Annotated in this window: 113 protein-coding genes (2 of these 113 only partly in view); 47 read left to right on the top strand and 66 right to left on the bottom strand. The window is 69.1% G+C overall.

Annotated elements, in window-relative coordinates:
* The 7 genes from rlmD to surE form a co-directional block, all read right to left on the bottom strand.
* Positions 1–1452, bottom strand: the 5' portion of a protein-coding gene (rlmD, locus tag AC6CR5_RS04030) for a 23S rRNA (uracil(1939)-C(5))-methyltransferase RlmD (RefSeq protein WP_498085270.1). Its footprint begins 54 nt before the window's first position; 1452 of the gene's 1506 nt are visible here — the first part of the coding sequence; the start codon lies at positions 1450–1452; the stop codon falls past the left edge of the window.
* 163 nt (positions 1453–1615) lie between these two features.
* Entirely contained in the window at positions 1616–2368 is a 753-nt protein-coding gene (locus AC6CR5_RS04025) for a TorF family putative porin (RefSeq protein WP_020927475.1), read from the bottom strand.
* A gap of 361 nt (positions 2369–2729) precedes the next feature.
* Positions 2730–3338: a hypothetical protein gene (locus tag AC6CR5_RS04020; protein ID WP_020927474.1), complete on the bottom strand. Its 609-nt coding sequence runs from the start codon at positions 3336–3338 to the stop codon at positions 2730–2732.
* A gap of 169 nt (positions 3339–3507) precedes the next feature.
* Positions 3508–4287 (bottom strand): 3'-5' exonuclease, encoded by a 780-nt coding sequence (locus AC6CR5_RS04015; RefSeq protein ID WP_006388159.1) that lies wholly within the window; start codon positions 4285–4287, stop codon positions 3508–3510.
* Positions 4284–5144, bottom strand: coding sequence for a peptidoglycan DD-metalloendopeptidase family protein (locus AC6CR5_RS04010; protein ID WP_024068722.1), 861 nt, complete (start codon positions 5142–5144; stop codon positions 4284–4286). The genes AC6CR5_RS04015 and AC6CR5_RS04010 overlap by 4 nt, the downstream gene beginning before the upstream one ends.
* A 17-nt stretch (positions 5145–5161) precedes the next feature.
* Entirely contained in the window at positions 5162–5986 is an 825-nt protein-coding gene (locus tag AC6CR5_RS04005; protein WP_026383565.1) for a protein-L-isoaspartate(D-aspartate) O-methyltransferase, read from the bottom strand.
* The gene (surE, locus tag AC6CR5_RS04000; RefSeq protein ID WP_020927471.1) at positions 5971–6729 is read right to left on the bottom strand and encodes a 5'/3'-nucleotidase SurE; all 759 of its coding nucleotides are present in this window, start codon (positions 6727–6729) and stop codon (positions 5971–5973) included. The genes AC6CR5_RS04005 and surE overlap by 16 nt, the downstream gene beginning before the upstream one ends.
* 188 nt (positions 6730–6917) lie before the next feature.
* Between surE and plsY the strand changes: the two genes are divergently transcribed.
* Complete coding sequence (gene plsY, locus AC6CR5_RS03995; protein WP_006388155.1) at positions 6918–7559, top strand: glycerol-3-phosphate 1-O-acyltransferase PlsY; 642 nt, start codon at positions 6918–6920, stop codon at positions 7557–7559.
* Between the two features lie 69 nt (positions 7560–7628).
* Here plsY and tsaD read toward each other — a convergent pair whose 3' ends face one another.
* The gene (gene tsaD, locus AC6CR5_RS03990) at positions 7629–8660 is read right to left on the bottom strand and encodes a tRNA (adenosine(37)-N6)-threonylcarbamoyltransferase complex transferase subunit TsaD (protein ID WP_006388154.1); all 1032 of its coding nucleotides are present in this window, start codon (positions 8658–8660) and stop codon (positions 7629–7631) included.
* A gap of 108 nt (positions 8661–8768) precedes the next feature.
* On the opposite strand from tsaD, the gene AC6CR5_RS03985 reads away from it, so the two are divergent.
* On the top strand, positions 8769–10061 hold the full coding sequence (locus AC6CR5_RS03985; RefSeq protein WP_006388153.1) for an NCS2 family permease: 1293 nt from the start codon (positions 8769–8771) through the stop codon (positions 10059–10061).
* Positions 10062–10145: 84 nt separating this feature from the next.
* Here AC6CR5_RS03985 and AC6CR5_RS03980 read toward each other — a convergent pair whose 3' ends face one another.
* Positions 10146–10502: a VOC family protein gene (locus AC6CR5_RS03980; RefSeq protein ID WP_006388152.1), complete on the bottom strand. Its 357-nt coding sequence runs from the start codon at positions 10500–10502 to the stop codon at positions 10146–10148.
* A 378-nt stretch (positions 10503–10880) separates the two neighbouring features.
* Here AC6CR5_RS03980 and AC6CR5_RS03975 point away from each other — a divergent pair, with 378 nt between their 5' ends.
* Both AC6CR5_RS03975 and AC6CR5_RS03970 read left to right on the top strand, forming a co-directional pair.
* On the top strand, positions 10881–11903 hold the full coding sequence (locus tag AC6CR5_RS03975) for an LLM class flavin-dependent oxidoreductase (protein ID WP_006388151.1): 1023 nt from the start codon (positions 10881–10883) through the stop codon (positions 11901–11903).
* 197 nt (positions 11904–12100) lie between these two features.
* Positions 12101–12475, top strand: coding sequence for a thioredoxin family protein (locus AC6CR5_RS03970; RefSeq protein ID WP_006388150.1), 375 nt, complete (start codon positions 12101–12103; stop codon positions 12473–12475).
* A 33-nt stretch (positions 12476–12508) separates the two neighbouring features.
* Here the strand turns inward: AC6CR5_RS03970 and AC6CR5_RS03965 are convergent, their stop codons facing one another.
* The 17 genes from AC6CR5_RS03965 to AC6CR5_RS03885 form a co-directional block, all read right to left on the bottom strand.
* Positions 12509–13096: an IMPACT family protein gene (locus AC6CR5_RS03965; protein ID WP_006388149.1), complete on the bottom strand. Its 588-nt coding sequence runs from the start codon at positions 13094–13096 to the stop codon at positions 12509–12511.
* A gap of 72 nt (positions 13097–13168) precedes the next feature.
* Entirely contained in the window at positions 13169–13987 is an 819-nt protein-coding gene (locus AC6CR5_RS03960; protein WP_109442172.1) for a transporter substrate-binding domain-containing protein, read from the bottom strand.
* Between the two features lie 5 nt (positions 13988–13992).
* Positions 13993–14766, bottom strand: coding sequence for an ABC transporter permease (locus AC6CR5_RS03955; RefSeq protein WP_026383568.1), 774 nt, complete (start codon positions 14764–14766; stop codon positions 13993–13995).
* Entirely contained in the window at positions 14763–15761 is a 999-nt protein-coding gene (locus tag AC6CR5_RS03950) for an ABC transporter substrate-binding protein (RefSeq protein ID WP_006388146.1), read from the bottom strand. The genes AC6CR5_RS03955 and AC6CR5_RS03950 overlap by 4 nt, the downstream gene beginning before the upstream one ends.
* Before the next feature lie 74 nt (positions 15762–15835).
* Positions 15836–16606, bottom strand: a complete 771-nt coding sequence (locus tag AC6CR5_RS03945) for an ABC transporter ATP-binding protein (protein ID WP_006388145.1) — start codon at positions 16604–16606, stop codon at positions 15836–15838.
* 112 nt (positions 16607–16718) lie between these two features.
* Positions 16719–17936 carry an MFS transporter gene (locus AC6CR5_RS03940; protein WP_024068718.1) on the bottom strand — a complete coding sequence of 406 codons (1218 nt, stop codon included), beginning with the start codon at positions 17934–17936 and terminating at the stop codon, positions 16719–16721.
* A 173-nt stretch (positions 17937–18109) separates the two neighbouring features.
* Complete coding sequence (locus AC6CR5_RS03935) at positions 18110–19714, bottom strand: ABC-F family ATPase (RefSeq protein ID WP_006388142.1); 1605 nt, start codon at positions 19712–19714, stop codon at positions 18110–18112.
* Between the two features lie 144 nt (positions 19715–19858).
* Positions 19859–20908: an LD-carboxypeptidase gene (locus AC6CR5_RS03930; RefSeq protein ID WP_024068716.1), complete on the bottom strand. Its 1050-nt coding sequence runs from the start codon at positions 20906–20908 to the stop codon at positions 19859–19861.
* Positions 20905–21396, bottom strand: a complete 492-nt coding sequence (gene tadA, locus AC6CR5_RS03925; RefSeq protein WP_020927463.1) for a tRNA adenosine(34) deaminase TadA — start codon at positions 21394–21396, stop codon at positions 20905–20907. Before tadA ends, AC6CR5_RS03930 begins: the two co-directional genes overlap by 4 nt.
* Positions 21397–21406: 10 nt before the next feature.
* On the bottom strand, positions 21407–22255 hold the full coding sequence (locus tag AC6CR5_RS03920) for an HAD family hydrolase (protein ID WP_024068715.1): 849 nt from the start codon (positions 22253–22255) through the stop codon (positions 21407–21409).
* A gap of 112 nt (positions 22256–22367) precedes the next feature.
* On the bottom strand, positions 22368–22865 hold the full coding sequence (locus AC6CR5_RS03915) for a hypothetical protein (RefSeq protein ID WP_024068714.1): 498 nt from the start codon (positions 22863–22865) through the stop codon (positions 22368–22370).
* Positions 22866–23096: 231 nt separating this feature from the next.
* A complete protein-coding gene (gene mnhG, locus AC6CR5_RS03910) occupies positions 23097–23435 on the bottom strand; it encodes a monovalent cation/H(+) antiporter subunit G (RefSeq protein ID WP_006388137.1) in 339 nt (112 codons plus the stop codon).
* The gene (locus tag AC6CR5_RS03905) at positions 23432–23713 is read right to left on the bottom strand and encodes a K+/H+ antiporter subunit F (RefSeq protein ID WP_006388136.1); all 282 of its coding nucleotides are present in this window, start codon (positions 23711–23713) and stop codon (positions 23432–23434) included. The genes mnhG and AC6CR5_RS03905 overlap by 4 nt, the downstream gene beginning before the upstream one ends.
* Complete coding sequence (locus tag AC6CR5_RS03900) at positions 23710–24192, bottom strand: Na+/H+ antiporter subunit E (RefSeq protein ID WP_006388135.1); 483 nt, start codon at positions 24190–24192, stop codon at positions 23710–23712. The genes AC6CR5_RS03905 and AC6CR5_RS03900 overlap by 4 nt, the downstream gene beginning before the upstream one ends.
* Entirely contained in the window at positions 24192–25823 is a 1632-nt protein-coding gene (locus tag AC6CR5_RS03895; protein WP_006388134.1) for a monovalent cation/H+ antiporter subunit D, read from the bottom strand. Before AC6CR5_RS03895 ends, AC6CR5_RS03900 begins: the two co-directional genes overlap by 1 nt.
* The gene (locus tag AC6CR5_RS03890) at positions 25820–26164 is read right to left on the bottom strand and encodes a Na+/H+ antiporter subunit C (protein WP_006227452.1); all 345 of its coding nucleotides are present in this window, start codon (positions 26162–26164) and stop codon (positions 25820–25822) included. Before AC6CR5_RS03890 ends, AC6CR5_RS03895 begins: the two co-directional genes overlap by 4 nt.
* On the bottom strand, positions 26164–29079 hold the full coding sequence (locus AC6CR5_RS03885; RefSeq protein ID WP_054444936.1) for a monovalent cation/H+ antiporter subunit A: 2916 nt from the start codon (positions 29077–29079) through the stop codon (positions 26164–26166). The genes AC6CR5_RS03890 and AC6CR5_RS03885 overlap by 1 nt, the downstream gene beginning before the upstream one ends.
* Positions 29080–29631: 552 nt before the next feature.
* On the opposite strand from AC6CR5_RS03885, the gene AC6CR5_RS03880 reads away from it, so the two are divergent.
* Both AC6CR5_RS03880 and AC6CR5_RS03875 read left to right on the top strand, forming a co-directional pair.
* Positions 29632–30618, top strand: coding sequence for a Bug family tripartite tricarboxylate transporter substrate binding protein (locus AC6CR5_RS03880; RefSeq protein WP_054497125.1), 987 nt, complete (start codon positions 29632–29634; stop codon positions 30616–30618).
* 504 nt (positions 30619–31122) lie between these two features.
* The gene (locus tag AC6CR5_RS03875) at positions 31123–32004 is read left to right on the top strand and encodes a hypothetical protein (protein WP_026383573.1); all 882 of its coding nucleotides are present in this window, start codon (positions 31123–31125) and stop codon (positions 32002–32004) included.
* Between the two features lie 12 nt (positions 32005–32016).
* Here AC6CR5_RS03875 and AC6CR5_RS03870 read toward each other — a convergent pair whose 3' ends face one another.
* From AC6CR5_RS03870 to AC6CR5_RS03850, 5 genes are all read right to left on the bottom strand, one after another.
* Positions 32017–32889 carry a DMT family transporter gene (locus AC6CR5_RS03870; RefSeq protein ID WP_006388129.1) on the bottom strand — a complete coding sequence of 291 codons (873 nt, stop codon included), beginning with the start codon at positions 32887–32889 and terminating at the stop codon, positions 32017–32019.
* A gap of 165 nt (positions 32890–33054) precedes the next feature.
* Positions 33055–33267 carry a hypothetical protein gene (locus tag AC6CR5_RS03865; RefSeq protein WP_024068709.1) on the bottom strand — a complete coding sequence of 71 codons (213 nt, stop codon included), beginning with the start codon at positions 33265–33267 and terminating at the stop codon, positions 33055–33057.
* 59 nt (positions 33268–33326) lie between these two features.
* Positions 33327–35954 (bottom strand): AAA family ATPase, encoded by a 2628-nt coding sequence (locus AC6CR5_RS03860; protein ID WP_498085269.1) that lies wholly within the window; start codon positions 35952–35954, stop codon positions 33327–33329.
* Positions 35951–37078, bottom strand: a complete 1128-nt coding sequence (locus tag AC6CR5_RS03855) for a metallophosphoesterase family protein (RefSeq protein WP_148319324.1) — start codon at positions 37076–37078, stop codon at positions 35951–35953. The genes AC6CR5_RS03860 and AC6CR5_RS03855 overlap by 4 nt, the downstream gene beginning before the upstream one ends.
* 182 nt (positions 37079–37260) lie before the next feature.
* A complete protein-coding gene (locus AC6CR5_RS03850; RefSeq protein WP_006385299.1) occupies positions 37261–38562 on the bottom strand; it encodes a D-amino acid dehydrogenase in 1302 nt (433 codons plus the stop codon).
* A 135-nt stretch (positions 38563–38697) separates the two neighbouring features.
* Between AC6CR5_RS03850 and AC6CR5_RS03845 the strand changes: the two genes are divergently transcribed.
* The 6 genes from AC6CR5_RS03845 (at position 38698) to AC6CR5_RS03820 (ending at position 43245) form a co-directional block, all read left to right on the top strand.
* Entirely contained in the window at positions 38698–39165 is a 468-nt protein-coding gene (locus AC6CR5_RS03845) for an Lrp/AsnC ligand binding domain-containing protein (RefSeq protein WP_026383576.1), read from the top strand.
* A gap of 124 nt (positions 39166–39289) precedes the next feature.
* On the top strand, positions 39290–39973 hold the full coding sequence (locus AC6CR5_RS03840; protein ID WP_026383577.1) for a DUF502 domain-containing protein: 684 nt from the start codon (positions 39290–39292) through the stop codon (positions 39971–39973).
* A 34-nt stretch (positions 39974–40007) separates the two neighbouring features.
* Complete coding sequence (locus AC6CR5_RS03835; protein ID WP_026383578.1) at positions 40008–40232, top strand: RNA-binding S4 domain-containing protein; 225 nt, start codon at positions 40008–40010, stop codon at positions 40230–40232.
* On the top strand, positions 40229–40804 hold the full coding sequence (locus tag AC6CR5_RS03830) for a restriction endonuclease (RefSeq protein WP_045953133.1): 576 nt from the start codon (positions 40229–40231) through the stop codon (positions 40802–40804). Before AC6CR5_RS03835 ends, AC6CR5_RS03830 begins: the two co-directional genes overlap by 4 nt.
* A 94-nt stretch (positions 40805–40898) precedes the next feature.
* Positions 40899–41285: a DUF2784 domain-containing protein gene (locus AC6CR5_RS03825; protein ID WP_006384555.1), complete on the top strand. Its 387-nt coding sequence runs from the start codon at positions 40899–40901 to the stop codon at positions 41283–41285.
* Between the two features lie 19 nt (positions 41286–41304).
* Positions 41305–43245 (top strand): tetratricopeptide repeat protein, encoded by a 1941-nt coding sequence (locus AC6CR5_RS03820; protein WP_190277667.1) that lies wholly within the window; start codon positions 41305–41307, stop codon positions 43243–43245.
* Positions 43246–43341: 96 nt separating this feature from the next.
* Here the strand turns inward: AC6CR5_RS03820 and AC6CR5_RS03815 are convergent, their stop codons facing one another.
* Both AC6CR5_RS03815 and AC6CR5_RS03810 read right to left on the bottom strand, forming a co-directional pair.
* Entirely contained in the window at positions 43342–44469 is a 1128-nt protein-coding gene (locus tag AC6CR5_RS03815; RefSeq protein WP_006385295.1) for an acyl-CoA dehydrogenase family protein, read from the bottom strand.
* Positions 44470–44601: 132 nt separating this feature from the next.
* Positions 44602–45507 carry a LysR family transcriptional regulator gene (locus tag AC6CR5_RS03810; protein WP_054444942.1) on the bottom strand — a complete coding sequence of 302 codons (906 nt, stop codon included), beginning with the start codon at positions 45505–45507 and terminating at the stop codon, positions 44602–44604.
* Positions 45508–45644: 137 nt separating this feature from the next.
* Here AC6CR5_RS03810 and AC6CR5_RS03805 point away from each other — a divergent pair, with 137 nt between their 5' ends.
* Complete coding sequence (locus tag AC6CR5_RS03805; protein ID WP_047992701.1) at positions 45645–46529, top strand: NmrA family NAD(P)-binding protein; 885 nt, start codon at positions 45645–45647, stop codon at positions 46527–46529.
* Here the strand turns inward: AC6CR5_RS03805 and AC6CR5_RS03800 are convergent.
* The gene (locus AC6CR5_RS03800; RefSeq protein WP_026383581.1) at positions 46504–46944 is read right to left on the bottom strand and encodes an Rrf2 family transcriptional regulator; all 441 of its coding nucleotides are present in this window, start codon (positions 46942–46944) and stop codon (positions 46504–46506) included. The two genes, AC6CR5_RS03805 and AC6CR5_RS03800, sit on opposite strands and share 26 nt — an antisense overlap.
* A 93-nt stretch (positions 46945–47037) precedes the next feature.
* Here AC6CR5_RS03800 and AC6CR5_RS03795 point away from each other — a divergent pair, with 93 nt between their 5' ends.
* On the top strand, positions 47038–47997 hold the full coding sequence (locus tag AC6CR5_RS03795; RefSeq protein WP_054444945.1) for an NAD(P)/FAD-dependent oxidoreductase: 960 nt from the start codon (positions 47038–47040) through the stop codon (positions 47995–47997).
* Positions 47998–48064: 67 nt separating this feature from the next.
* On the opposite strand, the gene AC6CR5_RS03790 is transcribed toward AC6CR5_RS03795, so the two are convergent.
* Positions 48065–48700, bottom strand: coding sequence for a DUF2971 domain-containing protein (locus AC6CR5_RS03790; protein WP_047992703.1), 636 nt, complete (start codon positions 48698–48700; stop codon positions 48065–48067).
* A 101-nt stretch (positions 48701–48801) separates the two neighbouring features.
* On the opposite strand from AC6CR5_RS03790, the gene AC6CR5_RS03785 reads away from it, so the two are divergent.
* On the top strand, positions 48802–49269 hold the full coding sequence (locus tag AC6CR5_RS03785; protein ID WP_054444946.1) for a hypothetical protein: 468 nt from the start codon (positions 48802–48804) through the stop codon (positions 49267–49269).
* Positions 49270–49323: 54 nt separating this feature from the next.
* Here AC6CR5_RS03785 and AC6CR5_RS03780 read toward each other — a convergent pair whose 3' ends face one another.
* Positions 49324–50283: an alpha/beta hydrolase family protein gene (locus AC6CR5_RS03780; protein WP_498085268.1), complete on the bottom strand. Its 960-nt coding sequence runs from the start codon at positions 50281–50283 to the stop codon at positions 49324–49326.
* Between the two features lie 198 nt (positions 50284–50481).
* Here AC6CR5_RS03780 and AC6CR5_RS03775 point away from each other — a divergent pair, with 198 nt between their 5' ends.
* Positions 50482–51636, top strand: coding sequence for a porin (locus tag AC6CR5_RS03775; protein ID WP_498085267.1), 1155 nt, complete (start codon positions 50482–50484; stop codon positions 51634–51636).
* Between the two features lie 181 nt (positions 51637–51817).
* On the opposite strand, the gene AC6CR5_RS03770 is transcribed toward AC6CR5_RS03775, so the two are convergent.
* The 3 genes from AC6CR5_RS03770 to AC6CR5_RS03760 are packed head-to-tail and all read right to left on the bottom strand — an operon-like array spanning position 51818 to position 54028.
* Entirely contained in the window at positions 51818–52228 is a 411-nt protein-coding gene (locus tag AC6CR5_RS03770) for a VOC family protein (protein WP_026383587.1), read from the bottom strand.
* Positions 52229–52281: 53 nt separating this feature from the next.
* Positions 52282–52782: a helix-turn-helix transcriptional regulator gene (locus AC6CR5_RS03765; RefSeq protein WP_054497131.1), complete on the bottom strand. Its 501-nt coding sequence runs from the start codon at positions 52780–52782 to the stop codon at positions 52282–52284.
* 1 nt (position 52783) lies between these two features.
* Entirely contained in the window at positions 52784–54028 is a 1245-nt protein-coding gene (locus AC6CR5_RS03760; RefSeq protein WP_054472192.1) for a hypothetical protein, read from the bottom strand.
* Between the two features lie 233 nt (positions 54029–54261).
* Between AC6CR5_RS03760 and AC6CR5_RS03755 the strand changes: the two genes are divergently transcribed.
* Both AC6CR5_RS03755 and catB read left to right on the top strand, forming a co-directional pair.
* Entirely contained in the window at positions 54262–54714 is a 453-nt protein-coding gene (locus AC6CR5_RS03755) for a hypothetical protein (protein ID WP_498085266.1), read from the top strand.
* A gap of 118 nt (positions 54715–54832) precedes the next feature.
* Positions 54833–55483 carry a type B chloramphenicol O-acetyltransferase gene (gene catB, locus AC6CR5_RS03750; protein ID WP_104414261.1) on the top strand — a complete coding sequence of 217 codons (651 nt, stop codon included), beginning with the start codon at positions 54833–54835 and terminating at the stop codon, positions 55481–55483.
* Here the strand turns inward: catB and AC6CR5_RS03745 are convergent.
* The 8 genes from AC6CR5_RS03745 to AC6CR5_RS03710 all read right to left on the bottom strand — a co-directional run bounded on the left by AC6CR5_RS03745 (position 55458) and on the right by AC6CR5_RS03710 (position 62347).
* Entirely contained in the window at positions 55458–55820 is a 363-nt protein-coding gene (locus AC6CR5_RS03745) for a winged helix-turn-helix domain-containing protein (protein ID WP_006385283.1), read from the bottom strand. The two genes, catB and AC6CR5_RS03745, sit on opposite strands and share 26 nt — an antisense overlap.
* A gap of 29 nt (positions 55821–55849) precedes the next feature.
* Positions 55850–56161: a DUF4148 domain-containing protein gene (locus AC6CR5_RS03740; RefSeq protein ID WP_200221212.1), complete on the bottom strand. Its 312-nt coding sequence runs from the start codon at positions 56159–56161 to the stop codon at positions 55850–55852.
* 152 nt (positions 56162–56313) lie between these two features.
* Positions 56314–58044: an ABC transporter substrate-binding protein gene (locus AC6CR5_RS03735; protein ID WP_026383593.1), complete on the bottom strand. Its 1731-nt coding sequence runs from the start codon at positions 58042–58044 to the stop codon at positions 56314–56316.
* A gap of 112 nt (positions 58045–58156) precedes the next feature.
* Positions 58157–58465 (bottom strand): DUF2160 domain-containing protein, encoded by a 309-nt coding sequence (locus AC6CR5_RS03730; RefSeq protein WP_047992707.1) that lies wholly within the window; start codon positions 58463–58465, stop codon positions 58157–58159.
* A 16-nt stretch (positions 58466–58481) separates the two neighbouring features.
* Positions 58482–59294 carry a carbohydrate ABC transporter permease gene (locus AC6CR5_RS03725; RefSeq protein ID WP_020927431.1) on the bottom strand — a complete coding sequence of 271 codons (813 nt, stop codon included), beginning with the start codon at positions 59292–59294 and terminating at the stop codon, positions 58482–58484.
* Positions 59287–60177 (bottom strand): carbohydrate ABC transporter permease, encoded by an 891-nt coding sequence (locus tag AC6CR5_RS03720; protein WP_006385278.1) that lies wholly within the window; start codon positions 60175–60177, stop codon positions 59287–59289. The genes AC6CR5_RS03725 and AC6CR5_RS03720 overlap by 8 nt, the downstream gene beginning before the upstream one ends.
* Positions 60174–61262: an ABC transporter ATP-binding protein gene (locus AC6CR5_RS03715; RefSeq protein WP_006385277.1), complete on the bottom strand. Its 1089-nt coding sequence runs from the start codon at positions 61260–61262 to the stop codon at positions 60174–60176. The genes AC6CR5_RS03720 and AC6CR5_RS03715 overlap by 4 nt, the downstream gene beginning before the upstream one ends.
* Positions 61262–62347, bottom strand: a complete 1086-nt coding sequence (locus AC6CR5_RS03710) for an ABC transporter ATP-binding protein (protein ID WP_020927430.1) — start codon at positions 62345–62347, stop codon at positions 61262–61264. Before AC6CR5_RS03710 ends, AC6CR5_RS03715 begins: the two co-directional genes overlap by 1 nt.
* A gap of 229 nt (positions 62348–62576) precedes the next feature.
* Between AC6CR5_RS03710 and AC6CR5_RS03705 the strand changes: the two genes are divergently transcribed.
* Both AC6CR5_RS03705 and AC6CR5_RS03700 read left to right on the top strand, forming a co-directional pair.
* Positions 62577–63368, top strand: a complete 792-nt coding sequence (locus tag AC6CR5_RS03705; RefSeq protein ID WP_006385275.1) for a DeoR/GlpR family DNA-binding transcription regulator — start codon at positions 62577–62579, stop codon at positions 63366–63368.
* 103 nt (positions 63369–63471) lie between these two features.
* Entirely contained in the window at positions 63472–65070 is a 1599-nt protein-coding gene (locus AC6CR5_RS03700) for a glycerol-3-phosphate dehydrogenase/oxidase (RefSeq protein WP_006385274.1), read from the top strand.
* A 4-nt stretch (positions 65071–65074) separates the two neighbouring features.
* Here AC6CR5_RS03700 and AC6CR5_RS03695 read toward each other — a convergent pair whose 3' ends face one another.
* The 3 genes from AC6CR5_RS03695 to curA all read right to left on the bottom strand — a co-directional run bounded on the left by AC6CR5_RS03695 (position 65075) and on the right by curA (position 67591).
* Positions 65075–65689: an HD-GYP domain-containing protein gene (locus AC6CR5_RS03695; RefSeq protein WP_006385273.1), complete on the bottom strand. Its 615-nt coding sequence runs from the start codon at positions 65687–65689 to the stop codon at positions 65075–65077.
* A gap of 160 nt (positions 65690–65849) precedes the next feature.
* Positions 65850–66530, bottom strand: a complete 681-nt coding sequence (locus tag AC6CR5_RS03690; RefSeq protein WP_498085265.1) for a type 1 glutamine amidotransferase domain-containing protein — start codon at positions 66528–66530, stop codon at positions 65850–65852.
* Positions 66531–66553: 23 nt separating this feature from the next.
* Positions 66554–67591, bottom strand: a complete 1038-nt coding sequence (gene curA, locus AC6CR5_RS03685; protein WP_047992711.1) for an NADPH-dependent curcumin/dihydrocurcumin reductase — start codon at positions 67589–67591, stop codon at positions 66554–66556.
* A gap of 120 nt (positions 67592–67711) precedes the next feature.
* Here curA and AC6CR5_RS03680 point away from each other — a divergent pair, with 120 nt between their 5' ends.
* From AC6CR5_RS03680 to AC6CR5_RS03635, 10 genes are all read left to right on the top strand, one after another.
* On the top strand, positions 67712–68488 hold the full coding sequence (locus AC6CR5_RS03680) for a TetR/AcrR family transcriptional regulator (RefSeq protein ID WP_020927426.1): 777 nt from the start codon (positions 67712–67714) through the stop codon (positions 68486–68488).
* A gap of 2 nt (positions 68489–68490) precedes the next feature.
* Complete coding sequence (locus AC6CR5_RS03675) at positions 68491–69459, top strand: HlyD family secretion protein (protein ID WP_020927425.1); 969 nt, start codon at positions 68491–68493, stop codon at positions 69457–69459.
* Complete coding sequence (locus AC6CR5_RS03670) at positions 69456–70421, top strand: ABC transporter ATP-binding protein (RefSeq protein WP_006385268.1); 966 nt, start codon at positions 69456–69458, stop codon at positions 70419–70421. Before AC6CR5_RS03675 ends, AC6CR5_RS03670 begins: the two co-directional genes overlap by 4 nt.
* The gene (locus AC6CR5_RS03665; RefSeq protein ID WP_047992713.1) at positions 70418–71563 is read left to right on the top strand and encodes an ABC transporter permease; all 1146 of its coding nucleotides are present in this window, start codon (positions 70418–70420) and stop codon (positions 71561–71563) included. The genes AC6CR5_RS03670 and AC6CR5_RS03665 overlap by 4 nt, the downstream gene beginning before the upstream one ends.
* Positions 71564–71571: 8 nt before the next feature.
* Positions 71572–73050, top strand: a complete 1479-nt coding sequence (locus AC6CR5_RS03660; protein ID WP_047992714.1) for an efflux transporter outer membrane subunit — start codon at positions 71572–71574, stop codon at positions 73048–73050.
* A gap of 142 nt (positions 73051–73192) precedes the next feature.
* Positions 73193–73909 carry a response regulator transcription factor gene (locus AC6CR5_RS03655; RefSeq protein WP_006385266.1) on the top strand — a complete coding sequence of 239 codons (717 nt, stop codon included), beginning with the start codon at positions 73193–73195 and terminating at the stop codon, positions 73907–73909.
* 85 nt (positions 73910–73994) lie between these two features.
* Positions 73995–74477: a YbaK/prolyl-tRNA synthetase associated domain-containing protein gene (locus AC6CR5_RS03650; protein ID WP_026385088.1), complete on the top strand. Its 483-nt coding sequence runs from the start codon at positions 73995–73997 to the stop codon at positions 74475–74477.
* Positions 74478–74495: 18 nt separating this feature from the next.
* A complete protein-coding gene (locus AC6CR5_RS03645; protein ID WP_241077437.1) occupies positions 74496–76478 on the top strand; it encodes an FUSC family protein in 1983 nt (660 codons plus the stop codon).
* 3 nt (positions 76479–76481) lie between these two features.
* The gene (locus AC6CR5_RS03640) at positions 76482–77276 is read left to right on the top strand and encodes an NRDE family protein (RefSeq protein ID WP_024068683.1); all 795 of its coding nucleotides are present in this window, start codon (positions 76482–76484) and stop codon (positions 77274–77276) included.
* Positions 77277–77367: 91 nt separating this feature from the next.
* Positions 77368–77802 (top strand): carboxypeptidase-like regulatory domain-containing protein, encoded by a 435-nt coding sequence (locus AC6CR5_RS03635; RefSeq protein WP_026385086.1) that lies wholly within the window; start codon positions 77368–77370, stop codon positions 77800–77802.
* Positions 77803–77876: 74 nt separating this feature from the next.
* On the opposite strand, the gene AC6CR5_RS03630 is transcribed toward AC6CR5_RS03635, so the two are convergent.
* Positions 77877–78251, bottom strand: a complete 375-nt coding sequence (locus AC6CR5_RS03630) for an MAPEG family protein (protein ID WP_006385051.1) — start codon at positions 78249–78251, stop codon at positions 77877–77879.
* 239 nt (positions 78252–78490) lie between these two features.
* On the opposite strand from AC6CR5_RS03630, the gene AC6CR5_RS03625 reads away from it, so the two are divergent.
* On the top strand, positions 78491–79342 hold the full coding sequence (locus AC6CR5_RS03625) for a CPBP family intramembrane glutamic endopeptidase (protein ID WP_498085264.1): 852 nt from the start codon (positions 78491–78493) through the stop codon (positions 79340–79342).
* Between the two features lie 52 nt (positions 79343–79394).
* Here the strand turns inward: AC6CR5_RS03625 and AC6CR5_RS03620 are convergent, their stop codons facing one another.
* The 3 genes from AC6CR5_RS03620 to arfB form a co-directional block, all read right to left on the bottom strand.
* Positions 79395–80453: an alkene reductase gene (locus AC6CR5_RS03620; protein ID WP_006385049.1), complete on the bottom strand. Its 1059-nt coding sequence runs from the start codon at positions 80451–80453 to the stop codon at positions 79395–79397.
* 45 nt (positions 80454–80498) lie between these two features.
* Positions 80499–80840, bottom strand: coding sequence for an ArsR/SmtB family transcription factor (locus tag AC6CR5_RS03615; RefSeq protein WP_006385048.1), 342 nt, complete (start codon positions 80838–80840; stop codon positions 80499–80501).
* Positions 80841–80967: 127 nt separating this feature from the next.
* A complete protein-coding gene (gene arfB, locus AC6CR5_RS03610) occupies positions 80968–81384 on the bottom strand; it encodes an alternative ribosome rescue aminoacyl-tRNA hydrolase ArfB (RefSeq protein ID WP_049059049.1) in 417 nt (138 codons plus the stop codon).
* A gap of 203 nt (positions 81385–81587) precedes the next feature.
* Here arfB and AC6CR5_RS03605 point away from each other — a divergent pair, with 203 nt between their 5' ends.
* The 4 genes from AC6CR5_RS03605 (at position 81588) to AC6CR5_RS03590 (ending at position 84436) form a co-directional block, all read left to right on the top strand.
* Entirely contained in the window at positions 81588–81995 is a 408-nt protein-coding gene (locus tag AC6CR5_RS03605; protein WP_006385046.1) for a DoxX family protein, read from the top strand.
* A gap of 269 nt (positions 81996–82264) precedes the next feature.
* Positions 82265–82423, top strand: a complete 159-nt coding sequence (locus AC6CR5_RS03600; RefSeq protein ID WP_165596479.1) for a hypothetical protein — start codon at positions 82265–82267, stop codon at positions 82421–82423.
* Between the two features lie 32 nt (positions 82424–82455).
* Positions 82456–83775 (top strand): YXWGXW repeat-containing protein, encoded by a 1320-nt coding sequence (locus AC6CR5_RS03595; RefSeq protein WP_459694158.1) that lies wholly within the window; start codon positions 82456–82458, stop codon positions 83773–83775.
* Positions 83776–83896: 121 nt separating this feature from the next.
* Positions 83897–84436: a peroxiredoxin gene (locus AC6CR5_RS03590; protein ID WP_020927416.1), complete on the top strand. Its 540-nt coding sequence runs from the start codon at positions 83897–83899 to the stop codon at positions 84434–84436.
* Between the two features lie 119 nt (positions 84437–84555).
* Here the strand turns inward: AC6CR5_RS03590 and AC6CR5_RS03585 are convergent, their stop codons facing one another.
* On the bottom strand, positions 84556–86004 hold the full coding sequence (locus AC6CR5_RS03585; RefSeq protein ID WP_026385082.1) for a CoA transferase: 1449 nt from the start codon (positions 86002–86004) through the stop codon (positions 84556–84558).
* A gap of 294 nt (positions 86005–86298) precedes the next feature.
* Here AC6CR5_RS03585 and phrB point away from each other — a divergent pair, with 294 nt between their 5' ends.
* Together phrB and AC6CR5_RS03575 are read left to right on the top strand one after the other, a co-directional pair.
* Positions 86299–87717, top strand: coding sequence for a deoxyribodipyrimidine photo-lyase (phrB, locus tag AC6CR5_RS03580; RefSeq protein ID WP_020927414.1), 1419 nt, complete (start codon positions 86299–86301; stop codon positions 87715–87717).
* A gap of 161 nt (positions 87718–87878) precedes the next feature.
* A complete protein-coding gene (locus AC6CR5_RS03575) occupies positions 87879–89567 on the top strand; it encodes a methyl-accepting chemotaxis protein (protein WP_054444970.1) in 1689 nt (562 codons plus the stop codon).
* Between the two features lie 16 nt (positions 89568–89583).
* Here AC6CR5_RS03575 and AC6CR5_RS03570 read toward each other — a convergent pair whose 3' ends face one another.
* The 3 genes from AC6CR5_RS03570 to AC6CR5_RS03560 are packed head-to-tail and all read right to left on the bottom strand — an operon-like array spanning position 89584 to position 92504.
* Positions 89584–90291 carry a 4-hydroxythreonine-4-phosphate dehydrogenase gene (locus AC6CR5_RS03570; protein WP_197742930.1) on the bottom strand — a complete coding sequence of 236 codons (708 nt, stop codon included), beginning with the start codon at positions 90289–90291 and terminating at the stop codon, positions 89584–89586.
* 12 nt (positions 90292–90303) lie between these two features.
* Positions 90304–91356 (bottom strand): 4-hydroxythreonine-4-phosphate dehydrogenase PdxA, encoded by a 1053-nt coding sequence (pdxA, locus tag AC6CR5_RS03565; RefSeq protein WP_020927411.1) that lies wholly within the window; start codon positions 91354–91356, stop codon positions 90304–90306.
* The gene (locus tag AC6CR5_RS03560) at positions 91353–92504 is read right to left on the bottom strand and encodes a four-carbon acid sugar kinase family protein (protein WP_498085263.1); all 1152 of its coding nucleotides are present in this window, start codon (positions 92502–92504) and stop codon (positions 91353–91355) included. The genes pdxA and AC6CR5_RS03560 overlap by 4 nt, the downstream gene beginning before the upstream one ends.
* A 76-nt stretch (positions 92505–92580) precedes the next feature.
* On the opposite strand from AC6CR5_RS03560, the gene AC6CR5_RS03555 reads away from it, so the two are divergent.
* Positions 92581–93456 (top strand): LysR substrate-binding domain-containing protein, encoded by an 876-nt coding sequence (locus AC6CR5_RS03555; RefSeq protein ID WP_026384951.1) that lies wholly within the window; start codon positions 92581–92583, stop codon positions 93454–93456.
* Between the two features lie 28 nt (positions 93457–93484).
* Here AC6CR5_RS03555 and AC6CR5_RS03550 read toward each other — a convergent pair whose 3' ends face one another.
* Positions 93485–93817 carry a hypothetical protein gene (locus tag AC6CR5_RS03550; RefSeq protein ID WP_020927408.1) on the bottom strand — a complete coding sequence of 111 codons (333 nt, stop codon included), beginning with the start codon at positions 93815–93817 and terminating at the stop codon, positions 93485–93487.
* 226 nt (positions 93818–94043) lie between these two features.
* On the opposite strand from AC6CR5_RS03550, the gene AC6CR5_RS03545 reads away from it, so the two are divergent.
* Positions 94044–95246 (top strand): MFS transporter, encoded by a 1203-nt coding sequence (locus AC6CR5_RS03545; protein ID WP_054444973.1) that lies wholly within the window; start codon positions 94044–94046, stop codon positions 95244–95246.
* A gap of 15 nt (positions 95247–95261) precedes the next feature.
* On the top strand, positions 95262–95756 hold the full coding sequence (locus AC6CR5_RS03540; protein WP_020927406.1) for a glutathione peroxidase: 495 nt from the start codon (positions 95262–95264) through the stop codon (positions 95754–95756).
* Between the two features lie 107 nt (positions 95757–95863).
* Here AC6CR5_RS03540 and AC6CR5_RS03535 read toward each other — a convergent pair whose 3' ends face one another.
* Positions 95864–96331, bottom strand: coding sequence for an Lrp/AsnC family transcriptional regulator (locus tag AC6CR5_RS03535; protein WP_498085262.1), 468 nt, complete (start codon positions 96329–96331; stop codon positions 95864–95866).
* 122 nt (positions 96332–96453) lie between these two features.
* Here AC6CR5_RS03535 and AC6CR5_RS03530 point away from each other — a divergent pair, with 122 nt between their 5' ends.
* The 6 genes from AC6CR5_RS03530 (at position 96454) to AC6CR5_RS03505 (ending at position 100623) form a co-directional block, all read left to right on the top strand.
* Entirely contained in the window at positions 96454–97359 is a 906-nt protein-coding gene (locus tag AC6CR5_RS03530) for a DMT family transporter (protein ID WP_054444975.1), read from the top strand.
* Between the two features lie 120 nt (positions 97360–97479).
* Positions 97480–98178, top strand: a complete 699-nt coding sequence (locus AC6CR5_RS03525; RefSeq protein WP_026384946.1) for a glutathione S-transferase N-terminal domain-containing protein — start codon at positions 97480–97482, stop codon at positions 98176–98178.
* 12 nt (positions 98179–98190) lie between these two features.
* Positions 98191–98655, top strand: coding sequence for a GNAT family N-acetyltransferase (locus AC6CR5_RS03520; protein ID WP_006385316.1), 465 nt, complete (start codon positions 98191–98193; stop codon positions 98653–98655).
* A gap of 40 nt (positions 98656–98695) precedes the next feature.
* Complete coding sequence (lplB, locus tag AC6CR5_RS03515; protein ID WP_006385315.1) at positions 98696–98971, top strand: lipoate-protein ligase small subunit; 276 nt, start codon at positions 98696–98698, stop codon at positions 98969–98971.
* Positions 98968–99744, top strand: coding sequence for a lipoate--protein ligase family protein (locus AC6CR5_RS03510; RefSeq protein WP_006385314.1), 777 nt, complete (start codon positions 98968–98970; stop codon positions 99742–99744). The genes lplB and AC6CR5_RS03510 overlap by 4 nt, the downstream gene beginning before the upstream one ends.
* Positions 99745–99810: 66 nt before the next feature.
* On the top strand, positions 99811–100623 hold the full coding sequence (locus AC6CR5_RS03505; protein WP_026384945.1) for an RsiV family protein: 813 nt from the start codon (positions 99811–99813) through the stop codon (positions 100621–100623).
* Between the two features lie 164 nt (positions 100624–100787).
* Here the strand turns inward: AC6CR5_RS03505 and AC6CR5_RS03500 are convergent, their stop codons facing one another.
* Complete coding sequence (locus AC6CR5_RS03500) at positions 100788–102077, bottom strand: Glu/Leu/Phe/Val family dehydrogenase (RefSeq protein ID WP_006385312.1); 1290 nt, start codon at positions 102075–102077, stop codon at positions 100788–100790.
* 492 nt (positions 102078–102569) lie between these two features.
* On the opposite strand from AC6CR5_RS03500, the gene AC6CR5_RS03495 reads away from it, so the two are divergent.
* Positions 102570–104243, top strand: a complete 1674-nt coding sequence (locus AC6CR5_RS03495) for an FAD-binding oxidoreductase (RefSeq protein ID WP_241117894.1) — start codon at positions 102570–102572, stop codon at positions 104241–104243.
* Between the two features lie 79 nt (positions 104244–104322).
* On the opposite strand, the gene hutG is transcribed toward AC6CR5_RS03495, so the two are convergent.
* The 5 genes from hutG to AC6CR5_RS03470 all read right to left on the bottom strand — a co-directional run.
* Positions 104323–105273 carry a formimidoylglutamase gene (gene hutG / locus AC6CR5_RS03490; protein WP_038503394.1) on the bottom strand — a complete coding sequence of 317 codons (951 nt, stop codon included), beginning with the start codon at positions 105271–105273 and terminating at the stop codon, positions 104323–104325.
* Positions 105270–106052, bottom strand: a complete 783-nt coding sequence (locus AC6CR5_RS03485; protein WP_020927398.1) for an amino acid ABC transporter ATP-binding protein — start codon at positions 106050–106052, stop codon at positions 105270–105272. Before AC6CR5_RS03485 ends, hutG begins: the two co-directional genes overlap by 4 nt.
* Positions 106049–106717, bottom strand: a complete 669-nt coding sequence (locus AC6CR5_RS03480; RefSeq protein ID WP_006385307.1) for an amino acid ABC transporter permease — start codon at positions 106715–106717, stop codon at positions 106049–106051. The genes AC6CR5_RS03485 and AC6CR5_RS03480 overlap by 4 nt, the downstream gene beginning before the upstream one ends.
* Positions 106714–107457, bottom strand: coding sequence for a transporter substrate-binding domain-containing protein (locus AC6CR5_RS03475; RefSeq protein ID WP_006385306.1), 744 nt, complete (start codon positions 107455–107457; stop codon positions 106714–106716). The genes AC6CR5_RS03480 and AC6CR5_RS03475 overlap by 4 nt, the downstream gene beginning before the upstream one ends.
* 122 nt (positions 107458–107579) lie before the next feature.
* Positions 107580–107964: the 3' portion of an IclR family transcriptional regulator gene (locus AC6CR5_RS03470; protein ID WP_006385305.1), read on the bottom strand. The gene runs 353 nt beyond the window's last position; 385 of the gene's 738 nt are visible here — the last part of the coding sequence; the start codon falls outside the window, past its right edge; its stop codon occupies positions 107580–107582.

The raw sequence follows: 107964 nt of genomic DNA, 5'->3' as shown, positions 1-107964 counted from the left end.
GGCCTCGGTGGCCGCCTGCTTGGACGCGGCCTTCTCGGCAGCCACTGCTTCCTTTTCCGCTTCGGCGGCCGCCGCCTCGGCGGCCTGCTGCAAGGCGCGCTGGCGGGCGCGCTCCTGCACTTCGCGCACGCCCTCGGCATCCAGCGATTCGAACACGGCAATGGACTCCACGTGCCCGGTGTGCGGGAACATGTTGATGACACCGGCGCTCTTGAGCAGGTAGCCGCCCTCATGCACCATGATGGCGGCGTCGCGCGCCAGCGTGGCGGGATTACAGGACACGTAGACGATGCGGCGCGGGCGTTCCTCGGCCTTCAGTTGCGACAGCGCCTGCGCCACGGCCTGCGCGCCTTCGCGCGGCGGATCGATCAGCATGCGGTCGAAGAAGCCCAGGCCGCGCAGCCATTCGACGTCCACCTCGAACAGGTTGAGGGTGGCGAAACTGGTGCGCTCGCCCAGCCCGTGGCGCGCGGCGGCCTCATGGGCGCGGTCCGTGAGCGCCTTGCTACCCTCCACGCCCACGGCCTCGCGGCCCTGGGTGGCCAGCGGCAACGTGAAGTTGCCCAGGCCGCAGAACAGGTCGGCGACGCGGTCGGTCGGCTGCACTTCCAGCAATTGCAGCGCGCGCGACACCATCGCGCGGTTGATGGCGTGGTTGACCTGGGTGAAGTCGGTCGGCCGGTACGGCATGCGCAGGCCGAATTCGGGCATGGTGTAGGTCAGCGCGTCGCGATGCTCGGGCACCAGCGGATGCACCGTGTCCGGGCCCTTGGGCTGCAGCCACCATTGGACGTTGTGCTTGTCGGCGAAGGCGCGCAGCACGGCGATGTCGTTGTCGGTCAGCGGCAGCAGGTGGCGCAGCACCAGCGCGGTCACGCCGTCGCCCAGCGACACTTCCACCTGCGGCAGGCGGTCGGGCGCGGACATCGACGCGATCATGGCGCGCAGCGGCATCAGCAGGTCGCTGACGTGGCGCGGCAGCACATGGCATTCGCGCATGTCGGCCACGTAGCTGCTCTTGCGCTCGTGAAAGCCCACCAGCACCCCGCCTTTCTTGGGCACCACGCGCACCGACAGGCGGGCACGGTAGCGGTAGCCCCAGGTCGGTCCATGCAGCGGCGCCAGGATGCGGGCCGGACGCAGCTTGCCGACGTGCCAGAAGGTGTCTTCGAGCGAACGCTGCTTGATCGCCACCTGCGTGGACGGTTCGAGATGCTGCATGGCACAGCCGCCACAGACGCCGAAATGCGGGCAGCGCGGCGCCACGCGCTGCGACGACGGGCGCAGCACCTGGTCGACCCGCGCGATTTCGTAGGACGGCTTGCGGCGCACGGTGGTCGCCGTGACCCGCTCGCCGGGCAAGGCGCCTTCCACGAACACGACCTTGCCATCGCGGCGGGCGATACCCCGGGCTTCCAGGTCCAGGGATTCGATACTCAAAACGTCAGACATCTCACGCAGTCCAGAAAATTCACGCAACCCGGCATTGTAAGAGGATTCGGCAGCGCCCCGCCCGCGCCCGAAAAAAGGGGGACTTGCCGGAGACGGCCCGCCGGGCAGTCTCCATCAAGCCCCCCAAAGCCGGCGCCGGTCAGGGCGCCGCCACGGATGGGAATCAGAACGAGCGCGACACCGAGAACACCGCGCCCAGGCGGCCCGACGGATGGCCGTACTTGGTCGGCAGCCAGTTGTCCTTGGTGGCGCCCACCGCCGCCAGGCCCAGCACCCAGCCCTTCAGGTCCTTGGTCACCCCGAGCTTGTAGTCGACGTAATGGCTGATGGAATCGCCGTCCATGTTGACCTGGTTCTTGAGCTTCTGGTAACCCAGGTGCCCCACCAGGCCCCAGCCGTCGCCCAGGTCGAAGTTGGCGGTGCCGTCCAGGTACCAGGTGCCCTTGCTGTCGGGCGTGCTGAAGAAATCGCTGGGCGTGTAGGAGTACTTCAGCGTGTAGTTGCCGTAGGTCCCGGCCAGGTACAGGTCGGTGTTGTTGTAGTTGCCGCCCTTGGGCGAGCTGGAGCCCGGATAGTAGTAGTGCAGCACGCCGGCATCGAGCGTGAAGCCACCGCCCACGTCGCCCTTCCAGCCGCCGTAGAAGTCCATTTCCAGGTTGCCGTCGGTGAAGACGAAGCTGGACACGTTGGAGTTCCAGTTGCCCAGGTAGAAGCCGGAACTGTGGTTCAGGTCGAAGCCCAGCTGTGCGGCCGGCCGGAAGTCGGTCTGCGAATAGCCGCGGAAGCGGTAGTCGCTGGCGATCGTGGCATTGCCGCTGAGCGAGAAACCGCCGCCCAGGTCGGTGGGTTCGGCCTGGGCCGTTGCAACGAAACAAGCGGCAAGCGCAACGGGCAAGGCTAGCAACGTCTTCTTCATGGTGCGGTGTCCTGATCGGATTTGACGAGAGGAGGAAGGCCATGGGCGCATCCGTCAGGCCGGTCTTGCAACGGCAGGTAACCGGCTCACCTTTCCTCAAGCAATGTCCGTGCCAGGTTTCATCCGCGTGTCAGCACACTGGCGCCGCGCTGAATCCGCGTGGCGCTACGCACCATCCCGGTGCGCAGCGCCACGTGCGCAGGCGGCGCCGCCTCAAAATGGGGCCTGCGCGCCGCTGTCCGGGGCACGCAAAGAAAAAACCCGCCCCGCGGGCTGGCGGGACGGGGCTGGCGGGCGCGGCGTCACCAGGGGCGCCGGCAGGGGCGGAGCCGGACGGCATGGCCGTCCGGCCGGATCCTCCTCAATTGGCGGCGGGCGCGGCCGGCGGCGGCGGCACGGCGCCCGGGGCATTGCCCGGACCCTTGCCATGGCGGCCTTCCATGCGGGCGTGGCGCTCCTGCATCTTGGCCTGGCGCTCCTTGAGCATCTGGGTCACCTGGGTGCGCTGGGCGTCGTTCAGGCTGTCCCACACGGCCAGCCATTGATCGCGGACCTGCTTGGCCTGCGTGCCGAACTGATCGCGCGATTTATCAGACTGCTCGAGCAACGCCCGCGGGTCCAGCTTGCCACTGTCCAGCTGCGCCTTGAGCAGATCGTGGCGTTGGCCGCCGGAAGCGCGCATGGCTTCGTGCAGGCTGCGCTGTCCGTCCTGCGCGGTCTTCACCAGGGCCTGCTGCTTGTCATCCAGCTTGAGCTGGTCGAGTTGCGCCTTGGACACGGGGCCCAGGCCCGGGATCCACAGGCCGTCGCGCATGCCCTTGTGGAAGCCGCCGCCACGATGGCCTTCGTGCATTGCGGCGGGACCACCGTCGGCGGGCGCCGCCGCCATGACGGGAGCGGCCAGCAAGCCGCCGGCGGCGGCGACCATGGCAAGCGCGGCCAGGTTGGAGCGGAGTGCGAATCGGGACATGTAGGTCTCCTGAAAGTGAAGAAAGCGAGGCCATTGTGCGATCGGCCCGGTTTCATCCAGGTTTCGCCCCCGCAAGCTATGTTTCAGTCGATTGCGCCAGTGCTGGACGTGAAAACGGGGCCCAGCGGACCCCGTCTGTCGAGCCTGTCGCGCCAACCGCGCGCGCCACTCAGCTGGCGTCCCAGGCCGCCATGTATTCCTTCCAGTGCGGCGCGTCGCTGGCCGTCAGCGTGTCGCGCACCAGCGCGATCTCGGCGTCGTAGGCGGTGCGGTCGAGTTCACCGCGCAGGAAGCGGAAGCGGCAATACACCAGCCAGGTGTTGACCACGTCCGTTTCGCAATAGGCGCGGACCTCGTCGGCGCGGCCCTGGCTCCAGGCCTCCCAGACCTTGCTGCCGTCCATGCCGAGCTTGCCCGGAAAGCCGCACAGCTTGGCCAGCTCGTCCAGCGGCGCGTTGGCGCGGCCGTTGTACTTGGCCAGCAGGTCCATCAGGTCGGTGTGGCGGGAGTGATAGCGCGAGATGTAGTTGTTGAACTTGAAATCGCGGTCTTCCTCGCCCATGTCCCAGTAGCGCGGCGCGGGCACGCCCTGGATCAGGCTGCGGTAGTGCAGCACCGGCAGGTCGAAGCCGGAACCGTTCCAGCTGACCAGCTTGGGCGTGTAGCGCTCGATGGTCTTGAAGAAGCCGGCCAGCAAGGCGGCTTCCGGATCGTCCGCCTGGCCCAGCGTCTTGACGCGAAAGCCCTGGTCGTCGCGGAACACGCAGCCCACCACCGCGACCTTGTGCAGGTGCAGCGGCAGGAAATCATGCCCCACGGCCTCGCGGCGCGCGGTCAGCGCGCGCTCGACCACTTCGGCGTCGGGGACGTCCGCGCTCCAGCCGTTGAGCTTGCGCAGGCCATCCGCGTCGGGAATGGTCTCGAGGTCGAATACCAGGGTAGGCGTCATTTGGCGGGCAGGTACTGCATCGGATCCACGGGCGTGCCCTGACGGCGGATCTCGAAATGCAGGCGCGGCGAAGTGGTGTCGCTCTGGCCGATCTCGGCGATCTTGGCGCCGCGCTTGACGTCCTGGCCAGTCTTCACGAGCAGCGTGCGGTTGTGCGCGTAGGCCGTGATGAAGCCGTTCTGGTGATTGACGATGATCAGGTTGCCCAGGCCGCGCACACCGTTGCCGCTGTACATGACCTTGCCATCCGCCGCGGCGGTGACGGGGTCGCCCAGCGCGCCGGCGATGTCGATGCCCTTGCTGTTGTTGTTGAAGCCCTGCATGATCTGCCCGCCGGCCGGCCAGGCCCAGTTGATCACGCCGGCGTCGGCCGCGCGCGTGGCCGGCTTGGTTTCAGCGGGCGTGGGAGCGGGCGCGGGCGGCGGCAGTGATGCCGTGGCGGTGCCCGAGGTATCGGCCGGCTGGTCCAGCGGGCGCGGCTGCGCCTTGTTGCTGGCAATGGGCGCCGGTTGCGCGACACCGCCCGACGAACCGGACATCTTCAGCACTTGCCCCACCGAAATCTGGTTGGGATCGCTGAGGTTGTTCCAGCGCTTGATGTTCTCGATATCGACGTTGTTGGCGCGCGCGATCTTGTAGAGCGTATCGCCCGGCTTGACGACATAACTGCCGCCCGGCTGGGCGGCGGCGGACGGCTGGCCGCCGGCCAGGTCGACGACCGGCGCGCGCGTGCCTTTGGATGCGCAGCCGGCCAGGATGGCCAGGCTGAGGACGCCGGCCACGAAAACCGGGCGGCGCAGGCGCGTCATGGACACGCCAAGGTTCATATCGGTCAGTTGCAACTGCCCGTTGAGCATACGTTTCTCCTGTTTGCTCAAGATTGTATTCCGGCACGCAGCGGCACAAAGCGCACGGCCTCTAATTCAGTGCGTTTCCAGCTGGCCGCGCCCGTGCGTTCGATCAGCACCAGGCGCTGGTTCGAGCCCCCTTCGGGAGCAATCAGGCGTCCACCCGGCGCGAGCTGCGACAGCAGCGCCTGCGGGATGGTCAGGCCGGCGGCAGCCACAACGATAGCATCGAACGGCGCCACGCCGGGCAGGCCCAGCATGCCGTCGCCATAGATCAAGCGGATGCGGGTGGTGAGCCGCAAGGCGCGCAGGTGTTCGCGCGCCAGTTCGTACAGGCCGCGGATGCGTTCGATGGAATGGACCTCGCGCACGAACTGGGCCAGCACCGCCGCCTGGTAGCCGCAGCCGGCGCCGACTTCGAGCACGCGGGTGGGGGTGCGGTCTTCGCAGATGGCGGCGATCATGCGCGCCACCACCCAGGGTTGCGAAATGGTTTGCGAATGGCCGATCGGCAGGGCCGCGTCTTCATAGGCGCGGCTGGCCAGGGCCTCGTCGACGAACAGGTGGCGCGGCACCGCGGCCATGGCGTTGAGCACGCGCTCGTCGGTCACGCCCTGGGCGCGCAGGCGCTGCACCATGGCCTGGCGCAGGCGATCCGAATTGAGCCCCAGGTTGCCGCCCGCCGCGGGCGTCGGCGCCTTGGCCTGGCTTTGCAGGGTCGCGGCCGAAACCCGGGTGTTGCTGTTGGCCGGCGTGACGCCGGGGCTGAGCCGGCCCGAGTCGTAGCGCACCGGGCTGGGCCGCCCGGGAACCGCCTGGGAGACGTCCGGCTGGCTTACGCGTCGACGCATAGCGGCTCCGCCCAGGTCCGGATTTCGTCGAGCTGGCTGTGCTGGGTCAGGTCCAGCCGCAGCGGCGTGACAGACACCATGCCCTGCGCGACCGCGTGGAAGTCGGTGCCGGGCGTGGCGTCGGCCGCCTGCCCCACCGGGCCGATCCAGTAGACCGGGTCGCCATAAGGGGTGGTGGTGCGCACCACCGGCTGCGACGGATGGCGCTTGCCCAGGCGCGTGACCTGAAAGCCGTGCATGTCCTCGAACCGGCGGCTGGGAATGTTGACGTTCAGCAGCACCGGCGCGGCCAAGGGCTGCGCCAGGTGGCGTTCGACCACCATCCGCGCCGCGCGGGCGGCGGAATCGATGTGCTCCCAGCCTTTCTCGGCCAGCGAGAAGGCGATGGCCGGGATGCCGAACAGGTAACCCTCGCTGGCGGCCGCCACGGTGCCCGAATAGAGCGTGTCGTCGCCCATGTTGGCACCGTTGTTGATGCCGGACACCACCAGGTCGGGGCGCGCGTCCATCAGCCCGGTCAGGGCCACGTGGACGCAGTCGGACGGCGTGCCGTTGACGGCAATGAAGCCGTTGGACGCCGTGCGCACCGACAGCGGCCGGTTCAACGTGAGGGAATTGGATGCCCCGCTGTGGTTGGTCTCGGGCGCGACGACGGTCAGGTCGCCCAGGCCCTGCAGCGCCTTGACCAGCGCTTCGAGCCCAGGGGCGGAATAACCATCATCGTTCGAAACCAGAATTCGCATTGTGCATCCGAAAGAAAATAAAACGCGGGTGACGCGCTGGATTGTACCGTCCAAGGAGGACCTCGGCATGTCCGTCGGCGAACCCGGTTCCGATCGGCCTCTCGCTTACCCGTACCCGGCCCGCCGGGCCGCCGGGGTAGAATCCGCAGCCATCGAGACAACGCACGACAACAACGGACCCCTTACCCATGGCGATCACCGAACCCTCCCTGGCGTTCTCCGCTGCGCTCATCCTGCTGGCCTACCTGATTGGCTCCGTGCCGTTCGCGGTGGTCGTCAGCAAACTGATGGGGCTGCAGGACCCCCGCAGCTACGGCTCGAAGAACCCCGGCGCCACCAACGTGCTGCGCACCGGCAACAAGACCGCCGCCGCGCTGACCCTGCTGGGCGACGCCGCCAAGGGCTGGTTCGCCGTCTGGCTGGCGCAGCGCCTGGCGCCCGGCATCACCCCCGGGCCGCTGGCCGCGGTCGCCGTGGCCGCCTTCCTGGGCCATCTGTACCCGATTTTCCTGGGTTTCAAGGGCGGCAAGGGCGTGGCCACCGCGCTGGGCGTGCTGGTCGCCATCCAGCCCTGGCTGGCGGTCGCCACGGCGGCCACCTGGCTGATCATCGCGGTGTTCTTCCGCTATTCCTCGCTGGCCTCGCTGGTGGCGGCGTTCTTCGCGCCGGTCTATTACGTGTTCGGCTCCGGCCTGGCCTGGTATGCCCAGCCGGCCATGGGCATTGCCCTGGCCATCATCGGCGTGCTGCTGTTCTACCGCCACCGCGCCAACATCACGCGCCTGGTGCAAGGCACCGAAAGCCGCATCGGCGGCGGCAAGAAAAAGTGATCCGCGCGCCGGTACGGGCGTCGCGGCACCAATGAAAAGGGGGCCGCGGCCCCCTTTTCATTGCCCGGCTCAGCCGATCTCCGCCAGGTCCCAGCGCGGCCGCACGGTAAATCCGTGCGCATCGGGATCCAGGGTCACCAGCCCGGCCTTGACCCGTTCGGCCGCCGCGAAGGCGATCATGGCGCCGTTGTCGGTGCACAACGACAGCGGCGGGAAATAGGCCTGTGCCTTGAGCGGCTTGAGCGCGGCGGCCAGCCTGGCGCGCAGCAGCTGGTTGGCGCCCACCCCGCCGGCCACCACCAGGCGGCGCAGGCCGGTCTGCTTGAGGGCGCGGATCGACTTGGCGGCCAGCACCTCGACAATGGCGGCCTGGGTGGCCGCCGCCAGGTCGGCGCGGGTCTGCTCATCCAGTCCGCCGTCCTGCTCGGCCGCCTTGACCCGGGTCAGCACGGCCGTCTTCAGGCCGCTGAAGCTGAAATCCAGGTCGCCGCTGTGCAGCATGGGGCGCGGCAGGTCGAAGCGCGCGGCATCGCCCTGGTCCGCCAGGCGCGCCAGCGCCGGTCCGCCCGGATAGCCCAGGCCCATCAGCTTGGCCGACTTATCGAAGGCTTCGCCGGCGGCATCGTCCAGCGTTTCGCCCAGCAATTCGTAGCGCCCCACCCCGTCGACCCGCATCAACTGCGTATGGCCGCCGGACACCAGCAGCGCCACGAACGGGAAATCGGGCCGCGGGTCGGCCAGCATCGGCGACAACAGGTGGCCTTCCAGGTGATGAATGGCAATGGCCGGCAGGTGACGCGACCAGGCGAACGACTGCGCCACGCTGGCGCCCACCAGCAGCGCGCCGGCCAGACCGGGCCCGGCCGTATACGCCACCGCCCCGATGTCCGACATTTCCAGGCCCGCCTCCTGCAGCACCTGGTGCGTCAGCGGCACCACGCGGCGGATATGGTCGCGCGAGGCGAGTTCAGGCACCACGCCCCCGTATTCCTGGTGCATGGCGATCTGGGTGTGCAGCGCGTGCGCGAGCAGGCCGCGTTCCGTACAGACGGCTGCGACGCCCGTTTCGTCGCAGGAGCTTTCAAAGCCGAGAATAATCATGGCGGCAGAGTTTACAACTGATGCGAAAATACGCCCGTTTACAAAATGACCGAGGGCGGCCAAGCCCCCTTCCGACAAACCGAGCCTGCAAGCACCCTGGGGATAAGAATGCTGGAGAAGCTATTCAACCTGCGTGAACACGGCACGACCGCGAGAACCGAGATCGTGGCCGGCCTGACGACATTCCTGACGATGTCGTACATCATCTTCGTGAACCCGGACATCCTGTCGTCCACCGGCATGGACCGCAACGCCGTGTTCGTCGCCACCTGCCTGGCCGCCGCGCTGGGCTCGCTGGTGATGGCGCTGATCGCCAACTGGCCGATCGGCATGGCGCCGGGCATGGGGCTGAACGCCTTCTTCGCCTTCACCGTGGTCAAGACCATGGGCTACACCTGGGAGCAGGCGCTGGGCGCCGTGTTCATCTCGGGCGTGATCTTCCTGGTCCTGACCATCTCGGGCATCCGGGTCTGGCTGGTCAAGGGCATCCCGCATTCGCTGCGCAGCGCCATCGCCGCCGGTATCGGCCTGTTCCTGGCCATTATCGCGCTGTCCAGCGCCGGCATCGTGGTGGCGCATCCGGCCACCAAGGTGACGCTGGGCGACCTGACCACCCCGGGACCGCTGTTTGCCATCCTGGGCTTTTTCATCATCGCCTCGCTGGACGCGCTGCGCGTGCGCGGCGCCATCCTGATCGGCATCCTGGTGGTCACGGTGCTGTCGATGGCGCTGGGCTACAACGAATTCAAGGGCGTGTTCGCGGCGCCGCCGAGCCTGGCGCCGACGCTGTTCAAGATGGACATCCTGGGCGCGCTGCACACCGGATTCGTGCACGTCATCCTGGTGTTCGTGCTGGTCGAGGTGTTCGACGCCACCGGCACGCTGGTGGGCGTGGCCAAACGCGCCGGCCTGATGCCGGAGGGTCGCCCCAACCGCCTGGGCCGCGCCCTGTTCGCCGACAGCACCGCCATCGTGGCCGGCTCGATGCTGGGCACCAGCAGCACCACCGCCTACGTTGAAAGCGCCTCGGGCGTGCAGGCCGGCGGCCGCACCGGCCTGACCGCGCTGGTGGTGGCCCTGCTGTTCCTGGCCGCGCTGTTCATCTCGCCGCTGGCCGGCGCCGTGCCCGCCTACGCCACCGCCCCCGCCCTGCTCTACGTGGCCGGCCTGATGATGCGCGAGCTGATCGACATCGACTGGAACGACGTCTGCGAAGCCACCCCGGCCGCGCTGACGGCACTGGTGATGCCGTTCACCTACTCCATCGCCAACGGCATCGCCTTCGGCTTCATCAGCTACGTGGTGCTCAAGACCGCTACCGGCCGCGTGCGCGACGTGCATCCGGCCACCTGGCTGGTGGCGATCCTGTTCGTCATCCGCTACGCGTTCTTCCCGGAATAACGTCCGCCAGACGCGCCCCATGCAAAACCGCCGCGCTTCCGGTCCGGAAGGCGGCGGTTTTTTCATGCCGGCGCGCACCCGCCGCTAGGCCACGGCGGTCCAGACCGCGAGTTCATAGCCATCGAGGTCGGCGAAGTGGAAGCGGCGGCCGCCGGGGAAATCGAAGGCCTCCCGGCTGATGCGGCCGCCCGCCGCCGTCACGCGGCGCTGCGCGTCGACCAGGTCGTCGGCGTACAGGATCACCAGCGGCCCGCCCGGGCGCACCGGCTCGCCGGTGGTGAAGCCGCCCTTGAGGCGGCCATCGGTGAATTCGGTGTAGGTCGGCCCGTAGTCGGTGAACGACCAGCCGAAGGCGTCGCCATAGAAGCGCTTGCTGCGCGCGATGTCGGCGACGTTGAATTCGATGTTGTCGATCTGGTGGTTATTGCCGGTGGCGCCCATGCGTGTCTCCCGCGGATATCGAAGAAAACCGCATCATCGCCGATTCGAGTGGCCGCGTCTTGGACGAAACGGCCAGACGCTGCCGATCATGTTGGCAATCGCAGGCGCGGCGGCGCGATCGGGGGGCGGACCTGGAGCCGCGGGAACGATGCTTGCGGCGCCGACGTGACCACTATACCGGTACGACTGCCCGGGTCGCGGGCCGCCCGGCAAATCGTCATCATTGAGTCCGGCTATCAACCCGCCGGCCCGTATGGTTGCTGGCGGGAGCGGTTGAATTCGCCGATACACTCCCCATGTATATAAGACCATGGAGCCGACCTTGTCTCGCCATACCCTGCATTCGTCCTGTCCCCGCCGCCCACGCGAGCGCCGCGCATGAGCACCCTGGCCCGCATCCCCTTCTCGGTGCTGGACCTGGCCCCGATCGTGCAGGGCCGCGACGCCGCCGACGCCTTCCGCAACAGCGTGGCGGTGGCGCAGCACGTCGAACGGCTCGGCTACAAGCGTTTCTGGCTGGCCGAACACCACAACATCAACGGCGTGGCCAGCAGCGCCACGGCGGTGCTGATCGGCCACATCGCCGGGCACACCTCGACGCTGCGCGTCGGCTCGGGCGGCGTGATGCTGCCCAACCATGCGCCGCTGATCATCGCCGAGCAGTTCGGCACGCTCGAAACCCTCTACCCCGGCCGCATCGACCTGGGCCTGGGCCGGGCGCCCGGCAGCGATGGCGCCACGCAGCACGCGCTGCGCCGCGGCCCGCGCAGCGGCCTGGAATTCCCGGCGCTGGTCGAGGAGTTGCGCGGCTTTCTCGCGCCTTCGCGGCCGGGCCAGCCGGTGCGCGCCATACCGGGCGAAGGCCTGGACATCCCCATCTGGCTGCTGGGTTCGAGCGATTTCAGCGCCCGGCTGGCGGCCGAACTGGGCCTGCCGTTCTCGTTCGCCGGCCACTTCTCGCCCGAGGGCATGGCGGCGATGCGCCTGTACCGCCACCTGTTCAAGCCGTCCGAGACGCTGGCCCGACCCTACGCCATGATCGGGGTGCCGGTGGTGGCCGCCCCCACCGATGAAGAGGCCCGGCGCCTGTCCACCACGCAGCAGCTCAAGTTCCTGTCGCTGGTGCGCGGCAACCGCCTGCAGTTGCAGCCGCCGGTCGACAGCATGGACGGGCTCTGGAACGAATGGGAGCGCGAGGCGGTCAATCAAAGACTGGGCGCCGCCATCGTCGGCGGCCCCGAAACCGTCAAGCGCCGGCTGGAAGCCCTGGTCGCCGAGACGGAAGCCGACGAAGTCATGATCGTGTCCGATTTCTACGATATCGCCGATCGCCTGCGTTCCTTTGAGATCGTCGCCGCGCTCAAGCAGCGCGACGGCGTACCCACAACAACCGCGGCGTGAGGCCGGCGGCCCCGCCGCCGGCCCCACAAGCTCCGCAGACCGCGCTCGCCACAGCGCCAACCATTGCGACGCGACCGGTCCCCGCTCTACTATGGACCGGCAGGACCGGCAACCGCGTCGCCGCATCCGGTCCGGGGCAGGCGTCCCCGGGCCGCTGATACCGACACTTTGCGCCGCGCCAGCGGCAAGGATCCAAAATGAGTATTGTTGAACTCACCAAAGACAGCTTCCAGGAAGCCATCACGCCGGACGGCACCTTGATCGTGGACTTCTGGGCCCCCTGGTGCGGCCCGTGCCGTGGCTTCGCGCCGGTTTTCGAGCAGGCCGCCACCGAGCATCCCGACGTCACCTTCGCCAAGGTCAACACCGACGTGGAACAGGAACTGGCCGGCGCGCTGGGCATCCGCTCGATTCCCACGCTGATGGTGTTCCGCGAGAAAGTCCTGCTGTTCTCGCAGCCCGGCGCCTTGTCCGGCGGCCAGCTCAATGAGCTGCTCGCCAAGATCAAGGAAGTCGACATGGAAAAGGTCCACCAGGAAATCGCCGCGGCCCAGGACAGCCAGGACGCGTGACGCACAAGGGCCCCTCGGGGCCCTTGTCGCATGTCACGCCAATTGTTCCCACGCCGAGCGGCCGCGCGTGATGTTGGCCGCCGTCATCTCCAGGTCGGCCACGGCGCCGCGCGGCACCGTGAAGCGCAACGCCACGCCGTCCGCGCTGAAGTCCTCCTGCACGATCACCGCGCCGGCCTGCGCCAGCCGCGACTTCAGCAGCGGCAGCTCGGCGAAGCCGCAGGCGCACGCCACCGTGGCCAGGTCCACGATCTCGGTGCGCGGGCCGTTGCGCAGGCAGTTGGCGGCGCAGCCGCCATAGGCCCGCACGAGTCCGCCCGCGCCCAGCTTGACGCCCCCGAACCAACGCACCACCAGCACCGCCACGCGGTCCATGCCCTGCCCCTCGATCGCCTGCAGGATCGGACGTCCTGCCGTGCCGCCGGGCTCGCCGTCGTCATTGAAGCGGTATTCCTGGCCGATGCGGTAGGCCCAGCAGTTGTGGGTGGCTTCGGGCTCGCTGTGCGCCGCGAAGAACGCCATGGCCTCGTCGACGGTGGCGACGGGCGCGGCATGGGCGATGAAGCGGCTTTTCTTGACGTCTTCCTCGTGCGAGCAGACGGCGGTCAAGGTGGTGGTCATAGCCCGCCATTGTAAGGGCCGCGCCCCACCGGCCTGCCCGGCCTTTGCGGACGGATCCGGGCCGCGTCGGGCTCAGCCGTGGCAGTCGGCGACTTCCTGGTCCAGATAGACGTCGAAAGCCACGTCTCGGGCCCATTTGGCGGTCAAGGCCTTCCAGGCGTCGGCCCGCGCCCATTCGCGCATGCGCGCATCGAGCCAGGACTGCGTGGCCGTATCGGCCGCCGGCAGCAGCCAGACCCGCTCAGAGCGGGCGCCGTCGGGGCGCAGCGTGGCCGAGAATTTCTTCCATTCGGGAAAACGCATCAGCGGTTCCCAGACCGCGTCGTCGATCAGGCCGACGTCGCAGCTGCCCTCGCGCACCGCGACCAGCGCGTCGGACGGCACCCGATAAGTGCGCACCACCGCGCCCCAGCCCCGCGCCAGCGCCTGCGCGCCAACGGCGGCCTCGGCCATGCAGACGCTGCGGCCGCGGGCATCGCTGCCCTGGCGCATGCGGGTATCGCTGCGGATCACGGCCTTGGGACGCGCGGCGTAGCCGGTGGCCACCGCCGCCAGATCGCCGGGCAGCGCCTGGGCCGGCTGCGCCCGATCGGCCAGCACGATGTCGACCTCGCCCGCGGCAAGCAGCCGCGCCGCGTCGGCCGCCGCCACCTGCCGCAGGCTGAACGGCAGGCCCAGGTCCTGCGCCAGCTTCTCGGCCATGGAGATATCCAGTCCTTCCGGAGTGCGGATCTTGGCGCCGGCCACCGGCGCGGGCGCCAGGTACGGCACGCCCACCACCAGCTCGCCGCGCTGGCGCGCGGCCGCCAGCCCGTCGGCCGCCGCCACGCCGCCGGTGGCGGACAGCAAGGCCGCCAGGCAGGCCAGGAAACGCAGACCGCGCCGCATCATGGGCCTCACACGTACTGGTAGCGCAGCAGCCGGTGCTTGAGGTTCTCGAGCACGAACTGGTCGATCAGCGCGGCCAGCACCGCGATGACCAGGATGTTGGTCATGACGCCGGTCATGTCGGCGATCTCGCCCGAATAGGCCAGCGAACGGCCCAGGCCCTTGCCGAAGCCGATCAGCATTTCGGCCGAGATCAGCGCGCGCCAGGCATTGCCGAACGCCAGCTGGGCGCCGGTGATCAGCTCGGGCATGACGGCCGGCAGGTACACGCGCTTGACCAGGCCCCAGGGCGTGGCGCCCATCACGCGGGCGGCCGAAACATGCACGCGCTGCACCGATTCGGTGGCGTTCATCACGCTCAGCGCCGCCGGAAAGAACGCCGACAGCGCCACCACCACGATGATCGGCGTGCTGCCGAAACCCATCACGATCAGGAACAGCGGCACCCAGGCGATCGACGGGATCGATTGCAGGATGACGATGGCGCTGCGCAGCACTTCACGGAAGAAGAACAGCACGGCCGCCACCAGCCCGAAGCCGATGCCCGCCGCCAGCGCCAGGCCGTAGCCCGCGCCCAGGCGGCCCAGCGTGCCCATCAGGCTCTGGTGGAACGACTGCTTGCCCAGGTCCTCGAACAGGCGTTCGAGCACGGCGGGCACGCCCGGCATCAGGAAGTCGGGCAAGGCCAACGCCGCCGCCTGCCATAGCGCCAGGATGAACAGCACACCCAGCACGCCCGCCAGATGCTTGCGGGCGCCGGTCACACGGGTCGATGCGCTCAAAGCTTGCGCGCCTCTTGCCAGGACAGGTCGACGATGCTGGAGACGTCATACGGCTTGCCGTCGCGCGTCTTGAGCGAACCCTGAGCCTGCAGGATGTCGGCGATCTCCTGCATGCGCTTGGTGTCCTTCTCGGTCAGCTTGGGCGTGAACACCTGCGTGCTGATGGCTTCGGCGATCACGGTCTCGCGCGGCAGCTCGCCGCGGTTCAGCGTCTTGAGCGTGGGCTCGGCGATGAAGTACGAGGCGATCAGCTTCGAGGCCTGGGCCGGTTCCTTCTGCAGCAGCGCGATGGCCTGGTTCTGCGCGTCCAGCGCCTTCCAGACGTCGTCCTTGCGCTTGGCCAGCGTCTCGCCCGAGGTGATCACCACCATGCACGGGAACGGCCAGGCCTGGCCCACTTCGTAGATCTGCTTGACCGGCGCCACCAGTTGCGCGATGCGGTCATAGGGTTCGAACAGGAAGGCCGCGTCCACGCGCTTGCCCACCAGCGACTGCACCGCCACCGCCGGGCTCACGCCCATCACGTTGACGTCGTCGGCGGCCAGGTTGCCCTGCTTGAGCACCACGCCCTTGAGCACCACGTCGGCGGTGCTGCCTTCGGCCTGCGAGGCCAGCGTCTTGCCCTTCAGTCCGGCGATGTCCTTGATGCCCGAGTCGTCGCGCACGATCAGCGAGTGGTAGCCCTGCTGCGCGCCGCCCACCACCTTCAGGTCCGCGCCCTTGGAGGCCCAGGCCACGGCGTTGGTGAAGCCCAGCACGCCGATGTCCAGCTGGCCGCCGACGATGGCCTTGATCAGGTCGGTGCCCGACTTGAACTCGATCAGCTCGGAATCCAGGCCGGCCTTCTTGTAGTAGCCGCCTTCCTGCGCCACGATGGCCTGCGCATCGTCCATCACGCGCAGATAGCCGACGCGGAATTTCTCGGCGGCCATGGCGGGCGCCGCGGCCAGGAGCGCCGCGGCCAGCGGCAGGGACAGCCATTGCTTGAATTTCATGGGAAAGCTCCAGGGGATCGAGGATGGCCGGCGCCCACTGACTGGCGCCGCCCGTGAACCGGAAATCGAAAGGGTCAGGCGGCCAGCGCCAGGTCGGAATGCGCCGCCGCGCCGTCGACCGCGATGCCCAGCAGGCGCAGGATCTCGCGCTTCTCGGCGGCCAGGTCGGACAGGTCGTGGCTCTTGGCGCGATGGGCCAGGTTGAATTCGCGCAGCACCCGCGCCGGGCGCGGACTGAACACCACGATGCGGTCGGCCAAGAACAGCGCCTCGTCGACGTCGTGGGTCACCAGCAGCACCGTGGGTTTTTCCTGCGCGATCAGCTGGCGCAGCACGTCCTGCAGCGCCAGGCGCGTCAGCGCATCGAGCGCGCCGAAAGGTTCATCCATCAGCATCGTCTGCGGCTGCGCGATGAAGGCGCGGGCCAGCGCGGCGCGCTGGCGCATGCCGCCGGACACCTGGTGCGGGTAATAGTGTTCGAAGCCGGCCAGGCTGACGCGCGCCAGCCACTGGCGCGCCGCCTCGCGGGCGCGCTTCTTGGGGGTCTTCTGGAATTCCAGCGCCAGCGCCACGTTGTCTTCCAGCGTCAGCCACGGATACAGCGCGTGCTCCTGGAACACCAGCGTGCGGCTGGGATGCGGACCGCTCACGGCCTTGCCGTCGGCCAGCACCTGCCCTTGCGTGGGTTTTTCCAGGCCGGCCGCCAGGTGCAGCAGGGTCGACTTGCCGCAGCCTGACGGCCCCACCAGCGCGACCAGCTCGCCGGTCTTGAATTCGCTGGTGAAACCGTCGACGACCGGCAGGTCGCCGAATTGCTTGTGGACGTGGTCGAAAGTCAGGTTCATGGAACGAATCGTGGGCGCGCGTGGGGAACGGGCCTAATCTAACAATTCGTTATATGAATCCAAACGATAAATATCGCATGTCCTTAATGCCTGGAGTTATAAAACAGCCACTTCAGGCGGCCGCCCCCGACCGGCTCGCATGCCGTTGCAGGCCGACCGCGATCAGGAAGCCGAACAGCACCGCCACCGCGGCGGACAGGAAGATCGCCGGATAGCCGAAACCGCCGGAGATATAACCCGCCACCGGACCGGTCGCGCCCAGCGCCAGGTCGAGGAAGGCCGAATAGGCCCCCAGCGCCGCGCCGCGGCTGCCCGCCGGCACCCGCGCCACCGCCTCGACCCCGATGGCCGGGAACACCAGCGCGAAGCCACAGCCGGTCAGGGCCGCGCCCACCAGCGCGGCGCCGGGATTGGGCGCCAGCCACAGCAGCGCCAGGCCGGCCGCCTCCACCAGGAACGACACCTGCGCCACCCTGAAGCCGCCATAGCGCGTGATGGTGCCCGCGAACAGCAGGCGCACGCCGATGAAGGCGCAGCCGAAGGCGCTGAGCGCGTGCGCCGCGCCCTCCCACGAGAAGCTGGCGTAGTACAGCGCCACGAAGGCCGCCAGCGTGCCGAAGCCGACCGAGCCCAGTCCCAGCGCCATGCCATGCGGGAACACCCGCAGCACCACGCTCTTGAAGGCCATGCGGTGGCCGCCGACGATGGCCACCGCGGCCCGCGCCAGCGCCAGCCCCAGGCCGGCCAGGCCCAGCAGCAGCACGGCGCCGCCCAGCGCGCCCATGCTCCATTCGGTCTCCAGGTAGACCCCCAGCGGCGCGCCCAAGGCCAATCCGCCGTAGGTGCAGATGCCGTTCCAGGAAATCACCCGCGCCGTGTGCAGCGGGCCGACCCGGGCGATGGCCCAGGTGGCCGAGCCAGTGCCGACCCAGCTTTCGCCGAAGCCCAGCGCCAGCCGGCTGACGATGATGGCGCCCAGGCTGAGCCAAGCGCTGCGCTCGAAGGCGTAGGCCAGCAGCAGGAACACGCCGCTGGCGGCACAGGCGGCCATGCCGATCACCACGGTCTGCTTGGGGCCCACGGTATCGGCCATGCGGCCCGCGTGCGACCGGCTCAGCAGCGTGGCCACATACTGCACGCTGATGGCCAGCCCGGCCAGCACCGAGCCGTAGCCGAGCTGGTCATGCACGTAGCCCGGCAGCACCGCCAGCGGCAGGCCGATGGCCAGATAACAGATGAAGGTGAAAAAGGCGATCGCGACGATGCGCGCGGTCAATGCGAACGTCCCGATGGGCGCGCCATCGGGCGTGGTATGAGGAGTGGGAGGCATGGCAGACTGGGTGGAACCTGGCGCAACGGGCCAGGGTTTACCCGGATGATAGCCCAGCAGGATTGCGGCAGGCTGAACGCCGTCCAGCCCGCCGCCCTGGCCCGGGAGTCAGGCCCGCCACCAGGCCTGGACGTAGGCCCGCATATCAGGCCCGTGGCATCGGGCTCCGAGTATCAGGCTTCGATGCCGCGCGAGGACAGGTAGTCTTCGTAGCCGCCGCGGTAGTCGACGATCTCGCCCGAGGGCAGGATCTCGATCACGCGCGTGGCCAGGCCGGACACGAATTCGCGGTCGTGCGACACGAACACCAGCGTGCCTTCGTACTTTTCCAGCGCGAACTGCAGCGATTCGATCGATTCCATGTCCAGGTGGTTGGTCGGCTCGTCGAGCAGCATGACGTTGTGGCGGCCCAGCATCAGGCGGCCGAAGGTCATGCGGTTCTTTTCGCCGCCGGACAGCACCTTGGGCGCCTTGGGCAGGTCGTCCGCCGAGAACAGCAGGCGGCCCAGCACCGAACGGATCGACTGGTCGTCGTCGCCCGGCTGGCGATGGTCGCCCATCCAGTCGAGCAGGTTGATATCGGTCTGCAGGAACTGATCCGACACGTCCTGGGCCATGTAGCCGAGGTCCGCGTTATCCGACCACTTGACCGTGCCGGCATCGGGCGCCAGGTCCGTGGCCAACAGGCGCAGCAAGGTGGTCTTGCCGACGCCGTTGGCGCCGATGATGGCGATCTTCTCGCCGGCATCGACCATGGCCGAGAAGTTGCGGATCACGGGCGCGTCGTAGGACTTGGACAGGTTCTCGACGGTCACCGCCAGGCGGTGCATGACCTTGTTCTGCTCGAAGCGGATGTACGGGTTCTGGCGCGACGACGGCTTGACCACGACCTGCTCGGCCTTGATGCGGTCGATCTGCTTGAGGCGCGAGGTGGCCTGGCGCGACTTGGACTTGTTGGCGGCGAAGCGGCGCACGAAGTCCTGCAGTTCGGCCACGCGTTCCTTGGCCTTGGCGTTGTTGGCCACCAGGCGCTCGCGCGCCTGCGTCGAGGCCAGCATGTAGTCGTCGTAGTTGCCCGGGTAGATGCGGATCTCGCCATAGTCCAGGTCGGCCATGTGGGTGCAGACCTGGTTCAGGAAGTGGCGGTCGTGGCTGATGATGATCATCGTGCTCTGGTAGCTGTTGAGCACGTTTTCCAGCCAGCGGATGGTGTTGATGTCCAGGTTGTTGGTCGGCTCGTCCAGCAGCAGCACGTCCGGATTCGAGAACAGCGCCTGCGCCAGCAGCACCCGCAGCTTCCAGCCCGGCGCCACTTCGCGCATCGGCAGGTTGTGCTGGTCCACGGCGATTTCCAGGCCCAGCAGCAGCTCGCCAGCGCGGGCTTCGGCGGTGTAGCCGTCATATTCGGCGAACTTGGCCTCCAGGTCGGCCGCGCGCATGTAGTCGTCTTCCGACGCTTCCGGGTTGGCGTAGATCGCGTCGCGCTCGGACATCGCGGCCCACATCTCGGTGTGGCCCATCATCACCACGTCCAGCACGCGCAGGTCCTCGAAGGCGAACTGGTCCTGGCGCAGCTTGCCCAGGCGCACGCCCGGCTCCAGCGAGACGTTGCCGGCCGACGACTCCAGGTCGCCGCCGATGATCTTCATGAACGTCGACTTGCCGGACCCGTTGGCCCCGATCAGCCCGTAGCGGTTGCCTTCCCCGAACTTGACGCTGACGTTCTCGAAAAGGGGCTTGGGACCGAACTGGATGGTGAGATTGGCGGTGGATATCACAGTGTTTTAGCAGCGGGAAATGGATGTGGCGCCAGGATGGCGCGACAACGCCGGCATGCGGCGAAACCTGATAGTGTACCAAGCCCGGATGGCAAACCGCCCGGCGCGGGCCGGGCGGTCGGAAAAACCAGGCGGGCCGGGGCCTCAGTGATGGTGTTCGTCCAGCACCAGGTGGGCCAGGCCCTTTTCGGTGGCGATGCCGACTTTCTGGCCGATCGGCAGCGTCGCCTTGGTGGCCACGTGGCCGTACGGCAGGCCGGTCACCACCGGCACCTTGACCGTCTTGCGCAGCCAGGCCACCACTTCGTGCAGGTCGTAGCCCTTGTCGTGCGGCGCCAGCTTGTAGTCGGAGAAGCGGCCCAGCACGATGGCCTTCTGCTTGCCCAGGATGCCCGCCTGCCACAGCTGGATCAGCATGCGCTCGATGCGGTAGGGGTGCTCGGCCACGTCTTCCAGGAACAGGATGCCGCCACGCACCTTCGGCATGTAGGGGGTGCCGATCAGCGAGGCCAGCATGGCCAGATTGCCGCCCCACAGGATGCCGCGGCAATCGACCGGGTCGGCGTCCTGGGTCTCGAAGCTGAGGATTTCCAGCTCGCCGCGCATCACTTCGCCGAACAGCGCTTCGGTCAGGTCGTCGACCTTCTTGCCGCCGAAGTCGTAGATGGCGGTGGCGCCGGTGTAGCTGACCGCGCCGGTCTGCGCCAGCAGCGCCAGGTTGAACGCGGTGAAGTCGCTCATGCCGACGAAGCGCTTGCCGCTGTCGGCCATGGCCTTCCAGTCGATCGCGTGCAGCAGACGGCCCATGCCGTAGCCGCCGCGCGTGACCATGACGATCGGCAGCTTCTGCTTGGCGGCGCGCGTCAGGCTGGCCAGGCGCTGCGCGTCGGTGCCGGCAAAGCGCTGGTGCTCGGCCAGCGCGGTGCGGTCCAGCGCGGTCTTGAAGCCCTGCGCGGCCAGGCGCTCGCGCGCCAGCTCGACGGTCTGGGGGTCACGCACCGCCGACGACGGCGAGATCAGGTAGATGCCGCGCGCGTCCGGGAAGCCGTGGACGTGGCCCGGTTCGTGGTCGTGGCTGTGGTCGTGGCCGCAGTCCTCGCCGCATTCGTGGTCGTGATCGTGGCTGGCGTGGTCATGCGCCGGGGTGGCGGCCGCCTTGGCGGCGCGCGCCTTGGCGCCTCGGGTGTTGCTCATGCGATGGATTCCTTGGCGCGGCGTTCGCGGAAGAACCGGCGCAGCAGCTCGCCGCAGGGTTCCGCCAGCACGCCGCCGGTGACTGAAGTGTGATGATTGAGTCTGGGCACCGAGCCCACGTCCAGCACGCTGCCGCAGGCGCCGGTCTTGGGATCGTAGGCGCCGAACACCACCCGCGCCAGCCGCGCGTGCAGCATGGCGCCGATGCACATGACGCAGGGTTCCAGCGTGACGTACACGGTGATGCCCGGCAGGCGGTAGTTTTCCAGCGCGCGCGCGGCGCCGCGCAGCGCGACGATCTCGGCATGCGCGGTGGGGTCGTGGTCGATGATGGTGCGGTTGTAGCCGCGCCCCAGGATGTCGCCCTGGGCCGAGACCACCAGCGCGCCCACCGGCACCTCGCCGATGTCATAGGCCGCCCGCGCCTGGTCCAGCGCCAGCGTCATGAAATCGGCATCCTGCGCGGTCCAGGGCGGCGTGGCCGCCATGGCGAGCGGCTCAACCACGGTACACCCGCGACTTGAGCGCGATGCGCCCGGCCAGGCTGGTCACGGCCTCTTCCAGCCACTGGTAAAGCTCGGCGTTCTCGTCGTAGCGCGCCTGGTTCAGGTTCGATACCCGGCCTTCCTCGATGAAGCCCCAGGCGCGGCTGCGCTTGTCGCGGTGCTTCGGATCCCACACGCCGAAGGCGAAGCCGCCGGCGCGGCGGATCAGCGAGAAGCACGGGATGTCGGTGTAGCCGTCGCCGACGAACACCATCTGGTCGAACGGCACCCGCAGGCGGTCTTCGGGCACCTTGCGGTTGACCTCGAACGGCTTGTTGCGGAAATCGCGGCCGATGATGCCCTTCTGGATGTGGAACAGATAGCGCGTCTTGTCGGTGAAGCTGACGATGCGGCGCGGAAACTCGATGCCGCCGTCGGCGCCATAGGTGAATTCGGAGGCCCAGATCTCGGTGAACTCGTGGGCGATGGGCGTGGAGCGGACCACGTCGCCGATGCCGCTGGAGATCAGGTAGAACTCCAGCTGCACCTGCGGCTGCTCGGCCCGCACCGCGGCGCGCAGGCGCTGGAACAGCGTGGACACGCCGTCGTGCAGTTCGAGCCGCGCGCCCCAGTCCTGCAGGCGCTGCTGCGTGATGAGGCCATGCCTGCCCTCGCGCGAGAGCTGGATCATCTGGTAGAGGTAGGCCGGAACGGGATCCCAGTCCTGCCTGGACAGCAGCGGGTCGACCTGGTCTTTCCAGAAGGACGCCGTGTCCACCCCGATGCTTTCCAGGAAACCGGACGTGCTGTCCGAGGCCAGCGTGTCGTCGAAGTCGAAAATCAGGGCGATGACGTCGGACATGGATATGCGTGAGTAAGGGCGACAGCCGCCATTTTGCCTGATTGTGGCGGCGGCCGGGCCCCAGGGGCGCGGGGAAAGGGCATGACGCCCTCCCCTGGCCCTTCGAGCGCCGTTACTGGCGCATCGGCGCCGGCGGCGGCGCCATGCCCGGGGCGGGCGCCATGCCGGGCGCCGCGGCCGGCGGCGCGGGCGGCACCGTGCCGGCGGTGCCGGCCGGCACCTGGATCACGGTTTCACGCAGCACGCCACCGCCCTGCACGCTGCCGCGCACCTGGGTCGGCGAAGTCATCTGCGTGATGCAGTCCTGGCGCGAGTCGGCCGGCAGGCGGTTGCAGCGTTCCACCATGTTCTGCTGGTGCTGGTCGGTGCTGCCATCGCTCAGGTGCTGGCGATTGGCTTCCTGGCGGGCGGCGCCCGCCTCGCGCATGCAGGCGGTGCGTTCCTGCCCGGTGCTGCCGTTCTTGCAAGCCGCCACATCCTGTTCGTATTGCGCCTGGATGCCGGCGCGGCCGATCGGATCGGCCGCCTGCGCCGCTCCCGCGGCCAGCATCAGGCCTGCCGCGCAAAGGGATGCCGCAAGGCGTTTGGTGTGCATGGGACGTACATTCATGGCCAGCTCCTTGGAGAAAGAGGATTGAACCCGGGACGACGCGGCTTCGTGGGCCGGCGCCGTCTGCTTGATACAACTATCCCACGATGGGACGACGGGGACATGTCCAGCAACGTGCAATCGTAAGCCGAAGTTTCCGATGCTGCGACGCAATATCCATTGCGCCCGCGCAACCCGACGCCGGATTTTTCCGTTCCGTCCCTTTGCGTGCCCTGCTCGGCCCCCGCCCGCCTAGCGCGCGTCCAGATCGGCGTCGGCCTTGGTCAAACGGTTACGGTATACCGCCGCGCGCATCAGCAGCATCGCCGTCACCGGCGACGAGACGATCAGCAGCAGTGTAATGATCACTTCATGAAACACCGGCCGCGACGACAGCGCCGAAAACACCAGGATCGACGCGGCCAGCACGCAGCCGCAGCCCATGGTGTTGCCCAGCGTCGGCGCATGGATGCGGGCGTAGAAAGTGCGAAAGCGCAGCAGGCCGGCCGAGCCGGTCAGCGCCAGCAGGCCGCCCAGCACCAGCAGGATGCTGGCCGGAATGCTGGCCCACAGGGGAAGGGTTTCGATCATGGCTCGATCACCTCGCCGCGCAACAGGAAGCGCGCCATGGCCGTGGACCCCACGAAGCCGAACAGCGCGATCAGCAGCGCGATGTCGAAGTAGACCGGCGTGCCCGAACGGATGCCGAACACCAGCATGGTCAGCATGCCGTTGATGTAGAGCGTGTCCAGCGCCAGCACGCGGTCCTGCGCGGTGGGGCCGCGCAACAGGCGGATGGTGGCGAACACCATGCCCAGCGCAAAGCACACCAGGGCAAAGGACGCCGCCCAATACAGTATGGCGTTCATTCGAATATCTCCATCAAGGGGCGCTCATAGCGGTCCTGCACCAGGCGCACCCAGTCTTCCTCGTTCTGCAGGTCGAGCACGTGCAGCTTGAGACGGTGGTCGTCGGTCAGTTCGACCCAGACGGTGCCGGGCGTGTAGGTGACGATGCAGGCCAGCATGGCCAGGCCGTGCGGGTCGCGCATGGTCAGGGGGATCTTGATGAACCCGGGCGAAAAATCGTTGGGCCGCGGGTTCAGGATGAGCTTGGCGACCGCGACGTTGGACTTGATGATGTCCGCGGTCACGTGCAGGAACAGCGGAATCGCCTTCCACAGTCGCCGCGGCTTGGCGTGCAGCGGACGCAGGCGCGACGCGGCCCAGGTGAACCACAGGGCCAGCGCCACGCCCAGCGCGATCTGGCCGGCCGAGAGGCTTTCGTTCAGCACCAGCCACAGGACGAACAGGAACACCGGCAGGAAAAGGAAATACAGACGGCGCATCAGCTGCCTCCTTGCGCGGCGCGCACCGTCTGCGCGGACATGACGGCATCGATGTAGCTCTTGGGCTGGTCCAGCGAACGCGCGGCGTCGTCCAGGTAGGCCGACACCGGGCCCGCGCCCGCCGCCAGGCCCACGCACAGCAGCAGCAGGACGGCCACCGGCCCGGCTTCGATCACCCGCAGGCGCGGCGTGCTGCGGTCGTCGCTGGCCCAGAACACGCGGATGCCGGTGCGGCCCAGGCCGATCAGGCCCGCCAGGCCGGACACCAGCACCGCCGCCACCAGGATCCACGCGTCCATCGGCGGCGCCGATTCATTGGCGGCGGAAACCGCCGCCGACAGCAGCGAGAACTTGGCCACGAAACCCGACAGCGGCGGCAGCCCGGTCACCAGCAAGGCGCAACAGATGAATGCCAGCCCCAGGAAAGCCATGGCTGCCGGGATGGCGACGCCGACCACGTCGTCGGAACGATTCACCGAGGTCGGGTCGTCCAGGTCGAAGGCGTCCAGCGTCACCGCCAGCACGTTGGCGCCGAAGCTGCGGGTGCGCTCGATCAGCTCGGCCAGCAGGAAGAAAGCGCCCGTGGTCAGCACCGAGCTGATCAGGTAGAACAGCGCCGGGCCGGTCAGCGTCACCCCCGGCATGCCCAGCGCCGTCAGCAGCGTGCCGGCCGAGACGATGACGCAATACCCCACCATCTTCTCGAGCTGCTGCGTGGCCAGCAGGCCCAGGCCGCCGAACAGCAGCGTGGCCAGGCCGGCCGCGAACATCCAGTCCAGGCTGAACGCGGCCGGCGCGCCGCTGGGCAGCAGCAGCGAACCAATGCGCAGCAGCGCGTAGATGCCGACCTTGGTCATGATCGAGAACATGGCCGCGATCGGCGCGCCGGCCGAGCCGTAGCCCTTGACCAGCCAGAAGTTCAACGGCCACGCCCCCGCCTTCACCAGGAAGGCCACGCCGAGGATGGCGGCGCCAGCCTCGAACAGCATGCGGTCCGAACCGGTCAGGTTGCCGGCGCGCAGCGCCAGGTCGGCCATGTTGAGCGTGCCGCTCACGCCATAGATCAGCGCGATGCTGATCAGCAGCAGGAACGAGGCCACCAGGTTGACGGCGATGTACTGCAGGCCGGCGCTGACGCGCGCCACGCCCGAGCCGTGCAGCAGCAGCCCATAGGACGCGGCCAGCAGCACTTCGAAGAACACGAACAGGTTGAACAGGTCGCCCGTCAGGAAGGCGCCGTTCAGGCCCATCAGCAGGAACTGGAACAGCGAATGGAAGTGCACCCCGGCGCGGTCCCAGCGCGCCAGCGCGTAGGTCAGCGTGGCCAGGCCCAGCACCGCGGTGAGGGTCAGCATGACCGCGGCCAGGCGGTCCACCACCAGCACGATGCCGAACGGCGCGGGCCAGTCGCCCACCAGATAGACGCCGACGCCGTCCGGCCAGACGCCCGGCACGACGCCGCCGGCGACCGCCAGCAACGCAATGGCGGCGGCCAGTTGCGCCAGCGTCGACACCATGGCGATGGCGCCGCGCGCGTAGCGGCTGGTGTCGGCCAGCAACAGCATCACGGCGCCGGCCAGCAGCGGCGTGATGATGGGCAGGATGGGAAGATGTTGCAGCCAGAAACTCAAGATTGGGACTCCCGTCCATCGACGTGGTCGGTGCCCGTCAAGCCGCGCGAAGCCAGCAGCACCACCAGGAACAGCGCGGTGGTGGCAAAGCCGATCACGATGGCCGTCAGCACCAGCGCCTGGGGCAGCGGATCGGCATACCAGGAAGGATCATGGGCCATGGCCGGGTCCACCACCGGCGGACGGCCCGAGGTCAGGCGGCCCATGCCGAAGATGAACAGGTTGACCGCGTAGGAGACCAGCGACAGGCCCATGATGAACTGGAAGGTACGCGGCCGCAGCAACAGCCAGACTCCCGAGCCCGCCAGGACGCCGATCGCGACGGCGTAAATCAATTCCATCAGGCTTCCCCCGTTTGAGCGGCGGCCGCCTGGCTTTCGGCGGCTGCCTTGCGTTGCGCGCGCAGCGATTGGTGAGCCAGCGCCACCAGCACCAGCACGGTGGATCCGACCACCAGCATGTAGACGCCCAGGTCGAACAGCAGCACGCTGGACAGGTGCACGTGGCCCACCAGCGGCAAGGCGATGTCCCAGGCCAGCGCGGCCAGGAACGGCTTGTAGGCCAGCCAGGCGGCCACCGCCGCCGTTCCGGCGAACAGCAGTCCGATGCCGATCCAGTTCTGCGGGTTCAGGCGGCTGCGCGACTCGACCCAATAGACCCCGCCCACCATGTATTGCAGGATCACGGCGGTGGCGAAGATCAGGCCGCCGACGAAGCCGCCGCCCGGCTGGTTGTGGCCGCGCAGCAGGAAATACACCGAGATCAGCGCCGCGGTCGGCAGCAGCAGGCGCACCAGCACCGTGGGCACCATCATCGGGCCGGTCGGCACCACCGACTTGATGTCGGGCGCGGCCGGCACCGGGCCGTCCTGGTCGATCTGCTGGCGCGGCAGGTCGGCGCTCTCGGGCGCCGGGCGGAAGCGGCGCAGCAGCGCATAGACCGTCAGCGCCACGATGCCCAGCACGGTGATTTCGCCAAAGGTATCGAAGCCGCGGAAGTCCACCAGGATCACGTTGACCACGTTGGTGCCGCCGCCATCGGGCAGCGCGCGGTCGACGAAATACGAGGAGATGGTCTCGCCCTGCGGCCGCACCAGCACGGCATAGGCCAGCGCCGCCATGCCGGTGCCGGCGGCGGTGGCCAGCAGCAGGTCGCGCAGGCGGCGGCCACGAGCCCGCAGCGTCGCGCCCAGGCCTTCGTCCTCGTCCTGCGCGATGCGGCGCGGCAGCCAGCGCAGGCCCAGCAGCAACAGCACCACGGTCACCACTTCGACCGACAGTTGCGTCAGCGCCAGGTCGGGCGCCGAGAACCAGACGAACGTGAGACAGGTCACCAGGCCCGCGCCGCCGGCCAGCGCCAGCGACGCCAGGCGGTGGTATTTGGCCTGGTAGGCGGCCGCCACGGCGCACACGCAGCCCACCAGCCACAACAGGGCGAACGCCGGGTCCACCGGGGCCGCGCGGCCGGTGCCGTCCAGCCAGCCGCCCGCGCGCAGCGGCAGCCAGGCCACGAACAGCGTGCCCAGCACGATCAGCACCATCTGCACCTGCAGGCGCGACGAAGCCAGCCAGCGCAGCAACCAGGCGGCCGCGACGCTGGAACCGTCCAGCAGCGCCTCGAACGAGCGGCGGCCATCCAGGCGGTAGATGAACGGCACCCGGCCCGGATTGGCGCGCTGGTGCGCGCGCAGCGCCAGGTACAGGATCACGCCCGCGGTCATGGCCACGAAGCTCATCACCAGCGGCAGGTTGACGCCGTGCCACACGGCCAGGCTGTATTCGGGCATGTTGGCGCCCAGGATGCTGCGCGCAGCCGTGGCCAGGAACGGCCCCAGGGTCACGCCTGGCAGGATGCCCACCACCAGACACATCAGCACCAGCAGGCCGCTGGGCACCAGCATCCAGCCGGGCGGCTCGTGCGGGGCGCGCGGCAGGTCGGTGGCTGGCGGGCCGAAGAACACCTGCAGGATGAAGCGCAGCGAATAGGCCACGCTGAAAGCCCCCGCCACCGTGGCCGCCAGCGGCAGGCCGGTGCGCGTTATCCAGTCGCCGCTGACGAAGGTGGTCTCGGCGAAGAACATTTCCTTGGAGATGAAGCCGTTGAGCAGCGGCACGCCCGCCATCGAGGCGGCGGCCACCATGGCCAGCGTGGCCGTGATCGGCATGGCCTTGTACAGCCCCGACAGGCGGCTCAGGTCGCGCGTGCCGGTTTCGTGGTCGACGATGCCCGCCGCCATGAACAGCGAGGCCTTGAAGGTGGCATGGTTGACCATGTGGAACACCGCCGCCACCAGCGCCAGCGAGCTGTTCAGCCCCAGCAGCAAGGTGATCAGGCCCAGGTGGCTGATGGTCGAGTACGCCAGCACGCCTTTCATGTCCTGCTGGAAGATGGCGGCATAGCCGCCCAGCACCAGGGTGATCAGGCCGGCGCCGCCGATGATCCAGAACCATTCGTCGGTGCCCGCCAGCACCGGCCAGAAGCGCGCCAGCAGGAACACGCCGGCCTTCACCATGGTGGCCGAGTGCAGGTAGGCCGACACCGGCGTGGGCGCGGCCATGGCATTGGGCAGCCAGAAGTGGAACGGAAACTGCGCGCTCTTGGTCAGCGCCCCCAGCGCCACCAGCACCAGCACGGCGGGATACCAGGGGTCGGCGCGCACCAGGTCGCCGGCGGCCAGCACCCGGTCCATGTCGTAGCTGCCGACGATGTGCCCCAGGATCAGCACCCCGGCCAGCAGGCACAGCCCGCCGGCGCCGGTCACCGTCAGCGCCATGCGCGCGCCGCGGCGGGCATCGAGGCGGTGATGCCAATAGGCGATCAGCATGAACGAGGCCAGGCTGGTCATTTCCCAGAACATGACCAGCTGGATCAGGTTGCCCGACAGCACCACGCCGAGCATGGCGGCCATGAAAGCCTGGAAGAACGAGAAAAAGCGCGGCACCGGGTCTTCCGGCGACATGTAATAGCGCGCGTACAGCACCACCAGCGCGCCCATGCCCGAGACGATCAGGGCGAACAGCCAGGCGTAGCCGTCCATGCGCAGGGTGAATTGCAGCCCCAGCGCGGGCGCCCAGGGCATGTCGGCGCGGATCACGCCGCCATCGGCCACCTGCGGATACAGGCTGGCGACCAGAACCACGCACACCAGCGCGATGATGCCCGCCAACCAGGCCTCGGCGTTGCGGGCGTTGGAAGGCAGCAGCGCGGCGCACAGGCTGCCGGCAAACGGCAGAGCGAGGATCAGTATCAGCGACATGGCGTTCCGAGAATGTCCGGGCCCCCTCCCGCCAGCGCGGCAGCGAGAGACGAAACGAACCGGGGATTGAAAAACGGACGGAACCCTGGCCCGGTGCGTCGCTGCACTACACGTTGCCCCGCGGGGACTTCAACCAACGCCCCATTGAACGGCGCAGACAGAAACAAACGCAATAGCTTTCTTGCAAGACCGGCCAAGAATCTCATCCGAAAAATATCAGATTCTTGTAAGTTATGCAGAGATTTATGCACGTACCGAGGCGATGACGACATGTTCGATGCGCATTCATTACGCATCCATGATGCCCCCGTTTTCGTTCAAGTTATTGTCAGCATACGTTTTTTAGCCACAACTTCGCCGATCAGGGCCTTTTCTGCGCGGCATCAAATACCCCCATGCGATGCAGGGGGAATCCCGATTGACCGGGGTGGTGTAACTGTGTGGAATGGCGCCCACGAAGCGTCGGCCAGGCCCGCATCCGCGCCCGGCGCGCTTCACCGACGCCGGCCATCGAAGCCGGCCGGCTCGGATTCAATAATATGGAGAAGACTCTTGACCGTGCTGTCCCAAGCCAAGGCCGCCCTGGCCACCGCCCTCGCCGGCCTCTGTCTCAGCGGCGCCGCGCAAGCCGCTGACGCCTACCCGAACAAACCCATCCGCCTGATCGTGCCGTTCGCGGCCGGGGGCACCACCGACATCGTCGCCCGTGTGGTGGCCGAAGGCCTGGGCCGAGAACTCGGCCAGGCGGTGGTGGTGGAAAACCGCGGCGGCGGCGGCGGCTCGATCGGCGCCGACGCGCTGGCGCGCTCCACCCCGGACGGCTACACCCTGGGCGTGGCCACCGTCAGCACCATGGCCACCAACCCCGCCACCAATCCCAAGACCCCCTACAACCCGCTCAAGGACTTCGCGCCCATCACCAATATGGTGAATGTGCCCAACGTGCTGACCGTCAATCCCGCGGTGCCGGCCAAGTCGGTGGCGGAGTTCGTCGCCCTGCTCAAGGCCAACCCCGGCAAGTACAGCTACGCCTCGTCGGGCGCCGGCGGCATCGGCCACCTGGACGGCGAACTGTTCAAGTCGCTGACCCAGACCGACATGGTGCACGTACCCTATCGCGGTTCGGGCCCGGCCCTGAACGACGTGATCGCCGGCCAGGTCAACGCCCAGTTCGACAACCTGCCCTCGTCCATGCCGCACATCCAGGCCGGCAAGCTCCGCGCCCTGGCCATTGCCGCGCCCAAGCGCCTGCCCGCCCTGCCGGACGTGCCGACCTTCGCCGAAGGCGGCCTGCCGGAAATGGACAATATGGCCTGGTACGGCCTGGTCGCGCCCGCCGGCACGCCCCAGGCGGTGATCGACCGCATCCACGATGCCACCGTCAAGGCGCTGAAGGATCCCAAGATCGTGCAACGCCTGGCCGACGGCGGCTCGCTGGTCGACGGCAACACGCCGGCCGAATACGCCGCCCAGATCAAGCGTGAACTGGAGCTGCGCCAGCGCATCGCCAAGGAACGCAACATCCAGTCGAGCAACTGAGGCTTGCCGCAAGGCATTGCCGCGTAGCCGGCGGGCAGCCTCCCTGTCCGCCGCTCCCCCCGCGCCGCAGGCTGGCAGCGTGGGGGCCGGATCAGCGGATTCGGACCATTCGGACGAGGCGCCCGCGGCACATCGGCGGATGGCGGGCGCGGGCTCTGCTACCATTTCGCCCGTGCGAACCGATTTTTCCCGCCTCTCCGACGCCGCCTGCGTCCTTTGCGCCCTGCGCTCGACCCTGTTGAGCTCGCAGGAAGTCGCCGCGCGTTCCGCCTACGCGCGCTCCAAGCCCGGCTAAGCGCCCGCCTCCCCTCCCTTCCGTCTCGTCCGTACCGGCCGCCGCCGGCCGCCAGCACGTCCGTACGTCCCCATGTCGTGCGCACCGCCAGGCGCCAGGCCGGCCGCCGCAACCGCCTCGCCGAATGGCCGGGCGGTTTTCGCCACATGTTTCGTCCGCGCGCCGGCTTCGTCCGGCGGGCGGCGCCACGCCTTGATCGCCACCGAGCCATGCAACTCACCAAGAAATTCGTCAAAGCCAAGAATCCCTGCGCGGGAGGCTACAAATGGTTCCTGCGGGACCACAACGGACAGGGGGACTACCAGGCCGTCCTCGATGCCCTGGTGGCCGACGGGCGCGTGGGCGACGCCTGCTGGCTGCTGGACCAGTTCGGGCCGACCGACGCAGTGCTGAAGCTGGACACGCTCGACGCGCAGGCCATCGTCTTTGCCGGCACGCTGGAGGTGCGCATGGGCATCAACGTCGACAGCGTGGTGCGCGCCGGCCGCAGCATCATCACCGGCGGCGGCATTCGCGCCGGGGAATCCATCGTTGCGGGCGAGAACATCACCGCCGGCGCCAACATCGCCAGCGCCGGCGACCTGCGCGCGGGCGGCGACGTTTCCGCCGAATGGGGCATCGAGGTCGCCACCCTGCTGGACTGCCGCGGCAACGTGCGCGCCAAATGGGACATCTGCGCCGGCCAGGACCTGGCCGTGACCGGCCACCTGCGGGCCGGGCAGGACGTGCAGGTGCAAGGCGCCCTCAAATGCGGCCAGGGAATCAAGGCCGGCGGCGGCGTCCAGGCCGCCAAGGACATCGATGCCGCCTGCGGCATCCAGGCGGGCGCCACCATTGCCTGCGGCGGCCACCTGGCCGCGGGGTGGGGCCTGATCGCAGGCGAAGACATCCGCGCCGACGGCTCGATCCGCGCCGGCGAAGGCGTGCATGCCGATGGCTGCATCCAAGCGGGCGACGGCCATGGCGTCTATGCCGGCCTGAATGTGCGCCTGGACGCCTGGGCGGTCTGCGCCCGGGTCCAGGCGCGCGAGCGCCCGGCGCAACTGGTCAGCGGCCACTGGGCCGGCCAGGAAGAAACCGCGCACGCGTAGCGCGGGGGAATATCAGCTCCCAGGCTGCGCGGCCGGCGCCCGCAGCACCAGCATCAAACCCAGCAGGATTCCCGCCATGCCGCCCAGGCTCAGCAGCGACAGCCGGTTGCCGAGCACCAGGTAATCCAGCGCCGCGGTGCCCGCCGGCACCAGGTAGAACAGGCTGGTGACGTTGACCAGGTTGCCGGACTGGATCATGCGGTAGAACAACAGCGTCGCGCCGACCGAGATCACCAGGCCCATCCACAGCAGCGGCAGGATGAAGCCCACGCTCCAATCCGCATGCAGCGGCTGGAACGGCGCGAACAGCAGGCACAGCGCCAGGCTCACCACGTACTGCAGCGGCATCACGTCCATCGGCGCCTGGCGCACGCGCTTTTGCAGGATGGCGCCGACCGTCATGCTGGCCAGCGCCGCGAATGCGAAGGCCATGCCGGCCACCGAGAAACGCGCCATGCCGATGCTCTGGAACATCACCATCGCCAACCCGCACAGGGCCAGCAGCAGGCCCGCCAGCCGCATGGGCGGAAAGCGGCGCTCCAGCAGGGCCAGGGTCAGGATGGGTTGCGCCCCCAGCAGCGTGGCCAGCACGCCCGGCGTGATGCCATGATCCAGCGCCAGCAGATAGCAGATGGAATAGCTGCCGATGAGCAGCAGCCCGGTCAGCGCGACGATACCGCGCGTGCCCGGCGCGGGCAGCCAGCGCCGCCGCCCCGCGCAGATCAGCAGCAACACCGCCAGGGCCAGAATGAAGCGCAGCAGCAGGAAGCCGAAGGCCGAGGCATGCGCCAGGCCCCATTTGGCGAAGATCGCGCCGCCGCTCCACAGCAGCACGAACAAGGAGGTGGAGCCGTAGGCGGCCCACGCATTGCGATTTGAAGACATGAGAATTTCTACCTGTCGAATATGGAACAGGCTCCCGCGGCGTGCGCGCGTCTTGCGAAGCGCGGAACGAATCAGGCATGGACGCGCGGCGGGCGGACGCAAACGCGTCGGCGCATCAGCGCGGCGGATCCAGGCGATAAAGCGGGAGCGGGAGGTGTGCGGCGGTCAGCCGACGACGGCGGCCACGGGCGGATAGGCGCCCACGACGCCGGCGACGACATCGCACGGCGGCGGCGGAGCAGCCGGCGGCGATACGACCGTCGAGACGACAGGAGAAACCACGGGAGAGGACACGCCATGCCGCAGGCTTGCGCGCAGGCCGGCGCCGGCTGCGCGGGCAGCGAAGGCGGATTCGGCGGAAGGCGTGAAGTCGGGCATGTGAAACGCGTCGGGTTCGGTGATGAACCCGCGTAGCCTACCGGCGCGGCGCCCAGGCGTCAAGCGCCGATGCGACGTTGCTCGACGCCCAGGTCGCGCCAGGCCTCGCCATGGCAGGTGAACATCAGGATCTGGTGGCGCGTGGCGGCATCGAACAGCGCGCGCTTCATCAGGTCGCGGCGGCCGTCGTCGGTGTGCACCAGGGCGTCGTCCAGCAACAGCAGCGTGGGACGCCCCGCCTCGCGCAGCAGGTCGGCGTAGGCAAAGCGCGCCAGGATGCCCAATTGCTCGCGCGTGCCGAAGCTGAGCGCGTCCAGCGGGTCCTCGCCGCCGGCACGCTGCAGGGCGGCAGGCAACAGCGCTTCGTCCAGGCGCAGCGCCGATTCGGGGAACAGCAGCGCCAGGTAGTGGCTCAGACGGCGGGCCAGCGGCGCCTGCAGGCGCTGGGTGGCGGCGTCGCGTTTGCCGGCCAGCAAGGTGGACAACAGCTCAAGCGCCTGCGCGCGGCGCTGGAACTCATCGCGGCGGCGCTGCAGGCGTTCGCAGGCGGCCTCGGCTTCGGACAATCGTTCGCCCAGGCCTTGCGCGCCGGCCTGCTCCAGCTTGCCCAGCAGTTGCTGGATCTCGCTGTGGCGCCTGTGCTGGGCGTCGCGTTCGATGGCGGCGGATTTCTCGTAGCGTTGCGCGTCCTGCTCCAGCAATTCGGGGCGCAGCGCTTCCAGCGCGGCCTGCGCCTGATGCAGGCGTTGTTCGAGCAGGTCGTGGCCGTTGCGGGCCTCGGCCAGGCGGCCGGCACGATCCTGGCGCTGCGCCGCGCGTTCGGGCGATTGCAGGTCGGCGCCGCGCGCGGCGGCCTGGGTTTCGAGCAGTTGGGCGCGGGCGCCGTCGGCATCCAGGGCGCGCTGGACCGCCGCCAGGGCCTGCTCGGCTTGCGCGGCGCTGGCTTCGGCATCGCGCAACGCCTGGCGCGCGGCCGGCGGATCGACGTCGTCGGCCTCTGCCGCCGGGGGCAGCAGTGCCAGCCGTTCGGCCAGTTGCGCGCGCCGCGCCTGCGCTTCGTTGCGCTGGCCGCGCAGCGCGTCCACGCCCTTGGGCGCATGGATCGCCAGCGTCTTGCGCATGGCGTCCAGCTCGCGCTGCAAGGCGATGCCGCGCGCGTGGCGTTCCTCGGCCTCGGCCGCGTGGGCCACGCCCAGGCGCGCCAACAAGGCGGCGCTGGCGGCCTGCATCTGCGCCAGTTCGCGCTTGAGCGCAGGCAGGTCCTGGCCGCCCGGTTCGATGCGCAAACGCCCCAGGCCGGGCAATTCCAGTTCGGCCGCGGCGGTCAGCAGCAACTCGCCGTTGCCGGCCAGCGCGGCGCCGTCCAGCCGGGCCTCGCGGCCCGCGTCGAACGCATAAGACAGGCGCGTGGCAATGGCCTGCTGGCGCAGTTGCAGGTCGCCCAGCGCGCGCTCGCTCTTGCGCAGGGCCTGGATATCGGCGTCGGCGATTTCGATGCGCACCGCTTCGGCCTTCAACGTCGAGCCCTGCTCGATCAGGCGGGTGGCTTCTTCCAGCGCGCCGTCCAGGCGTTCGATGTCGCGCGCCAGCTGGTCGAGTTGCTGCTGCAGATCGCGCCGGTCGGCCACCGCCTGCACCGCCGCGACCCGCTGGCGCGCCTGCTCGGCGGCGGCAACGTGCGTATCCCGGAGCCGCCGGGCGCGGGCCAGCGGCTCCTGCGCCTCCTGGACGGCGGCGCGGGCGGCCTGCGCCTGCGCCACCAGGGCCTGCAGCTCGGTTTCGTCCTGCTGGTCGCGGCGCACCTGCTCCTGCAGCACCGCGAGGGTCTGCGCGGCCTGGCGCTGCTCGCGCTGCAGCCCTTCGAAGGCTTCGCGTTCCTTGGCCACGGCCGCGAGCCGGGCGCGCGCCTCGGCCGCGCGCGCCTCGAGATCCTTCCAGGGTTGGCCGGCCTCGGCGCGCGCATGCTCGGCGCGCAGCGCCGCCAGCCGGTCGACGTCGGCGTCGAACTGGGCCTTGGCCTGGGCGCATTGGTCGCGCTCGGCCTGGGCGGCGGCGAGCGCGTCCTCGGCGTCCTTGTAGACGCCCTTGGGGCGGCCGTTGCGCGCATCCAGCAAGCTGGCGCGCTCGGCGGCCACGCGTTCATAGAGCCGGTCGCCGTCGCCGGAGGCCAGCTCGCCGGACAACTGCGTCAGGGCCTCGCGCAAATGGCCGCCGGCATGGCCGGCCGCGGTTTGCAGGTTCTGGCCGTCGCCCTGCTGGATCCACAGCAGGCCCGGCACGCCGGCCAGGTCGGGCTTGCTCTGGCCGCGCGCGGCCAGTTCGAAGCCCAGCAATGCGGCCAGCGTGTTCTCGGCTTCCTCGCCCTCCAGCCGTTGCGCGCCGTTGTCGATCAGCAGCTCGCAGCGGGCGCGCGACAGGAAATACTTCTTCAGTTGGTAATCATGGCCGCCATGGCTGAACGCCAGCTCGACGCCGGGACGGGCGCCGCTCTCGCCGCGCGGCGCCAGGTCGGACACGGTGCGGGTGCTGTAGCGTTCCAGGAACGCGGCGCGGATGGCCGCGGCCACGGTGCTCTTGCCGGCCTCGTTGGGACCCACGAACAGGTTCAGGCCATCCTGCAGGCCATCCAGCACCAGGGGCTGGCGGAACTTGCGGAATTCTTCCAGGGCGATGCGCGTGAGCTTCATTGCGCGCCTCCCGCGGCGGCGCCTTCGCGTTGGAAGCGCAGCAGCAGCCGCAAGGCCTCGCCGGCCACCGCCGCCTGCTCGGGATCGGCCTGCATGGCCTGCAATTGCGCCGCCACTTCGCCGACGTAGCCGCTGGCGCCCAGTTGCGCCAGGTCGGCGTCATCGGGTTCGAGCAGCAGGCCGGAAAAGTCCGGCAGCACCGCCCTCGCCTGCGCCGCGGCCTGGTCCACGGCGCGTTGCAGCGCCTCCCAGGTCGGCACGTTGACGTGGCCCTGCAGCTCCAGCCGCAGCACATCCTCGGCGCGCAGCGCCGCCAGGCGCTCGGCCAGCGCCTGGGCGTCGGTCGGCAGGCTCAGCGTTTCGGTCCAGGCCGACCAGCGGTACTTGCCGGTGGCCACGCGCTCGACCTGCGGCGTGGCGCCGGGCGCGGCGATGCGCACGTCCAGCACGTAGCCGGGTTCGTTGCCGCGAAAGCGGTCCTGTTCGGGCGTGCCGGCGTACCAGGTGCGTTCGTCGATGGACAGGCAGCCGTGCCAGTCGCCCAAGGCCAGGTAGTCCAGCCGCGCGCGGCTGGCGCGATCGGGAGCGATGGGGTTGGTGGCGTCGATGGTGTCGGGCAGGCGCCCGGCCACGCTGCCATGGGCCAGGCCTACGCGGATGCGACCCGGTTCGGACTCCATGGCGTCGAAGGCCTGGGTGACGTCGTCGTAGGTATGGCGCTGGGTCAGCGGCGCGGCCAGCACCGCGAGGTTCTGCGCCGCCAGGTCGACCACGCCGGGGCGCGGCGGCACCCGCACATTGGGCGGAATGCAGCCCAGTTGCGCGGCGCGGCTCCAGACGCTGTCGGCCAGCGCCGCGTCGTGGTTGCCGGCGATCATGACCCAGGGGCCGGCATAGGCGGCCAGCGCCGCGAACAGGCGGCGGATGGTACGGTCGGACACCCCCTGCGTATCGAACACGTCGCCGGCCACCAGCACCGCGTCGACCTGGCGCTCGGCGGCCAACGCGGCGATGCGCGCCACGGCATCGAAGCGGGCCTCGGCCAGCAAGGCGGCGTCATCGGTTTCGAACTGGCCGTACTGGCGGCCGATCTGCCAATCGGCGGTGTGCAGGAAATGGGTCATGCGGGGATTGTAGAGGCCGGCGGCGGCCGCCAGGAACATCGGCAGGCCGCAAGCTGTCGCAAAAGCATCCGCCCGCGCCCGGAGCGAACAACGGCCCGGCCGGCATTGTGCGCCGGGCGGGCCGTCGAGACGCCGGCTTTTGGCCGGCGCCGAAGGAAACGCGTGCGGGGATCGGGCCGGACTCAGGCGCCCTTGCCGCCCAGCACCAGCGGCCGTTCGGCCGGGGCGTGGCGGTCGTAGCGCGACAGCGCCAGGCCGTCGGTGCGGATCTGCGGACGCTGGCCCAGGACCTGGTCGGCCACCAGCTTGCCGGAGCCGCAGGCCATGGTCCAACCCAGCGTGCCGTGGCCGGTGTTCAGGAACAGGTTGCCGTAGCGGGTCGGGCCGACCACGGGCGTGCTGTCCGGCGTCATCGGGCGCAGGCCGGTCCAGAACTCGGCGCGGGCCACGTCGCCACTGCCCGGGAACAGGTCATTGACCACCAGCTCCAGCGTCTTGCGGCGCGCGTCCTTCAGGCGCAGGTCGAAGCCCGACAGCTCGGCCATGCCGCCGACGCGGATGCGGTCGTCGAAGCGGGTGACGGCGATCTTGTAGGTTTCGTCCAGGATGGTCGAGACCGGCGCGGCGGCCTCGTCCTTCATGGGGATGGTGAGCGAATAGCCCTTGACCGGGTACACCGGCAGGTCCAGGCCGAGCGGCTCCAGGAAGCCGCGCGTATAGCTGCCGAACGCGGCGACGTAGCGGTCGGCCGTCAGGACCTCGTTGCCGACGCGCACGCCGGTCACCTGGCCGCCGGCGGTGTTCAGGCCGGTGACGGACTGGTTGTAGCGGAACTCCACGCCCAGCGCCGCGGCCATTTCGGCCAGGCGGGTGGTGAACAGGCGGCAGTCGCCGGTTTCGTCGTTCGGCAGGCGCAGGCCGCCGGCCAGTTTGTGCAGGGAACGCGCCAGCGCCGGCTCGGCGGTGACCAGGCGGTTGCGGTCCAGCAGCTCGTAGGGCACGCCGACCTCTTCCAGCACCGCGATGTCGCGGCGCGCGGCTTCCATCTGCGCCTCGGTGCGGAACAGCTGCAGCGTGCCGCGGGCGCGCTCTTCATAATGGATGCCGGTGTCGGCGCGCAGCTCGCGCAAGCAATCGCGGCTGTACTCGGCCAGGCGCAGCATGCGTTCCTTGTTGACCGCGTAGCGCTCGGCCGAACAGTTGGCCAGCATCGCCGCCATCCACTTCAGCTGGTAGAGGCTGCCGTCCAGGCGGATCGCCAGCGGCGCGTGCTTCTTGAACAGCCACTTGATGGCCTTGAGCGGGATGCCAGGCGCGGCCCAGGGCGTGGAATACCCCGGCGACACCTGGCCGGCGTTGGCGTAGCTGGTCTCCTGGGCGGCGCCGGGCTGGCGGTCCAGCACCGTCACTTTGGCTCCCTGGCGGGCCAGATAATAGGCGGTGGTGGTGCCGATGACGCCGCTGCCGAGGACGATGACGTGCATGATTCTTTCCGAAGTTTGGATTTGGTCAGGAATTTCGGTAGTCTATGAGCCTCATGACAGTGAAAATCACTGAAGATTTTCATTAGGCAGTGCTTTTTCCCGGCCAACCCTGTTTTTTTACCCGTCCGAAGTGAAATGCGCGACCTTGATCGTATCGACCTGAAAATCCTGGATATCCTGCAGCGCGAAGGCCGTATTTCCGTCACCGAACTGGCCGAGCGTGTCAGCCTGTCGGCCACGCCCTGCTCCGACCGGATCAAGCGCATGGAACGCGAAGGCGTGATCTCCGGTTACCATGCGCGCGTCAATCCGGCGGCGCTCGGCAAGAACCTGCTGGTGTTCCTGGAGATCAAGCTCTCGGCCAAGTCGGGCGACGTGTTCGACAAGGTCAAGAAAGAACTGCTGTACGTGCCCGAGGTCATGGAATGCCACCTGGTATCGGGCGATTTCGACTACCTGGTCAAGGCCCGCCTGACCGAAATGAATGAATACCGCCGCCTTCTTGGCGAAATCCTCAAGCGCCTGCCCGCGTCGGCCGAATCCCGCAGCTATGTGGTGATGGAGGAGATCAAGGAGACGCTGTACCTGCCCGTTGACCGGTAGCAATTCCCGCGTCTTGTTACCGGCAGGCGCGCTACCTGCTGCTATGCTGCGGCCCTCCCTGTCCGCGCCCGGCGCCGGCCCCGGCCCCGATGACCTGGCCCCGATTTTTTTGCCCCATGACTCTATGACCCGTCTCTACAAGTACTTCTTCCGCGGATTGATCACCGTCCTGCCCCTGGCGTTGACGATCTACCTGCTCTACATCTTCCTGGCCTGGACCGAGGCGGTGGCGCTGACCTTCCTGCGCCCGTTCATCGGCGGCTTCTACTTCCCCGGCCTGGGCCTGCTGCTGGGCATCCTCGGCATCCTGGCGATCGGCTACCTGGTGTCCAAGGAGCGCGTCAAGCGCGTGATGGCGTTGCTGGAAATGCCTTTCACCAACCTGCCGGTGGTCAAGAGCATCTATTCGTCGCTCAAGAGCTTCGCCGACTACTTTTCGCCCAGTTCCAAGGCCACCGCCCAGCAGGTGGTGATCCTGCGCGTGCCGGGCCAGCAGTTGGAGCTGGTCGGCCTGGTGACGCGCCGCAACCTGGAAGGCCTGCCGGAAGGCTTCACGCAGGGCGAGCGCGTGGCCGTGTACCTGCCGATGGGCTATATGATCGGGGGCTACACCGTGTTCGTGCCGCAGGAATGGGTGCAGCCGATCCAGATGTCGGTCGAGGAAGCCATGCGCTCGTCGCTGATCGCCTGGATGGCGCGCGCCGAAACCCCCAGCGGCCGCCCCATGGCGCCGGCCGACGTGCCGCCGATGCCGCCCGCCCCGCCGGCTCCGCCCGCCGGCGGCAATGTCCCCGGCGGCCAGGCCTGAACCGCCCGCTCCTCATTCAACGCCCGTCCGTTCCATGCCCATCATCGAATTCACGCTTGCCGAAGGCAGCCCCTTTATTGAAGTCAACCAACTGCTCAAGGCCGCCGGGGTCTGCGACAGCGGCGGCGCCGGCAAGATGCTGGTGGCCGAAGGCCACGTAAGCGTGGGCGGGGTAGTCGAAAGCCGCAAGACGGCCAAGATCCGTCCCGGCCAGATCGTCACCTGCGGCGACGTCCGTATCGTGGTGCGCGCGCCATGAAGTTCAGGATGTCGCAGAACTCCATCTTCGCGGTGCTGCTGCGCTCGCCGTGGTGGATGAGCGCCGGCGTGGCGCTGCTGCTGTCGGTCGGCGGTTTTGCCGCGTTGCCGTTGGAGTATGCGGCGATGGGCGTGTTTGCCGCGGTGCCGTTCGCGGTGATCGCCATCATCGCGGCCTACAGGCAGTTGCGCGCGCCGTCGGGCGCGCGCGTCGAGGCCGTGGCGCAGGCCGCCGCGGCCATGTCGTGGCAGCAGTTCGCCGCCACCGTCGAGGCCGGTTTTCGGCGCGACGGCTGCGAGGTCGAACGGCTGCAAGGGCCAGGCGCCGATTTCGCCTTGACCAAGGATGGCCACGTCGCCATGGTCGGCGCCAAGCGCTGGAAGGCCGCGCGCGTCGGCGTCGAGCCGTTGCGCGAACTGCAGGCCGCGCGCGAAAAGCGCGGCGCGCGCGAAGCCATCTATATCGCCTTGGGCGAGGTGTCCGACAACGCGTTGCAGTACGCCCGCGCCCAGGGCGTGTCGCTGATGACGGCGCCGGAACTGGCCAAGCTGCTGCGCGACCTGAAACCCTGACCCGCGACGCCGGGCCGCGCGCCCGGTCGCCGATCCCCGCCGCCGCGGGCGCAATGCCCGGCGGCGCGGATGCCAACCTCGGAGGACCTGCCGCATGATTCCTCGCCTGCTGGCCGACGCCGTCCTGATCGTGCACGGCCTGTTCGTCGCCTTCGTGGTGTTCGGCGGCCTGCTGGCGCTGTGGCGCTGGCGCGTGGCCTACCTGCACCTGCCGGCGCTGGCCTGGGGCGCGATGGTCATCGGCATGGGCTGGGTCTGCCCGCTCACCCCGCTGGAAGTCTCGCTGCGGCAGCAGGCCGGCCAGCAAGGCTATGCCGGCGGCTTCATCGAACACTACGTGCTGGCGCTGATCTACCCGGACGGCCTGACGCGCGGCATCCAGATCGCGCTGGCGCTGCTGCTGGTCGTTGGCAACCTCGTCATCTACACCCTCTGGGCGCGCCGCCGCCTGGCCCGCCGCGCCCGCGCGCTGGGCGCCTGAATCCTGGACACGACATCCCATGAGCTTCCTGAAGAAACTGCTCGGCAAGCAAGCCGCCCCCGCCCATGACGGCGCCGCGCCCGCGGCCGATGCGGCGTCGGTTCCCGAACCGATTTCCGAACCCATTTCCGAGCCCGACTCCGAGCCGGCCTCCGCGCCGGACAGCCAGGCCGACATGATCCGCGCCTACGACGCCTATGGCCGCGAAATCTTCGTGCCGCGCGACCAGTGGCGCGACAACGTGCTGGCCGGCGCCATCGAGCGCCACTGGGACGACCCCGACTCGCTCGCCGGCCTGATCATCCAGTCGCTCGGCGACGGCTTCATCGATGAAATGGTCAGGCCCGCCGACCGACTGGTCGAACTGCAACCCGGCGCCGAGCGCGGCGTGGTGCTGCAGGCCATCGTCTACATGAAGACCGGCCGGCTCGACGACGCCGAACGGGTGCTGCGCGATTTCATGGCCGCGCACGGCGAGACCGGCATCGTCCTGACCAATCTGGCCAAGATCCAGGACGAGCGCGGCGACGAGGCCGGCGCCCTGGCCACGCTGTGGCATGCGCTGGAGCTGGATCCCAACCAGGACAACGGCCTGGGCTGGTACGAGGCGATCCACCGCGAACACGGCGGCGACGCCGCCGGCGTGGCCGCCATGCGCAAGGTCGCCGCCCTGCCCGGGAGCTGGCGCGCGCAACTGTGGCTGGCGCATGGCGAACTGGGCGCGCACAACCTGTCCGGCGCGCTCGCCATGTATGAAGAATCGCTCGCCCGCGCCGGCACGCCCGCGCCCGCCGACCTGCTGGCGCAGATGAGCGGCGACTTGGGCAACGCCGGCGCGATCGAGCCGATCGTGCAACTGGCCGGGCCGCGCTTCGAGGCCGCCCACCACGGCATCCAGGTCGGCAACAACCTGATCCGCGCCTACGTCGAACTGGGCCGCCACGACGAGGCCCGCGCCATCCTCGACCAGCTCTACGCGCAGCAGCGCCCCGACTGGAAGGACAACCTGGGCTATTGGGACACCGAACTGGCGCGCGCCGCGCTGGGTGACGGCGCCACCGAGCCGGCGCAGATGCGGCTGGCCATGCTGCTGGGCCGCGGCCCGGTCTGGCTGACGCCCGATTCGCCCGCGGCGGCGCTGTTCACGCCGGTGACGCCCGACCGTCCGCTGGTGTCGTTCCTGGGCGGCTCGGCCGAGATCGGCGCCGCGCCCGAGGGCGCCGAGCGGCAACTGGCCGACGCCACCGGCCGCCTGAGCCGCGCGCTGCCGCTGTACTTCAACGAACAACTGGCGCTGCGCTGCGGCCTGCGCACGCAGACGCTGGTGCCGTGGCTGACCGAGCCGCATCCCGGCTTCCTGCTGAGCGGCGCGGCCTGGGACGACACCGACGCCATCGGCTACGCGCAGCAATGCGAGGCGCAGAGCGATTACGTGGTGATCTCGCACCTGGTCACCGTGGCCGAGCCGTGGCGCGCCGAGGTGCGCCTGGTGCGCACCGAGGACGCCGAATGCATCGGCGCGTTGTCGGCCGAATTCCCGATGGCCGATCCGACCGCCGCGATCCAGCGCCTGACCGAGGAACTGGTGGCGCTGGTCGGCCGCGCCACCGCGCAGGCGCCGCTGGCGGCGCCTGCCAACTACACGGTGCCGGACGGCGCCGCCTTCCCGTACTACCTGCTGCGCCTGGAACAGTTGCTGGCCGTGCGCTGCAACGGCGCCAATCCGGAACAGCCGGGCCATCTCAACGGCGAACGCGAGATCATTGACGGCAACCTGCGCCAGTGCCTGGACTTCCCGCGCAGCGTCAACGCGCGCCTGCTGCTGGCGCAGACGGTGCGCGCCATGAAGAAGGTGCGGCCGGATGTGGCGGGCGAGTTCGAGGAAAGGATTGCGCGGCTGCAACGTGAACAGCCGCTGGCGGCGCCGGCGCAGGCCGCCGTGCAGGCCTTGCTGGACTGAGCTCCCGGCAGGCCCTGCCGGCGCGCAGCGTCAACCATGCCGCCGGCGCCCGCGGGCCGCCCGCCCGGGCGGGCATCGCCCGCGCGTCGCGCCGTCCTACAAGGCGCGCGCGATCACCAGCCGCTGGATGTCGCTGGTGCCTTCGTAGATCTGGCACACGCGCACATCGCGGTAGATGCGTTCCACCGGGAAGTCGGCCAGGTAGCCATAGCCGCCCAGCGTCTGGATGGCGGCCGAGCAGACCTTCTCGGCCATCTCGGAGGCGAACAGCTTGGCCATCGAGGCCTCGGTCAGCGCCGGCCTGCCGGCCTCGCGCAATGCCGCCGCGTGCAGCACCATCTGGCGCGCCGCGTGGATCTGCGTGGCCATGTCGGCCAGCCGGAACGACACCGCCTGGTGCTCCATGATGGGCTTGCCGAAGGCCTGGCGGTCGCGCGCATAGTCGCGCGCGCATTCGAACGCCGCGCGCGCCATGCCGACCGACTGCGAGGCGATGCCGATGCGCCCGCCTTCCAGGTTCGACAGCGCGATCTTGTAGCCCTCGCCCTCCTCGCCCAGCCGCCACGCGGCGGGAATGCGCATGTCCTCGAAGGCGATCTGGCAGGTGTCGGACAGATGCTGGCCGAGCTTGTCCTCGACCCGCACCACCTGGTAGCCCGGGGTGTCGGTCGGCACGATGAAGGCCGAGATGCCGCGCTTGCCGGCCTGCGGATCGGTCACCGCGAACACGATCACCAGTTGGCCCGTGCGGCCCGAGGTGATGAACTGCTTGGCGCCGTTGAGCACGTAGTGGTCGCCGTCGCGCACCGCGCGGGTGCGCAGGCTGCTGGCGTCGGAACCGGCCTGCGGTTCGGTCAGGGCGAAGCCGCCGATGGCCGCGCCCGTGGCCAGCGGCCGCAGGAACTGGTCTTTCTGCGCGTCGCTGCCGTACTTCAGGATCGGCATGCAGGCGACCGAGTTGTGCACGCTCATGATGGTCGAGCAGGCGCCATTGCCCGCCGCGATCTCCTCGAGCGCCACGGCGTACGACAGGTAGCCGCTGGCGTTGCCGTCCCATTCCTCCGGCACCAGCATGCCGAAGAATCCCAGGTCGGCCATCTCGCGGATGGCGTCGGCCGGATAGTGGTGTTCGCGGTCCCAGCGCTCGGAATTGGGCGCCAGGCGTTCCTGCGCGAAACGGCGCGCCATGTCCTGGACGCTGAGCTGTTCTTCGGTCAATAGCATGTTCGATGTCTCCTGGTCGGGCAGTGCCGGACTGGCGCGGGTGAACGCCGTCCGTGTTCTCTTGCGCGGGCCGGCGCCCGGGATGCGGGCGCGGCACGATTGCGAGAATACACCGGCCGCCGTCGGCGTGCCCTACGCCGCCGGATCGTCCAGGATGCCGACCACGAACTCGATGAACGCCCGCACCTTGGCGGCCGGCAGATGGCGGGAGGGATACAACGCGTAGAGAGCGTAGCGGTCGCCGGCATAGTCCGGCAATAACTCGACCAGCTCGCCCTTGCGGATCAGTTCACGCACGCCGCTGGCCTTGAAACGGGCGATGCCGGCGCCCGCCAGGCACGCGCCCAGCATCGTCCAGCCGTCGGACAGGTGCAATTGACCCGAGGTCTGTACTTGCGTGGTCCGGCCGTTCTTGCGGTAGGACCACGCCAACGGTTGGCCCGTCATGGGACTGCGCATCTGGATGCAGGCATGGCGCGCCAGATCGGCCGGCACCGCGGGCGCGCCATGCTTGCGCACATAGGAAGGCGCCGCCACGGTCAGCGAACGGGTATCGAGCAGCTTGCGCGATACCAGCGAGGAAGACGGCGGCTCGCCGAAACGGATCGCCACGTCGAAGCCATCGGAAACCAGGTCTCCCAATTGCTCGCGCGTGGCCAGATCAAGCGTCAGGTCGGGATGCGCCTGCAGAAACCGCCCCACGTGGGGCGCCAGGATCAGACGGGCGAAAAAGGCGTCGGCGTTGACGCGCAGGCGGCCCTTGACCGCCACCGAAGCGCCGCTGGCGCTGTCGATCGCTTCGCCGATGCCGGCGACGAGCGGATTGATCTGTTCGTACAGCCGCCGCCCCTCTTCGGTCAGCGCCACCGCCCGCGTGGTGCGGTCCAGCAGGCGCACGCCAACGCCGGCCTCCAGCCGGCTCACGGCGCGGCTGACCCCGGAGGCGGTGATCCCCAGCGTTTGCGCGGCGCGCGCGAAGCTGCCGCTTTCCACCACGGCGGCCAATACGCCGATATTCGCCAATATGCGGCCATCCATCGAGACATTCCGAAGAAGTGATCAAACGTCATGAATGTTATGACTGAATTGCCATTCTCTCAATGATCGCCAGCGCCTACGATGCGTTCCGGCGTGATCGATCCGCATCCCGCCCCCCCCCAACTGGAGAGAATCCCATGTATGCCATTACCGGAATCAGCGGCAAGGTCGGCGGCGCGCTCGCCGCCGCCTTGTTGCAAGCGGGCCTGCCCGTGCGCGCCGTGCTGCGCAACCCCGCCAACGCCGCCGCCTGGATCGCCCGCGGCTGCGACGTGGCCATTGCCGACATGACGGACGCCGACGCCTTGGCGCGCGCCTTTGCCGGAACGGAGGGGGCATTCATCCTGCCGCCGCCTGAATTCGATCCGACGCCCGGCTTCCCCGAGGCCCGCGCCGTGATCGACGCGGTCACCTCCGCCATTGCGCTGGGCCAACCCGCCAAGGTCGTGTGCCTGTCGACCATCGGCGCCCAGTCCGACCAGCAGAACCTGCTGACCCAGCGCACCCTGATGGAACAGGCGCTGCGCCGCCTGCCATTGCCGGTGACGCTGCTGCGCCCGGGCTGGTTCATGGAGAACCTGGCCTGGGATGTTGCCAGCGCCCGCGACCATGGCGTCATCGACTCGTACCTGCAACCGCTGGAGCGCGCCATTCCGATGGTGGCCACGGCCGACGTCGGCCGCGTCGGCGCGCAACTGCTGCGGGAAGACTGGACCGGCCTGCGCGTGGTGGAACTGGAGGGCCCGCAACGCGTCAGCCCGCTCGATGCCGGCCGGGCCTTTGCCGAGGTGCTGGGCCGGCCGGTTACCGTCCGCGCCGTGCCGCGCGAGCGCTGGGGCGCGCTGTTCACGGCCCAGGGGATGCGCGATCCGATCCCCCGCATTCAGATGCTGGACGGCTTCAATGAAGGCTGGATCGACTTCGAAGGTCCGCGCGACCGGATCATCAAGGGCCAGGTCGCCCTGGTGGATGTGGTGCGCGCGCTGACGACCGCCGTCAGCCGCAATGCGGATGCTGCTTGAGCCGTTCCTGGAAGTCCCGCGCCAGCTGGTCCATGCGGATCGCCGCGAAGCGTTCCAGCAGCAGCCGGCGCGACTCGGCCATCGCGCCTTCGAGCCCGGCGTTGACGGCCTGCTCCACCAGGCACTTGGGTTCGCTCTGGTCCAGTCCGAGCGCGAAGATCGGCGGCTCGCCCAGCGCCTGGTAGACGTCCAGCAAGGTCAGTTCGGACAACGGGCGCGTCAGCACCCAGCCGCCGCCGTGGCCCTTTTCCGATTGCACGTAGCCGCGTTCGCGCAGGCCCGACATCATGCGCCGCACCACCACGGGATTGGTGCTCAGCATCTTGCCGATGGTCTCGGAGGTCAGCGGCGCGTCCTGCTCCGCCATGTGCAGCAGCACGTGCAGCATGCGGGACAGGCGGTTATCGCTGCGCATGGAAAGACTCCTGGTTCATGGTTCGAAACATTATAAGTTGCGTGACCAGGCATCCCTGCCATATCATGCAACTTTTAAAGTATCGAGAAGCCCATGAAGCCCGAAAAACTGCCCCCCTGCTACGACGCCATCATCATCGGCGGCAGCTTCGCCGGCCTGTCGGCCGCCATGCAGCTGGCCCGCGCCCGCCGCCGCATCGCGCTGGTGGATGCCGGCCTGCCACGCAACCGCTTTGCGGCGCATTCGCACGGATTCCTGGGCCAGGACGGCAACACGCCGGCCGGAATCGTGGCCATGGGGCGGGCACAGTTGGCCGCCTACCGCACGGTGGACTTCATCGACGGCACCGCCGCCAGCGCCGCCGGGGAATCGGGCCGCTTCCTCGTCACCATGGAGGACGGCCGCGAACTGCGCGGCGCCCGCCTGATCCTGGCCATCGGCATGCGCGACGAACTGCCCGACCTGCCCGGCCTGCGCGAACGCTGGGGCCAGACGGTGCTGCATTGCCCCTATTGCCATGGCTATGAAGTGGCCGACCAGCCGCTCGGCGTGCTGGCCGCCCACCCCATGTCCTCGCACCAGGCGGCGCTGCTGCCCGATTGGGGGCCGACCACCTATTTCACCCAGGGCGAGTTCGAGCCGGACGCCGAGCAGGCCGCGCTGCTCGCCGCCCGCGGCGTGCGCATCGAGCGCACGCCGGTGGCGCTGCTGCTGGGTCCGGCGCCCCGGATCGACGCGGTGCAACTGGCCGATGGCCGCCGCCTGCTGGTCAACGCGCTGTTCGTCGCCAGCCGCGTGCACATGGCCAGTCCGCTGGCGATGCAACTGGGCTGCGCCTTCGATGAGGGCTTGCTGGGGCCTTACCTGCGGGTCGATGATTTCAAGCAGACCACGGTGCCCGGCGTCTATGCGGCGGGCGACGCCAGCCTGCAGATGGGCAACGCCACGCTGGCCAGCGCCTCGGGCGTCATGGCGGGCGTGGGCGTGCACCAGTCGCTGGTGCGCGAAGACCCCGTCAAATGCTGGCGCGCGCAGGCCAGCCGGCCGGTGTAGGCGCCTGCGCGGACCGTGCCGCGGGACCGATGACAGAGCGCGGCGTCCGCCGTGTCGCGGGCATCCGTCATGCCGGATCCTTGCGGCCGGCGCTGGCGAATTTCTTCCAGTCCTCGTTCTCGACCAGCGTCGAACGGAACACGCGCAGTTTCTCGCAGCCCTTGATCGATTTCAGCACCTTCTTGACCTGATCGCAGACCGTGGCCGGCAGCCACGGACTGAGCGTGACGCGCCTGATGGTCGCGGGCGAAACCGGAATGCGCAGCACCGGCGTGTCGCGCATCTTGCGGCAGACGAACAGGCGGAATTCCTTTTCATCGCGAAAGGCATGGCGCTTGAGGAACGGCAGGTCGACCTCGGCCGGCGGCTGCTCGCGCAGCGATTTGATGGTGCGGTACTGCACCGCCTCGGCCCGCAGGTCGGGCACCGCCCTCACCTGCTCGATCAGCTTTTCCTTGTCGAATTCGATGCAGACGCCGCCGCTGCCATGCGAGAACACGCGCCAGTGGTGGTAGGTCTCGGAGGCCTCGGCCAGGCACAGCGCATAGATGCCCAGCAGGCGCTTGGCGCGCGCGTATTCCTCGATGTAGAAGGAATCGTTGCGGTCGTCCCACGCCTTCGGATTGAGCAGCGCCAGTTCGCCCGACTGCAGGTAGTCGATCAGGTAGGGAAGCTCGGTGTATCTGCGCAGCGAGGTGGCCAAGGCGGTGCTCCGGTGAAAACCCAGCCGCCAGTCTACCCGCAACGCCGCCGGCACGACCGCCGGCACGACGTTACACTGGCCCCTTGCCAAAAGGAGACCCCATGCAGCAGAACAATGGTGAAGGAAGGCAAGCTACCCGGCGCCACGCGCCTACCGGTCAGCGGTTCTGGTACATCGTCCTGGCGGGCACGCTGGTCACCCTCAGCTATGACCTCATGCCACTGCTGCGCGGCCAGCTCTCGCCCCTGCTCAAGCTGATCGTGCCCGGACTGCTGCTGGCCGGGCTGTACCGTGGCAGCGAATGGGCGCGGTGGCTGCTGATGATATCGTTGCTGGGCTTCGGTGTGCCGGTCATGTACCTGACGACCTCGCTCATGCCCTATTCGATCGACATCTGGCTGCACCGCTTTGTGTGCAGTGCCGCCATGGTGGCGACAGGGCTGTACCTGGCGCTGGCCAGGAAGGACTTCGCGCGTTACTGCAATTACGTCGCGCTGCGCGACGGGCCGAAGGCGGCGGCCAGGAGACGGGCCGCCGAACAGGCCGATCGCCAGAACTCGGCGCGCTAGCGGGCAGCGGCCTTCACGACAGCAGCGGTTGAAGGCCGGCTTGCCCAGCGCCGGTCAGCGCAACGCGTTCCTGAAGAACGCGACCACGGCCGCGTTGAAATCGCGATGCCACGCCGCCCGGTCGAAACCCGCCGCATCGCGGCAGATCGCCGGCGCGGCCTCGGCCTGCGCGGTGGAGCACGGCGCCAGGAAGGCGAAATGCCCGGCGCCGGCAACCGGGTGGAACTCGGGCGCCGCCAGCCCCAGTCGTACCGCATCGACGCTGGCCGGCGTGACGCCGTCACCGCCCCGCGCCGAGGCCCACAGCTGCACCGGAATCGATACCGCCTTGAGCGCCTCGGCGCTGAAGGCGTTGAGCGGATCGGCGATGACCAGCGCCTTGATGCGCGCATCCTTCACATAAGGCTGCGCCGGCACCTTGCCGTCGCGGATGTCGCGGCACATCGGCAACGCCGGCTCGTCGGCGCAGAGGCTCAGGCCCAGCTTGAAATCGGGCGTCGCGCCCGCCAGCACCAGCCCCGTATAGCCGCCGCGCGAGAACCCGAAGAAGCCGATGGCGCCGTCCAGCCGCGCCCGTTGCGGCCACGCGCCGGTCAGGTAGTCGAGCAGCCGCCGGATCTCGCGCGGCCGGGTCGAGAAGATCGACAGATAGCCCTGTCGCGAGCGGTCCACCGCGTTGTCGCCGACGTGGTTGATCGCCGCCACCACGAAGCCCGCGTCCGCCAGCGCCGCGGCGGTGTCGTGATGCCCCAGGTACGAGCCGGCCGATCCGTGCGACATCACGATGAGCGGCTTGGACCCGTCGGTCATCGGGCAGTCGGGCGTCGCCGCCAGGGTGACGCGGCCGATGGCGACGTCCTGCGCGGGCGCGGCGCACGGATACCAGATGCCGCCCTGCAAGGCCGGGCCGTTCACGTCCATGGGCAGGTTGAGCCGCTGGAATCCGGCCGCGTGCGCGGCCCCGGTGGCGAGCGATGACAAGGCGAAACAGGCGCGCAGGAAAGGCTTGAACATGGAATCGAAGGCAGGCGGTGCGGGACGGGCCCTGGCAGGAAAAGATGACAGTATCGCGACGGCAACGCGATCGATATTGTCATTTTAATGTTCGCGAACTGTCGATCGACGCCGCGCAGACTTCGAATCGCCCTGCAACGGAAGGCATCCCTTCGACCGCACGGCGCCATTCGAGTTTCCCAGCCTACGGAGTCATCCATGAAAAAACAATTCGCCGCCGCGGCCGCCATGGCGCTGTCCGGCGCGGCGTCCGCGCAGACGTCGGTCACGCTCTACGGCCTGATCGACACGGGCATCGGTTACGCCAACGTCGACGGCAGCTACACCGACCCGGCCACCGGCCGCCGCAGCAGCATCGACAACAGCCGTATCGGCACGACCACCGGCACCACGGCCGGCTCGCGCTGGGGCCTGCGCGGCAAGGAAGACCTGGGCGATGGCCTGTACGCCGTGTTCCAGCTGGAGTCGGGTTTCGACAGCCGCAACGGCAATTCGCTGCAAAGCGGCCGCCTGTTCGGCCGCGAAGCCACCATCGGCCTGGGCAGCGCCGACTGGGGCGAGGTGCGCCTGGGCCGCCAGTACAACGTCGCCACGCGCTATTTCTCCGGGATGCTGGGCCCGTCGTTCGGCGGCGGCTTCAACCAGCTCAACACCGGCGCCGGCCTGGGCTTCAGCTCGGCCTACTTCCCGCGCTACGACAACCTGGTGGTGTACGAGACGCCGTCGCTGGGCGGCTTGCGCGCCGCCGCCGGCTACGCCTTCAACGCCGACGATCGCCGCACCGCGCAAACGGGCTTTGCCACCGCCGACAACACCCGCGCCATCACCGCCGGCGTGCGCTACGACAACGGCCCGCTGATGGGCTTTGCCACCTACGACCAGCTCAACGCCTCCAACAAGCTGGGCCAGGACCAGGTCGACGCCACGCCGCGTTCGTACATCGTGGGCGGTTCCTACGACTTCGAAGTCTTCAAGGTCGCGCTGGCCTACAACCGCCTCACCGACGGCTGGTTCGCCGGCAAGAGCCTGCCCGGCGGCGGCAGCATCGGCGGCTTCACCGGCACGCCGTCGTACGCCTTCTCCAAGGGCTTCCGGTCGAATTCGTACATGCTGGCGCTGGCCGCGCCCATCGGCAAGTCGAGCGGCGTGTTCGCCTCGTGGCAGCGCGCCGACGCCAACAGCAAGCAGCTCACCGGCGGCGACTCGACCAGCAACACCTACAGCCTGGGCTACAACTACAACCTGTCCAAGCGCACGGACCTGTATGCCGCGGCCTCCTACACCACCAACTGGGCGTTCCTGGACAACGCCAAGGCGACCGAGGTCAACATGGGCATACGCCACCGCTTCTGATCGCCGCGGGATCGCTCCCGCCTTCAAGTTCCCGTTGATGACGCCCGCCTCCGCGAAGGGATGGGTGGTTTATCGCCGCGCGTTTCCGGGTCCGTCCGGGAACGCGCGTTTTTTTCGCCGGGCCGCTCCAAGGCAAAAACACCCGCTTGGGGAACAGCGACCCGCGCAGCAGCGACGCGCCTCAGGCGGCGGGCCCCTGGATCATCTTCCAGCCATTGCCCGCCGGATCGCGAAACCCCGCGTCGATGCTGCCATAGCGCTCGACCGGCTCCTGGGTGAACTCCACGCCCAGCGCCTTCAGCCGGGCATGGCTGGCGCGGCAATCGGCCACCGCCAGCACCAGCGGCGGCATCGCGCCCTTGGCGACCATGGCGCGCAGCGCCTGCGCCGTGGCCTCGTCATGGACCGGCGGGCCGGGCCGGAACAGGCCCAGCTGGAACGACGGCTGGTCCGGATGCTGCACGGTCAGCCAGCGATACGGGCCGTTGCCCACGTCCGTATGAACACGAAAGCCGAGCTTGTCGACATAGAACCGCAGCGCCTCGTCCTGGTCGTCCACGTAGATGCCGACGACATTGATTCCTGCACTCATGGTTGCTCCCCTGGATACGTTGATCGGGTGATGGGCGACCCGACGCGGGCCGATCACCGCACTTTATCCTTCGCCTGGCGGCGGCGCTTCTCCAAAACTGCGATGTTCAGATCGGGGCGCAGCGCGGCCTTGACCACGCAGGCCGGCACGAGGCCCAGCCCCTCCCGGCCGGCTCGGACCCGCGCGCGCATGGCGCCGGGGTTAAATCCCGTGATGTCGCGAAAGATACGGCCGAAGGTGCCCAGGCTTTGCCAACCGGTGGCGTAGGCGATCTCGGTGATCGGCAGGTCGGTGTCGCGCAACAGGGCGATGGCGTGCTCGACGCGCCGCGTCAGCAGGTAGCGATGCGGCGGCAGGCCGAAGGCGCGCTTGAAGCAGCGGGCGAAATAGGCAACGGAAACGCCGCTGACCTCGGCCAGGCGCTCCACCGGCCAGGCCTCGTGCGAGGCGGCGTCAATGCGGTCCCTGGCGCGCAGCAGGCGGCGCAGCAGCACGGGGTCCAGCAATGGTTCCCCGACAGCGGTGGCCGCACAAGACGCGCGCGCTCGCGGCATGCTAGACCTCCTCGATCACGGTCGTGGGCGCGAACGGCGTGCCCAGTCCCAGCGCGCGATAGATGCGTTCCAGGATGCGCTGGCGCCGCGTCGGCCGGCCCATGCGCCAGCGCGTGTCCAGGAACAGCAGCGGCAACGCGATGCACAGCCATGCCAGCAGCAGGAAAACGAACGTCACCGCGGCCAGTTCGGGCGCCGCCTCGCGGCCCGACGGCGAGTCGGAGGAAGCCAGCACCGCTACCACCACCAGCCAGCACACCAGGAGCAGGATCGCCAGCAAAGACAGCATCGGCACGCGCTGCCTCAGGCCCACGCCCACGGGCGCGATGTCGGTGAAAGCGGCGCGGAAATAGTGGTGACAGACATAGACGCGGCCGTCTTCCCGATTGCGCAGGCCGTAGACCAGTTGCTCGGGCCCGGCGCCGGCGATCTGGCCGGCATAGGCGGCCACCTCCACCTGATCGCCTTCGGCCAGGAACGGCAGCACGTCGCCGAAATTCTCGGCCACGTACATGATGAAGCGGCGCGCGCCGACCTGGAAGCGATAGACGCCATAGCTGGGCGCCGTGCGGATCGACGGCCTGGCCTCATGCGTCAGCGATGCCAGGACGCCGCGTACCAGCAGGATCTCGGGCGCCGCGTCGGTGATCAGCGTCTCGCCCTCGCCTTGCGGGTGCGGGACGGACGCTTGCGCCGGCGGCGCGACGCGCGGCACGGGGGTCTGCAGCAAGTCGCGGTAGAGCGCTTCGCTGCGCAGGATCGCCGCCCGATGCCGACGGTTGTCCCACAGGCCGTACAGCGAGAAGCCCGCCAGCAGCACGGCAACCAGCGCCACCGTCAGCGCCAGCACGAGCAGCAGCACCTGCGCGAACGACGACAAGTCCAGCAGGCTGGCGCCGGCCCCGGCCACTGCGGCCACGGCCAGGCTGATGCCGATGCCGCGCCATCCCCGGCGGCGCTGGTCGACGTAATAGCGCGGCGGGATGCCTCGGCCCTGCCCCGCGTTCAACCAGGAAAAATGGCGCAATCCCGGCGCTCCGCCTTCGAGCACGCCGACGCGCACCGGCGTGGCCTGTTGCTGCAACCCCCGCAGCGTGCGGATATCGGCCGGATCGTCGAAGGTGCCGTTGACCGCCACGCCGTTCACCCGTAACCACACCTGGCCGCGGACGAAAGGCACCGCGACCCGCATCGCGTCGATGCGGCCTTCGACCGTTGCGGCCACCGTGTTCGTGCGTCTGGACATGCGCGTTGACGGGCCGCAACGCGGGCGGCCGATGCTGGAAAGCGCCCAGCATACCGCAAGCCTCGGCGGGCACGGCCGAGGCCGGTGCTTTCATGGTTTTTTTGCATCAACCCAGCAATTAATTGCACTTCACAGCGTTGCCGGCGCTGACGGAAAATGGCCTGGCGATCATGCGCGAGGGGACGCCGCTTCCCGCCACCACGCCGATCCGCTCAAAAGCAAGGAGCCCGATCATGAACATCGCACTGGAACGCCTGGCGCGGCAGCTCGACCTGGACGCGCCCCGCAACGAAACCCTGCGCCTGGCCTTCGGCCACGCCTGTGCCCGGCGCGTCGAGCATCTGCTCGAAGACCCCCAGGCGATGGAATGCCTGGCCATCCTGGGCCGCTATCTCGAGGGCGCTTGCGGCCCCCAACAACTGGCGCAGGCCGCCTCCACGGCGTCGCGGCTGGCCAACCATCATCCGGGTTCGACCGCCATCGACGGCTGTGGCCATGCCGCCGTGTCCGCCACCTACGCCGTGGCCAGTGCGCTGGCCGGCAAGGCGCTGCGCGCGGCCGAATACGCGGCCTACGCCGCCGTCTACGGTCAGGGAGGCCATGGCGCGGTATCGGATCCGGCGTCGTTCGACATCGAACACGCCTGGCAGGCGGACTGCCTGGAGCGCTGTGCGCTGCCAGCCTGAGGGACCGCGCGGCGATGCGCGCGCCGGCCCGCGATTGTGCGATCATCGGCGGCTGCGAGCCGCTCCGCCAGCCACCGCGACACCGCGCGGGCCGGGGCCGGCCACCGAGGCCCTCATCATGACCAATCACTTCGAAAGCCCCTTCAAGGGCAAGCTGCTCTCCGACGACGTCACCAACAGGAACATCAAGGTCGGCCGCTACAGCTACTATTCCGGCTACTACCACGGCCACTCGTTCGATGACTGCGCGCGCTATCTCATGCCGGACCGCGACGACGTCGACCAGCTGATCATCGGCAGCTTCTGCTCCATCGGCTCGGGCGCCGCCTTCATCATGGCGGGCAACCAGGGCCATCGGTACGACTGGGCGTCATCGTTCCCGTTCTTCTACATGAGCGAAGTGCCGGCGTTCGCGCAATCGCGCGACGCATTCCAGAAAGCCGGCGACACCGTCATCGGCAACGACGTCTGGATCGGTTCCGAAGCCATGATCATGCCCGGCATCACCATCGGGCACGGCGCCGTGATCGGCAGCCGCGCCCTCGTCACCAAGGACGTGGAGCCCTACGCGATCGTGGGCGGCAACCCCGCCAAGCCGATCAAGAAACGCTTTGCCGACGACGACATCGCCCTGCTGCTGGAAATGCAGTGGTGGGACTGGCCCGAAGACAGGCTGGCCGGCGCCATGCCGTTGCTGTGCTCGGGCGACATCAAGGGCCTACACCGCTATTGGCGCGACGGCCTCACAGCGGCCCCGCGGCCAGCATGAAACTGCCGCCGCGGATCACATGCAGCAACCTAGGACGGCTGCCGCCGTCCACTTTCCGGCGCAGGCGTCGCATGGCGATCGCGACCGCCTGGCACTTGACGTGCCGCGCGCCGACGGCCGGCGGCTTGGCCTTCCAGACCGATTCCGCCAGCTGCCAACTGGTGAACACCGCGCCCGGGCTGCCCATCAACAGGGCCAGCAGCCCGAACTCCTTCGGCGTCAACAGCAGCGGCTGGCCATCGCGGTAGGCGCGAAAACGCAACAGGTCCAGCTCCAGGTCCGCGAATTGCAGCCTGTCGCCGGACTCGGGGATACACGTCAGCAGGACGTGAGCCATTGCGCCAGGCCCCTGCGTCGCGGGCGCGGCTATCGGCGCGCCGCGGTCTGGCGCTGCACTTCGGCCTGGTAATCAGGACCGGAGCGCAGGCGCACATATTCGGAAAACGCCGCCTTGTACTCCGGGCTGTAGATGTCCGGCGTGGCCTCGCCGCGCCAGAATCGGTCCACGCCGGCGCGCTTCCACAGCGCCAGGTCGGCCAGCACTTCGGCGCGCGTGAGCGGCGCGCCATAGGGGCTGGTCAGGGCCGTGGACGGCGCCTGCTGCGCCAGCGCCGTGCCCGAAACGCCGGCCGCCAGGGCCAGGGCCAGGACCAGTGCGGTTTTACGAAGAATCTGCATGCTTCACTCCTATGAATCGTGGGGGGTACTGCACGGGATTCATTCTAGGAAGGCGATGCGGACAGAAAGCGGATAAGGGGATTACGTTTTTGCAATGAAAAAGCGCCACGGAAACCGTGGCGCTTCGAGATGGCGAAGATATCGCGCGGTGCTTACCGCACCTTCCCTTCCTTCCAGGCTTCCAGCAGCTTCTCGTACGCCACCGTCTCGCCCTTGGGCTTTTCATTGGCCAGCTTCTTCCACGGCGCGTGCTGGTCCGACAGCCACTTGTTCGGATCGCCCTTGGCGTTCAGCTTGGGCGCGCATTGCGCCATGCCGGCCCGCTCCAGCCGCGCCATCACCTGGTCCATTTCGTTGGCCAGGTTGTCCATCGCGGCCTGCGGCGTCTTTTCGCCGGTGACGGCGGTGGCGACGTTCTTCCACCACAGCTGCGCCAGCTTGGGGTAATCAGGCACGTTGTTGCCGGTCGGCGTCCAGGCCACGCGCGCGGGGCTGCGGTAGAACTCGATCAGGCCGCCGTAGTTGGCCGCGTTCTTGCTGAAGTAGTCGCTGTGGATGTCGCTGTCGCGGATGAAGGTCAGGCCGGTGATCGACTTCTTTAGCGACACCGACTTGGCCGTGACGAACTGGGCGTAGAGCCAGGCGGCGGCCATCTTGTCGGGGTTGGTGGACTTGAAGAAGGTCCACGAGCCCACGTCCTGGTAGCCGTTCTGCATGCCGTCCTTCCAGTACGGACCGTACGGCGACGGCGCCATGCGCCACTTGGGCGTGCCGTCCTCGTTGACCACCGGCAGGCCCTTCTTGGTCATGTCGGCGGTGAAGGCCGTGTACCAGAAGATCTGCTGCGCGATCTGGCCCTGCGCCGGCACCGGGCCGGATTCCGAGAAGGTCATGCCCATGGCCTGCTGCGGCGCGTACTTCTTCATCCAGTCGACGTACTTGGTCAAGGCGTAGACCGCGGCCGGACTGTTGGTGGCGCCGCCGCGCGCCACCGAGGCGCCCACCGGCGTGCACTTGTCGTCGGCCACGCGGATGCCCCACTCGTCCACCGGCATGCCGTTGGGCAGGCCCTTGTCGGCGGCGCCGGCCATCGACAGCCACGCGTCGGTGAAGCGCCAGCCCAGCGACGGATCCTTCTTGCCGTAGTCCATGTGGCCATAGACCTTCTTGCCGTCGATCTCCTTGACGTCGTTGGAGAAGAAGTCGGCGATGTCCTCGTAGGCGGACCAGTTGGTCGGCACGCCCAGCTCGTAGCCGTACTTGGCCTTGAACTTGTCCTTCAGGTCCTGGCGCGCGAACCAGTCGGCGCGGAACCAGTAGACGTTGGCGAACTGCTGGTCGGGCAACTGGTACAGCTTGCCGTCCGGCGCGGTGGTGAACTTGGTGCCGATGAAGTCCTTCAGGTCCAGGCCCGGATTGGTCCATTCCTTGCCGGCGCCGGCCATGTAGTCGGACAGCGGCAGGATGGCGCCGTAGCGGTAGTGGGTGCCGATCAGGTCGGAGTCGGATATCCAGCCGTCGTAGATCGACTTGCCCGACTGCATCGAGGTCTGCAGCTTCTCGACCACGTCGCCTTCCTGGATCAGGTCGTGGTTGACCTTGATGCCGGTGATCTCGGTGAAGGCCTTGGCCAGCACCTTGGACTCGTACTCGTGGGTGGTGATGGTTTCCGACACCACGTTGATTTCATTGACGCCCTTGGCCTTGAGCTTGGCGGCGGTCTCGATGAACCACTTCATCTCGGCCATCTGCTGATCCTTGGACAGGGTCGACGGCTGGAATTCCGAATCGACCCACTTCTTCGCTTCCGGCTCGCCGGCCCAGGCCCCTGACGTACCGATCAGGGCGATGGCGGCCGCCATGGCGTGCATGCGCAATTTCATGACCTGTCTCCTCGATAGGTCTTCCCCTGTGGTGCTGCGGACTTCTGGCCAGGGAAGACATTGGCCGATCGTCCTTCCAAACCGCTGATATCGCGCGGGGTCTGACGCCCCTTCAGCCCTTTCTCATGATGAAGGCCAGCAGCAGCATGGACAGCACGAAGCTGATCCACACCGATGGCGGCTCATCCAGCGAAAACCATTCCACCGCCTTCTGCCCGAACCCCAGGAACGCCAGGTTGAGCCAGGCCGCCGCCATCAGGCCGATGAAGAGGCGGTCGCCGCGGGTCGTGCGCAGCGGCAGGAAGCCCTTGCGCTCGACCGTGGGCGATTTCAATTCCCAGACCGTCATGCCCACCAGCATCAGCACGATGCAGGAGAAGAACACGGCGACGGGGGTGGTCCATACCATCCAGCTGAACATGTGGCGCCCTCCCCCGTCAGACCCGACCCATCGCGAAACCCTTCGCGATGTAGTGCCGCACGAACCAGATGACGATGCCGCCGGGCACGATGGTCAGCACCCCGGCCGCCGCCAGCACGCCCCAGTCCATGCCCGAGGCCGAGACCGTGCGCGTCATGGTGGCGACGATGGGCTTGGCGTTCACCGAAGTCAGCGTGCGCGCCAGCAGCAGCTCGACCCAGCTGAACATGAAGCAGAAGAACGCCGCCACGCCCACGCCCGACTTGATCAGCGGCAGGAAGATCGTCAGGAAGAAGCGCGGGAACGAATAGCCGTCCACGTAGGCCGTCTCGTCGATCTCGCGCGGCACGCCCGACATGAAGCCCTCCAGGATCCACACCGCCAGCGGCACGTTGAACACCAGGTGCGCCAGCGCCACCGCCAGGTGCGTGTCCATCAGCCCGAACGAGCTGTAGAGCTGGAAGAACGGCAGCAGGAACACCGCCGGCGGCGTCATGCGGTTGGTCAGCAGCCAGAAGAACACGTGCTTGTCGCCGATGAAGCGGTAGCGCGAGAACGCGTAGGCCGCCGGCAGCGCCACCGCCAGCGAGATGACCGTGTTGATGACCACGTAGATCAGCGAGTTGATGTAGCCCGAATACCAGGCCGGATCGGTGAAGATGGTGCGGTAGTGCTCCAGCGTGAACTCGCGCGGCCACAGCGTCAGGGTGCTGACGATCTCGGTATTGGTCTTGAACGACATGTTCAGCATCCAGTACAGCGGCAGGATGGCGAACACCAGGTACAGCGCCAGGAAGGCGCCGCGCCACCAGGTCGATTGCTCACGCATTGGCGCGCTCCTCGTCGAAACCGCCGGTGGTGCCGGCGCGCTGCATCCAGTTGTACAGAATGAAGCAGAGCAGCAGGATGATCAGGAAGTAGATGATCGAGAACGCCGCCGCCGGGCCCAGGTCGAACTGGCCCACGGCCTTCTGCGTCAGGTACTGCGACAGGAAGGTGGTGGCGTTGCCGGGCCCGCCGCCGGTCAGCACGAACGGCTCGGTGTAGATCATGAAGCTGTCCATGAAGCGCAGCAGCACCGCGATCATCAGCACGCCGCGCATCTTGGGCAGCTGGATGTAGCGGAACACCGCCAGGCGCGAGGCGCCATCGATGCGCGCGGCCTGGTAATAAGCGTCGGGAATCGCGCGCAGGCCGGCATAGCACAGCAGCGCCACCAGCGGCGTCCAGTGCCAGACGTCCATCACCAGCACCGTGACCCAGGCGTCCAGGTCGTTGCCGGTGTAGTTGTAGTCCACCCCCAGCCACGACAGCGTCGCCCCCAGCAGGCCGATGTCAGTGCGCCCGAACACCTGCCAGATGGTGCCCACCACGTTCCACGGGATCAGCAGCGACAGCGCGATGATGACCAGCACCGCCGAGGCGCGCCAGCCGCTGGCCGGCATCGACAGCGCCAGCAGGATGCCCAGCGGGATCTCGATGGCCAGCACCGCCAGCGAGAAGCCGATCTGGCGCAGCAGCGCGCCGTGCAGTTCCTCGTCCTGCAGCACCGCGGCGAACCATTCGGTGCCGACGAACACGCGGCGCTCGGGCGAAATGATGTCCTGCACCGAGTAGTTGACGATGGTCATCAGCGGCAGGATGGCCGAGAACGCCACGCACAGCACCACGGGCAGCACCAGGAACCAGGCCCGGTGATCGATCGGTTTCATCGGATCAGCTCCTCGTCGCGGTAGAAGCAGGTGTGCGTATTGAGTACCGACAGCCACACCGTGGCGCCGGGCGCGATCGCGGCGGCGTCGGTGCCCAGCCGGGCGCGCAGCGGCGTGCCCTCGAAGTCGGCCAGCAGCAAGGTATAGGTGCCCACGTCCTGCACCCGTTGGACCGTGGCCGGGATGGCGCCGGGCGCCCCGGCATCGGCCAGGCGCAGGTATTCCGGCCGCACGCCCAGCTTGACCGGGCCGGCGTCGGCCAGCCTGGCCGCCATCGCATCCGGCACGCCGTCGACGCGGCGCTGCCCCACCATCAGGCCGCCGTCGCGCCATTGCGCCGGCAGGAAGTTCATGCCGGGCGAGCCGATGAAATGGCCGACGAAGGTGTGCGCCGGCCGCTCGAACAGGTCGTCGGCGCTGCCCACCTGCACCGCGCGGCCGCGCGCCATCACCATCACCTGGTCGGCGAAGGTCAGCGCCTCGGTCTGGTCGTGCGTGACGTAGATCAGCGTCAGCTTGAACTCGTGGTGGATTTCCTTGAGCTTGCGGCGCAATTCCCACTTCAGTTGCGGGTCGATCACGGTCAGCGGTTCGTCGAACAGCACCGCCGACACGTCGTTGCGCACCAGGCCGCGCCCCAGCGAGATCTTCTGCTTGGCGTCGGCCGTCAGGCCGCTGGCGCGGCGGTCCAGCACCTGCGACATCTCCAGCATCTCGGCGATGCGGCCGACGCGCTCGCGGATCTGCTTGGGCGGCACGCCGCGGTTGCGCAGCGGAAACGCCAGGTTCTCGGCCACGGTCATGGTGTCGTACACCACCGGGAACTGGAACACCTGGGCGATGTTGCGCGCCTGCGGCGTCTTTTTGGTGACGTCCCGGCCGTCGAACAGGATGCGCCCATGCGAAGGCCGCAACAGGCCCGAAACGCAATTGAGCAAGGTGGTCTTGCCGCAGCCCGAGGGCCCCAGCAAGGCGTAGGCGCCGCCGTCGCGGAAGGTGAACTGCAGCGGCAGCAGCGCGTAGTCCTCGTCGGCCTGCGGATGGGCGACGTAGGAATGCGACAGGTCCAGCTCGATTTGCGCCATCAGGCGATCCCCCCGCTGGCGTGAGGCCGCGCGGGCGCGGCCAGCAAGGCGCCGTCGCCGCCGAAGGCGTAGGTCTGGGCCGGATCGAAGTACAGCGTCAGGCGCTGCTCCAGCGTGTAGCGGTGCACGCCCGGCAATTGCGCGACCACGTCGCCGGCCGCCGTCTCGGCGTGCACGAAAGTGTCGGACCCGGAGATTTCGGCCAGCTTGACCACGCCGTCCAGGCCGATGTGGCCGGGGCGCGGCGCGATGTCCAGCGCCCCGGCGCGCAGGCCGGCGGTGAGCCCGGCGCCGTCGCCCGGGGGCAGTTGCCGCGAGACCGTGACGCCGCCCTGCAACGTGAAGCCGCTGGCCCCGCGCCGGGCGCTGAACAGGTTCATGGGCGGGTCGCTGAACGCGCGCGCCACGCGGATCGAATTGGGCCGGTGGAAGACCTCGGCGGTCGGGCCGTATTGCAGCAGTTCGCCGGCGTCCAGCACCGCGGTGTGGCCGCCCAGCAGCAGCGCTTCGCCGGGTTCGGTGGTGGCGTAGACCACGGTCGAGCGGCCTTCGGCGAACAGCGCCGACAGCTCGTCGCGCAACTCCTCGCGCAGCTTGTAGTCCAGGTTGACCAGCGGCTCGTCCAGCAGGATCAGCGGCGCGTCCTTGACCAGCGCGCGCGCCAGGGCCACCCGCTGCTGCTGGCCGCCGGACAGTTCGGCGGGCAGGCGTTCCAGCAGGTGGTCGATGTGCAGGCGCGCGGCCATGGCGCGCACCTTGTCGGCGATGCCACTGGCGCCGCGCAGCTTGAGCGGCGAGGCAATGTTGTCGAACACCGTCATGGACGGATAGTTGATGAATTGCTGGTACACCATGGCGACGTTGCGCTGGCGCACCGGCACGCCGGTCACGTCGGCGCCGTCCACCAGCACCCGGCCTTCGGTGGGCCGGTCGAGCCCGGCCATGATGCGCATCAGCGATGTCTTGCCTGCCAGGGTCACCCCCAGCAATACGGTCATGGCGCCCGGCACCGGGGCCAGGCTCATCGGATACAGGTGCGTCTGCGAGCCGGCTCGCAAACCTATCCTGTCCAGGGTCAGCTGCATCTGGTCTCCTCTACCTCTAATACGTCCCCGGTTTTCAGACCGGACTTCGGTACATCGGTACAGCGGCCCTCGCGGCGCGCGGGAACGCGCCGGTCAGGGGTCTTCTTTCAGATCGCTTTCGTTTTTTGTGCGTTTTACCGAAGAAGCGAACAAAAAACAATCTTGCAGTGCGTCATTATTTTTCGCTTTTGTTGTTTTATGATGCGAACGTGACACTCACTATGCGAACATGACACTCAATCCCCGACAAAGCGCCTTGATCGAAATGGTGCGGGCCCAGGGCTCGGCCACCATCGAGGAACTGGCCAAACGTTTCGACGTCACGCTGCAGACCGTGCGGCGCGACGTCAACATCCTGTCCGAAGCCGGCCTGCTGTCGCGCTTCCATGGCGGCGTGCGCATCGAGGCCTCGACCATCGAGAACATCGCCTACCGCAAGCGCCAGGGACTGCACGCGGCCGGCAAACAACGCATCGCCGAGGCCGTGGCGCGCGCCGTGCCCGACGGCTGCTCGCTGATCCTGAACATCGGCACCACCACCGAGGCCATCGCCCGCGCCCTGCTGCGCCATCGCGGCCTGCGCGTCATCACCAACAACCTGCACGTGGCCGACATTCTTTCCGACAACCCGGATTGCGAGGTCATCGTCGCCGGCGGCGTGGTGCGCTCGCGCGACCGCGGCATCGTCGGCGAGGCCACCATGGATTTCATCCGCCAGTTCAAGGTCGACATCGGCCTGATCGGCATTTCCGGCATCGAGGCCGACGGCACCCTGCGCGACTACGACTTCCGCGAAGTGCGCGTGGCCCGCACCATCATCGAACAGTCGCGCGAAGTGTGGCTGGCCGCCGACAGCAGCAAATTCAAGCGCCAGGCCATGGTGGAACTGGCGCACATCTCGCAGATCGACCGCTTTTTCACCGACGCGCATCCGCAGGAACCGCTGGCGCAAGTGCTGCTGGACGCCGGCGTGCGCTGCGAGGTGGCCGCCGCGCCGAACGCGGCCAAGGTACCCGCCTGACCGGCTTGACCCGGCCCGGCGGCACGGCGCTGGCGCCGCGCCCGGCCGGCACCAACAGAAACGAACAACGCACCGAACCCTAGCGGCCCCGCCGCCCAAGCATATGAACCAACCGCTCGCCACCGTCACCCCGCCCGACCGCAACCGCCTGCTGGCGCAACTGGACAACACGCCTGCCTGGGACGTGATCGTCATCGGCGGCGGCGCGACCGGCCTGGGCACCGCCGTCGACGCCGCCAGCCGCGGCTACCGCACGCTGCTGATCGAGGCCGCCGACTTCGCCAAGGGCACCTCCAGCAAGGCCACCAAGCTGGTGCACGGCGGCGTGCGCTACCTGGCGCAAGGCAACATCAGCCTGGTGCGCGAGGCACTGCACGAACGCGGCCTGCTCAACCGCAACGCGCCACACCTGGTGTGGCCGCTGGGCTTCGTGGTGCCGGCCTACAACCTGCTGGACCAGCCGTTCTACGGCGTGGGCCTGAAGATGTACGACATGCTGGCCGGCAAGCTCAACCTGTCGCCCAGCCGCTGGCTGTCGCGCCGCGAGACGCTGGCCAACGCGCCGACGCTGGCCGAAAACGTCAACGGCCGCGGCCTGAAGGGCGGCGTGCTGTACTACGACGGCCAGTTCGACGACGCGCGCCTGGCGCTGAGCCTGATGCGCACCCTGTTCGACCTGGGCGGCACGGCGGTCAACTACGTGCGCGCCACCGGCCTGACCACCACCGGCGGCAAGGTCGACGGCGTCACTGCCGAGGACGCGCTGGGCGGCGCCAGCTTCACCTTGCGCGCGCGCTGCGTCATCAACGCCACCGGCGTCTGGGTCGACAGCGTGCGCCGCATGGAAGACAAGAACGCGCCCACCATGGTGGCGCCCAGCCAGGGCGTGCACCTGACGCTGCCGCACGACTTCCTGCCCGGCAAGCGCGCCATCCTGATCCCCAAGACCGACGACGGCCGCGTGCTGTTCGTAGTGCCGTGGAACGGCCACACCATCGTCGGCACCACCGATTCGCCGCGCAACGACCTGCCGCTGGACCCGGAAGCCGGCGCCGAGGACGTCGACTTCATCCTGAACACCGCCGCGCGCTATCTCAGCCGCAAGCCGACCCGCGACGACGTCACCAGCGTCTGGGCGGGCCTGCGGCCGCTGGTCAAGGCCACCGGCGACGCCTCCACCAAATCGCTGTCGCGCGAGCACACCATCCTGGTGTCGCAGGCGGGGTTGGTGACGGTCACGGGCGGCAAGTGGACCACCTACCGCCGCATGGCGCAGGACGTGGTCGACACCGCCATCCAGCACCAGTTGCTGACGCAGGCCAGCTGCCGCACCGAGTCGCTGGCGCTGCATGGCGCCAACGGTCTGGCGCCGTCGCAGGAACACGCCGGCACGCCGGACAGCTACTACGGCAGCGACCTGGCCACGCTCAAGGCCCTGCCCGGCGCCGAGCGCATGCTGGTCAGGAGCAGCGGCCTGTCGGAAGCGCATGTGCGTTTCGCCGCGCGCTTCGAACTGGCGCGCAGCGCCGAGGACGTGCTGGCGCGCCGCAACCGCGCGCTGTTCCTGGACGCCGAGGCGGCCATGCTGGCCGCGCCCGAAGTGGCGCGCATCCTGGCCGAGGAACTGGGCCACGACGCCGCCTGGCAGCAGCGCACGCTGCAGGAACTGGCCGGCGTGGCGGCGCACTATCGGCTGAAATGACGCGCTACGGCACGCGCAGCGGGCTGTGCTGGATCATGTTTTCGAACACGCGCAGCAGGTCGGGATCGCACTTGGCTCCGGCCTCCAGGTTGAGGATGCGCATGATCTCGGCGTGGGTGCGCGCGGGATGGTAGGGCCGCGCGTCGCCGAGCGCATCGTAGGAGTCGGCCAGCGAAATGATGCGCGCGGACAGCGGGATGGCGTGCCCGGCCAGTCCGTCGGGATAGCCCGACCCATCGAAGTGTTCGTGGTGGTGGCGCACCGCCTGCGCGATCCGCTCGCGTTGCGGCATGTCGCTATGCAGGATGATGTCGGCCCCCACGGCCGCATGGGCCTTCATGATTTCCCAATCTTCCTTTTCGAGCCGCCGGGGCGAGAACAGCACGCGGTCCGGCGTGCCGATCTTGCCGACGTCGTGCAGCCGCGCGGCCACGGCCACCATGTCTTGTTCATCTTGGTTCAGGTCGCAGGCGCGGGCCAGCGCCACGCTCAGGGCGACGACGCGGTGGCAATGGCGGCCTGTGGCGGCGTCTCGGGCCTGCATCGCGGCAAACAGCGCGGCTTCGCAGGAGCCTGCGGCACGCGTGGCAGCCGCGCTGGGGGGTACATCTGGAGGCATCGGTCTTGGCGCGCGCGGTTGCAGCGGAACCGCGCGTCTGTGTCAGAAAGTATCGATTCTGACACAAGCACGTACCGTTCCGGCGCTGCGGGCCCTGCCCACGTATCGACCCGCGGATTCATCCGCGGAGTCACCCCCACCGTCGCCCCGCGCCTTGGGCTCAGGCCTTCAGGCGTTCCAGCAGCGCCTGCGCGACGCCGACCGACGGAGCCGGATTCTGCCCGGTGATGAGCAGCCCATCCGAGACGATGTGCGGCTGCCAATCCGCCCCCTTGCTGTACAGACCGCCCAACATCGCCAGTTCATCCTCGACCAGGAAAGGCACCACGGCGGTCAATTGCACCGCCGCCTCTTCCGTGTTGGAAAAACCCGTGACCTGGCGGCCCTGCACCAACGGCTTGCCATCGGCGGTCTTGGCATGGCGCAACACGCCCGGCGCGTGGCACACCGCCGCCACCGGCTTGCCGGCCGCGAGCATGGTTTCGATCAGCGACACGGACCGGGCGTCTTCGGCCAGGTCCCACAGCGGACCGTGGCCGCCGGGATAGAACACGGCGTCGTAGTCGGCCGCCTGCACCTCGGCCAGGCGGCGCGTGTTCGCCAGGCGGCGCTGCGCCTCGGCGTCCTGGCGGAAGCGGCGCGTGTCGTCGGTCTGGGCGTCCGGGTCGTCGCTCTTGGGATCGAGCGGCGGCTGGCCGCCCTGCGGCGAGGCCAGCGTCAGCGTGGCCCCCGCGTCCAGGAAAGCGTAGTACGGGGCCGCGAATTCCTCCAGCCAGAAGCCGGTCTTGCGGCCGGTGTCGCCCAGCGTGTCGTGGGAAGTCAGCACGATCAGGATATTCATGTTGCGCTCCTCATGTTGCGTTCCTATTCATCCGGGCCGACGCGCACGATGCGCTTGCCGGCATTCTCGCCCTTGAGCAGCCCCATCAGGCCCCGCGGCGCGTTTTCCAGGCCATCGACCACGTCTTCGCGATACTTGATGCGCCCGTCGCGCAGCAGCTCCTGCATGGCCGCGCGGAATTCACCAAAGCGCGACGCGTATTCGTTGAAGATGATGAAGCCCTGCATCTTGATGCGCTTGGTCAGGATGGTGCGCATCAACAGCGGCAGGCGATCGGGGCCCTCGGGCAGGCTGGTGGCGTTGTAGGCCGAGATCAGGCCGCAGACCGGCACCCGCGCGCGCGGATTGAGCAGCGGCAGCACCGCGTCGAACGCCGCGCCGCCAACGTTCTCGAAATACACGTCGATGCCTTGCGGCACGGCCTTGGCCAGCAGATTGGCCATGGCCGGGTCCTTGTGGTCGATGCAGGCGTCAAAGCCCAGTTCCTCGACCACGTAGCGGCACTTGTCGGGGCCGCCGGCGATGCCGACCGCCTTGCAGCCGTGGATCTTGGCCAACTGGCCCACCACCGCACCCACCGCGCCGCTGGCGGCGGCCACCACCACGGTCTCGCCGGCCTTGGGCTGGCCGATGTCCAGCAGGCCCATGTAGCCGGTGAAGCCCGGCATACCCAGCACGCCCAGCGAATACGACGGGTGTTCGGGCGCCGGCCCCAGCTTGAGCAGGCCGCTGCCGTCGGACACGGCGTAGTCCTGCCAGCCGGACTGGGACAGCACCCACTCGCCCACCGGATAGTCGGCGTGGCGCGAGGCCACCACCCGGGCCACGGTGCCGCCCACCATGGGCTGGCCGACCTGCACCGGCTCGGCGTACGAGGGCGCGTCGCTCATGCGTCCGCGCATATAGGGATCGAGGGAAAGATAGACCGTGCGCAGCAACAGCTGGCCCGGGCCGGGTTCGGGCACCGCGCCGGTTTCCAGGCGGAAATCGCTGTCGGCGGGTTCGCCGCGTGGCCGCGAGGCCAGGACGATGCGGCGGTTGAGGGAGGACGATTGCGGCATGGCGTGCTGACTCCTTCTGTTCCGATCTGGCCATTACACCACCCCTGTCCGGTCGCCTGCCCGCCGACCCTGCAACCCACTCCGCTTTTAATTAATTAAGTATTTAATTAGAATCCGACCATGCCTGCCAAGCCTTCCCCCGCGCGCCGTCCCGGCCGCCCCGCCCGCCCCGACAGCGCCGCCGTGCGCGACCAGCTGCTGGACATTGCCACCGACCTGTTCGCCAAGCAGGGCGTGGCCGCCACCCGCCTGGCCCACATCGCCGAACGCGCCGGGTTCACCTCGGCCATGCTGCACTACTACTTCAAGAGCCGCGACCAGTTGCTGGACGCCGTGGTGCTGGAACGCGTGGTGCCCGTCATCGGCTACGTCTGGAGCCCGGTGCCGCAGACGCCGCGGCGGCTGCAGGGGTCGGCCGAGGCGACGCGCGCCGTCATCGCCGAAATCGTCTCGCGCATCGTGCGCTGCGGCACTGACCGGCCCTGGCTGCCGTCCTTGTGGATGCACGAGGTCGTCAACGAAGGCGGCCAGTTGCGCGAGCGCGTGCTGCGCCACCTGCCGGCGCAACGCCTGCAGGTGTTCGCCGGCCTGATCGCCGACAGCCAGCGCGCCGGCGCCATCACCCCGGACGTGGAGCCGCGGCTGGTGTTCCTGTCGATCCTGGGCCTGACCCTGCTGCCGCTGGCCACGTCCAGCCTGTGGCGCCGCATCTGGCAGGACGATCCACAGGCCCGCGCCATCGGCCACGAGACCATCGCCGCGCACGCCACCGCCATGCTCACGGGCGGGCTGTTTTCCCCGCCGGCCGCGCCGCCACCGGCGCCCGCAACGCCCGCCAAACGGACCCGGCGCGCTGGCGCGGCTCCGGACGCCGAACCGCCCGCCACAGGACGCTGACCATGCGCACCGCTTCCCTCCCCCGTTTCGCACTGCCCGCCGCCGCGCTCGGCCTGTCGTTGCTGGCCGGCTGTGGCAAGAGTGGCGAGGCCGTCTACCAGGGCTATGTCGAGGGCGAGTACCTCTACATCGCCTCGTCCGAGGCCGGCCGGCTGGACACGCTGTCGGTGCGGCGCGGCCAGCAGGTTGCCGCCGCCGCGCCCTTGTTCGCGCTGGAGGCCGAGCGCGAGACCGCGGCGCGCGACCAGGCCGGCGCGCAATTGGCCGCGGCCAGCGCGCAGCTGGAGGACATCGCCACCGGCAAGCGTCCGCCCGAGGTCGACGTCGCCCGCGCCCAGCTGGCCCAGGCCGAGGCCGCCAGCCGGCGCTCGGCGGCACAACTGGCGCGCGACACCGCGCAGTTCCGCGCCGGCGGCGTGGCGCGGGCGCAGCTGGACGACAGCCGCGAACAGGCCCAATCGGATGCCGCGCGCGTGCGCGAGCTGCGCGCCCAGCTGGAAGTGGCCAACCTGCCCGGCCGCCAGGACCAGCGCCGCGCCCAGGCCGCCCAGGTCGACGCGGCGCGCGCCACGCTGGCGCAGGCCGACTGGGCCCTGGCGCAGAAACGCCTGGCGGCGCCCGCCGCCGCCCTGGTGTTCGACACGCTGTACCGCGTGGGCGAATGGGTGCCGGCCGGCAGTCCGGTGGTCAGCCTGCTGCCGCCGGGCAACATCAAGGTGCGCTTCTTCGTGCCGGAGACCGTGGTCGGCACGCTCAAGCCCGGGCAACAGGCCATGGTGCGTTGCGACGGTTGCGGCGACCCGGTGCCGGTGCGCATCGACTACATCTCGCCGCAGGCCGAGTACACGCCGCCGGTGATCTACAGCCGCGAAACGCGCGGCAAGCTGGTCTACATGGTCGAGGCCCGGCCCGCGCCGGACGCGGCCACGCGGCTGCATCCGGGCCAGCCGGTGGAGGCGGCGTTGCAATGAACGACGCCCCCGCCCGCTCGGCGACCGACGAGGCCGGCTACGTCATCGACGTGCACGGCCTGAACAAGCACTTCGGCAACAAGCACGTGGTCAACGACGTCTCGCTGCAGGTACGCGAAGGCGAGATCTTCGGCTTTCTCGGCCCCAACGGCAGCGGCAAGACCACCAGCATCCGGCTGATGTGCGGCCTGCTGACGCCGGATTCCGGCAGCGGCACCTGCCTGGGCTACGACATACTCAGGGACAGCGCCCAGATCAAGCGCCACGTCGGCTACATGACGCAGAAATTCTCGTACTGGGACGACCTGACCATCCGTGAGAACCTGGACTTCGTCGCCCGCATGTACGGCATGCCGAACCGCCGCGAGGCGGTCGACCGCGCGCTCGAGGACCTGGGCCTGCAGACCCGCGCCAACCAGCTCACCGGCGCCCTGTCGGGCGGCTGGAAGCAGCGGCTGGCGCTGGCCGCCTGTCTGCTGCATGAACCGCGCCTGCTGCTGCTGGACGAGCCCACCGCCGGCGTCGACCCGACCGCCCGGCGCGACTTCTGGGAACAGCTGCACGAGCTGGCCGCGCGCGGCATTTCGGTGCTGGTCAGCACCCACTACATGGACGAGGCCGAGCGCTGCCACAAGCTGGCCTACATCTCGTACGGCAAGCTGCTGATCCAGGGCACCGCCGACGAAGTCATCGCCAGGCAGCGCCTGACCACCTGGGCCATCCATGGCCACGACCTGGTGCCGCTGGCGCAGCGGCTGCGCGGCGCGCCGGGGGTGGACCAGACCGTGGCCTTCGGCACCGCGCTGCACATCAGCGGCCGCGACGCCGCCGTGCTCGAACGCACCTTGCGAGACGTCGTGGCCGGCCAGGACCTGCGCCTGGAACGCATCGACACCAGCCTGGAGGACGTCTTCATCTATCTGATGAACCGCTCCGACGACAACTATGCGAGCCCGGCATGAGGCGCCACCTGGAGGGTTTCTCGTGGTCGCGCTGGTGGAGCATGGTGCTCAAGGAGTTCCTGCAATTGCGGCGCGACCGCATCACCTTCGGCATGATCGTCGGCATTCCGATCATGCAGCTGGCGCTGTTCGGCTACGCCATCAACACCAACCCCAAGCAGCTGCCGACCGCGGTCATCGTGGCCGACCAGAGCCCGTTCACGCGCAGCTTCGTGGCGGCGATGACGGCATCCGACTACTTCGACATCGTCGAGACCCTGCCCGACGAAGAGGCCGGCCGCGCCGCGCTGGCGCAGGGCCGGGTGCTGTTCGTGCTGACCATTCCGCCCGACTTCTCGCGCAAGCTGCTGCGCGGCGAGCGGCCGGCGCTGCTGATCGAGGCCGACGCCACCGATCCGATGGCGGTCGGGCTGGCGATCGGCTCGGCCACACAGTTGGCGCAGGCGGTGGCGCAGAAAGACCTGACCGGCCCGCTGGCGCACCTGGCCGGCGGCCAGCCGCCGTTCGACGTGCGCGTGCACCAGCTCTACAACGAAGAGCAGATCTCGCAATACAACACGGTGCCGGGGCTGATGGGCGTGATCCTGACCATGACACTGGTGATGATGACCGGCCTGGCCATGACGCGCGAACGCGAGCGCGGCACCATGGAAAACCTGCTGGCCATGCCGGTGCGGCCGCTGGAGGTGATGACGGGCAAGATCGTGCCCTACATCGCCATTGGCCTGATCCAGTCCACCATCATCCTGCTGGCGGCGTATTTCGTGTTCCACGTGCCGTTCCTGGGCAGCCTGGTGACGGTGTACCTGGGCGCGCTGATCTTCGTGGCGGCCAACCTGACCGTCGGCATCACGCTGTCGTCGCTGGCGCAGAACCAGCTGCAGGCGATGCAGCTGACGATGTTCTATTTCCTGCCCAACATGCTGCTGTCCGGCTTCATGTTCCCGTTCCTGGGCATGCCCAAGTGGGCCCAGTACCTGGGCAACCTGCTGCCGCTGACGCACTTCAACCGGCTGATCCGCGGCATCCTGCTCAAGGGCAATGACTGGTGGGACCTGTGGCCCGCCATCTGGCCCATGCTGCTGTTCACCGTGGTCGTGATGACCGCCGCCGTGAAGTTCTACCGCCGCACCCTGGATTGAAGGCCGCCATGCCCCGCCCCCACCCGCCCTTCGCCCGCCGCGCCGCGCTCGTGGCCGCCTGCGTCCTGCTGCCCGGCTGCGCCGTCGGGCCGGACTTCGAGCGCCCCGCGCCGCCGCCGGTCGCCGCCTATACTCCGCCGGCCGACAATGCGCCCGCCAGCGGCGCGCAACCGCGGCTCACAGACGCCGACATCCCGGCCCAATGGTGGCGCCTGTTCCGTTCCGCTGCGCTGGATGCGCTGGTGCGCCAGGCGCTGGACGCCAGCCCGACGCTGGAACAGGCCCGCGCCCGGCTGCGCCAGGCCGGCGAGGACCTGAACGCGGAGACCGGCGGCCGCCTGCTGCCGGCGGTGGACGCCAACCTGTCGGCGACGCGGCAGAAGGTCGATCCCTCCGCCTACGGCGTGCCCGTCGCCGAGCAGCCGGCGCCGTTCACGCTCTACAACGCGTCGATCGACGTGTCCTACACGCTGGATGTGTTCGGCGGCAACCGCCGCGCGCTGGAGGGCCTGGCGGCCCAGGTGGACTACCAGTCGCATGAGCTGCAAGCCGCGCGCATGACGCTGGCCGCCAACGTGGTCACCACCGCCATCCGCCAGGCCGACCTGGCCGGGCGCCTGGCCGACACCCGCGAGCTGTTGCTGGCGCAACAACGCCAGCGCGACATCATGGCGCAGCGCCTGCGGGCCGGCGGCATCGCCGAGGCCGACCTGCGCAACCAGGAACTGCTGCTGGCGCAGACCGAGGCCAGCGTGCCGCCGCTGGAATACCAGCTGGCCCAGGCCCATCACCAGCTGGCCACCTACCTGGGCCAGCCGCCGGCGGCCTGGCAGGCGCCGCCGCTGCGCCTGGCCGACCTGACGCTGCCCGCCGAAATCCCGACCGGCGTGCCGTCGGCGCTGACGCGCCAGCGGCCCGACATCCTGGCAGCCGAAGCGTTGCTGCACCAGGCCTCGGCCCAGATCGGCGTGGCCACGGCCAACCAGTATCCGCGGTTCACGCTGACCGCCAGTTTCGGCTCGCAGCGCACCCGCGCCGGCGACGTCGGCGATGGCGTCAATGTCTGGAACCTGGGACTGGGGCTGGCGCAACCGCTGTTTCGCGGCGGTGAGCTGCGGGCCCGCACGCGCTCGGCCCAGGCCGCCTACGAAGCCGCCGCGGCGGCCTACCGCCAGACCGTGCTGGACGGCTTCAGGCAGGTGGCGGACGCCCTGCGCGCGCTGCAGAGCGATGCGCGGGCCTATGACGCGTACGACACGGCCTGGCGCCGCGCCGACGATGCCGCGCGCATCGCCCGCGACCGCTACCAGGCCGGCGGCATCAGCCACCTGGACGTGTTGGACAGCCAACGCCAGCTGCTGCAGACGCGCATCGCCCGCGGCGCGGCCGACGCGGCGCGCTACGCCGATACCGCCGCCCTGCTGCAGGCGCTGGGCGGCGGCTGGTGGAACGCGCCGCCGGCCGACCCGGTTGCCGCCACGCAATAGCCCGCAAAGCGCGCCAAACCATACATCCCGGGGCCATGTCCGAGAATTCGGGTCAGAAAATGGCGTTGTGCGGCGTTTAGGAATCCGTTGTATCCGATGCATCATGCATGCGCTCAAGCTGCACTGATCTCGACAACGATTCATGAATGACCTACTAGACCTGATCGTCTTCTCGCCCGATTCCCGCCAACGCGCGCACCGCTGCGACGCGCTGGCGGGCATGGGCTTCTCGCCGCGCGGTTGCGAGGACTCCAACGGCCTGTTCCGACTGTTCCAGGCGCGACGCACGCCGCTGCTGGTGATGGAAGCCGAGCTGACCGATCTCTGCATGGCCGTCGCCGGCCTGCGCGCCATGGACACCACCGCCGGCATCGTCGCGGTATCCACTTTCGATTCCCCGGAAAACCGCATCCTCGGCCTGCACTGCGGCGCCGACGCCTGCTTTCCGCCCGACGTCGCCAGCGCCGAGATCGCCGCCGCGCTGCAGGCGCTGGTGCGCCGCGTCCCCGTGAACGGCCGGCGGCCGGCCGATGCCGAACCCCGCCCAGCCGCCGCGCCGGCCGAGGCCAATGGCAAATGGCACTTCCAGGATGCCGCCTGGACCCTGGTCAGCCCGCGAGGCACCCGCCTGGCGCTGACCCAGGCCGAGCGCGACTTCCTGCTCAAGCTGACTACCAGTCCCGACAGGCGCATGCCGCGCGGCGACGTGCCGCCCAGCGACCCGCAGGCCGGCCGCGAATCGCTGCGGCGCACCGACGTGGTGGTCAGCCGGCTGCGCCGCAAGGCCCAGGAAACCAATATGGAGCTGCCGATCCGCACCGTCTGGGGCTGGGGCTACGCCTTCACCGGCGACATCTAGGGCCTGCGGCGCGCGCGGCCGGCGTATCATGCGGCATGGCCGGCCGGATCCCCGGCGCCGGCCCGCCAACCCGCTGCGCCCCGCCATGGAAGTCTACGAACGCCTGCAGGCCCTGCTGACCGAGCATCAGGCCCGCTACCGCCTCATTTCCCATCCCGCCGCCGGCCGCTCGGTGGAAGTCGCCGCCGTGCGCGGCACCGCCGTCAGCCAGGGCGCCAAGGCGCTGGTCTGCCGCGTCAAGATTTCGTCCAACCAGCGTCGCAACGTGCTGGCGGTGTTCCCCGCCGACCGGCAGGCCGACCTGGAAGCCATCGCCCGCGCCGCCGGCGGCAAGAAGGCCTCGCTGGCCTCGCAGGACCTGGCGCGCGAACTCACCGGCTGCGAGATCGGCGCGATCCCGCCCTTCAGCTTCAATCCCGACCTGCACCTGCTGGTGGACCCCACCCTGCGCCAGCGGCACGATGAAATCGTGTTCAACGCCGGACGGCTGGACGCTTCCATCCTGATGGCGACCGCCGATTATTTCCGCCTGGCCGCGCCACAAGAGGCGCCGCTGATCAAAGGCTAGCCGTCGCCGAGGCCCCCCTTGCCGGACACGCCTGCCGCGCCCCACGCCCGCACCTCCAACATGCGCTGGCTGATGAGCCTGGCGCACATGGAACCGTCGCCGGTCAGCCGCTGGGTGGCGCTGCGCGCAGCGCTGGCCATCGGATTGCCGACCGCGGCCGGCCTGGCGCTGGACCAGAGCGCGGCGGCCGCGTTGGTGGCCCTCGGCGCCCTGCCCGCCATCACCGGCGACAACGGCGGCCCCTACCGCAACCGCGCGCTGTCGATCGGCAGCACCGTGTTCGGCGGCGCACTGGGCTACTTGCTGGGCTCGCTGCTGTCCGGCCACGGCCTGCTCAGCGCCGCCGCCATGACGCTGCTGGTCCTGGCGGCCAGCCTGGTCGGCACCTTCAACAACATCGCCGCCGTCGCCACGCTGCAATTCGCCACCTACGTCATCGTCGGCGCCAGCCTGACGTCGCCCCTGCCGCCCTGGCTACCGCCGGCGCTGGTGGGCGCGGGCGGCCTGTTCGGCCTGGCGCTGACCCTGCTGGGCTGGGTGGTCAACCCGATCGCGCCCGAACGGGCGGCGGTGGCCCTGGCCTATCGCAAGCTGGCGGCCATGTTCGCCGCCATCGGCACCTCGCGCATCATGACGGCGCGGCGCGACATGGAAGCCGCCATGGCCGGCGCCTACGACACGGTGCTGGCGGCCCGGCGCCGCGCCGCCGGCCCCTCGCCGCGGCTGGCCCGGCTGGCCGCGCAGTTGCAGGCATGCACGCCACTGTCGGACGCCGCGCTGGCGCTGGCGCGGGCCGGCCGGGTATTGCCACCCGAGTGTTCGCGAGCCATGAACCGGCTGGCCGACCACGTCGAGAACGCCACGCCGCCGGCGCCAGGCGACGACATCGCGGCCGTGCGCCAGGCCGGCGCAACGGCACTGGCCGACGCACTGGAACAGGCGCGGCCGTTGCTGGAAGGCAGCGGCCCGGCGCGTCCGGACGCCTTCCCGGCCTTGCCACCAGCGCGCCCGCGCACGCCGTGGCGGGTGCTGGCGCGCACTTACCGCCCCGGCCCGACCACACTGCGCTACCTGGTACGGCTGGGTCTGTGCCTGGTCGTCGCCGAAGCCGTGGCGCGCACCCTGGCCCTGCCGCGTTCCTACTGGGTGCCGCTGATCGTGGTGGTGGTGTTCAAGCCCAATTTCGGTTCGGTCTTCGCCCGGGCGCTGCAAAGCTGCGCCGGCAGCGTGGTGGGCGTGGCGATCAGCGCCACCGTGCTGGCGCTGGACCGCAGCGGCGTCGTCAGCCTGCTCGCCGTGACCGGCCTGGCGGCCTTGCTGCCGTGGTCGATCCGCCGCAACTACGGCCTGTTCTCGGCGATCCTGCTGCCCATCCTGATGCTGCTGATCGGCGCACTGCAACCGGGCAGTTGGCCGATCGCCCTGGCGCGGCTGGAAGACGTGGCGGTGGCCGCGGCCATCGTGCTGGCGGTGGGCTACCTGCCCTGGATGCGGCTCGAACGCCACAATCTGGACCAGGCCGTGGCCACCGCGATCGACACCCTGGCCGCCTATCTGAATGCCGTGTTCCAGGCCGATTCGACGGCCCGCCACGAGCTGCGCACCCAGGCCTATGCGCGCCTGTCCGACCTGCGCATCGCGTTGCAGCGCGGCCTGTCGGAACCGCGTTTAGTGAGCCGTCGCGCACTGGCCTGGTGGCCCGTCGAAGTGGCGCTGGAGCGCGTGGCCAACGCGGTGTCCGACAGCGCCTGGGCACTGCCGGCCGACCAGCCGCCGCCCGCGCCGGCCGCGGTGGCGCGGTTGGCCGACACCCTGCACGCCATGGCGCAGGCCGTGACGCGCGGCGTGGCGGTCGGCCCCGCCCCGGTGGCAACGGACGAGCCCGCCCTGCGTGAAGCCGCCGGCGCGATCGAAGCCCTGCGCGCGACGCTGGCCGGTCCGGGCTTTGCCACCGAACCCGGCCGCCCGCGCCCGCCCTCCCCAAGAACCCAACCGGACTGAACCATGTGCCTTGCCGTTCTCGCCCTGCATACCGTACCGGGCATTCCCGTCCTGATCGCCGCCAACCGCGATGAATTCCATGCCCGGCCGACGCTGCCCGCCGCGCAGTGGGCCGACGCCGCCCACGTGTACGGCGGACGCGACGCGCTGGCCGGTGGCACCTGGATGGGCGCGACCACCGGCGGGCGCTATGCGCTCGTCACCAATTTCCGCGAACCCGGCCGGGTGGTCGCCGACGCCCCCTCGCGTGGCGCCCTGGTCGAGGATTTCCTGCGCGGCCATGCCGCGCCGGCCGACTACATTGCCGCCGCCCATGCCGCGGGCCCGGCCTACAACGGCTTCAACCTGATCGTCGGCGACGCCCGGGGCGCCTGGTACGCCAGCAACCGCGATGGCGCCCCCCGGCCCCTGGCGGCCGGCGTCTACGCCCTGTCGAACCACCTGCTGGACACGCCCTGGCCCAAGCTGGCGCGCACCAAGGCCGCCTTCGAACGGGTGCTGGCCCATGACCCGCAACCCGACCTGCCGGCGCTGTTCGAGGCGCTGGCCGATCGCAGTCCGGCCGACGATGCCGACCTGCCCGCCACCGGCCTGGCGCCGGATCGCGAAAAGCTATTGAGCAGCCCGTTCATCGTCAGTCCCAACTATGGCACTCGCAGTTCCACGGTGCTGGCCCTGCGCGATGACGGCACCGGCCTGTTGACCGAAAAACGCTTCGCCCCCGACGGCGGCGCCAATGGCGAAAGCGTCCTGGCATTCGCCTGGCGTGATCATCCCGCGAGCGCCACGCCGGGATAGCGCATGCCCGCGCAAACGCCCCGCCGTGGCGAACTCGCCGACGCCAGCGCGGTCGAACTTCCTGCGTGATCATCCCTTCAAGGAGAATTGCATGAACAAGCGCATCGAACGTTGCACCATGGCCGCCGCGATGGCCCTGGGCACCCTGGCCTTTGCCGGCGTCCTGTCCACCGCGCAGGCGGCATTGCCGCCCGTGCAGCAACAGGGCAGCGTGCAGTACGTCAGCGGCGGCATCGGCCTGGACGAATCCGAGGCCATGAAGGCCGCGGCCAAGGACTACCCCCTGGCGCTGACCTTCGCCGCCCAGCGCGACGGCAAGGCCGACTACGTCGCCAACGTCGCCGTCACCATCAAGGACGGCCAGGGCAAGCAGGTGCTGCACGCCGAATCCGGCGGCCCCTACATGCTGGTCAAGCTGCCCGCCGGCCATTACAAGGTCTCCGCCACCTACGAAGGCAAGGCGCAGGAACGCGACGTGAAGGTGGAGAACAGCGGCACCGCGCGCGCCGTGTTCGAGTGGAAGTGAAGCGGCAATGACGGCCAGGCATCCTGGCAAGGCGCGCGGGGCGCCTCGGACCGGGCGTTGGCCGCCGCGGCGTCCTACACGCCCGAGAACAGGATGGCGATGATGAAGCCCATGCTGATCGTCCAGACCAGCGAACGCAGCGCGCCCCAGCCCGCCAGGTACATCGCCAGATAGCCCAGGCGCACGCCCAGCCAGCATGCCATCAGCGTGGCCACGTGCGCAGCCGGCGCCTGCGTGTAGAGGGCGAACAGCACCGCCCCGAAAAAGAACGGCAGGGCCTCGAAGGTATTGGCCTGCGCCGCATTGGCGCGGGCGCGCCAGCCTTCCTGGCGGGCCAGCCAGGTACGCGGATCATTGTTGTCGAACTGCTTGCCACCGGCCTTGGCCACGATCGTGCAGACGAACGGCAGGATCGCCGCCGCCAGCATCAACCAAGCGATCATTTTCATTGTTGCTCCTTGCGCGCGCGCGCCCCTTCCCGCCACCGGACGGGAGGTGCCGCCGCTGCGGCATGGTCGCCCGAAAGCGCGGAAATGAAAAGTGCCCGATGGCGCACCGCAAACGGAAAGCGGCCGCCGGCAAAGGCGAATGCGCAAGGCGGCGCTTACACTTGCGGGTTTTGGGCGGCGCCGCGCGACCGCGGCCACTGTGCCGGCCGTGCGCCGCCCGTCGCCTCGCAGGAAGATACATGCCCTTCGCCTCACCCGGAACCCTGATGTTTCTGGCCGCCGCCATGTTGTGGCCGGCGGCCACCCGCCGCTGGGCGCCGCTGGCGCTGGCGCTCGCCTATGCCTGGGCCTGGACGCAGGGCGGCATCGACCCCGTGGCGCTGGCCTGGCCGGCATTGCTGCTGCTGGCCGCGCTGCTGGTGCGCCCGGCCACGCCTGGGGCGGCCAGCGCCGCCGGTCATACGCTGTTCGTGATCCTGGCGGTGCTGCTGTTCCTGCATTGGCTGCCCGGTTTCCACAATCCCCTGGTGATCCCGCGCGCCGCCCTGACGCCCGATGCCGTGCCCTTCAGCATGTACCTGAACCTGGACAAGCCGCTGGTGGCGTTCTGGGTGGTGCTGGCCGCCGCGCCCGCCATGGCCGGCGCCAGCGCGCGCGCCACGCTGCTGGCGGCGCTGGCCGCCTGCGCGGCCGCGGCCGTGGCCTGCCTGGGGTTGGCCCTGGCGCTGGACGTGGTGGCATGGGCGCCCAAATGGCCCGACTCGGGCTGGCTCTGGCTCGCCAACAACGCCTTGCTGGTGACGCTGGCCGAGGAAGCGCTGTTCCGCGGCTATGTGCAGGAACGGCTGGCGCGCTGCTGGCGCGACCGTCCCTGGGGCGCCACGGCGGCGCTGTCGATCGCGGCGCTGCTGTTCGGACTGGCGCACTATGCCGGCGGCTGGCAATGGATGCTGCTGGCCGGCATTGCCGGCGTGGGCTACGGGCTGGCCTACCGCTACGGCGGCCTGGCGGCCGCCGTGCTGGCCCACCTGGGCCTGAACGCGGCGCACTACGGCTTGTTCACCTACCCGATGCGCGCCGCCCTGCATTGAGGCGCGGACGCCGCCGTTGCCAGTCCTTTGCGGCCGGCAACGGCGGCGGGGCTCAGGCCACCGCCAGGGCGGGGTAGTCGGTGTAGCCGGCCGCGCCCGAGGCGTAGAAGGTCGACGAGTCCGGGGCGTTCAACGGCGCGTTCAGCGCGAAGCGGCGCACCAGGTCGGGGTTGGCGATGTACTGCACGCCGAACGCCACCGCATCGGCGCGGCCCGCGGCGATCGCCGCCTCGGCCGATTCGCGCGTGAAGCCTTCGTTGGCGATGTACACGCCGCCGAACGACTCCTTGAGCTGCGGGCCCAGGCTGTCGGCGCCCTCGCGCTCCCGCGCGCACAGGAACGCCAGGCCACGACGGCGCGCCGCCCGCGCCACATAGTTGAAAGTCGTCGCCGGATCCGAATCACCCATCGTATGCGCATCGCCACGCGGCGACAGGTGCAGGCCGACCCGGCCGCCGCCCCAGACGCTGACGCAGGCATCCACCACTTCCAGCATCAGGCGGGCGCGGGCCTCGAGCGAGCCGCCGTAGCCGTCGGTGCGCTGATTGGTGCTGTCCTGCAGGAACTGGTCCAGCAGATAGCCATTGGCGCCGTGCACTTCAACGCCGTCGAAACCGGCTTCCTGCGCCAGTTGCGCGCCGCGCCGATAGGCCTCGACGATGCCCGGGATCTCATCGGTCTCGAGCGCGCGCGGCACCACGTAACCGCGCTTGGGGCGCACCAGGCTGACATGGCCACCCGCCGCGATCGCGCTCGGCGCCACCGGCAGTTCGCCATTCAGGAAAACCGGATCGGAAATGCGGCCCACGTGCCACAACTGCGCGAAGATGCGGCCACCGGCCTCATGCACCGCCGTCGTCACCTTGCGCCAGCCCTTGACCTGCTCCTGCGACCACAGCCCCGGCGTGTCGGCATACCCCACGCCCTGCGGCGTCACCGAGGTGGCCTCGGTCAGGATCAGCCCGGCCTCGGCGCGCTGGACGTAGTATTCGACCATCAGGTCGTTCGGCACCCGGCCTTCGCTGGCGCGCTGGCGCGTCAACGGGGCCATGATGATGCGGTTGGGCAGGGTCAGTTCCCCCACTTGCAAGGGTTCGAACAGCTGGCTCATAACAATCCTCGTGCCCGGCGGGCGGGCTTGGGTAGCGGCGGCAGGCTACATGTCTTGGTTCAATTGCCGCAGGAACGCGGCAATCACGGGTTCATTGCGACGGAAGAACACCCACTGCCCCACCTTGGTGGCCGAGATCAGTCCCGCGCGCTGCAGCACCGCAAGGTGCGAAGACACGGTGGACTGCGACAGCCCGCAGCGCCCATCGATATGGCCCGCGCACACCCCGTGTTCGAAGGTATGGCCCGGACGTTCCTCGAAGTGCGCCTGCGGCGTCTTCAACCACCCCAGGATCTCGCGGCGCACGGGATTGGCCAACGCCTTGAGAATGGCGTCGACATCAATGTCCGTGGCGGCCTCGATGGCGGTGGAAGCAGTGGTCGTCATATTGAAATATCGCAATTTATCGAATCTTATATCGAGACATTCCGATATATCGTTATGCCCCTGCCGGCCAAGGGGCTTTCCCCCCGGCCACCCGCCATCATCGCCCGGCGCCTTCGCCAACCGGCTCTCACTCCCCCTGCACCCGGCCCCGCAGGCGCTTGACCTCGCCATGCTGCACCTTGCGCTGCACCCGCCGCCGCTGCGAGGCCCGCGTGGGCTTGGTCGCCCGCCGCGGTTTCTCCACTTTCGCCGCGGCCCGCACCATGTTCACCAGCCGCTCGATCGCCTCGGCCCGGTTCTTGTCCTGGCTGCGAAACGACTGCGACTTGATGACGATCACCCCCTCCTTGGAGATGCGATGGTCGTTCATCGCGCAGAGCGCCTCCTGGATCTCGGCGGGCAGCGACGACGCCCGCACGTCGAACCGCAGATGCACGGCGCTCGACACCTTGTTGACGTTCTGCCCGCCCGCGCCCTGCGCCCGGATCATGGAGAACTCGATGTCGCGCTCGTCGATATAGAGAGAATCTTGGACATGAAACATAGCGCGAGAGTATATAGGCCCCGACGGCGCGGCAACATGCGCCGGCCGGCCGGCCCGTCCGGGGCAAAAGCTTGATGGTCATCTTCCGGATTTGCAATAATGGCCCACCTTGCGCCACTTGGCGCGGGAACGGGAACCATAGGCTCGGCGTGCGCTCAAACCGGCGCATCGCATCCTCTCAACCACCAAAAGAGAAATCCACAATGATCAAATCCGACGACACCGGCAAGCTGGTTTTGCGCCTGACCCTCGGCATTCTGATTCTGCTCCACGGCCTGTTCAAGATCACCGGCGGCGGCGTCGGCGGCATCGCCGGCATGCTGTCCTCGCACGGCCTGCCCGGCTTCCTGGCCTACGGCGTCTACATCGGCGAAATCATCGCGCCCGTGCTGCTGATCATCGGCGTCTACACCCGCCTGGGCGGCCTGATCATCGCCATCAACATGCTGGTCGCCATCCTGCTGGCGCACACCGGCCAGATCGGCAGCCTGACCAACAACGGCGGCTGGGCGCTGGAACTGCAAGGCATGTTCCTGTTCTCGGCACTGGCCATTGCCTTCATGGGCGCCGGGCGCTTCAGCCTGGCCGGCAACGGCGGCCGCTGGAACTGACCGTTCCACCCCCCGCGCCAATCCGGAAGGCTGCCGCAAGGCAGCCTTTTTTCATGGCCCGTACGGCCGGGCCCGCGGCGCCGGCCACGGTCGCGCCGGAACAATTGCTACGAACGACATCAACGGTCACGCCCGCGCAAACATCCGTCACCTGAAAGCTGTTTCGGAACCATTACAGTCCCGAACTCGCACCCGCAGACCATGGCCTAATCCCTACGAGCCCACAAAGGGCGTGGCACACGCCCCGTTGCTCGGCAGGAGATCCGACCATGAAGAAGACCATTTTGCTGATGCTGGCCGTGGCCAGCGCCCTTACCGGTTGCGTGGTGGTGCCGGCCCGTCCGGCCTATTACCGGCCGGCTCCGGCCTACTACTATTACCCGGCGCCGCATTATTACTATCACGGCGGCTATTACCACGGCTACTGATGCCGGCCCCGCCGCCGCGTAAAGGACATGCCATGAATGCCACTTCCCGGATTCTCCGACCGCGTCCGCTGGCCGCCGTTCTGCTGATGACAGCCTGTGCCGGCGCGGCGGCGCAGACCTACGCGCCACCGCCCGCCCCGGCCGCGCCCGCCTATGACAACGGCGATCCCGCCAACGCCAACCTCGCGCCGCTCGACCGCAGTCCGCAACCGCCGCCGCCCCTGCCCGTCTATACCCAGCCGCCCGCCCCCGGCGATGGCTATATGTGGGTGCCGGGATACTGGAGCCTGAACCGCTACGGCTATTTCTGGGTGCCGGGCGCGTGGGTGCTGGCGCCCTACACCGGCGCGCTGTGGACCCCGGGCTATTGGGGTTTCGTGGACGGCGTCTATCTCTGGCATGCCGGCTATTGGGGACCGCATATCGGCTTTTACGGCGGCATCAACTACGGCTTCGGCTACATCGGCATCGGCTACGTCGGTGGCTACTGGAATCGTGACCGCTTCTTCTACAACCGCGCCGTGACCAACGTGAACGTCACGCGCGTGACCAACGTGTACAACCACACCGTGGTGGTCAACAACGTCGACAATCGCCGTATCAGCTATAACGGCGGCCCCGCCGGCATCCAGCGGCGCGCCGACCCGCGCGAGGTCGCCGCGCGCAACGAACCCCACCATCCGCCCACCGATGTGCAACGCGGCTTTGCGCGCGAGGCGGGCGGCAACCGCGCGCAGTTCTTCGATCATAACCAGGGCCGTCCGCCGCAAGCCTTCATCGACCATGCGCCCGGCCGTGGCGGTTCTCCCGCGGCTGCGCGCCCCGGCGCCGGCCCGGGAAATAACCCGGGAAATAACCTGGGAAATGGCCCGGGAAAGACGCCTGGGAATGGGCCCGGGAGCGGTCCGGCCAATCGACCAGGCAACGGTCCGGACAAGGGGCCGGCCGGCGCCACGCCCGGCGGTGCGCGCCCCGAGTTCAATCGCGGCGGCCCGCCGGCCGCCCAGGCGCCCGGTCAATCGCAGTCGCGCCCGCCGCAATCGCAGTCGCCCGGCCAGCCACAGTCGCGGCCATCGCAGTCGCCCAACCAGCCACAGGCCCGTCCGCAGCAGGCCCAGCCCCAGGCGCGCCCGCAGCAAGCTTCGCGCCCCGGTCCGGCGCCCGACAACCTGGCGCAGGGCGCGCCACGCGAACATCGCGCGGCGCCCGCCAATCGCCCGGAGGCCCGGCCCCAGGGCAACCCGCAACATGGCGGCGGCCGCGCGGCCGGCGGCCAGGAAGCGCAACGCAGCGGGGGTGATCGCGGCGGGGGTGATCGCGGCGGCCCATCACGTGAAAAGGGCCGAGATTGACCGCGACGATGCGCCGCGCCGCCCGCCGGACTGGATTCCGGCGCACGGCGCAGCTACAGTGGTAAGGCCCGGCCCCGTCGATGTCCACGCGGCCCGCGGCCACCCGATACCCGGAGATTCCATGAAGCGCCTTGCCCCCCTGTTCCTCGCCTGCGGCCTGCTGGCCGGCCCCGCCGCCCACGCCGCCCTCGACGTCGGCGCGCCCGCGCCCGACTTCAGCGCCCAGGCTTCGCTCGGCGGCAACGTGTTCACCTTCAAGCTGGCCGAGGCGCTCAAGCAAGGCCCCGTGGTGCTGTATTTCTACCCCGCCGCGTTCACGGCCGGCTGCACCATCGAGGCCCACGATTTCGCCGAGGCCACCGACGAATACAAGTCGCTGGGGGCCACCGTCATCGGCGTCTCGGCCGACGATATCGACACCCTGAACAAGTTCTCGGTCAGCGAATGCCGCAGCAAGTTCGCGGTGGCCGCCGATGGCGACGGCAAGATCATGAAGTCCTACGATGCCGTGCTCGACGCCCGCCCCGACCGCGCGCAGCGCGTGTCCTACGTGATCACGCCGGATGGCAGGATCCTGTACGAATACACCAACATGAATCCCGAAGCCCACGTCAGCAACACCATGCGCGCGCTGCGCGAATGGAAGGCCGGCCGCAAGTGATTGGCTGAACGCGGCGGCCGCACCGGGGAGCACGTTCGGCTGCCCGGCAAGTATCCGCTGACCGGCGGCGACGCCTGGCAGGCAACGGCCGCCGACCGCGCGCTAAACCCTGCTCCGACTCAGTTGAACGGCCACACGGTCGGATGCGTGCCCGGCGGACTCGAAGGCCGGGTCCAGCGCGCCGGCGTCTGGGAGAACTGCGCCGCATGGCGCAACGCCACCAGCTCGCCGAAGCCCGACGGCTCGGTTTCGAGCAGGCCGGCGAAGCCCGGCATCGGACAGGACAGGCCGCCGTCGACGCGGCCGAGCGTGCGCAGCCAGTGCGCGGTCTGGGCCAGCGACACCCGCACATGCCAGCTGCCGCCCTCGGTGGCCTGGCGCGCCAGCGCCACCTGCGCGCCGAAAGCCATCAGGTAGCCCGAGGCATGGTCCAGGATCTGCATCGGCAAAGGCTTGGGCGCCTCCTGTCCGGCGGCGGCCGCTTCGGCCTGGTTGAAGCCGGCGGCGGTCTGCACCAATGAATCGAAGCCGCGGCGGTTGGCCCAGGGGCCGACGGCGCCATAGGCGGACAACGATACGTACACGATGCCGGGGCGCAAACGCGCCGCGTCCTGGGGGCCGAAGCCGAGCGCCGCCATGCCTCCGGGGCGGTAGCCCTGCACGAACACGTGCGCACTGCGCAGCAGGTTGGCCAGCGCGATGCGGCCATCGGCGGTATCCAGGTCGGCCTGCACCGACAGCTTGCCGCGGCTGGTGTCGATGAGGTTGGCGATGTTGGGCAGATGCGGCGAGTTCACCAGCATCACGTCGGCGCCATAGGCCGCCAGCGCCCGGCCGCACACCGGCCCGGCGATGATGCGGGTCAGGTCCAGCACGCGGATGTCCTTGAGCGGACGCGCATCGTGCCCGTACTTGGGCAGCGGCCGCGGGTCGGCTTCGCCGATGCGCTCGATCGTCAGCAACGGCTGCGCCGCGATGGCCTGGCCTTGCGGATGGCGGTCCCATTCATCGAAGCTGCGCATGGCGGCGACCACCATGCCGGCATCCGCGGCCACCTGTTCGAAATCCAGCGCGCGCCAGCGTGCCAACGCCTGCTCGACCGCCTCGCGGGTCGCGCCGTCGCCGGTGGGACAGCCCAGCAGCGCCAGGGCGCCATCGCGGTGATGCGGGAAATTGGCGTGGATGCGCACCCAGCCGCCGTCGCCGCAGCGATAGGCCCCGGTGATGGGGTCGCGCGGGTCGGGCGCGACGCCGTTGATGGTGAAATGGCTGCGGCATTCCTGCGCCGCATGCAGCATGTCGACACCGACCTGCTGGCGTTCGCCGCCGCGCAGATGCCAGATTTCCGCCGCCGCCAGCGCCGCCGCGGCCATGCTGGCCTGGGCCGCGGTGCCCACCGCGAACGAAGACGGCAACACCGGATCCGCGCCGGTCAACACCACGTGCTCGAGCGCTTCGTCGGGCAGGTCGAGCGAGCGCCACAATTGTTGCAGGACATCGCGCGACGTCCTGGCGGCGGGTGTGCGTCCTTTGAGGAAGGACGGGCGGAGATCCATCAAATGTCCCATATCGTCATTTTTTTGTTTGATCGTCAGATGAATTACATGGCGGCCGTGACGACGGCGTCAATACAGGGAAAGCGCCAGCGTGTTTCATGGTTTGACCGCCCGCCGCGCCCGATCCGGGGAGCTTTGGCTGTGGGGCGCCGTCTCCATCGGCCGGTCCACGGCGCCGCGGTTCGTCACATCTACTCGTAGTTTTTACAAGGTGTGCGGCGCGGCCCGGGACGGCCTGGGTCCGCGAGATAGAATGCCAGCCTCGCCGCGCGCCTCCCGCCCCCTCTTTCCGGACCCACCGCCCGCATGCATACCCTGATCTGGCTGCGCACCGACCTGCGCCTGCACGACAACCCCGCCCTGGCGGCCGCGGCCGCTGAAGGCACCGCCACCGCCCTGTTCATTGCCGCGCCGGGCCAGTGGCGCCTGCATGGCGACGCCCCGGCCAAGGTCGACTTCTGGCTGCGCAACCTGCGCACGCTGTCGCGCGACCTGGCCCGGCTCGGCATTCCCCTGAAGCTGCTGACCGTGGATACCTGGGACCAGGTGCCCGATGCGCTGCCGCGGTTCTGCCGCGAACACGGGATCACGGCGGTCCACGCCAACACCGAATGGGCCGTGAACGAACGGCGCCGCGACGACGCGGTGGCCTGCCGCCTGGCCGAGGCCGGCATCGACTGGACCCTGCACCATGGCGCATCGCTGCTGCGTCCCGGCACCGTGGTCACCGGCAAGGGCGATTGCTACCGCGTCTACACCCCCTATGCGCGCGCCTGCCGCGAACGCCTGCGCAGCGCGCCGCCGCGCGCGCTGCCGGCGCCCCGGCCGCAGGCGGCCCCGGCCTGGGCCGCCGACCCGCTGCCCGAGGCCTTCGAAGGCTATGCGCCCGCCAGCGACGCCATCCGCGCACTGTGGCCAGCCGGCGAGAGCGCGGCGGGCGCGCGCCTGGACGCCTTTGCCGACGGCGTCATCGACGCCTATCGCGACGAGCGCGACTTCCCCAGCCTGCCGGCCACCAGTTGCCTGTCGCCCTATTTGGCGGCCGGCGTGCTGTCACCGGGCCAGGCGCTGCGCGCCGCGCTGGCCGCCAACCAGGGCGAACTCGAAAGCGGCAAGGCGGGCGCGGCCACCTGGATCAACGAACTGCTGTGGCGCGAGTTCTACCAGCACCTGCTGGCGGCGTGTCCAGCGCTGTCGATGCACCAGCCCATGAAGCCGGAAACCGCGGCCGTGCCGTGGCGCGACGCGCCCGACGACCTGCGCGCCTGGCAGCAGGGCCGCACCGGCCTGCCGATCGTCGATGCCGCCATGCGGCAGCTGCTGGCGCTGGGCTGGATGCACAATCGGCTGCGCATGGTGACGGCCATGTTCCTCACCAAGAACCTGTTGATCGACTGGCGACTGGGCGAAGCCTGGTTCATGGCGCACCTGGTCGACGGCGACCTGGCGGCCAACAACGGCGGCTGGCAATGGAGCGCCTCGACCGGCGCCGATTCGGTGCCCTACTTCCGCGTCTTCAACCCGCTATCGCAATCGCGCAAGTTCGATCCGCGCGGCGTGTTCCTGCGCGAATGGCTGCCCGAGCTGGCGCACCTGGACGACAACGCCATCCACGATCCCAGCCCGATGGAGCGCGCGGCGGCCGGCTATCCCGCGCCGATCGTCGACCTGCCCCAAAGCCGGCTGCGCGCGCTGGAGGCCTTCGGCAACCTGCCCAAGGCCTGAGCGGCGGCCAAAATGGTCCATCACATCATGGCCGCCCCGGCTTGCGCTCATTTACGTTTCGTATAGTTTCAGAATGTTTTGACGTAGATCAACCCAGCGATATCGTCCGTCCCCGATGATCCGGCAGCAACACGCCCCGCCCATCACAGGACGAATGACGCATGCGCAATAACCAGCCGGTCTACGACAAGGAATACACGCTACACGACGAGCAGTACCTGATATCGCGCACCGACGCCCGCGGCCGCATCATCTACGCCAACCCGGCGTTCGTGGAGGTCAGCGGCTTCGCGCGCGAAGAACTGGTGGGCGCGGCCCACAACATCGTGCGCCATCCCGACATGCCCGAAGCGGCCTTCGAGGACCTGTGGCGCACCATCCAGCGCGGCGAATCCTGGACCGGCGTGGTCAAGAACCGCCGCAAGGACGGCGGCTACTACTGGGTGCTGGCCAACGTCACGCCCATCATCGAACGCGGCGAGACGGTCTGTTATGCCTCGGTGCGGGTCAAGCCGACCCGCGCGCAGATCGAGGCCGCCGACGCCGCCTACCGCAGCCTGCGCGACGGCAGCGCGCGCGGCTTCCGGCTCAGCCGCGGCCAGGTCAAGCCGACCGGCCTGCGCGGCGTGCTGGCATGCCTGAAGCTGTGGCGCCTGACCGGCGTGCGCTCGCGCATGCTGGCCTGGGCCGTGCTGGCCAGCACGCTGTTCCTGGGCGCGGCCGGCGTGGCGCTGTATGGCATGCTCGATCGCATGAGCACCGAGGAAATCGCCCTGGCGGCGGCCATGCTGGCGACCGGCGTGATCCTGATCTTCGCTTCGGGCTGGGGCTTTGCCCGCTCGATTTCCGGGCTGCTGGTCACCGCCACCGATTTCACGCGCCAGATCGCCGCCGGCAATCTCAGCACGCCCTTGCCGCCGGCCAGCATCCGCGACGAGATCGGCGCGCTGAAGTTCTCGCTGGAAGTGATGCGCAAGAGCCTGGTGAGCATCACGCGCGACGTGCACAACGGCATCGAAAGCGCGCTCACCTCGGCCGCCGAGATCGCCGACGGCAATGCGGACCTGTCGGCCCATACGCAACGCCAGGCGGCCTCGCTGGAGGAAGCCGCGGCCAGCATGGAGCAACTGGCCTCGACCGTGAAGCAGACCGCCACCAACGCGCACGGGGCCGACCAGATGGCCAACCAGGCCTCGGACGTGGCCCGGCGCGGCGGCCAGGTCGTCGACGACGCGGTGCGGGCGATGCAGGGCATCGTGCAGAGCACCGCGCGCATCAGCGAGATCGTCGGCATCATCGACGGCATCGCCTTCCAGACCAACATCCTGGCGCTCAATGCCGCGGTCGAGGCGGCCCGCGCCGGCGAGGCCGGCAAGGGCTTCGCGGTGGTGGCCGCCGAGGTGCGCAGCCTGGCGCAGAAAAGCGCCACCGCCGCGCGCGAGATCAAGGAGCTGATCGAGGCCTCCAATCACAAGGTCGAGGACGGCGTGCGCCACGTCGAGCGCGCCGGCGAGGCCATGCTCGACATCGTCGGTTCGGTGCAGCAGGTGACCCAGATCGTCAACGAGATCGCGGCCACCTCCAACGAGCAGCACACCGGCATCGACAACGTCAGCCGCACCATCTCGGAAACCGACAGCGCCGCGCAGAGCAACGCGGCGCGCGTGGAACAGGCCAGCCGGGCGGTGGACAACCTGCGCACGCGCGGCGCGCAACTGCGCCACGCCATCGAGGTGTTCCGCATTGCCGGCGCGCAGACCGTGCTGCCCAAGCGCGCCGCGGCGCCGGCGGCGGCGTTGCTGCCCGCGTCGCGGCCGGCGCAGCCGTTGCTGGAACGGCGCGCCCAGTGACGCGCGGCGCGCGGGCTCAGGCCGCCGCGGCGGCGGCCTGGATCGCCGCAAGCTGGCCCGCCAGGCCCGCCTGCGCGGCGGCAAAGCGGCCGTCCAGCGCGGCCGTGCCGACCGTGAAACCGGCCGCTCCCGCGCGGCAGGCCGCCTGGATGCGGGCCGGCGTATCGAGCGAGCCCGCCACGATCACCGGCCGCGCCACGCCGCACACTTCCCGCATCAGCGCCGGCACGTCGACATCGGCACGGTAGGCCAGCAGATCCAGGCCGTGCACGCCGGGCTTGGCGGCCAGTTGCCGCGCGCTGTGCGCGATCTGTTCGCGTGTGCCGCCCAGGATGCTGGGATGGCCGTGGACGCGTCCCGGAAACGGGTAATAGCGGATGCGCGAGCCGGCCAGCAGCGCCAGCGCCTCATCCACATGCGTGCCGCCCAACAGGCAGTCCACGTCGAGTTCCAGCGCGGCGCGCACCGACGCCAGTTCGCTCTCGCGGTCCTGCGAGACCACCTCCAGATAGCAACGCGCGCCCGCCGCGTGGATGGCGCGCCGCAGGCGTCCCAGCACGGCCAGCGGCTGGCCGATGTCCTTGAAGCCGAGGTGGCGCACGCCGCTGGCCAGCGCGATGTCCAGGCAGGCATCGGCCGCGTCGATGGTGCGGTCGTTGCGGGTCAGCATGAAGATGAAGTCGGCGGGCATGCGGGTCGCGCCAGGGGCAATGGGTTCGATCATAGGTCGGGGCGCTTACGCGCGGTGGCCGGACGCGGCGGCGTCCGGCGGGTTGGCGGCCAGCCGCAAGGCATGGTCGATGGCGGTCTGCAGGCTGGCGGGATCGGCGATACCCTGCCCGGCGATGTCGAACGCCGTGCCGTGGTCGGGACTGGTGCGGACAAAGGGCAGGCCCAGCGTGATGTTCACGCCCTGTTCCAGGCCCAGGTACTTGACCGGGATCAGGCCCTGGTCGTGGTACTGCGCCACCACCACGTCGAAACGGCCCTGGCGCGCCTGCATGAAGACCGTGTCGCCCGGCCACGGGCCGCTGGCATCGATGCCTTCCCGGCGCGCGGCGGCAATGGCCGGGGCGATGATGCGTTGTTCCTCGTCGCCGAACAGGCCGCCTTCGCCGGCATGCGGGTTCAGCCCGGCCACCGCCACCCGCGGCGCGGCGGCGCCCAGCGCGCGGCCGCCCTGGTGCGCCAGCCGGATCGCCGACAGTTGCGCGTCGAAATCGGCGCGCTCGATGGCCTGGCGCAGCGAGCAATGGATGGTGACCAGCACCGTGGCGATGGCCCCATTGGCCAGCATCATCGCCACGCGCGCGGCGCCGCCGCGTTCGGCCAGGATCTCGGTGTGGCCGGGGTACGGCACGCCGGCCGCGGCCAGCGCTTCCTTGTGCACGGGCGCCGTGACCATGCCCGCAACCCGGCCCTGGCGCGCCAGGTCGATGGCCAGGCAGATGGCCTGGTATGCCGCCCGGCCGGCAGCCGCGTCGATCCGCCCGAATGGCGGCGGCGCCGGCATGCGCGACGATGGCAACAGGCGAATCTCGCCGGCCTCCCATCCGGCCCGGATCCCGGCCACGTCTTCCACCACCCGCAGGCGGGCGGCCGCGCCCAGCGGCGCCAGCGCGCGCGCCATCACGCCGGCATCGCCGACGACGACGCAGCATTGCGCGTAGCGCGCCCGCAGCAGGGTCCTGGCGACGATTTCCGGCCCGATGCCGGCGGGATCGCCCATGGTGATGGCCAAGGGCAAGGCGGGCGCGGGCAGGCCGGCGCGCGCGGTCACGGGGTTCATCGGCACAGCAGTCTCCAGGCGGCATCGCGCAATGCGCCGGGCCCGCCAAAGCCGCCCGCCTTCATGGCGATCGACAACGGCTGGCCGGCGCACACGGCGGTCCCGGCGGGAAAGCCGGGCGCCAGTTCACAGGTCAAGGTAAGGGTGTCGATGGCCAGCGCCTCGAGCAGCGCGGCCAGCGTGTCGCCGCCGGTTGCGATCAGGCCATCGAAGCGATGCCGCGCCATGGCGCGCCCGGCCTGCGCCACCAGCGCCGCCAGGACCGCCGCCGGTTCGGCTTGCGGCGAACGCGGTGCGCGCAGGCAGGCCAGCGTGTCCTCGTCCGCGATCTCGTCGGCCCGGGTCGCCAGGCGCGCGCCGGCCGCCCGCAGGGCCTCGCACTGCGCCTGGCTGGCCGGGTTGGCGCTGCCGACCACGACCAGCACGCGCGTCGCGCGGCGGGCCATGGCGGCGGCGGTGATGGGCGCCTCCGCGCTTTGCGCCGCCAATGCCCGCGCCAGGCCGGGCGATCCGGCCCAAAGGCATGAACACCCCTGCCCCCAAAGCTGTGCCACCCGCGCATCCAGCGCCTGTTGCGTAGCGGCGTCCAGCACCAGCACGCGCGCGGTGGCGATCGCCGCGCGCAGTTGCATCGCGCTGGCGTCCTCGGGGATGACGCAGGCAGGCCCGATGTCCGGGTCGATCAGGTCGAGCAGGCGCGCGCTGCGCGCCGGATGCACCGGATCGGCGCCGTAGGGGCTGGCATCCACCGGCACACCATGCACGTACTGGATTCCCCCGCGCGTCACCCGCCCCGCCTCGGCAAAGGCCGGCGCCACCACCAGCAGCCGCCGGCCGCTGGCGCGCATGGCCGCCGCCAGTTCCGTCCGGACGTGGCCCCTGAGCGTCGAATCCATGGTCTTGTACAGGATGCCGCGCGCCGCCAGCGCCCGGGTGGCCTGCGCCACGAGGCGGCCGGCTTGCGCTTCGGGACAGGCGCGGCTGCCGGTGTCGATGGACAACACGGCGTGCGTCTGGTCGCCCGGCACGCCGCGATGCACCCGCACCGCGCCGAAACCGCGCAGGAATGGCGCGGCGCCATCGGCGGCGCTGGTGAGGTCATCCGCCAGGATGGCGATCGCCTGGCGAGGGTTTTCCGGTGAGTTCATATTGGTGATTAAAATGCATCTCACCCACCAGGAAAATCGATCATTTCTGACGATTATTCGTGATTAAAGATCACCAATGAAGCCGACCCGCCGCCCCTCCCTGAACGACCTTCGCGCCTTCGAGGCGGTCGCCCGCCTGGGCTCGGTGCGCGCGGCCGCCGACGAACTGGCGCTGACCCACGGCGCGGTCAGCCGGCGCCTGGCCAAGCTGGCCGACGACCTCGGGCTGGCCCTGGTGGAGCCCGCCGGCCGCGGCTTGCGCGTCACCGCGGACGGCCAGTTGCTGGCCTCGACCATGCAGCGCGCGCTGGCGCTGATCCAGGACACCATCGACACCCTGCAGGCGCGCGATACGCGGCGGCCGCTGGTGCTGTCCTGCGAGCGCTCGGTGGCCATGCGCTGGCTGATCCCGCGGCTGTCGGCATTCCAGGACCGGCATCCGCAGATCGAACTGCACCTGTCGGTCGGCGGCGGCCCGCTGGACTTCGCCCGCGACCAGGCCACGCTGGCGCTGCGGCGCCTGGACTTCCCGGTGCATCCCGACTGGATCGTCACGCCGCTGATGGCGGAAAACATGGGCCCGGTCATGGCCCCGTCGCTGTTGCCCGCGTTCCAGGCCGGCGACTACGTGGCGCTGTCCTCGCGCACCCGGCCGCGCGCCTGGGACGACTGGCTGAATCAAGCCCCGGGGCGGCCCGCCCCGCGCGCCACCCGCAGCCTGGATCATCATTTCCTGATGGTGGAAGCGGCCGCCGCCGGCCTCGGGGTGGCGCTCAGTCCGCGCATCCTGGCGCTGGACGACCTGCGCAGCGGCCGCCTGGTGGCGCCGCTGGATTTCACGCCCGACGGCTCCAGCTACGGGCTGATCGAATCGCGCGCCACGCCGGCGGGCGCGGCGCCGGCGCTGGCGGCCTTGAAGCAATGGCTGGTCGACGCCGCGGCCGACGCCTGAGCGGCGCCAGGCCGGGCCGACCGGCGTGTCATGGGGCGACGGCCGCGTCCTTGTCCAGGCGCTTCATGAACACCAGCAGTTCCTTTTCCACCTGCTTGTCGCCGCGCGCCTGCGCGGCCTTCAGGCCGGCCTCCCAGGCCTCGCGCGCGCCGGCCTTGTCACCCCGCCCCAGGCAGGCCTTGCCCAGCCACTTCCAGGCCACCGAATAGGCGGGATCGAAGGCGAGCGAGGCGCGCAAGTGCGTTTCGGCATCGCCAAAGCACTCCTGTTCGGCGTAGGCCTTGCCCAGCGAGAATCGCAACAACATGTTGTCGGTGCCCTTGGCCAACATGGTTTCCAGACGATCGATCATTTCCCGCATGGCCGGCCTCCTTTGCGCCGATTGCGCTGACAGCGATGGCACATGATAGGCCGCGGCCCACGTCGCGACGGCAATAGCCCCGCGCCGCGCGGGGATAGCATCGCAACACGGGCATACCCGCAACGCCGACAGGGATTTGCGGCGGCGCGCGCGCGGCTGCTCTAAAATTCGCGCTCCCTTCCCTGTCGCCGCGGCCCCGAACGCCCGGCCCTCTCGCCGGTTTTACATGCCCCTGCATCTCATCGCGCTGGCCGCCGCCGCCTTCGGCATCGGCACCAGCGAATTCGTCATCATGGGGCTGTTGCCCAACGTCGCCGCCGACCTCGACGTCAGCATCGACATCGCCGGCCTGCTGATCACCGGCTACGCCATGGGCGTCGTGATCGGCGCGCCCATCATGGCCATCATCACCGCTCGGCTGCCGCGCAAGGCCACGCTGATCGGCCTGGCCAGCACCTTCGTGCTGGGCAACCTGCTCTGCGCGCTGGCGCCGGGCTACGGCACGCTGATGGCCGCGCGCGTCTTCACCGCCTTCTGCCATGGCGCCTTCTTCGGCATCGGCGCGGTGGTGGCGGCCGACCTGGTGCCGCGCCACCAGCGCTCCAGCGCCATCGCGCTGATGTTCACCGGCCTGACGCTGGCCAACGTGCTGGGCGTGCCGCTGGGCACCGCGCTGGGCCAGGTGGCGGGCTGGCGCTCGACCTTCTGGGTGGTCAGCGCCATCGGCCTGGCCGCGGTGGCGGCGCTGGCGGCCTGGCTGCCCGGCCGCATCCCGATGCAGCCCGGCAACATCCTGCGCGAATTCCGCGTACTGCGCGACGTGCGCGTGCTGTGGCCGCTGCTGGCCAGCGTGCTGGCCTCGGCCGCGCTGTTCTGCGTGCTGACCTACATCGCGCCGATCCTGCGCGACATCACCGGCGTGTCCGAACGCGGCGTGACCGGCGTGCTGCTGCTGTTCGGCGTCGCGCTCACGGTGGGCAGCACACTCGGCGGCAAGCTGGGCGACCGCAACCTGGAAGTGTCGCTGCGCCGCATCTTCCTGGGCCTGCTGCTGGTGTTCCTGGCGCTCAGCCAGGCCATCCACGCGCTGGCGCCGATGCTGGTGATGACCTTCATCTGGGGCACGTTCGGCTTTGCCGTGGTGCCGCTGCTGCAGACGTTGATCGTGGACCAGGCGGCCGAGGCCCCCAACCTGGCCTCGACGCTGAACCAGGGCGCCTTCAACCTGGGCAACGCCGGCGGCGCCTGGCTGGGCAGCCTGGCACTGGGCCACGGCCTGCCGCTGACCGATCTGCCGTGGATGTCGGCGGCCATCACCGCGGCGGTGTTGCTGCTGACCCTGTGGGGTACGCGCTACTATGGGCGCCACGCCGGGATGACGCAGACGCCGCCGGCCGGCGCGCTGGCCTCGTCCCGTTCCGACGCCTGACCCCTGGGAGCCCGCATGAGCACGATCTACGATTTCTCGGCCCGCGACATCCACGGCGCCGACCAGCCGCTGGCCGCCTACCGCGGCCGGGTCCTGCTGGTGGTGAACGTGGCCTCGAAATGCGGCTTTACGCCGCAGTATTCGGGCCTGGAAGAGCTGTACCGCGCCTTGCGCGACGACGGCCTGACGGTGCTGGGCTTCCCGTGCGACCAGTTCGGCCGCCAGGAGCCGGGCAACGAGGCCGAGATCCTTGATTTCTGCACCACGCAGTACGACGTCACCTTCCCGCTGTTCGCCAAGATCGACGTCAACGGCGCCAACGCCGACCCGCTGTACCGCTGGCTCAAGGGCGAGAAGCCCGGCGTCTTCGGCACCGAGGGCATCAAGTGGAACTTCACCAAGTTCCTGGTGGGCCGCGACGGCCAGGTGATCAAGCGCTACGCCCCCACCGACACGCCGGCGGGCCTGAAGGACGACATCGTCCGCGCCCTGGCGGCGCCGGCCGCCTGATTCGTCCCGAGGCCGTCCGCCCGGCCATCCCGGGTCAGGGGCCGGCCACTGAATCGTCACGCCCGCCGCCCTGCTCCCCCAATCCGGCACGCATCCCGCCGCGCCGCTCAACGCAGCGGCGGCAGGCGGCCGCGCACCGTGTGCGCCTTGACGATGGCGGTGTTGGTTTCGGCGAATTCGGTCACGCGTTCCAGGATGCCGTCCAGGTGCGAGATCGAACGCAGCACCATGCGCGCGAAGAAGCAGTCGTCGCCCGTGACCTTGTCGCACGCCACGAATTCCGGAATCTCCTGGATCAGTCCTTCGACCCGCCCCAACTGCCCGGGCAACGGCCGGATGCGCACGATCGCTTCGAGCGTATAGCCCAGCGCCACCGGATCGACGTCCAGCGTGTAGGCGCGGATCACCCCCGATTCCTCCAGCCGCCGCAGGCGGTCGGCCACGCTCGGCGCGGACATCCCGACCTGGCGCGCCAGGTCGGCGGTGGTGGTGCGCGCATTGGCCGTCAGCATCTCCACCAGGCGGCGGTCGATGCCGTCCAGGACCGGACTTTCATTCTTTAGGTCATTCTGCATAAATTCCACCCGAACGAAGGTTCAAACACAAAACTGCCGCAGCAACATCATATAACCGTGCTGATCGGCCTGGGATAATTTCTCCATCGAATCACGGACCGCATGGTCCCCTGGAGCCTTCCATGTCCCCCTCATCCGATCGCATTGGCCTGGCCCAGATGGCCGCCGCCATGACCCTGTCCGGCACCCTGGGCGTGTTCGTCCTGGAATCCGGCCAGAGCGCCTGGAACGTGGTGTTCTTCCGCTGCGTCTTCGGCGCCCTGTCGCTGTTCCTGTATTGCTGGGCGCGCGGCCTGCTCAAGCCCGGCCTGTTCACGGCCCGCACTCTGGCGCTGGCCCTGGCCGCCGGCGCCGCGCTGGTGCTGAACTGGGTGCTGCTGTTCTCGGCCTACCGGCTGGCCTCGATCTCGCTGGCCACCGCCGTCTACAACGTGCAGCCCTTCTTCCTGATCGGCCTGGGCGCGCTGTTTCTGGGCGAACGGCCCACGCGCGGCAAGCTGGCCTGGTCGGTGATCGCCTTCGCCGGCCTGCTGCTGGTGCTCAAGCTCACCGACCATAGCGGCGGCGACGCCTATCTGTCGGGCCTGCTGCTGGGGCTGGGCGCGGCGGCGCTCTACGGCGTCACCGCCGTCATCGTCAAGCGCCTGAAGGGCATCCCGCCGCAGGTGCTGGCGCTGGTGCAGGTGACGCTGGGCGCGGTGATGCTGCTGCCGATGGCCGACTTCCAGGCGCTGCCCGCCGCGCCGCTGCAATGGGGCTACCTGGCGGCGCTGGGCCTGGTCCACACCTGCCTGATGTACATCCTGATGTACTCGGCGATCCAGAAGCTGCCGACCACCTCGACCGCCGCCCTGAGCTTCATCTACCCGGCCGTGGCGATCCTGCTGGACCTGGTGGTGTACGGCCACCACATGGACGCCACCCAGGTGCTGGGCGTGGCCATGATCTTCCTGGCGGCCGCCGGCGTCAGCCTGAACTGGCAGTGGCGCCTGCGCGGCGGCGCGCGGCCAGGCGCGGCCCGACCCTGAAGCGCGAGCCAAACCCGCACCGCGCCCCCGGGTATTCGGCCGCGCGCCCGGGGCGCCGCTATCATGGGCCTTCCGATCCGCCGGCAGTGGCCGGCGGCGCCAAGACGCTGAGGAATCCCCATGATCGATCTCTATTACTGGACCACCCCGAACGGCCACAAGATCACGATTTTCCTGGAAGAAGCCGGACTGCCGTACGAGATCCACCCGGTCAACATCAGCAAGGGCGACCAGTTCAAGCCCGAATTCCTGGCCATCGCGCCCAACAACCGCATTCCCGCCATCGTCGACCAGCAGCCGGCCGACGGCGGCGCGCCGCTGTCGCTGTTCGAGTCTGGCGCCATCCTGCAGTACCTGGCCGAAAAAACCGGCCGCTTCCTGCCCGCCGATCTGCGCGGCCGCGCCGAGGTCTCGCAATGGCTGTTCTGGCAGATGGGCGGCCTGGGCCCCATGGCCGGCCAGAACCACCACTTCTCGGGTTACGCGCCCGAGCGCATCCCCTACGCCATCGAGCGCTACGTCAAGGAAACCAACCGCCTCTACGGCGTGCTGAACAAGCGCCTGGCCGACCGCGAATTCGTCGCCGGCGACTACTCCATCGCCGACATGGCGTCCTACCCCTGGATCGTGCCGCACGCCAAGCAGGGCCAGGACCTGAACGACTTCCCGCACCTGAAGCGCTGGTTCGACGCCATCGCCGCGCGCCCGGCCGTGCAGCGCGCCTACGCGCTGGCCGACAAGGTCAACACCGCGCCGTCGGTCAGCGACGAGGAATCGCGCCGCATCCTGTTCGGCCAGACCGCCCAGAACGTGCGCTGAGCGGAGGCCGCCATGACCGATTCCCCGCTGCGGTTCCGCCGCGCGCGCGTGGGCGACCTGCCCGAGATCGTGGCCATGCTGGCCGACGACGAACTCGGCGCCAAGCGCGAAGATCCCTCGATTCCGCTCAACCCCCGCTACACTGCGGCTTTTGCCGCCATCGAGCAGGACCCGAACCAGTACTTCGCGGTGGTCGAGCGCGACGCGCGCCTGATCGGCTGTTTGCAGTTATCGTTCATACCCGGCCTGTCGCGGCTGGGCCAATGGCGCGGACAGATCGAAAGCGTGCGCATCGCCTCGTCGGCGCGCGGCCAGGGCCTGGGACGCGCCATGTTCGAGTGGGCCATCGAGCAGTGCCGCGCGCAGGGATGCGCCATGGTGCAGCTGACCACCGACCGCGCCCGGCCCGACGCCCGCCGCTTCTACGAAAGCCTGGGTTTCGTGGCCAGCCATGACGGCATGAAACTGAGCCTGTAGCGCCGCCCCCGGCGCCAGGCCTGATACACAAGGAGCGCCCATGCACGGCGAATACAAAGTCCCCGGCGGCAAGCTGGTGGTCGCGGACCTGGAAGTCCGCGACGGCCGCCTGGCCGACGTCCGCATCAGCGGTGATTTCTTCCTGGAACCGCCCGAGGCGCTGGAAGCCATCAACCGCGGCCTGAACGGCCTGCCGGCCGACGCCGGCGAACTGGAACTGGCGCTGGCGGTGCAGTCGGCGCTGCCGCCCGACACCGAAATGTTCGGCTTCTCGGCCGAGGCCGTGGCGGTGGTGCTGCGGAGGGCGCTGGCATGACGCGCACCGACTGGAACGACTACGACTGGCAACTGATCCACGAAGCCCCGCAGCGCCCCGCGCTGCACATGGCGCTGGACGCCGTCATCACCGATGAGGTCGGCGCCGGCACGCGCCCGCCCACCCTGCGCATCTGGGAATGGTCGGCGCCCGCGGTCGTGATCGGCCGCTTCCAATCGCTCAAGAACGAAGTCGATCCCGAAGGCGCCCGGCGCCACGGCATCGAGGTCGTGCGCCGCGTCAGCGGCGGCGGCGCCATGTTCATCGAGCCGGGCAACAGCATCACCTATTCGCTGAGCGCGCCGCAGGCGCTGGTGCACGGCATGAGCTTCCAGGAAAGCTATGCCTTCCTGGACGCGTGGGTGCTGCAGGCCCTGCAGGGGCTGGGCATCAAGGCCTGGTACCAGCCGCTCAACGACATCGCCTCGGACATCGGCAAGATCGGCGGCGCGGCCCAGGCGCGCCGCGCAGGGGCAGTGCTGCACCACGTCACCATGTCCTACGACATCGACGCCGATAAAATGGTGGAAGTCTTGCGCATCGGGCGCGAGAAACTGTCGGACAAGGGCACCACCAGCGCCAAGAAGCGGGTCGACCCGCTGCGCACCCAGACCGGGCTGGCGCGCGAGGTCATCATCCAGCGCATGGTGGACACCTTCGCCAGCCTGCACCGGCTGACGCCGGGCCAATTGGGCGCGGCCACGCTGGCCCAGGCCGAGGCCCAGGCCGCCGAAAAGTTCTCCACGCCCGAATGGACCGCGGTCGTCCCCTGAGGCGCCGCGGGTTTGAGTCGGACGGTCGCGCCCGCGGGCGCGGCCGGGTTTTCTGGAGGTAGTTCAATGCGTCTTCCCCGCAAGCCGCGCGGCCTGTCCGCCGCGGGTCTGGGAGCCGTCCTGCTGGCCCTGGCCGGCTGCGGCAGTTCGCCCCCCGCCAACATCACCCTGGACTCGCCAACGGCCGGCACGGCCACGCCCGAGAAGATCGGCGACCTGGCCACCGAGCGCATCAAGTGGGCGTCCAACAAGCCCGACTGCAAGGGCGACTGCCCGCGCATCGAGATCGACAGCGTGGCCTTTCCCGGCATCCCCAAGCTGACCGCGCTGGTCGACCACGTACTGGCCTACATGACCGGCACCGACGCCAATCGCCGCGGCCCGTACGAGACGCTGTCGGAATACACGCAGTATTTCTGGTCCACCGCGCGCCCGCGCGACGCCACCTACTTCAAGGCCAGTGTCAAGGACACCGTGGGCGACATCGTCTCGATCGAGCTGCACACCGAGCAGTTCCTGACCGGCGCCGCGCACGGCATTCCCGCCACCCAATACCTGAACTGGGAGCGCAGCCGCGGCCGCGTCATGGCGCTGGACGAGGCCCTGATCCCCGGGCGCCGCGCCGAATACGTCGCCGCCTTGCGCCAGGCGCACGCCAAGTGGCTGGCCGGCAATGCGGACGCCAAGCGCGACCCGGCGGCCTACAACAAGATGTGGCCGTTCCAGGAAAGCGACAACTTCGCGCTCACGCGCGACGGCATCGTGGTCAAGTACGACGCCTACTCGATCGCCCCCTACTCGCATGGCGAACCGGAACTGAGCATTCCGTACTCGGACCTGCGCGGCATCCTCAAGCCGAAACTGCTGCCCAAGTCCTGAGGACCCGCGCGTTCCGGCCGGCGGCGCCGGTGGCCGCCATCCCGCCGTAAGCGACGCGTCCCGCCAACTCCGCGGCCCAAAATGGAAACCGCCCCTGTCGGGGCGGTTTTCCTGTCTTCCTCTGGCTCCTCCGCGCGCCGGGCCGGGCCCGGCGCCAGAAGGACTTACGGGTACAGGCCGCGCACCTGGCGGGCCTGCAGGATGCGCGTGCAAGCTACGATGAACGCGGCGGTGCGCAGCGTCACCTTGTGCTCCTTGGCCACCAGCGCGATCGAGGCATAGGCCTCGCGCATGATGCGTTCCAGGCGCTGGTTGATTTCGTCCTCGCTCCAGAAGAAGCTGGAGAAGTCCTGCACCCATTCGAAGTACGACACCGTCACGCCGCCGGCGTTGGCCAGCACGTCCGGCACCACGTACACGCCGTGCTCGAACAGGATGTCGTCGGCTTCCGGGGTGGTCGGGCCGTTGGCGCCTTCCACCACGATCTTGGCGCGCACCTTGGCGGCGTTGTCGGCGGTGATCTGGCTTTCCAGGGCCGCCGGGATCAGGAATTCGGTTTCGAGCGTCCAGAACTCGTTCTTGTCCATCGCCTGGCCGCCGGAGAAGCCGCCCACGCCGCCATGCTGCGACACGTGCGACAGCAGCTTGTGGACGTCCAGGCCGGCGGCGTTGTGCACCGTGCCGGTGTGGTCCTGGGCCGCGATGACCTTGGCGCCGGCTTCATGGAACAGGCGGGCGGCGGTGCCACCCACGTTGCCGAAGCCCTGCACCACCACGCGCGCCTTGGACACGTCGATGTTCAGGTCGCGCGCGGCTTCGCAGCCGACCACGAACACGCCGCGGCCGGTGGCCTCGACGCGGCCCAGGCTGCCGCCCAGCGCAATCGGCTTGCCGGTCACGACGCCGGTGGCGGTCGAGCCTTCGTTCATGGAGTACGTGTCCATCATCCAGGCCATGGTCTGGGCGTTGGTGTTCACGTCAGGGGCGGGAATGTCCTTGGACGGGCCGATGATGACGCCGATTTCCGAGGTGTAGCGGCGCGTCATGCGCTCGATCTCGGACTGCGACAGCTTGCGCGGGTCGACGCGGATGCCGCCCTTGGCGCCGCCGTACGGCAGGTTGACCGCGGCGTTCTTGACCGACATCCAGGCGGCCAGCGCCATCACTTCCGACAGCGTCACGTCCTGGTGGAAACGCACGCCGCCCTTGCCCGGACCGCGCGAGGTGTTGTGCTGCACGCGATAACCCTCGAAGTGGGCCACGCTGCCATTGTCCAGCTCGATCGGCACATCGACGATCAGCGAGCGCTTCGGACGCTTCAGGGTCTCGACCCAGCGCGCCAGCGAACCGAGGTACGGCGTGACCCGGTCGACTTGTTGCAGGTAATTACCCCAGGGGCCGAGTTCGTCGGCATTCAGATAAGACGGCAAGGCATGGGTGGGAGTTTGAGACATGAACATGCTCTCCTGACAAAGTTGCGCCATTTTATCCATATCCTTATTGTGTCCCCATATTTTATGGAAAAATATTAATTGGGGACATAATACGGAAATGAAGACCGTGAGCGTCACCGAGCCTGCCGAAACGCTGCGCCTATCCTAGCCCCGCTCGTCGGCAGCGTCCACCCCGTGCGCGCCCGCCCCGCCCACTCGACTCGCCCGGCCCCAGCCCAGACACCCGCGCCAGCAAGGCCCTGCCTACCGCGCCCCGGCCGCCCCCTCCCCCTCTTGCTTGCGCCCCGACGCCACATCACATTCGCGTGTCAGTCCGGCCCGGGGCGCCTGTCGCACCTTGCTTGAAAGCGTCATCCAGTTGAATCAGAATCAACCGGCCCCGGTTTTAGCGGTACCCGGCACCGGCGGCTTCCAAAGCTTGTCATCCCGCGTTGCCGGCGGGCGACCCCCGCTTGCATCCTGCACTTATGAAAATCAACCATAGAGGTGCGCATGTCGGATTTTTCCCTGATTGACAGCAATGACCCGCGTTACGCGACCCTGCAAAAGGGTTTCAACCTGCGCTTCCCCACCACGGGCCAGGGCGCCAACGCCATCTATGTCTGCAAGACCCCGCAGGACGTGCTGGACGCGGCCAATGCCGCGCTGGCTCAGGGCTGCCGCATCACGGTGCGCAGCGGCGGCCACTGCTACGAAGGTTTCGTGGCCAACAAACTGCCCGAGGACCACGGCCAACCCCTGGCCATCATCGACCTGAGCCTGATGACCGGCCTGCGCTACCGCGAGGCCGGCGACATTGCCTCGCCCTGGAACCCCGCCGCCCTCTACCGTTTCGCGGCCGCGGCGGGCAACCAGAACTGGGACGGCTACCTGGACCTGTACAAGACCGCCAACCGCACCCTGCCCGGCGGCTCGTGCTATTCGGTCGGTTCGGGCGGCCACATCGTCGGCGGCGGCTACGGCCTGCTGTCGCGCCTGCATGGCCTGACGGTGGACTGGCTGTCGGGCGTGGACATCCTGGTGCCGCAGGGCCCGGGTTCGCGCAAACTGGTGCCCAAGCATGTCAACCTGCACAGCGCCGGCGCCGACCGCGACCTCTTCATCGCCTGCCGCGGCGGCGGCGGCGGCAACTTCGGCATCATCCTGACCTACTACTACGCCGAACTGCCGGTCGCGCCGCAGGAGGCCTACTGGCTGTCGCTGTCCTATCCCTGGGCCAGCTTCGGCACCGGCACGGCCGGCCGCGCCAACTTCGCCCGCTTCATGCGCGCCTACTGGCAATGGTTCGCCGACCATGACGCGGACTGGAACAGCCCCGATCCGGCCAAGGCCAACGGCGGCCTGTTCACCTTGCTGAAGGTGCAGCACCGTTCCACCGGCGACGTGGTGCTCAGCATCCAGTACACCGGCAAGGACGGCAAGGTGGGCGGCGCGCGCGACCAGCCGTTCCTGGATTTCGTCGCCACCATGAACGCGGCGGCCGGCGCGGCGCCCGGCGTCAACCTGGCCACCAGCTGGCACGGCCCGTCGCACCGCATGGCCGAACCGGCCCCGCGCCTGCTGGCGCACGCCGTGAACGATGCGCAGAAGATGGACTGGCTGTGGCTGACGCAAAGCATCAACGGCTCGGGCAGCAACCAGCGCGGCAAGTACAAGTCCGCGTATCACAAGGCCAATTTCAGCGACGTCGAAATCATGGCCATGTGGGAGTACCTGAACGGCTCGGACGACCCGCGCCTGAACCAGGCGCTGGTGCAGATCGACTCGTACGGCGGCCGCATCAACCGCAACGACGAAGCCGCCAACCCGACCAGCGTATGCCAGCGCTCGTCGCTGCTGAAGTCGCAGTTCCAGGTGTACTGGACCGACCCAGCCCAGGACGCCTTCCACATCAAGTGGATCGCCGACCTGTACGACGAGTACTTCGCGCAGTACGGCGGCAAGCCCAGCAACCAGCCGGGTTCGCCGTTCGAGGGGTGCTACATCAACTACCCCGACACCGACATGAAGTACACCGACGCCAGCCACACCCAGGTCGACCCGCAATGGCTCGACCTGTACTACGGCAACAAGACCGCCGCGCTGATCGCCACCAAGCGCAACGTCGACCCCGACAATCTCTTCCATCACGAGATGTCGATCCCGCTGGTTGCGCCGCAGGCGTAAAAAGGCCCGCCGTCACGCTCGCCCCGGCGGGCATGACGGCGGGCCCGGGTGCGCGGCGGACGTTGCGCCGCGCACCGTGTCATGCGGACAGCAGTTGCCAGGCCAGGCGCGCCGCCGCGCGGGCGCCATGGCCGTCGATGTCGAAGCGCGGGTTGTACTCGGCCATGTCGGCCAGGCGCAGCTTGCCGCTGGCCTTGACGCGCAGCACGATCTCCTCGATCACCGCCATCGGCACGCCATAGGGCGCCGGCGCCGACACGCCCGGCATCACCGCCGCCGGCAGCACGTCCAGATCGATGGTCAGGTAGACATGGCGGGCCCGCGCCAGCAAGGCATCGACATTGGCCAGGCGCGCCGCCAGGTGGCGTTCCTGCATGTCGCGGTCCTCGACCCACACCGCGCCCACTTCCGCCGCGCGCGCATACAGCGCCGGCGTATTGGCCAGCCGCGACACGCCCAGGCAGGCGTATTGCAGCGCCAGCCCGTGCGCCTCGCAGTAATGCGCGATCTGGTCGAACGGCGTGCCGGAACTGCCCGGCCGGCCGGTGCGCAGATCGAAATGCGCGTCCAGGTTCAGCACCAGCACCGGGCCGTCGTCGCCGCGGTCGGCCAGCCAGCGCGCCAGGCCCTGGAAGCTGCCCCAGGCGATTTCGTGGCCGCCGCCCAGCACCAGCGGGCGGGTGCCCTGGCGCAGCAGGTCGGCCACCGCCAGGCCCAGGCGCTCCTGCGCGTCCTCCAACTGGTCCCCCTCGCAGGCCACGTCGCCCGCGTCCAGCAGGCGCGTCAGGCCGTGCGCCGGCAGGCCGGCCATGTACTTGCGGATGCCGGCCGGGCCGGCGGCCGCGCCGACGCGACCCTGGTTGCGGGCCACGCCCGCATCGCAGGCGAATCCCAGCAGCACCGGCTCGCCCGCGGCCGGCGCCTGGCCGGCGGCCGGCTCGACGATGTGCGCCAGGCGGCGCGTGTCGCCGCGCTCGGCGCTGTCGTCGCGCGCGGTCCACAGGCTCTTGTCGAATTGCGCCGCCGTCATGCCGCCCCCTGCCCCGCGCTCAGCACGGCCTGCAGGAATTCGCGGGTGCGGGCCTCGCGCGGCTGGCTGAAGATGACCTCGGGCGCGCCCGACTCCAGGATCACGCCGCCGTCCATCACCGCGACCACGTCGGCCACGTCTCGGGCGAAGCCCATTTCGTGGGTCACGACCATCATGGTCATGCCTTCGCGCGCCAGCAGTTTCATGACCTGCAGCACTTCGCCCACCAGCTCCGGATCCAGCGCCGAGGTCGGTTCGTCGAACAGCATGACCTTGGGCTGCATCGCCAGCGCGCGGGCGATCGCCACGCGCTGCTTCTGGCCGCCCGACAGGCTGGCCGGCATGGCCGACATCTTCTGCGCCAGGCCAACTTTGCGCAGCAGGTCCTCGGCCAGCGCGTTGGCCTCGTCGCGCCCCATGCCGCGCAGCTTGCGCGGCCCGACGGTGACGTTGTCCAGCACCGACAGGTGCGGGAACAGGTTGAAGCCCTGGAACACCATGCCGACCTGCATGCGCAGGCGGTTCAGCTCGGCCTCGGGCAACAGCTCGCCTTCGTTCTGCAACGTCTGGCCGCAGATCTCCACGGTGCCGCCCTGGGCCACTTCCAGCCCGTTGCAGCAACGCAGCAAGGTGCTTTTGCCCGAACCGCTGGGGCCGATCACCACCACCACCTGCGACGGCAGCACATCGAAGTCGATGCCGCGCAGCACGGCGTGGTCGCCGTAGGATTTCTGCAGGCCGCGGATGCGGATCATTTCTTTCGGATTCGCGGCGTTCATTGCACCATCCCCCCCGCGCGCAGGCGTTGCTCGATCCTGCGCAGTATCAACATGGCGGCCGTGGTCAGGACCAGGTAGATCAGCGCCACCACCAGATAGGTTTCCAGCGAGCGGTACGACACGCTGATGATCTTCTGCCCTTCGTGCATCAGGTCATGGATCGTCAGCAGCGACACCAGCGCCGAATTCTTGATCAGCGCGATGAATTCGTTGCCCAGCGGCGGGATCATGCGCACCACCGCCTGCGGCAGGATGATGATGCGCATGGCCTGGCCCGACGACATGCCCAGCGAGCGGGCGGCCTCGGTCTGGCCGCGGTCGACCGACTGGATCGCGCCGCGCACGATTTCCGACACGTAGGCGCCGGAATACATGCCCAGCCCCAGCACGCCGCAGGCGAACGCCGGCAGCGTCACGCCGAACTGCGGCAGGCCGAAGAACCAGATGAACAGCTGCACCAGCAGCGGCGTGCCGCGAAAGAACAGCAGATAGACGCTGCACAGGTTGTAGATGATGCTGCGCTGCGGGTTGAGCCGGCCAACGCCGACCAGAAGGCCGATGACACAGCCCAGCAGCAAGGCGCCGGCGGTCACCTCGATGGTGACCACCGCGCCGCGCACCAGCGCGTCGAAGTCGGCGAAGACGGGAGCAAAATCCAGGTTCATTTCGCGGGCGCCTCGAACCACTTGTTGACGATGGCCTGGTAGCTGCCATCGGCCTTGATCTTCTGCAGCGCCTCATTCAGGCCGCGCGTCAGTTCCGGCTTGTTCTTGGGCACGGCGATGCCGTAGTCCTCGGTGGTGATCTGGTCGGCCAGCACGGTCAGGTCGGTGGTGCTCTGGGCGAACAGCTTGGCGGCCGGCTTGCCGGTGACGGCGGCATCGGCGCGGCCGATCTGCACCAGGTTGAACATCTCCTGGTTCTTCTCGACCTCGACGCGCTGCACCGACGGGTAGTGTTCCTTCAGGTAGTTGACCGACTTGGTGCCGACCTGCACCGACACCTTGCGGCCGTCCAGGTCCTTCAAGGTCTTGACCGGGCCGTCCTTCTTGGTCAGCACCACCAGGCCGCCGGCGTAGTACGGGTCGGTGAAGTCCACCACCTTGCTGCGCTCGGGCGTGATGTAGATGGCGGACACGGCGATGTCGGCGCGGCCGGCCTGCAGGGCGGGAATCAGGCCCTTGAAGTCGATGTCGATCCATTCGACCTTCTTGCCCATGGCGGCGGCCAGGGCCTCGACCAGTTCGATGTCAAAGCCGGTGCGCTTGCCGTCCTTGACGAACTCCATGGGCGGGAAGGTGGCGTCGGTCACGGCGCGGATGGTTTCCTGGGCGTGGGCGGTGCCCATGCTCCAGGCCAGGCCCAGGGTCAGGGCGGCGGTCAACAGGGTGCGGCGAGTAGTCATGGCGAATCCTGAAAGAAAAAGTGGATGCGGATACGGCGATCGGAGCGGCGTAACGGGTGTGGCGGTGTCTAGAGATGAGGCGGGAATGGCGGGGACAACGAGGAATCCGGGTACGAAATAGGTCAGTGCGCCTGCAACTTGCCCGAGATGCGGCGGGCGGCGGCGACGGTCAGGTCGATGAAGGCCTGCGGCCGCTGGGCGGCGCGGGTGGACGGCGCCATCAGCGTGATGGAGGCCACCGCCTGGTTGGCGCGCTGGAAGATCGGCACGCTCACGCCCCAGACGCCGGCGTCGACTTCGCTGTCGGTCACGGCATAGCCCTGGGCGCGGATGGCCTCCAGTTCGTCGGCCAGGCGCGCCGGGTCCAGGCCCGATTCCCTGGCCAGCACGGCCAGCGCAGCCTGCAGCCGTGCCGCCGGCATGAACGCCAGCAGCGACTTGGCCGAGGCGCCACGCGCCAGCGGCAGGCCGCGGCCCTTGGTGAAGGAGCACCGCAGCGGATGCTGG

It is taken from the genome of Achromobacter sp. EG18, from assembly GCF_059759395.1.
Note: the sequence above shows the minus strand (reverse complement) of the source record. Positions and strands in the feature narration are given on the sequence as shown.

What these genes read in the sequence shown, in the direction of transcription:
- AC6CR5_RS04025 (WP_020927475.1), bottom strand. Translation starts at nt 2,368, where the DNA reads ATGAAGAAGACGTTGCTAGCCTTGCCCGTTGCGCTTGCCGCTTGTTTC.
- AC6CR5_RS04020 (WP_020927474.1), bottom strand. Translation starts at nt 3,338, where the DNA reads ATGTCCCGATTCGCACTCCGCTCCAACCTGGCCGCGCTTGCCATGGTC.
- AC6CR5_RS04015 (WP_006388159.1), bottom strand. Translation starts at nt 4,287, where the DNA reads ATGACGCCTACCCTGGTATTCGACCTCGAGACCATTCCCGACGCGGAT.
- AC6CR5_RS04010 (WP_024068722.1), bottom strand. Translation starts at nt 5,144, where the DNA reads ATGCTCAACGGGCAGTTGCAACTGACCGATATGAACCTTGGCGTGTCC.
- AC6CR5_RS04005 (WP_026383565.1), bottom strand. Translation starts at nt 5,986, where the DNA reads ATGCGTCGACGCGTAAGCCAGCCGGACGTCTCCCAGGCGGTTCCCGGG.
- surE (WP_020927471.1), bottom strand. Translation starts at nt 6,729, where the DNA reads ATGCGAATTCTGGTTTCGAACGATGATGGTTATTCCGCCCCTGGGCTC.
- plsY (WP_006388155.1), top strand. Translation starts at nt 6,918, where the DNA reads ATGGCGATCACCGAACCCTCCCTGGCGTTCTCCGCTGCGCTCATCCTG.
- tsaD (WP_006388154.1), bottom strand. Translation starts at nt 8,660, where the DNA reads ATGATTATTCTCGGCTTTGAAAGCTCCTGCGACGAAACGGGCGTCGCA.
- AC6CR5_RS03985 (WP_006388153.1), top strand. Translation starts at nt 8,769, where the DNA reads ATGCTGGAGAAGCTATTCAACCTGCGTGAACACGGCACGACCGCGAGA.
- AC6CR5_RS03980 (WP_006388152.1), bottom strand. Translation starts at nt 10,502, where the DNA reads ATGGGCGCCACCGGCAATAACCACCAGATCGACAACATCGAATTCAAC.
- AC6CR5_RS03975 (WP_006388151.1), top strand. Translation starts at nt 10,881, where the DNA reads ATGAGCACCCTGGCCCGCATCCCCTTCTCGGTGCTGGACCTGGCCCCG.
- AC6CR5_RS03970 (WP_006388150.1), top strand. Translation starts at nt 12,101, where the DNA reads ATGAGTATTGTTGAACTCACCAAAGACAGCTTCCAGGAAGCCATCACG.
- AC6CR5_RS03965 (WP_006388149.1), bottom strand. Translation starts at nt 13,096, where the DNA reads ATGACCACCACCTTGACCGCCGTCTGCTCGCACGAGGAAGACGTCAAG.
- AC6CR5_RS03960 (WP_109442172.1), bottom strand. Translation starts at nt 13,987, where the DNA reads ATGATGCGGCGCGGTCTGCGTTTCCTGGCCTGCCTGGCGGCCTTGCTG.
- AC6CR5_RS03950 (WP_006388146.1), bottom strand. Translation starts at nt 15,761, where the DNA reads ATGAAATTCAAGCAATGGCTGTCCCTGCCGCTGGCCGCGGCGCTCCTG.
- AC6CR5_RS03945 (WP_006388145.1), bottom strand. Translation starts at nt 16,606, where the DNA reads ATGAACCTGACTTTCGACCACGTCCACAAGCAATTCGGCGACCTGCCG.
- AC6CR5_RS03940 (WP_024068718.1), bottom strand. Translation starts at nt 17,936, where the DNA reads ATGCCTCCCACTCCTCATACCACGCCCGATGGCGCGCCCATCGGGACG.
- AC6CR5_RS03930 (WP_024068716.1), bottom strand. Translation starts at nt 20,908, where the DNA reads ATGAGCAACACCCGAGGCGCCAAGGCGCGCGCCGCCAAGGCGGCCGCC.
- tadA (WP_020927463.1), bottom strand. Translation starts at nt 21,396, where the DNA reads ATGGCGGCCACGCCGCCCTGGACCGCGCAGGATGCCGATTTCATGACG.
- AC6CR5_RS03920 (WP_024068715.1), bottom strand. Translation starts at nt 22,255, where the DNA reads ATGTCCGACGTCATCGCCCTGATTTTCGACTTCGACGACACGCTGGCC.
- AC6CR5_RS03915 (WP_024068714.1), bottom strand. Translation starts at nt 22,865, where the DNA reads ATGAATGTACGTCCCATGCACACCAAACGCCTTGCGGCATCCCTTTGC.
- mnhG (WP_006388137.1), bottom strand. Translation starts at nt 23,435, where the DNA reads ATGATCGAAACCCTTCCCCTGTGGGCCAGCATTCCGGCCAGCATCCTG.
- AC6CR5_RS03905 (WP_006388136.1), bottom strand. Translation starts at nt 23,713, where the DNA reads ATGAACGCCATACTGTATTGGGCGGCGTCCTTTGCCCTGGTGTGCTTT.
- AC6CR5_RS03900 (WP_006388135.1), bottom strand. Translation starts at nt 24,192, where the DNA reads ATGCGCCGTCTGTATTTCCTTTTCCTGCCGGTGTTCCTGTTCGTCCTG.
- AC6CR5_RS03890 (WP_006227452.1), bottom strand. Translation starts at nt 26,164, where the DNA reads ATGGAATTGATTTACGCCGTCGCGATCGGCGTCCTGGCGGGCTCGGGA.
- AC6CR5_RS03885 (WP_054444936.1), bottom strand. Translation starts at nt 29,079, where the DNA reads ATGTCGCTGATACTGATCCTCGCTCTGCCGTTTGCCGGCAGCCTGTGC.
- AC6CR5_RS03875 (WP_026383573.1), top strand. Translation starts at nt 31,123, where the DNA reads ATGCAACTCACCAAGAAATTCGTCAAAGCCAAGAATCCCTGCGCGGGA.
- AC6CR5_RS03870 (WP_006388129.1), bottom strand. Translation starts at nt 32,889, where the DNA reads ATGTCTTCAAATCGCAATGCGTGGGCCGCCTACGGCTCCACCTCCTTG.
- AC6CR5_RS03865 (WP_024068709.1), bottom strand. Translation starts at nt 33,267, where the DNA reads ATGCCCGACTTCACGCCTTCCGCCGAATCCGCCTTCGCTGCCCGCGCA.
- AC6CR5_RS03860 (WP_498085269.1), bottom strand. Translation starts at nt 35,954, where the DNA reads ATGAAGCTCACGCGCATCGCCCTGGAAGAATTCCGCAAGTTCCGCCAG.
- AC6CR5_RS03855 (WP_148319324.1), bottom strand. Translation starts at nt 37,078, where the DNA reads ATGACCCATTTCCTGCACACCGCCGATTGGCAGATCGGCCGCCAGTAC.
- AC6CR5_RS03850 (WP_006385299.1), bottom strand. Translation starts at nt 38,562, where the DNA reads ATGCACGTCATCGTCCTCGGCAGCGGCGTCATCGGCACCACCACCGCC.
- AC6CR5_RS03845 (WP_026383576.1), top strand. Translation starts at nt 38,698, where the DNA reads ATGCGCGACCTTGATCGTATCGACCTGAAAATCCTGGATATCCTGCAG.
- AC6CR5_RS03840 (WP_026383577.1), top strand. Translation starts at nt 39,290, where the DNA reads ATGACCCGTCTCTACAAGTACTTCTTCCGCGGATTGATCACCGTCCTG.
- AC6CR5_RS03835 (WP_026383578.1), top strand. Translation starts at nt 40,008, where the DNA reads ATGCCCATCATCGAATTCACGCTTGCCGAAGGCAGCCCCTTTATTGAA.
- AC6CR5_RS03830 (WP_045953133.1), top strand. Translation starts at nt 40,229, where the DNA reads ATGAAGTTCAGGATGTCGCAGAACTCCATCTTCGCGGTGCTGCTGCGC.
- AC6CR5_RS03825 (WP_006384555.1), top strand. Translation starts at nt 40,899, where the DNA reads ATGATTCCTCGCCTGCTGGCCGACGCCGTCCTGATCGTGCACGGCCTG.
- AC6CR5_RS03820 (WP_190277667.1), top strand. Translation starts at nt 41,305, where the DNA reads ATGAGCTTCCTGAAGAAACTGCTCGGCAAGCAAGCCGCCCCCGCCCAT.
- AC6CR5_RS03815 (WP_006385295.1), bottom strand. Translation starts at nt 44,469, where the DNA reads ATGCTATTGACCGAAGAACAGCTCAGCGTCCAGGACATGGCGCGCCGT.
- AC6CR5_RS03810 (WP_054444942.1), bottom strand. Translation starts at nt 45,507, where the DNA reads ATGGATGGCCGCATATTGGCGAATATCGGCGTATTGGCCGCCGTGGTG.
- AC6CR5_RS03805 (WP_047992701.1), top strand. Translation starts at nt 45,645, where the DNA reads ATGTATGCCATTACCGGAATCAGCGGCAAGGTCGGCGGCGCGCTCGCC.
- AC6CR5_RS03800 (WP_026383581.1), bottom strand. Translation starts at nt 46,944, where the DNA reads ATGCGCAGCGATAACCGCCTGTCCCGCATGCTGCACGTGCTGCTGCAC.
- AC6CR5_RS03795 (WP_054444945.1), top strand. Translation starts at nt 47,038, where the DNA reads ATGAAGCCCGAAAAACTGCCCCCCTGCTACGACGCCATCATCATCGGC.
- AC6CR5_RS03785 (WP_054444946.1), top strand. Translation starts at nt 48,802, where the DNA reads ATGCAGCAGAACAATGGTGAAGGAAGGCAAGCTACCCGGCGCCACGCG.
- AC6CR5_RS03780 (WP_498085268.1), bottom strand. Translation starts at nt 50,283, where the DNA reads ATGTTCAAGCCTTTCCTGCGCGCCTGTTTCGCCTTGTCATCGCTCGCC.
- AC6CR5_RS03775 (WP_498085267.1), top strand. Translation starts at nt 50,482, where the DNA reads ATGAAAAAACAATTCGCCGCCGCGGCCGCCATGGCGCTGTCCGGCGCG.
- AC6CR5_RS03770 (WP_026383587.1), bottom strand. Translation starts at nt 52,228, where the DNA reads ATGAGTGCAGGAATCAATGTCGTCGGCATCTACGTGGACGACCAGGAC.
- AC6CR5_RS03765 (WP_054497131.1), bottom strand. Translation starts at nt 52,782, where the DNA reads ATGCCGCGAGCGCGCGCGTCTTGTGCGGCCACCGCTGTCGGGGAACCA.
- AC6CR5_RS03760 (WP_054472192.1), bottom strand. Translation starts at nt 54,028, where the DNA reads ATGTCCAGACGCACGAACACGGTGGCCGCAACGGTCGAAGGCCGCATC.
- AC6CR5_RS03755 (WP_498085266.1), top strand. Translation starts at nt 54,262, where the DNA reads ATGAACATCGCACTGGAACGCCTGGCGCGGCAGCTCGACCTGGACGCG.
- catB (WP_104414261.1), top strand. Translation starts at nt 54,833, where the DNA reads ATGACCAATCACTTCGAAAGCCCCTTCAAGGGCAAGCTGCTCTCCGAC.
- AC6CR5_RS03745 (WP_006385283.1), bottom strand. Translation starts at nt 55,820, where the DNA reads ATGGCTCACGTCCTGCTGACGTGTATCCCCGAGTCCGGCGACAGGCTG.
- AC6CR5_RS03740 (WP_200221212.1), bottom strand. Translation starts at nt 56,161, where the DNA reads ATGCAGATTCTTCGTAAAACCGCACTGGTCCTGGCCCTGGCCCTGGCG.
- AC6CR5_RS03735 (WP_026383593.1), bottom strand. Translation starts at nt 58,044, where the DNA reads ATGAAATTGCGCATGCACGCCATGGCGGCCGCCATCGCCCTGATCGGT.
- AC6CR5_RS03730 (WP_047992707.1), bottom strand. Translation starts at nt 58,465, where the DNA reads ATGTTCAGCTGGATGGTATGGACCACCCCCGTCGCCGTGTTCTTCTCC.
- AC6CR5_RS03725 (WP_020927431.1), bottom strand. Translation starts at nt 59,294, where the DNA reads ATGCGTGAGCAATCGACCTGGTGGCGCGGCGCCTTCCTGGCGCTGTAC.
- AC6CR5_RS03720 (WP_006385278.1), bottom strand. Translation starts at nt 60,177, where the DNA reads ATGAAACCGATCGATCACCGGGCCTGGTTCCTGGTGCTGCCCGTGGTG.
- AC6CR5_RS03715 (WP_006385277.1), bottom strand. Translation starts at nt 61,262, where the DNA reads ATGGCGCAAATCGAGCTGGACCTGTCGCATTCCTACGTCGCCCATCCG.
- AC6CR5_RS03710 (WP_020927430.1), bottom strand. Translation starts at nt 62,347, where the DNA reads ATGCAGCTGACCCTGGACAGGATAGGTTTGCGAGCCGGCTCGCAGACG.
- AC6CR5_RS03705 (WP_006385275.1), top strand. Translation starts at nt 62,577, where the DNA reads ATGACACTCAATCCCCGACAAAGCGCCTTGATCGAAATGGTGCGGGCC.
- AC6CR5_RS03700 (WP_006385274.1), top strand. Translation starts at nt 63,472, where the DNA reads ATGAACCAACCGCTCGCCACCGTCACCCCGCCCGACCGCAACCGCCTG.
- AC6CR5_RS03695 (WP_006385273.1), bottom strand. Translation starts at nt 65,689, where the DNA reads ATGCCTCCAGATGTACCCCCCAGCGCGGCTGCCACGCGTGCCGCAGGC.
- AC6CR5_RS03690 (WP_498085265.1), bottom strand. Translation starts at nt 66,530, where the DNA reads ATGAATATCCTGATCGTGCTGACTTCCCACGACACGCTGGGCGACACC.
- curA (WP_047992711.1), bottom strand. Translation starts at nt 67,591, where the DNA reads ATGCCGCAATCGTCCTCCCTCAACCGCCGCATCGTCCTGGCCTCGCGG.
- AC6CR5_RS03680 (WP_020927426.1), top strand. Translation starts at nt 67,712, where the DNA reads ATGCCTGCCAAGCCTTCCCCCGCGCGCCGTCCCGGCCGCCCCGCCCGC.
- AC6CR5_RS03675 (WP_020927425.1), top strand. Translation starts at nt 68,491, where the DNA reads ATGCGCACCGCTTCCCTCCCCCGTTTCGCACTGCCCGCCGCCGCGCTC.
- AC6CR5_RS03670 (WP_006385268.1), top strand. Translation starts at nt 69,456, where the DNA reads ATGAACGACGCCCCCGCCCGCTCGGCGACCGACGAGGCCGGCTACGTC.
- AC6CR5_RS03665 (WP_047992713.1), top strand. Translation starts at nt 70,418, where the DNA reads ATGAGGCGCCACCTGGAGGGTTTCTCGTGGTCGCGCTGGTGGAGCATG.
- AC6CR5_RS03660 (WP_047992714.1), top strand. Translation starts at nt 71,572, where the DNA reads ATGCCCCGCCCCCACCCGCCCTTCGCCCGCCGCGCCGCGCTCGTGGCC.
- AC6CR5_RS03655 (WP_006385266.1), top strand. Translation starts at nt 73,193, where the DNA reads ATGAATGACCTACTAGACCTGATCGTCTTCTCGCCCGATTCCCGCCAA.
- AC6CR5_RS03650 (WP_026385088.1), top strand. Translation starts at nt 73,995, where the DNA reads ATGGAAGTCTACGAACGCCTGCAGGCCCTGCTGACCGAGCATCAGGCC.
- AC6CR5_RS03640 (WP_024068683.1), top strand. Translation starts at nt 76,482, where the DNA reads ATGTGCCTTGCCGTTCTCGCCCTGCATACCGTACCGGGCATTCCCGTC.
- AC6CR5_RS03635 (WP_026385086.1), top strand. Translation starts at nt 77,368, where the DNA reads ATGAACAAGCGCATCGAACGTTGCACCATGGCCGCCGCGATGGCCCTG.
- AC6CR5_RS03630 (WP_006385051.1), bottom strand. Translation starts at nt 78,251, where the DNA reads ATGAAAATGATCGCTTGGTTGATGCTGGCGGCGGCGATCCTGCCGTTC.
- AC6CR5_RS03625 (WP_498085264.1), top strand. Translation starts at nt 78,491, where the DNA reads ATGCCCTTCGCCTCACCCGGAACCCTGATGTTTCTGGCCGCCGCCATG.
- AC6CR5_RS03620 (WP_006385049.1), bottom strand. Translation starts at nt 80,453, where the DNA reads ATGAGCCAGCTGTTCGAACCCTTGCAAGTGGGGGAACTGACCCTGCCC.
- AC6CR5_RS03615 (WP_006385048.1), bottom strand. Translation starts at nt 80,840, where the DNA reads ATGACGACCACTGCTTCCACCGCCATCGAGGCCGCCACGGACATTGAT.
- arfB (WP_049059049.1), bottom strand. Translation starts at nt 81,384, where the DNA reads ATGTTTCATGTCCAAGATTCTCTCTATATCGACGAGCGCGACATCGAG.
- AC6CR5_RS03605 (WP_006385046.1), top strand. Translation starts at nt 81,588, where the DNA reads ATGATCAAATCCGACGACACCGGCAAGCTGGTTTTGCGCCTGACCCTC.
- AC6CR5_RS03600 (WP_165596479.1), top strand. Translation starts at nt 82,265, where the DNA reads ATGAAGAAGACCATTTTGCTGATGCTGGCCGTGGCCAGCGCCCTTACC.
- AC6CR5_RS03595 (WP_459694158.1), top strand. Translation starts at nt 82,456, where the DNA reads ATGAATGCCACTTCCCGGATTCTCCGACCGCGTCCGCTGGCCGCCGTT.
- AC6CR5_RS03590 (WP_020927416.1), top strand. Translation starts at nt 83,897, where the DNA reads ATGAAGCGCCTTGCCCCCCTGTTCCTCGCCTGCGGCCTGCTGGCCGGC.
- AC6CR5_RS03585 (WP_026385082.1), bottom strand. Translation starts at nt 86,004, where the DNA reads ATGGGACATTTGATGGATCTCCGCCCGTCCTTCCTCAAAGGACGCACA.
- phrB (WP_020927414.1), top strand. Translation starts at nt 86,299, where the DNA reads ATGCATACCCTGATCTGGCTGCGCACCGACCTGCGCCTGCACGACAAC.
- AC6CR5_RS03575 (WP_054444970.1), top strand. Translation starts at nt 87,879, where the DNA reads ATGCGCAATAACCAGCCGGTCTACGACAAGGAATACACGCTACACGAC.
- AC6CR5_RS03570 (WP_197742930.1), bottom strand. Translation starts at nt 90,291, where the DNA reads ATGATCGAACCCATTGCCCCTGGCGCGACCCGCATGCCCGCCGACTTC.
- pdxA (WP_020927411.1), bottom strand. Translation starts at nt 91,356, where the DNA reads ATGAACCCCGTGACCGCGCGCGCCGGCCTGCCCGCGCCCGCCTTGCCC.
- AC6CR5_RS03560 (WP_498085263.1), bottom strand. Translation starts at nt 92,504, where the DNA reads ATGAACTCACCGGAAAACCCTCGCCAGGCGATCGCCATCCTGGCGGAT.
- AC6CR5_RS03555 (WP_026384951.1), top strand. Translation starts at nt 92,581, where the DNA reads ATGAAGCCGACCCGCCGCCCCTCCCTGAACGACCTTCGCGCCTTCGAG.
- AC6CR5_RS03550 (WP_020927408.1), bottom strand. Translation starts at nt 93,817, where the DNA reads ATGCGGGAAATGATCGATCGTCTGGAAACCATGTTGGCCAAGGGCACC.
- AC6CR5_RS03545 (WP_054444973.1), top strand. Translation starts at nt 94,044, where the DNA reads ATGCCCCTGCATCTCATCGCGCTGGCCGCCGCCGCCTTCGGCATCGGC.
- AC6CR5_RS03540 (WP_020927406.1), top strand. Translation starts at nt 95,262, where the DNA reads ATGAGCACGATCTACGATTTCTCGGCCCGCGACATCCACGGCGCCGAC.
- AC6CR5_RS03535 (WP_498085262.1), bottom strand. Translation starts at nt 96,331, where the DNA reads ATGCAGAATGACCTAAAGAATGAAAGTCCGGTCCTGGACGGCATCGAC.
- AC6CR5_RS03530 (WP_054444975.1), top strand. Translation starts at nt 96,454, where the DNA reads ATGTCCCCCTCATCCGATCGCATTGGCCTGGCCCAGATGGCCGCCGCC.
- AC6CR5_RS03525 (WP_026384946.1), top strand. Translation starts at nt 97,480, where the DNA reads ATGATCGATCTCTATTACTGGACCACCCCGAACGGCCACAAGATCACG.
- AC6CR5_RS03520 (WP_006385316.1), top strand. Translation starts at nt 98,191, where the DNA reads ATGACCGATTCCCCGCTGCGGTTCCGCCGCGCGCGCGTGGGCGACCTG.
- lplB (WP_006385315.1), top strand. Translation starts at nt 98,696, where the DNA reads ATGCACGGCGAATACAAAGTCCCCGGCGGCAAGCTGGTGGTCGCGGAC.
- AC6CR5_RS03510 (WP_006385314.1), top strand. Translation starts at nt 98,968, where the DNA reads ATGACGCGCACCGACTGGAACGACTACGACTGGCAACTGATCCACGAA.
- AC6CR5_RS03505 (WP_026384945.1), top strand. Translation starts at nt 99,811, where the DNA reads ATGCGTCTTCCCCGCAAGCCGCGCGGCCTGTCCGCCGCGGGTCTGGGA.
- AC6CR5_RS03500 (WP_006385312.1), bottom strand. Translation starts at nt 102,077, where the DNA reads ATGTCTCAAACTCCCACCCATGCCTTGCCGTCTTATCTGAATGCCGAC.
- AC6CR5_RS03495 (WP_241117894.1), top strand. Translation starts at nt 102,570, where the DNA reads ATGTCGGATTTTTCCCTGATTGACAGCAATGACCCGCGTTACGCGACC.
- hutG (WP_038503394.1), bottom strand. Translation starts at nt 105,273, where the DNA reads ATGACGGCGGCGCAATTCGACAAGAGCCTGTGGACCGCGCGCGACGAC.
- AC6CR5_RS03485 (WP_020927398.1), bottom strand. Translation starts at nt 106,052, where the DNA reads ATGAACGCCGCGAATCCGAAAGAAATGATCCGCATCCGCGGCCTGCAG.
- AC6CR5_RS03480 (WP_006385307.1), bottom strand. Translation starts at nt 106,717, where the DNA reads ATGAACCTGGATTTTGCTCCCGTCTTCGCCGACTTCGACGCGCTGGTG.
- AC6CR5_RS03475 (WP_006385306.1), bottom strand. Translation starts at nt 107,457, where the DNA reads ATGACTACTCGCCGCACCCTGTTGACCGCCGCCCTGACCCTGGGCCTG.